We start from the raw sequence: 110813 nt of genomic DNA on the forward strand, positions 1-110813 counted from the left end.
CGTGTTCGCGGAGTACGGCATCCAGAACGGGCGCGTCCGCTGGCCCGGCTGGCGGACGGTCGTGACCGAGAAGACGTGGATTCGGGCCGACGCGGGCGGTATCGTCGACATGCACCACGAGCGCGGGAGCCTCGTCCACGAGGGCGAGCGCATCTGTACCATCACGGACCCGTTCAAGGCAGCCGGGACGCCGGTCGAGGCTCCCTTCACCGGCGTCCTGATCGGGGTGCTCGAGAACCCGGTGGTGTATCCGGGGAATCCGATCTGTCACCTCGCCGAATTGAGTTCGGAGACGGCGCGAATCGTCGACCGCCGACAAGCAGGTCGATGATCGACGGAATCGACGGCTAGCGGCGCCACGAACGCGTTCGCGCGTACGTAACTTCTATACGACACCGGTCCCGACTGCCGGACGAGCATGAGTCAGTCCTATGATCGGGGCCTCATCGAGGACTTCGGCCGGTGGCGGGAGTTCTCGGCTGGAATGTGGGCCTGGATCTTCCACAAGTTCACCGGCTGGGTGCTGATCGGCTATCTGTTCACCCACATCGCCGTCCTGAGTACGGCGCTCACGTCGGCCAGCGCCGACCCCGCGACGGTCGCGGCGAATCAGGACCTCTACACGCAGACGATCCGGTCGCTGGAGAGCCTGCTGGTGGTCCGCATCCTCGAAGTCGGGCTGCTGGCGGTGGCGGTGTTCCACATTCTGAACGGGACGCGGCTGCTGCTGGTCGACCTCGGGATCGGTCTCGACAGTCAGGACAAGAGCTTCTACGCGTCGCTGATCCTGACGGGCGTCATCGTCGTGGCGAGCATTCCCACCTTCCTCGCGGGGGTGTCGCTCTGATGGCCGAGCGCTACTCGTCCTTTACCGCTGGCGGGCGCCTGTGGCTCTGGCAGCGCATCACCGCCGCCTTCCTCATCGTCGTGCTCGCCTTCCACTTCTTCCTCCTCCACTTCGTCCACCACGCCGACGAGGTGACGTTCGCGATGAGTGCCGGCCGGATGGAGACGTGGAGTTACTACTCGCTGATGATCCTCTTTCTCGTGACCGCGACGTTCCACGGCGTCAACGGCGTCTACAACGCCCTGATCAACGCCGGCCTGACGGGCACGAAGCGACAGGTCGTGAAGGTGGTTCTCGGCGCCGCGAGCCTCCTCTTGCTCGTGCAGGGCTTCCGAACCGCGAACGCGTGGGCCGGCATCGACCTCCTCCCAATCCTATGAGTACGCAACGACAGCAACCGGAGACCGAGAGCGAGGCGGACAGCGCGGAAACCGAGACAGCCCAGGAGCGCCGACTCGACGAGAAGCGTCGGCGGGCCGAGGAGCGCGAACGCGAACGCGTCGAGGCCGAGGAACGGATCGCGGCCGACGCGGAGCGCTACCACCTCAAGGTGTTCCGGTACGATCCGGAGGTGGAAGGAAAGCAGGAGCCTCGCTTCGACGACTTCCACGTCCCCTACGAGCCGGGGATGACGGTGTTGGACGCGCTCATCTACGCACGCGACCAGTTCGACGCCAGCCTCACCTTCCGGCACTCCTGCCGGCAGGCGATCTGTGGCTCGGACGCCCTCTTCGTCAACGGCCGACAGCGCCTCGGGTGTCAGACGCAGTTGTCGGACCTCGACCAGCCGGTACGGATCGAACCGCTCCCCCACCAAGAGGTGGTGAAGGATCTGGTCGTCGACATGGAACACTTCTACGACCAGATGGAGGCGGTCGAGCCGTACTTCCAGACGACCGATCGGCCGGACGGGGAGTTAGAAGAACAGCGCCAGAGCCGCGAGAACCGCGAGAAGATCAAGAAGTCGACGCGGTGTATCTGGTGTGGCGCGTGTATGTCCTCCTGCAACATCGCGGCGGGCGACAACCAGTATCTCGGTCCGGCGGCGATCAACAAGGCCTACCGGTTCGCGATGGACGAGCGGGAAGGCGAGGACATGAAACAGCGGCGCCTGGAAATCGTCGAGGAGGAACACGGCGTCTGGCGGTGTCAGACGCAGTTTTCGTGCACGACTGTCTGTCCGAAAGACATCCCCCTGACCGAGCACATCCAGGAGCTGAAACGTGAGGCAGTCAAGAGCAACCTGAAGTTCTGGTAATCATGTACGAATACGACGTTATCGTGGTCGGCGCGGGCGGGGCGGGCCTGCGCGCGGCCATCGCGGCACAGGAAGCGGGGGCGGACGTGGCGATGGTCACGAAACTCCACCCCGTCAGGAGTCACACGGGCGCGGCCGAGGGCGGCATCAACGCCGCCTTGCGCGACGGCGACGACTGGGAACTCCACGCCTACGACACGATGAAGGGCTCGGACTACCTAGCCGACGCCCCGGCGGCGGAGGCGCTGACACAGGAGAGCCCGAAAGAAGCCATCCAACTGGAACACTGGGGCATGGCGTTCTCCCGCGAGGACGACGGCACCGTCTCCCAGCGTCCCTTCGGTGGCCTCTCGTTCCCGCGGACGACGTACGCGGGCGCCGAGACGGGCCATCACCTCCTGCACACGCTGTACGAACAGGTCGTCAAGCGAGGTATCGAGGTGTTCGACGAGTGGTACGTGCTGAACCTCGCCGTCACCGACGAGGACGACCCGGACGAGCGGACCTGTCACGGCGTCGTCGCCTACGAGACGGCGACTGGGAACGTGGAGGCGTTCCGAGCCCGCGACGGCGTCATCCTCGCCACTGGCGGGCTGGGACAGGTGTACGACCACACCACCAACGCGGTGGCGAACACGGGCGACGGCGTGGCGATGGCCTACCGTGCGGGCGTTCCGGCCGAGGACATGGAGATGATCCAGTTCCACCCGACGACGCTCCCCTCGACGGGCGTCCTGATTTCGGAGGGCGTCCGCGGCGAGGGCGGCATCCTCTACAACGACGAGGGTGAGCGGTTCATGTTCGAACACGGCTACGCGAAAAACGACGGCGAACTCGCGTCGCGGGACGTGGTGGCCCGCGCCGAGTTGACGGAGGTCAACGAGGGTCGAGGGATCGAAGACGAGTACGTCCACCTCGACATGCGCCACCTCGGCGAGGAGCGTATCGTCGACCGGTTGGAGAACATCCTCCACCTCGCGGCGGACTTCGAGGGTGTCGACGGACTGGAAGAGCCGATGCCGGTCAAGCCCGGCCAGCACTACGCGATGGGTGGCATCGAGACGAACGAGTACGGCCAGACCTGCGTCGACGGGCTGTACGCCGTGGGCGAGTGCGCCTGCGCGAGCGTCCACGGCGCGAACCGCCTCGGCGGCAACGCGCTCCCCGAACTCACGGTGTTCGGCAAGCGCGCCGGCACCCACGCCGCAGGCGGAGAGACCGAGGACCCGGAGATTCCGGTCGGCAAGACCGACGACGCCGAACCCGGCGACGTGGAGACGCCGGTCGAACTCGGCGAACCGTGGACGAGCGAGGCCGTCGCGGACGGCGGCGCGACCGCCGAGACGGGCGAAGCCGTCGTCGAGCGTGCGCTCGAACGCGAGCGCGAACGCGTGAACCGCCTGCTCGAACGCGACGAAGGCACTCAGCACGCGGAGATTCGGGCGGCGGTCCAGCACACGATGACGGAAAACGTCAACGTGTTCCGCGAGGAGGAGGCGTTGAAGGAGGCGCTGGTCGACATCCACGCCGCGCGCCAGCGTTACCGCGACGTGTACGTCGCCGACCCGTCGAGCACGTACAACACGGACCTGATCCAGACCATCGAGACACGGAACCTGCTGGACATCGCGGAGATGATCACCGTGGGCGCGCTCGCACGCGAGGAGTTCCGGGGCGCTCACTGGCGCAAGCAGTACCAGGAACGCCGCGACGACGAGTGGCTCAAGCACACGATGGTGTCGTGGAACGACGGGCGCCCGGAACTCTGGTACAAACCGGTCGTCCTCGACGGAGAGAACCAGACGTACGAGCCGAAAGAGCGGAGTTACTGAGACGGAACGGAACCGGCCATCGCCGACGGCGGCCGAGAACGATAACCCGTACGAGGATCGGTGGCCGCGCGACGCGGCTGCCGGTTGTTTCCACTAATCGCCAGACTGCGGCGGGTCGATGGGCGAGCTTTCTGCCGTGAAGACCGTATTCAACGACACCCTGAGCCCCAAATGTTGCTCTAATTATCACTAACGATATTCAAACGCCCGGATTTATCACTCATCGCCACATCTGTCGGGTCAACACGCCGACGCGTGCCCGTGCGGGAGCAGCGAAACCGATCCCCCCGGCTCCGGCCCGGCGTGTCGACAAACCATGCAACTGAAAGAACTACTGACAGAGGACCGCGCAGTCAGCCCGGTCATCGGCGTGATTCTGATGGTGGCCATCACCGTCATTCTCGCCGCCGTGATCGGCACGTTCGTCCTCGGACTGGGCGACCAGGTGAGCGAGAGTGCACCGCAAGCTAGCTTCAGCTTCGACTTCGACGTTGCGGACAACAGCAGCGTGACACTCACGCACGAAGGCGGCGAAACGCTGGAGAACAGTAACATCGGTGTGAGCGGTGACAATGGCGCTCCCAACGACGCCAACAATTTCACCGGAGATACGATCACCGCCGGTGACTCCTCCGTCTATGGGAGCATCGACTCCGGCGAAACGATCCGTGTGATCTGGACGAATCCCGCTGGGGGAGAAACGAACACCATCGCCCGCGCGACTGCACCGCAGTAATCCGACTGCGGTATCGCCATACCATTTTTCGCGAGCTAACACACGTCAGGAGCGACTGTACTGGGAGATGGGTGGCCCTTAGATATCGCTGGTGATAATTTGCTACGCAAATTTATCACGTGCGGGCGCATTTTCCGCACTAACACGTCGACGCGTGCCCGTGCGGGAGCAGCGAAACCGATCCCCCCGGCTCCGGCCCGGCGTGTCCACGCAATCATGCAACTGAAAACCCTACTGACGGAAGACCGCGCAGTCAGCCCGGTCATCGGCGTGATTCTGATGGTGGCCATTACCGTCATTCTCGCCGCCGTGATCGGCACCTTCGTCCTCGGCCTGGGCGACCAAGTGAGCGACAACGCACCGCAAGCCAGCTTCAGCTTCGAATTTACCGATAACGGCGGATTCGACGGCGGGTCCGGTGACTACGTGAATATCACGCACGACGGTGGCGAGACGCTCGACAACTCGACACTCGAAGTGCAGGGCGACGGAGCGAACGACCTCGCATACGTCAGCGACTCGACCTGGGACGACGCCATCTCTTCGGGAGACCAGATCAGCTACGAGAACGTCAACAGCGGCGAGACGGTCCGTGTCGTCTGGACCAACCCCAACGGCGGCAGCACGAGCACTATCGCTCGCGCGACTGCACCGCAGTAAGCGCGTCGCGACCCCTCGATTCTTTCACCGCCAATCGTCAGCCTCAGTAGCGGCGGGTTCGTATCGGCACGTATGGACCTCGACGGGTATCTGAATCGGGACACGGCGCTGATCATCCTCCTCCTCGTTCTCGGCATCGGAGGCTCGGGACTCGCCCGTGGCCTCCTCGCCGAACAGGGGTACGACGCGCTGGGGTCGGCCGTGTTCGTGCTGGGCTACGGGACGATGGTGTTTCTGCTGTGGTACGGCTGGATTCGACCGCTCGACATCACCGGCCCGAGCGGTCGATAGACTACTGTCGGCTGGCAGTCAATCGAAACAGTTACGCCCGGCAGTAGAGCGCCGTCGGTAAACGGAACTTTAATGGCCGATTCCGGGCGAGTTGTGGGTACGAATGCTCCCGCTACAGATCATCGACAGTTTCCTGCTCAACTACAACGTCGGGCAGGCCCTGTTGCTGGTTTTCATCCTCGCGACGGTCGGGACGCTCCCACTGAAATCCCGGCGGATCATCGCCGCCAACGTGACGATCTTCGGCCTCGTGTTCATCATGACGCCGCAGGCGCTCGCCCCGATGCATTACCTGTTCCTCGGCATCGTCCTACTGGTGGTCGGGCCGGTGCTGTGGGTGACGGCCGAACGATAGAGCGCGACGTTTAACCGGACGAGGATGCAAGCGAAGCTATGACGAAACCGGGCATCCCCGGCGACGACGCGAGAACGGTCGATCTCCCGTGCGGCGAGACCGTCCGCGCCACCGACCTCGATCTGGGGATGCGGGAGTTCGAGTGTGCCTGTGGCGACGTCCACGCCGTCGTGATGGACGTCCACCCGCCGGAGCGATTTCTCCCCGAGTTCCTGGTCGATCTCCTTCGGGAGACGGTCGAGACGAGCAGCGAGGAGATGCCGGAGTTCGACACCCCCCACCTGCTCGGCGTCGTGCTGGAGGAGTTCCCCGAGCAAGTGGCCGTCGCGGATCTGAGCGACGAGGGCGATGTGGGGTACGCTCTGCTCTGGGTGGCGGGCTTCGACTCCCGACGCCTCCACGAAGTCGTCGTCGAACTCGTGATCGAACTGATGGAACACGCCGTCAGCCACGCCGACGACGACGCGGCGATCCAGGAGTTCGAGCAGCAGATGCTCGAATTCGACGTGTCGGCGTTCGTCGATCAGTACCGGGCAGAGCGGGATCTGGACGCTGACGACGTGTACAGCAGCGTCTGACGGCCGACGACGCCCCCGTCTGACAGTCGTCGGACGGTCGTCTCACTGAACACTAAGGCGTTCCCGGCCGTTGTCAGACGTATGCACCCCCGATCACGGCAGTACGAGCAACTCCGGGGCGTGCTCTCCGAAGCCGACGAGCCACTCACGGCACGTGAGATCCTGACGCTCCTGGAGGAACAGGAGGAGTTCGAGAGCGCCCACCGCGTCGCGACGATTCTCGGTCGCTGGGCCGAGGAGGGTGACGTAGAAGTCCTCCACGGCAGCCCCTACCGCTACCGGCTGAACAACTGAGCCCCGGAGACGCCGTCGAGCGCGACACCCCTTGTTACCGGCTCTCGTTTCGAAATCCGTAATTTCGTTTCGTATCTCGTACTGTTTCGTGGGGCTTATTACGATGTGCGGACTCCGATTCGACGATGACCGACGAGGCCACCGTGGCGGACACTACCGCCACCGACTCCGAGGATCGGACGATACTGTTGATCGGGAGCGGCCCGATTCAGATCGGACAGGCCGCCGAGTTCGACTACTCCGGCGCGCAGGCCTGCCGAGCCCTGCAGGAGGAAGGGGCCCGAGTCGTCCTCGTCAACTCGAACCCCGCGACCATCATGACCGACCCCGACATGGCCGATCGGGTGTACATCGAACCCATCACGACCGAGGCCATCTCGGAGATCATCCGGCAGGAACAGCCGGACGGCGTGATCGCGGGGCTCGGCGGCCAGACGGGACTGAACGTCACCGCCGAACTCGCCGAGGAAGGTGTGCTGGAAGAACACGACGTGAAGATCATGGGGACGCCCCTCGACACCATCTACGCGACGGAGGACCGCGACCTCTTCCGCCAGCGGATGGAGAAGATCGGGCAACCGGTCCCCGGGTCGACCACCATCTCGCTCGACGAGGGCGAGGAAGTGAGCGGTCTCGACGAGTCGGCGCTCCGCGAACGCGTCGAGGCGGCGGTCGACGAGGTCGGTGGCCTCCCCGTGATCGCCCGGACGACCTACACGCTCGGCGGATCGGGGTCCGGCGTCGTCGCCGAGATGGACGAACTCATCGAGCGCGTCCGCAAGGGGCTCCGCCTCTCGCGGAACAACGAGGTGCTGATCACCGAGTCCATCGCGGGCTGGGTCGAACTGGAGTACGAGGTGATGCGCGACGCCGACGACTCGACCATCATCATCTGTAACATGGAGAACCTCGACCCGATGGGCATCCACACGGGCGAGTCGATGGTCGTCACGCCGTCGCAGGTGATCCCCGACGACGGGCACCAGGAGATGCGCGACGCCGCACTCGAAGTCATCCGCGAACTCGGCATTCAGGGTGGCTGTAACATCCAGTTCGCGTGGCACGACGACGGCACCCCCGGCGGCGAGTACCGGGTCGTCGAGGTGAACCCGCGCGTCTCGCGTTCCTCCGCACTGGCGTCGAAGGCGACGGGGTACCCCATCGCCCGCGTCACCGCGAAGGTCGCCCTCGGCAAGCGCCTCCACCAGATCGAAAACGAGATCACCGGCGAGACGACGGCCGCCTTCGAACCCGCCATCGACTACGTGGTGACGAAGATTCCCCGGTGGCCGAAGGACAAGTTCAGCGACGTGGACTTCACGCTCGGCACGGCGATGAAGTCGACGGGCGAGGCGATGTCCATCGGCCGGACCTTCGAGGAGTCGCTCCTGAAGGCGCTCCGGTCGACGGAGTACGACCCGGCCGTGGATTGGGTCGACGTGGACGACGAGACGCTGGAGACGGAGTATCTGGCGACGCCGACGCCCGACCGCCCCTACGCCATGTTCGAGGCGTTCGACCGCGGCTACACCGTCGACGACGTGGTCGACCTGACCGGCATCAAGGAGTGGTACGTCGAGCGGTTCAAACGCGTCTCCACCGCGGTGGCGAACGCCGCCGAGGGCGGCTTCACGGAGGCGGCCGTCAAGGGCGTCACCAACGCCGAAATCGCGTCGACCGCCGGCGCCGACGTAGGCACCGTCGAGACGGCCGTCCCCGGACGCACGTACAAGCAGGTCGACACCTGCGCCGGCGAGTTCGCCGCGCAGACGCCGTACTACTACTCCTCGCGCAAGCCCGAGTTCGTCACCGGCCCGTTCGAGGGCGACGCGGCGGCGGGCGAGTTGCGGGTGGACCGCGACGTGGAGAGCGTCGTCGTCGTGGGCGGCGGCCCCATCCGCATCGGGCAGGGCGTCGAGTTCGACTACTGTTCGGTCCACGCCATCCAGGCGCTCCGCGACGAGGGCATCGATGCCCACGTGGTCAACAACAACCCCGAGACGGTGTCGACGGACTACGACACCTCCGACGGCCTGTTCTTCGAACCCATCACCGCCGAGGAGGTGGCGGACGTGATCGAAGCCGCCGACGCCGACGGCGTGATGGTCCAGTTCGGCGGGCAGACCTCCGTCAACATCGGCCACCCGCTCGAAGCCGAACTACAGCGTCGCGACCTCGACTGTGAGATCCTCGGCACGAGCGTCGACGCCATGGACCTCGCGGAGGACCGCGACCGGTTCAACCGCCTGATGGACGAGCGCGGCATCGCCCAGCCGGAAGGCGGGTCCGCGACCAGCGAGGCCGAAGCGCTCGAACTCGCGAACGACATCGGCTATCCCGTCCTCGTCCGCCCCTCCTACGTCCTCGGCGGGCGCGCGATGGACGTGGTGTACAACGACGAGGATCTGAAGGAGTACATCGAGGAAGCGGTTCGCGTCTCGCCGGACAAGCCGATCCTCATCGACGACTTCCTCGAGGACGCGGTCGAACTGGACGTGGACGCCGTCGCCGACGGCGAGGACGTGCTGATCGGCGGCGTGATGGAACACGTCGAGAGCGCCGGCGTCCACTCGGGCGACTCGGCGTGTATGATCCCGCCGCAGGCCGACGAGGTGACCGAGGTGATGGACCGCGTGCGCGAGGTGACGGTCGAAATCGCGCGCGAACTCGACACCGTCGGCCTCCTGAACGTCCAACTCGCCGTCAAGGACGGCACGGTGTACGTCCTCGAAGCCAACCCGCGCTCGTCGCGGACGGTGCCCTTCGTCTCGAAGGCGACGGGCGTCCCCATCGCCAAACTCGCGGCGAAGGTGATGGCGGGCTACTCGCTGGACGAACTCGACGCCCGGGAGCAGATCCCGGAAAAAGTGAGTGTCAAGGAGGTTGTCCTGCCGTTCGACCGCCTGCCCGGCAGCGACCCGCGCCTCGGCCCGGAGATGAAGTCTACTGGCGAGGTGATGGGCACGGCCGAACACTTCGGCAAGGCCTACGAGAAGGCGCAGTCGGCGACGGGCAAGGCCATCCCGAGCGAGGGAACGGCGGTCGTCGATCTCTCGGCCGCGGAGTTCCCCGACCCCGACAGCGAGGCGGGGCAGGCGCTGATCGACGCGTTCGCCGAGTTCTACGACGTACAGGAGTTCGACGACCTGCCCGAGGCGATCCGCCGCGGTGAAGTGGACGTGATCGTCTCGCGGAACCGCGAAGCGCTCGAAGTCGCCGTCGAGGAGGACATCACGTACTTCTCGACGCACGCGTCCGCGGAGGCGGTCCTGACTGGCCTGCACCACCAGGACGACCCCATCGACGTGCAGGCCACCTCGGACCGGCCGAAGGTGCAGAAGCAGTGGGGCGGCGAGTAAGGTAGCGTCCCGTCCCGACCGCTAATCCAGTTTTCCGAGCGCTTCGAAGAAATCCGACGTCGGCCCGGCGACGCGCATCGGCGAGTCGGCGCGCCCGACCCGCACGTCCGTCGGCGGGTCGAGTTCGCGGAGGACGCGTCCGTCGCCGACGACGACCGCCTCGTCGGAGCCCGAGACGTGAACCGTGATCTCGCTATCCAACCCGACCACGAGCGGCGGCATTCCCTCGCGCGCACACATCTCGTTGACGACGAGGCCGTCGACGCCGGGATGGACGAGCGGTCCCGACTCGCTGAGGTTGTAGGCCGTACTCCCGGTGGGCGTGGCGACGAGGACGCCGTCGGCACGGCTCGAAGAGTAGCGCGAGCCATCGACACGAACGTCGAGGTCGACGCCGCCACTTGGACCACGGATCGGCCCCTGCACGACCACCTCGTTGGTTGTCGGCGGGGCGGTCCATCCGTCGCCGTGGGCGGCCAGTCGCGGCGTCTCGCGCACGGTCATTTCGCCGGCGCGGAAGGCGGCGACCTGATCCAGAACGACGTCGACGGCCTCGTCCGGACCGACGGCGTTGAGAAAGCCCACTTCGCCGAGGTTGACGCCGAGGATGGGCGTGCCGTCGGACCCGCGGGCGGCGTAGAGGAAGGTGCCGTCGCCACCGATGCTGACCACGAGATCGCAGTCGTCGAAGTCGTCGATGGGCGTGCCGTCGACGTCGAGCGTGTCGGCCGTGGTGGTGTCGACGGCGACCGAAGCACCCTCCGCCCGGAGTTGCTGGCGGAGCTCCGCCGCGAGAAACGCCGCCCGGCTGTTGTTCTTCTGTGCGACGAGACCGACGTACATACCCCGCCCTTGCCCCGTGAGAAAAAAAGCCCACCGGACGGACAACATTCATGATACCAGCGCGCGGAGAGCAACCAATGGAACATCCCGCGAGCGTGACCGTCGACGACGGCCGTCGCGGGCGACGAGGTGGAGGCACACGACGATGACCGAAGACGAAGAGGAGGACGACTGGTTCGAACGGGCGCTCCGAGAGGAGGAGGAATCGGAGACCGACACCGCCGCCGAGACGACACCCGACACCGGTACCCAGGGATTCGAGGACCTCGGGAGCGACACGGGAGAGACCGATACCGAGCCCGATTCGACCGGCTCGCCGTTCGACGAGGATTTTGCCAGTGCGTTCGAGAACGCGCCCGACATCGGCGAGAGCGGCCTCGGCGGAAGCGAGAGCGGCGGGGGGAGCGGCGAGATGGTCGGCGGCAGTGACGGTGCCGGCACCGGCGCCGACGCGGGACCGGGCGGAGGGACGCCCCCGGGCGGCGAGCCGACGACGGCCGACCCGTTCGCTGGGGAAGAGGCGGATTTCGACACCTCGATCGCCCGGATCGACCTCGGCATCGAGGGCCTCGACAACATGATCCTCGGCGGCGTGCCGGAGCGCTCGCTCATCTCGGTCATCGGATCGGCGGGGACCGGGAAGACCACGTTCGGCCTCCAGTTCCTCCAGAAGGCGCTGGCGGACGGCGACCGAGGCATCTATCTGACACTCGAGGAGAGCTCGGATCGCATCTACGACACCGCGGAGGAGAAAGGCTGGTCGTTCGAGGCGTACGCCGACGAGGGGCGACTCGCCGTCGTCCACCTTGACCCCGTCGAGATGGCGAACAGTCTGGGAAGCATCCGCAACGAGCTTCCGGAACTCATCAAGGACTTCGACGCCGATCGGGTCGTCCTCGACTCGGTGTCGCTACTGGAGATGATGTACGACCGGCCCGCCGAACGCCGGAGCGAGGTGTACCAGTTCTCGAAGTCGCTCAAGGAGGCGGGCGTAACGACGCTCGTGACGAGCGAAGCCAGCAGCGACACGGCCTACGGCTCACGCTACGGGATCATCGAGTATCTCGCGGACGCAGTGTTCATCCTGCAGTACGTCCGCGCCTCCGACTTTCAGGAGACGCGACTGGCCGTCGAGATTCAGAAGATTCGCGACGCGAACCACTCCCGGGAGACCAAACCCTACGAGATCACCAACGAAGGGCTGAGCGTCTACCGGCAGGCGAACATCTTCTAGTCGTCCGCCGTCGCCGGCGACTCGCGCGCCACCGGATCGAACTCGTCGAGGTGGAGGAACTCCTCGGTCGGGCGGCGGAACTTCCGGGGGCGTTCGAGGTCGGCGGCCTCGTCTTCGGGGTAGCCGAGCGTGACGACCATGACCGCCTCGTAGTCGTCGGGGACGTCGAACTCCTCGCGGAGGGCGTCGGCGTCGAACCCGCCCATGGGGCAGGAGGCGATGCCTCGCCCCCACGCGGCGTGCATGAGCGTCATCGCGGCGAGGGTGCTGCTCTGAGTCGTCCAGACGCGTCGCGTCTCGCTGTCGGCATTCGAGAGCCCCTCGACGGTGTCGAGACGCGCCTCCGCGGCCTCCTCGTTGGGCAGGTACCCCTTCTCCAGCAGGTCGCTCGTAACGCGCTCGGCGTGGTCGCTCGGGTCGAGCGTCCCGAGGACGACCACCGCGGCCGCGGCGTCGGTGACGTGTTCCTGCCCGTAGGCGACGGACTGGAGTCGCTCCAGGTCGTCGCCACGGACGACGAGGAACTCCCACGGCTGAAGGTTGAACGACGAGGGGGCGTGGCGAACGTCCTCGAAGAGGTCGTACAGCGTTTCGTCGTCGATGTCGGCGTCCGAATACTGGTGGACGGACCGACGCGTGCGAATGACGTCGTCGAACTCCATCATCGGTTAGAGGCGTCGGAGCAACAAGAACCGGCGGAAGTCGGCCGAACTCGCCGGCTGTGGATAGATAGCGCGACTCGTACGTCGGTGCCGGCTGTCGACGACGATGGTGACAACGATCCGTATCAGCGCACGATGGTCACGGGCACTGACGACCGGCGGACCACCCCCTCAGCGACGCTGCCGAGCAAGATGCGGGAGACGCCGGCGCGGCCGTGACTCCCGAGGACGACGTGGTCGAACGGGTCTTCGTCGACGACGTCGACGATGACGCGGGCGGGACTTCCCACCTCGATCCGGGTGTCGAACGGGTGGTCGGTGAAGTCCCGCGCCGCGTCGAACTGTTCGCGCGCCGTCTCACGGGCGCGTTCGTACCACGCCTCGGAACTGCCGGGGAGGGCGCGCTGGCCGAAGCCGGCCGTGACCGGGTCGATGACGTACAGCAAGGAGAGGTCGGCATCCGGCCACTCTGAGACGGCGAACTCCAAGGCCGCCTCCGACTGTGGCGTGCCGTCGAACGGAACGAGGACGTGGGCTGGCATACCCTATCGTACGCGGAACGGACACAAAAACCGTCCCCACCCGAACAGGATCGGGGTGGGGGTTAGTGGCCGCCGCCGCGTACGCCCGCCGATGCCCGAACGAACCACGCTCGCCGACCTCGACGACCGCCCCCACGCGGAGGTGTTCGACGAGCGCCGCCCACGAACGGTCCGCCTCTCGCTCGACGCCGACGAACGCGTCCCGCGGCACACCCACGAGGGGACGAACGTCGTCCTCCACCTGCTGACGGGCCGGCTCGAACTGACGCTGGACGACGAGACGTACGCCCTCGACGCGGGCGATCTGATCCGGTTCAGCGGCGACCGCGAGGCGTCGCCGTACGCGGTCGAACCGAGCACCGCCGTCGTCGTCTTCGCGCCGGTAGAGGCGTGATACTGCCGGCTGTACGGCGATAGAGAGGGACACCGGCAGTACGAGTCGGGCGCACACGGCACGCGCAGGCCTTTTCAACTACCATCGCTTACCTCACGTCATGGACTCGGCGGTACTACTCGATCTCCTCGGCAACGAGAACCGCCGGCGGATACTGCGTCTTCTGGCTCGAAAGCCCTGCTACGTGACCGAAATCAGCGAATATCTCGGTGTGAGTCCGAAAGCGGTGATCGATCACCTCCGCAAACTGGAGGAAGCGGGGTTAGTCGAGAGCCACACGGACGACCAGCGACGGAAGTACTTCCACATCTCGCGAAATCTCCGACTGGAGGTGAGCGTCTCGCCGTACGGCTTCGGCACCAAGAGCGCCTACCCGGCCAGTCCCAGTCTCGATATGAACGGCCAGTGTCGACACGTCACGCTCGACGCGCCGGGCGAGGCGGACGACGACGTGACGGAACTCGCGGCGGCGTTCGACCAGTTACAGGCGCTCGAAAACGAACTCTCCCTCGCCCAGCGGTGGGTGTACGGCCGAATCACGGAAATTCTGGACCGGCTGAACGACCATCTCGGCGTCGACGCCGACAGCCGCTTCCACGCCGAAGTGCTGGCGGCGGTGGCGACGGGGTCGAAGACGACGGGAGAGATCGTCGAGGCAGTCGACGCCCCGACCGACGCGGTCCGAGGGGCGCTGAACACGCTCGCGGATCGCGGACTCGTCAGTCAGCGGGGCGACGAGTGGCGGATCAGCTAAGCTCCTTCGTCAGCCCGGCCCGCAGGTCGCGCCCGAAGTAGTGGCCGACGAGCGCAGCGAGGAGGCCGGCAGTCGTCCCGACGCCAGCGATCTGAAGCCCGTAGTCCGCGACGACGGGAAAGAGTACGCTGTTGAGCGTCCCGAGCACGAAGCCGAGGCCGGCGGTGAGCGCGCCGGCGAGGCCGACCTCGACGTACCGCCGGCCGGAGACGAGAAACGCGAGGGCGAAGCCGGCGAGGGCGATACCGAGGAAGCGGCCGAGATAGCCGACGACGGGGACGAGACCGCCGGCGACGAGGCCGACGACCGAGAGGACGAGTGCGAGGAGGAAGACGCGGGGAGCGAAGAGGCGACGGAATCGGGCGCCGAGTGAGAATCGGCTGCCTCCGGACTGCTCGTCTCCGTCGTCGCTCGTCAGGCCGGGGCGGCGCATATCACATCTCTGGCGTCGACGGTGAAGTCGCTTGCGACGACCACACGCGACGTTGCCCAACCTTGTAGGAACTGTTCCACACAGTGAGTCCATGGCCGATTCTGACGGCATCGAGTTCACCGTCATCCTGTACGGAATCGTCGCGTCGAACGCCCTGTTTCGCGTGTCCTACAGCCTCGACCTCGGGAACGCCATGCTGGTGTTCGCGTTTCTGATTCTCGCCGCCGACTGGGTCGAGTACCAGCTATCCGTGGCAGCGGTGCCGTCGACCATCGAGTCCACGCTTGCCCAGTTCGGCCTCGACATGCTCATCCTGATCGTGTGGACGTTCCTCCCGGTCGTTCCGTCCGATCAGGTGGCCGTCTACGTCGGCATCGTCGCCGCCTTCGTCGCGCTACAGGGGACGTGGGATCGGCTCCTGACCGAAACCGGCGGTGGAGACGCGACGCGTGCCAACTGGGCGCTCGCGGGGACGTACGGCGTCCTCCTGCTCGCACACTGGTGGCTCGGCCTTCCACGACATCTCCTCTTCGCGACGAGCGTCGGCCTGTTCGTCGGGGTGAAGGGGTTCGGGTGGCGGGCGCTGTACCGCGACGCGAAACGCGCCGACGCGACGGTTTCGATCTGAAACGTGGTCCGAACGAGTGGATTCAAGTCCGCGCAGGCGGTAGCCCGGCGTATGAATCCAGGGGATCGCGTCCGCGTCGAACGTGGGGATGTCGAGAACGAAGGCGTCCTCATGCCGTCGACGACGGCCGACCATCTCGTCGTGAAGTTACCCGGCGGCTACAACGTCGGCATCGACCGCGAGGATGCCGCGGTCGACGTGCTCGAACGCGACGTGTACGACGTGGAGAGCGCGAGTGCGGGCGAGGGCGAGTCGTCGACCATCGAGTTCGACGACGACCTGCCCACCATCTCGCTCATCTCGACCGGCGGCACCATCGCCTCGACCGTGGACTATCGGACCGGCGCCGTGACCGCACAGTTCGACGCCGAGGACGTGCTCCGCGCGGTGCCGGATCTCGCGGGGCGAGCGAACTACCGCGGCCGCGTCGTCGCCAACATTCTCTCCGAGAACATGACGCCCGCGGTGTGGCAGGATCTCGCCGAGGCGGTATCCGAGGAGATCGAAGCCGGCGCCGACGGCGTCGTCGTCATGCACGGCACGGACACGATGCAGTACACGGCGTCGGCGCTCGCGTTCATGCTCGACACGCCGGTGCCGGTCGTCTTCACCGGGAGTCAGCGCTCCGCCGACCGCCCCTCCAGCGACAACGTGATGAACGCCGTCTGTGCCGTCGAGGCGGCGAAGGCCGACCGCGCCGAGGTGTTGCTCTGTATGCACGAGTCGTCGAGCGACGACACCTGCGCGCTCCACCGCGCGACGCGCGTGCGGAAGAATCACACTTCGCGCCGGGACGCCTTCGAGACGGTCGGCGCGAAGCCCATCGGACAGGTCGACTACGCCACCGAGACGGTCACGTTCCGGCGCGATGGCCCCGACCGCGGCGCGACGGAGCGCGACCTCTCGCCCGATCTGGAGACGAGCGTCGAACTCGTGAAGTTCACGCCGGGCATGAACCCGGCTGCGCTCGACCACCTCGACGACGCCGACGGCGTCGTCATCGAGGGGACCGGACTGGGGCACGTGGCGACCGACTGGATCGACCGGATCGAGGAACTGGTCGCGGACGGCACGACGGTCGCCATGACGAGCCAGTGTCTCGAAGGTCGGGTGTGTGACCGGGTGTACGACACCGGCCGCGACCTGCTGGATGCAGGCGTCGTCGAGGCGGGTGACACCCTGCCGGAGACGGCGACGGCGAAGCTGATGTGGGTGCTGGCGAACCGGGAGGATCCGGCGGCCGCGATGGGCGAGTCGCTGGCCGGCGAACTCCAGCCACGGTCGGTGCCCTGGACCTGAATGCAACTCCGCCCCGCTCGGCCGGACGACCACGACGACGTCGTCGCGTTCACGCGCGACACGTGGCCCGAGCAGGAGTTGGAAGACTACCTTCCCCGAACCTTCCGCGAGTGGGCGGCCAACGACGACGACGCCCAGCGGACGCTCGTCGTGGACGACGACGGCGACGCAGTCGGCGTGATTCAGGGCGTCCACCTCACCGGGCGCGAGGCGTGGGTGCAAGGGTTGCGCGTCCACCCCGACTACCGTGATCGGGGGCTGGCCCAGCGCCTGACGAACGCGATTCTCTCGTGGGCGCGGGAGCGCGGTGCGGTCGTCTGCCGCAATCTGGTCTTCTCGTGGAACGTCGCCAGCCTCGGCCTCGCGCGGAGGCTGGGGTTCGAGCCGGCGACCGAGATTCGGTGGGCGCGGATCGAGGCGGACGCCGACGCCGACCCGTCACTCGACGTGACCGCCGATCCCGACGCCGGGTGGACGTTCTGGACCGACTCGGCCGCGCGCGAACGGCTTCGTGGGCTGACGATTCACCCGTCGCGGGCGTGGACGCTGTCGGAACTCCGGCCTGCGGATCTGGAGCGGGCGGCCGAGGCAGAGGGGCTGTTCGTCGTCCGCGGTGGCGGAACGCGGGGGATGGCGCTCCGGAACCGGGTGTTCGAGGCGGGTGACGACGACCCGGAGCGCTGGACGGAGTACGCGGTCGGCGCGTGGGCGGACCTCGACGCGGCCCGGGCGCTGGTCGACGCGGTGGCGCGGGACGCCGCCCGCCTCGACGCCGACCGGGCGCGGATGCTGATCCCGGAGACGCCGCGCTTCGTCACCGACGCCGCGGCGGCGCGGGCGGACGTGAGCGGCGACCCCGATTTCGTCCTCGCGGCGGATCTGACCGATCCCGACGTGGGACGCTGATCCACAACGCACTTACTCGCGGTCGCCGGAGGTGAGGTATGATCCACGTGGTCGGCGGGGGCATCGCTGGACTGGCCGCCGCCTACCGGCTCCAGCAACACGGTCACGAGGCGACGGTGCTGGAGGCGAGCGACGACCTCGGCGGGCTGGCGGCGACGTATCCTACCGCCGGCGACGACATCGAGCAGTTCTACCACCACCTCTCGAAGTCCGAGGAGACCATCGTCGAGTTGGCCGAGGATCTGGGGCTGGGCGACCGCGTCGAGTGGCTGGTGGGCAGGAACGCCTACTACGTCGACGGCGTCGTCCACCCGCTCGACACCCTGCCACAGATCGCCGCCTACCCCCATCTCAGCTTCTACGACACCTTCCGACTGGGGATGCTCACGCTCGAAATCGACGTGCGTGGCGGCCGTCCACGCTTCGACACCTACGACGACCTGAGCGACTTCGAGGACGTGCCGATCAAGGAGTTCCTCCTCGAACACACCACCCGCGGCGTCTACGAAAACTTCTTCGAGCCGCTGCTGGACGCGAAGTTCGGCGACCGCAAGGACGACGTGAGCGCCGCGTGGCTCCTCGGCCGAATCAAGTTCCGGGGCGAACGCGACCTGTTGCGCGGCGAGATTCTGGGCTACTTCGACGGTGGCTTCGCCGTCCTGATCGACGCGCTCGTGGACGCGGTGGGACGGGAGCACGTCGTCACGGGGGCACGAGCGACGGATCTCACGGTCGAGGACGGCGCGGTGGACTCGATCACTGTCGAGACCGAGTCGGGCGTCGAGACCCACCCGACCGACGGCGTCGTCGTGGCGACGATGCCGAACGTCCTCGAATCGCTGACCGGCTACCCCTGCGACATCGACTTTCAGGGCGCGGTCTGTGCCGTCGTGACGATGGACGACCCGCTGACGGAGACCTACTGGCTCAACGTCGCCCACGACGCCCCCTTCGGCGCGCTGATCGAACATACGAACTTCGTGTCGCCGGAGCGCTACGGCGGCGACCACCTGCTCTATATCGCCAGTTACGTGCAGGACCCGTCGGAGGCGGTGTGGCAGATGGACGACGCTGCGTTACGGGAGACGTGGCTCGGCCACGTCGCGGAGATGTTCCCCGAGTTCGATCAGTCCACCGTCAGCGAGTTCCGCGTGGCGCGTAACCCGCGGGCGGCGCCGGTGTACGAGCGAGGGTATCTGGACATGGTGGTGCCGTACGATCTGGGCGACGCGGTGGGAGAGGGAATCTACTACGCGGGGATGGCGAGTCGCGCGCAGTACCCCGAGCGAAGCCTCAACGGCGGTATCGTCGCGGGCTTCGAGTGTGCGGATCGGATCGCGGAGAACTAGGCACGCCCCTCTTCGTCTTCCACACCGGGTGCGACGGACACGTCCACGTCCTCCGGTTCCTCCTGCCCGCCGACGACGAGGTTACCCTCACCGTCCTCGACGTACACGTCGTCTGCGAACCCGCCCTCGGCGTGGGGATGGACGGGGTCGTCGATGCGTTCGGGCGTCGCCGGCGCGTCGGGCAGATCGCCGCCGTACTCGCCCAGCGGGTCGGCGATGGTGATCCCCTTACGCTCGAAGAACTCCTCGTAGCGCTCGTAGTGGGCGTCGAGTTCGTCGGCGGGGAACTCCATCATCTCGGTCCACCCGTGGTTGAAGAACTCGAAGTTCGCCTGAATGTGCGTGATTTCGCGGGCCTTCGCCTCGGAGAAGCCCTCGTCGAGGGCGTCGACGTAGGTGTCGAACGTGTAGTCGAAGAACGCCTCGAGCCGTTCTTCGCGCTCTGCGCGACGGCCCTCGGCGGCCTTCGATCCGAACACGTCGACGTGCAGGTCGACGAGTTTCTCGCGGACCATCTCGCCGACGACGGGCATCGTGAGCGCCTGCTTGGCGGCGAAGTGGCGGACGTTCTGGCGGAGTTTCATCGGCGACCGTTAGGAACGTTCGGCCTTCAGGGTGACGGTCGGTGCGACATCGCGGCATCGACGGCCGACTGCGTCCGGATAACCGACGGTGGTCGAACCCCAGTGTCGACGATTGCGGCGAATTTCGCAGATAACAATCGACATTAACGTGTACCCCTAAAGTTCGGGATATGACTCAGTCGTATGTGATCATCGGTGATGGAATCGCGGGGAGCTCTGCCGCCGAGACGCTGCGTGAAGGGGCGCCGGACGCCGACATCACCGTCATCACCGACGAGGGGGAAGCCCTCTACAACCGCATCCTGATCAAGGAGTTCGCGAAGGGGAAACTCCCGGAGATGCCGATATCCATCCACGAGCCGGAGTGGTACGAGGACCGCGACATCGACCTGCGGCTCAACACGCTGGTGACGAACATCGATCCCGACGGCCACCGTCTCCAGACCCACGAGGACGAAGTCATCGAGTACGACAAACTCCTCGTCGCGACGGGCGGGACGCCGACGCAACTGCCGGTCGAGAACAGCGACGCCGACGGAATCCACCACTTCTGGACGTTCCAGGACGCCCGCTCGATCCGGGAGCACGCCGATGAGGCGGAAACGGGCATCGTCGTCGGCGCGGGCCTGCTGGGCATCGACCTCGCGGCCATCTGCGGCGCACAGGACGTGGAGGCCCACTACCTGATGCGTGGCGACTGCTGGTGGCGCTACGCGCTCTCGACGGAGGGAGCGGAGATCCTCCACGACGCCATGCGGGAACAGGGCGTCGAACCCGTCTTCCAGAGTGGTGTCGATCACTTCGAGACGGACGACGACGGCCACGTCACGGCCGCAATCGACCCCAACGGCGACCGCTACGAGGGTGACTTCGTCGGCATCGCCATCGGCCTCAACTTCAACACCGAGATCCTGCAGGGAACGGGCGTCGAACGCGACGGCGGCATCCTCGTCGACGAGTACATGCAGACGAACGTCGACGACATCTACGCCGCCGGAGACATCACGCGGTATCACGACACGATCCTCGGCGAACGCGCCCAGAACGGCTCGTGGGACAGCGCGAAGGCGCAGGGCACCATCGCCGCGACGAACATGCTCGACCCCGAATCCGAGGCGTTCCGCTTCGTCTCCTCGTACTCCATCACCCACTTCGACTTCCCCTTCCTCTCCTTTGGCCACCCGACTATCGGGGACGACGAGTGCGAGCGCAAGTACTCCGACACCGAGTGGCGGCGGCTGGCGTTCAAAGACGGCAAACTCGTCGGCGGTGTCCTGATCGGCGACCTCTCGCCGCAGAGCGCGTACAAGAAACTGATGCGCGAGGAGCGCGTCGTCGCGGACCAGAAGGACGTGCTGCTGGAGAAATCCGTGGACCTCGACGAGCTGGCGCCGGCCCAGGAGCAGTAAGGCGGCGGGTCCAACCGGAGAAATGATTCTCAGTCGATAGGAGCGAGCGTACGGAGTTACGCCGTCTCGGCGCGTAGTTCCCGGCATGACGGTGGACGAACTCGCCGAGTACGGGATGCAGCGGATGGACGAAGGGGAAATCGAGGCGTTCCTGTCGAGTCACAGCGTGGGGGTACTGGGGTTGCCGACGGAGGGGGCACCGAGTTTGCGCCCGATGTCGTTCGGATACGACGGGGACGAGACGCTCTACTTGCTCTACGTCGTCGGGTCGGAGAGCCGGAAAGCGGCGCTGAGCGACCGCGCGACGGTCGCGCGCTTTCTCGTCTACACCGCGGAGACCGCGTTCAACTGGCGGAGCGTGTTGCTCACCGGCCACATCGACCGCGTGCCCGACGACGAGGTGACGACGGTCACGGCCGACGTGGAGATGCCGTGGCGGCCGGACCTGTTCCGCCGGGCGAGTGACGCGGAGCGGACGGCGGTCTACCGCTTCGAGATCACGGATCGGAGCGGGATCGAGCATCTCGGCCTACCGCCGGCGTTCGAGGAAGCGGGCGACGAGGCGTAGCCGAGGGCGGCCTGAAGGGCGCCGAGAGGGCCGACACAGCGCCCCATCGACGCGAGTCGATTCCGATGATCGCCGTACTGTTAAACCGTCGTTCGTCGATATTCGACCGTCCGAACCGCCCCCGGATTTTATGGGATTACTGAAACATCGGGCGTAGTGTGTGACGGCAGCACATAGCAACCATGGGACGAGATAACATCCTACGAAGATACGTCGACCAGTCGATACGACGGCACGGACGGCCGCGGCTGACGGCGGTGGGCGAGACGGCCCGGAGCGACCGATCATGATCGTCGGCGTCCCGGGCGAGACAGCGAGCGACGAGACGCGGGTCGCGCTCATACCGCCGGTGGCGAAGAAATTGATCGACCGAGACGTGACGGTATGCGTCGCGAGCGGCGCGGGCGAGGGATCGGACTGGAGCGACGAGGCGTACCGGGAGGTCGGCTGTGATGTGGTCGAGGACCGCGCGGACGTGTTCGAGCGGGCGGACGTGATCTGCCAGATCAGCGGACTCGCGGCGAACGCGGACGAGCCGATGGACCCCTACCGCGAGGGACAGACGGTGATCGCCACGCTCGGTCCGTACGACCTCACGGACGAGACGTACGAGGAACTCGAACGGCGGCGCGTGAGCGCGTTCGCACTCGAACTCATGCCGCGGATCAGCCGCGCGCAGAGCATGGACGTGCTGTCCTCGATGGCGAGCATCGGCGGCTACAAGGCGACGCTGGTGACGGCCGAACAGTTGCCCAAACTGTTCCCGCTGGAGATGACCGCGGCCGGCACCGTCCGGCCGGCGGAGGTGTTCGTCATCGGGGCGGGTGTCGCGGGGCTGAAAGCCATCGCGACGGCCGAACGCCTCGGCGCGTCGGTGAAGGGGTACGACATCCGGCTAGAGGTGAAACAGGAGGTCGAAAGTCTCGGCGCCGACTTCGTCGAACTCGATCTGGAGACGGAAGGGTCGGGCGACGACGAGGGCTACGCCGTCGAGATGGGCGAGGAGTTCTACGAACAGCAGCGCAAGGAACTGAGCCGAGTCGTTCCGGAGTCGGACGTGGTGATCACGACGGCGGCCATTCCCGGTGCGCCCGCACCCGAGCTCGTCTCGGCGGAGATGATCGAAGGGATGGACGACGGCTCGGTCATCGTCGACCTCTCGGCGCCGACGGGCGGCAACTGCGAACCCACGGTGGCCGGCGAGACGATCGAACACGAGGGCGTGACCATCTTCGGCCCGACCAACCTCCCGGCGACGGTCCCGCAGACGGCGAGTCAACTGTTCGCCAACAACCTGTACAACTTCCTCGATCACCTGCTCGACGACGACAGCGAACTCGTCCTCGACACGGACGACGAAATCGTCGACTCGACGCTACTTACACACGATGGCACGATACGACGACCCCACGAGGACGGCGGTGAGACGGACGACGAAGACGACGACGCGGCGGCCGACGACGAACCGGTGGAGGACGAGGCCGATGCGTAGGAGGGAACCATGACATTCGTCCAGAACCTGACGTTCTTCGTCCTCGCCGCGTTCGTCGGCTACGAGATCATCACGAAGATTCCGACCAACCTCCACACGCCGTTGATGTCGGGCGCGAACGCCATCTCGGGGATCACGCTCATCGGGTCGGTCGTCGTGGCTGGATCGGGGTCGACGACGCTGGCGACGGGACTCGGCTTCCTGGCCGTCGTCATGGCGACGGTCAACGTCGTCGGCGGCTACCTCGTGACCAACAGCATGTTGGACCAGTTCCGGAGCAGCGACGACCGCAGGAGGGGTGACTGATGGCGGCCATACTCGGTGGCCTGTCGGCCTCAGCGCTCGCGTTCGTCTACCTGATCGCCGGCATCCTGTTCATCCAGGGGCTCCGCGATATGACCCACCCGCGGACGGCGCCACGGGGCAATCTCATCTCCGCCGGTGGGATGGCGCTCGCGGTGGGCATCACGGTCCTCGTGACCGACATCCTCTCGCCGGTCCTGCTGTTCGCGGGCTTGCTCGTCGGCGCGGCAATCGGCGTCTGGCTGGCGGTGACGGTGGAGACGACGGAGATGCCCCAACTCGTCGGCCTGTTCAACGGCTTCGGCGGGGGCGCCTCGGCGCTCGTCGCCGGCGCGGAACTCATCGACATGTTCGGCACCGGCGCGTTCCAAGTGGGGGTAACGTCGACGGCGGCGCTCGCGGGCATCATCGGCTCCGTCACGTTCTGGGGCAGCCTCGTCGCCGCCGGCAAACTCCACGGCGTCGTCGACGACTCGGCGGTGCGGTACAGCGGTGAACAGGCCGTCAAGGCGCTGTTTCTGGTGCTTTCCGTCCTCGCGGGCCTCCACCTGATCGTCCGGCCGAACCTGCTCGGCGCCGTCCCGCTGGCGGGGTGGGTGCCCTCGTACTGGGTGCTGGTCGCCGCCGCATCGATCCTCGGCGTGTTGCTGGTGATCCCCATCGGCGGCGCGGACATGCCGGTCGTCATCGCGCTGCTGAACTCCTACTCCGGACTGGCGGCGGCGACGACGGGCTTCGTCCTCGATAACTCCGTGTTGATCATCGCCGGAACGCTCGTCGGCGCCTCGGGGCTGATCCTCACGGTCATCATGTGCGAGTCGATGAACCGCTCGCTGGCGAACGTCTTCTTCGGCGGTATCGGCGAAGCCAGCGAGAGCGGTGAGGAGATGGAGGACATCTACGAGGGCAACATCACGACCACCTCGCCGGAGGAAGTGGAGATGACTCTCGACGTGGCCGACCGCGTCGTGATCGTCCCCGGCTACGGTATGGCCGTCGCGCAGGCCCAACACGCCGTCGCGGAGCTGGCCGAACTGCTGGAGAAAGAGGGCGTCGACGTCGAGTTCGGCATCCACCCCGTCGCGGGCCGGATGCCCGGGCACATGAACGTCCTCCTCGCGGAGGCGGACGTGCCCTACGAGAAACTGAGGGATCTGGAGGAGATCAACCCGACCTTCTCCCAGACGGACGTGGTGATCGTCATCGGCGCCAACGACGTGGTGAATCCGTCGGCCAACACGGCCGACTCGGGGCCCATCGCGGGCATGCCGGTCCTCAACGTCGGTGAAGCGCGCACGGTCATCGTCAACAAGCGGAGCCTCAGCCCCGGCTTCTCCGGGGTCCCCAACCCGCTGTTCGCACAGGACAACACGAACATGCTCTTCGGCGACGGCAAGGAGACGATGCAGGAACTGGTGAATATCTACAAAGAGAACCACTGACGGCGCACTTCCCGGCGAATGTTGCGAAACCTTTATGATTCTTAATGACAATCGTTGACACATGGCACGCGCCGTCGACTCGGAGTACGACGTGGACAGAACGGATACGGTGCCCGAGACGGCCCGAGTTCGTCACATCGACGAACTCGACGAGTCGGCACAGGAGTATCTGTTCAACGTCGCAGAAGGGGCATCGCCGCGAGACCCGAACAACCTCTCGGAATTGAACGAGGGCGATGTCGTGGTATTCACTGATTACTACCACATCAAGTAACGGACCGAAGCGGTTTTGTTCGGGCCAGCGATAGGGCGGGTATGGACAGTGGCGGCGGCGGGACGATGACGCTGGCGTTCGAGTTCGAAGCGCTGCAGGCGCTCGCCGACCCGAACGCCGTGTTCGACGACGCCCGACAGTGGACCGAGTACGTGGGCGTCCTGAGCGACGAACCGACGTACGTCGTCACCAACTTCACGCGGAAGCGACGCCTCCGACAGGACTTCTTCTCCGGCCCGCGGGGCGTCGACGAGAGCCTCGACAACGTCCGCGACCAGTTCGACACGGATCGACACGTCTTCATCGGCACGACTGAGGAGGACCGGGACACCGCCGAAACCCACGGCTGGGAGTATCTCGACATCGAGGAGGCCGCGGAGTTCGCGGAGTGGGAGCTGGGCGAGGACGTGGAAGACGATCCGTTCGAGGCGGAGACGCGGGACGACTGGCCGTAAAACGACCGGCGAATCCGGGTCGGAGGCGGGCATTCGAACACCAGTGCTAGGTGGACCGAAAGCCATAATCGCGGCCGGTCCTTGCCGATAGTCAATGAGTCACCAGTTGCCTGACGTGCAGGCAAGTCAGCCCGACGTGACCGTCGGGCTCAGTCAGGTCGGGGTGACGGGCGTCGAGAAGCTCGTCAAACTCGACCGGAACGGCAAGCGCCCCATCGTCCTGATGGCAGAGTTCGAGGTGTTCGTCGACCTGCCGAGCGGCCGCAAAGGCATCGACATGAGTCGGAACATGCAGGTGATCGACGAGACGCTGGAGAAGGCCGTCTCGGAGCCGTCCTACCGGGTCGAGGAAGTGTGTGGCGACGTGGCCGAGCGACTGCTCGAAAAACACGACTACACCTCGACCGCCGAGGTGCGGATGGAAGCCGACTACGTCACCCGGGAGAAGACGCCGGCATCGGATCTCGACACGCAGAACACGGCGACGATCATCGCGGGGGCGGTCGCCACGGAGGAGGGCACCCGCGAGGAGATCGGCGCCCGCGTCACGGGCATGACCGTCTGTCCCTGCTCACAGGGCATGTCCGAGTCGCGCGCTCGGGACACGCTCCGGAATCTCGGCGTCGACGAGGAGACGACCGAGGCGTTTCTCGACGAGGTGCCCCAGCCCGGCCACTCCCAGCGCGGCCACGCCACGCTCACCATCACGAGCGAGGGTGCCCCCGACGTGGACCTGCGGGACGTGATCGACGTGGCCCGCGACGCGATGAGCGCGCGGATCTACAACCTCGCCAAGCGACCGGACGAGGATCACATGACCTACCACGCCCACGCGAACGCCAAGTTCGTCGAGGACTGCGTGCGCTCGCTCGCCGAATCCGTCGTCGAGGAGTTCGACCATCTCGACGGCGGGGCGGTGATCCACATGAAGCAGTCGAACGACGAGTCGATCCACCAGCACAACGCCCACGCGGAGCGCGAACTCACGCTCGACGCCCTCCGCGAGGAAGTCGGCAAACAGGCCTGATCGGAAGTAGCATCTCGTCGACCCCAGACGAACGCCGCTCTACGGCGACTGTATCTCTCTGCGGAAGTCCAGCGGCTCCGACTCCATCCACTGTTCCTCGAAGACGGTCCGCACGTCGGCGGCGAAGGCCGCGTCCTTGAAGTCGATCATGGCGAACGCCTCGCTCGAATCGAGCGGGTTGGGAACCTCGATGCACACCTCCTCGTCGTCGACGAGTGTGAACGTGCCGTCGATGGCCGTCGACGCACGGCTCGCGTAGTGGTCGTGGCCGCCGAGACGGCTGGCGTACGCCCGCCGGAGGTCGTCGGGGACGGTCTCGACGAGTTCCGGATCGATCAGCACCGACACCGAGACGCCACGGTCGAGCGCCGCCTTGAACGCGTCGAGGACGCGCTGGCCGACCGCGCCGATGTCGATCTGTGCGGAGGGCATACCGGCGACGTGACGAATCTCCTCGTCGGCCGCCGAGAGCCGTTCGATCAGAAGGTCGACCGTCTCCTCCGGGCCGACGGCGGCCGTCCAGAACTGTCCCTCCACGGGCGTGGCCGCGTCCAGGTCGTCGACCAGATCCGCGGCGACCGACTCGTAACGCTCCGCCTGCTGGTCGAGTTCCCGCTTGCGCGCCTCGACCAACCGGTCGAGCGCCGTGTCGGGTTCGACCGCAACGTACTTCTTCGGCCGACTCGCCGCCTGACTCCGCACCAGCCCGTTGCTCTCTAGCCCGTTGAGTACGTCGTAAATCCGCCCCATCGGGACCTCGCTCGACGACGACAACTCCTTGGCCGTTGCTGGCCCCTGGTCGAGCAGTGCCTGGTAGGTTCGGGATTCGTACTCCGAAAGTCCGAGATCGCGAAGACTCGCCATACGCCGTCATCGAACTGGAGTGATAAAAACAAATCGGACGTTTATTCGGCCAGCGCCGCGACGGCGTCGGCGAGATCGGCTGGGGCCGTCACGACTCGAGAGCGACCACCGACAGTGACGATCCCGGTCCCTGCGTCCGGCCCGGGCGCCCCGGGTCGGACCACTTTTTCGTGGTCCGCGACGCGGAGTGCGGCCCGGTGGAGGTCGCTGCCGGCGTCGGGAGCGACTTCGATCACCAACGGGTCCCGGCGGAGGCGAGCGGCGACGGCGCCGTAGCCCGCGACCTGCACGCCGAAGCGGTCCCACGCGCCCGCGAAGGCGGCGACCGCGTCGTGGGCCACCTCGCGATATCGGGGCTCGCCGGTCAGCACGGTGAGGTCGAGCAACGCGTCGGCCATGGCGACGTTGCTATCGAGCGGACGGAGCGGCCGGTCGAGGAGTCCCGGCCCCGATGACGGTCCGTCGCGGAAGGAGCCATCCTCGCGCAGCGTCTCGATGGTTCGGTCCGCGACGCGCCGAGCCATCGACAGCGCGTCGTCGTCGCCGAGCACCTGCGCGGCGCGCGTCCCGGCCGCGACGACCCGCGCCGCGTCGTCGAGGAGGAGCGAGGGCGCGTCGTCACCGATCCAGTGGCGAACCACCCCGTCGTCGACGAACTCCTCACGGAGCGTCGACAGGGTTCGGCGGGCGTACTCCCGGGGTTGCTCGGCGTCGGTGTAGCCCGCGAGGACGAGGCAGGCGTCGACCGCGAGCGCGTTCGAGTCGGCGTACGCGGTCAGATCGGTCCGCGGGCCGGTGTCCCCGTCGTCGGGGCCCTGACTCCCGCCGAACGCCGACCCGTTCCAGAGCGCGTCGACCAGATACTCGACCGTCCGCTCCGCAGGCCGGCGGTACGCGTCCTCGCCGGTGTAACAGTAGGCGTGGGCGAACGCCCGGACGAGCGCCGCGTTGTCCGCCAGCAGTTTCGCGCGGTCCGGGTCGCGCCAGTCCCGCGTCCGAGCGTAGCGGTAGAAGCCGCCGTCCTCCTCGTCGAACAGACCGCGCGTGACGGCGTCGAGCGTCTGGCGCGCCCGCGCCTGGTCGCGTTTGAGCGCGAACTCGATGGTGCGGGGGAGCGGGAACTTCGGGGCGTCGCCCCACCCGCCGAACTCGTCGTCGAACTGCGCCTCCAGTTGCCCGGCGAGGTGTTCCTCGATGCGGTCGGTCACCTCGCCCGCGGGCGTCGGATCACCGGCGAGGGCACGCGGGATCCGTCCGGCGTCGGCGCCGCTGGCGTCCCAGCGCTCGCGCACGCGGTCGATCACCTGTCGCATCCCGTCGGGGCCGAGAAAGCCCGCACCGGCGATCCGGTCGCCCGACGGCGTGCAGAACACGGTGGAGGGAAAGCCGCCGACGTTGTACCGCTCGCGGACCCGCGGGTGGCGGTCCACGTCGACGCGGACGGGGACGAAGCCGTCGTTCAGGTTGGCCGCGATACGTGGCTCGCCGTACGTCCGGGCGTCCATCTCGTGACAGTCCCCACACCACGTCGCCGTCAGCGCGAGCAACACGGGCGCGCCGCGGCGACGCGCCTCGTCGAAGGCGGCCTCGCCCCAGTCGCGCCACTCGACGCGCGTCCCCTCGGCCTCGGTCATACCGGGTCTCGGTGGCGGGTGGGCCTAAGACCTTCGTCCCGGCCGCACCACGTCAAAAGGGCTATGGGTGGCCACCCGGTAGTGGGCGGTATGCGCCTGCGCTGGGTGATCCTGCTCCTGTTGCTCATCCCTCTCGCCGACGCCCTGTTGCTCGTCGTCGTCGCCGACGCCGTCGGCGCCCCGACGACCGTCGCGCTGGTCGTCCTCACCGGCCTGATCGGCATGTTGCTGGTCCGTGCGGAGGGGCGACACACTGTCCGCCGGTTGCAGGAGAAACTCGCGACGGGCGAGGTGCCGACGAAGGAACTCATGGACGGCGGCCTGCTGATCGCCGCGGGTGCCTTCCTGCTCACGCCGGGCCTCGTCACCGACGCCATCGGCTTCCTCATCGGCGTGCCCCTGACGCGCGCGCCGATCCGAGCCGGCCTCGAACGGTTCGTGGTGCGTCCCTACATGGACCGGAAGAGCGGTGGGTTCGTCACCGGCGGCGTCTACACCGGCGGCTTCCCCAACGAGGGCGACGCCTACGACGACGACGTGTACGACGTGGACGGGAGTTCGTACCGCGTCGACGACGAGTGAGCGTCCACGGGTGACACGCGTCCGAAGGGAACCGAAAAGAAACGCTTAAACAACCGACCGCGCAAGCAATTGATGCGCTCACCTGGGCCAATAGCTCAGTCAGGTTGAGCGCTCGGCTGATAACCGGGAGGTCCGCGGTTCAAATCCGCGTTGGCCCATCCACTGCGCTCACGGTTTCTTGCCGTGGCGCGTTAGGGGCTGATTCCTCCCCAGCCACCTAACTTCGTTCCTACACTCCCCAAAGAGGCGTCTTTCTGTATGGCTCTTCGATCCGCTGATAAACGACCTCAATTGAGTCTCCTCCTCGCTCTAGAAGTGGCTACGCCGTGTATCCGAGGTTATCACACCCCGACGGCACGCGGCGCTCATGCAGGTGTTACAACAGAAGAACCTCAGCGGCGTCGTGACGATTCCGAAGGAACACTTGGAGCGGGACGGTGTCCTGGAGGACGGGGAGTTTCCCGACGAACAGAACCTCGTCGTGGATCGGGTCGGGCGACAGCAGTACCTCGTGCGGATGGTTGAGGGCGGGGACGTGCCGGATTTGGAGGCGGCGGAGGTGGTTCAGCGGGTGGCGGCGAAGATCGCGGTGTCTGAGAGGTTGGAGTAATTTCTACGATCCGTGCGGACAGCTACTCTACGGGAGTGACAGTGTGCGTACAGTTTCCGTAGCCGTGCTGAATACACAGCGCGTATCTCGCATGTTGGACGCGGAAATAACGGACAGGTACAACCTGCGGTCCCGACAACGTTGCCGGCCACCGACGACAGTTCGAAGCCCGAGCGTGACTCGTGCTACGAGATGGAGACCCGAGCGTGCTGTCGACATAACCGATATACACTTGTTGTTCCATGAGCAGTCGAAAGCCATCCCATGAGCCGAATGTCGCTACTTATCCCCGTGTTCTTTCCTCAAGAGGAAGCTCTGACGGACACGAACGTGCAAGGGCTGACTGGATTCGATATCGTGTTGTTCGGCTACTGGAAGACGCCTGAAGGGGAGGATCCAGCGGTTATCCGCGAGGAACACGTGGCCGAAGCCCAAGCCAAACTCTACGAGTTGGCGGCCCAGTTCAGTCGTGCCGACGCGTCGACGGAGGTACAGTTGCACTTCGGGCCGGCGGACGAGCAGATGACCGTACTCCAGACCCGGGTCGCCGAGGAAACCGATGCCGACGCGGTCGTCATTCCGAAGCGAATCACCCTGTGGAACAACATCCTCGTCCCATTGCGTGACGATCAGAACGCTGATCGGATCGTAGAGTTTCTCGATGCGTTCGCTCCGGAGACGACTTTCATGCTGGAGTTGTTCCACGTCGCGACCGACCCGAGTGAGGTTGAGACCGCCCGAGAGATGCTCGGTAGCGTGGAACGAAGGCTACTCGACCACGGGTTCACCGAGAGCGATCTCGAAGTCACCGTGGAAGTCGCTACCGATCCAGAGGCAGCAATCATCGAGCGGGCGAGCGGCCACAACGTCGTCGTGCTCGGGGAGACAGAGGAACTACCGCGCGAGAAGCTGTTCCTCGGACCGACCTATGAACGCATCTCGGAGCGTACTGACATCCCGGTCGTGGTCGTTCGAAACCGACGCTGACGTGGGTTCCGTGGCTCTCATTCGCCGTGATGAAGAGTATGAGTATTGGTCGGTACGGCGGCATCGATAACAGGAGGCGTGCCGAACACCGCTCATCGATGGAGACTGGTGCTTTTGTGTCGGATATCATCCGTACACCTCCGCAATCCCCTAATTTATCGCCCGTACAGCCGTGGACGATACTTTGTGGATTCCAACTGCTGACTACACCCTCTGTATCTCGCACACCGATACCGTCAGAAGATGAGGACTTCAACAAGGCCGCTGAAGCCTAATCACTGATGCATGCCAAATCGTCTCCCCGTGGGTTCACGCGTCGATGTTCACACTCCACCGGGTTTCTCCATTTGTGACCACACCGACCGCCGTCGATGATGGCGAGAAAGGTTGTGCGGATTGAGGACCGGATGGACCGCTGGCGATTCACCTGCCCGAACGGCCATCGGTCGTGGGAGCCGACGAACCAACTTCTGGTGCCAGCAGTGCGCCCGCCTCGACGGCGTCGACGGCGTGTTCCACGAGCTGCGTGACCGGAAGACTGGGGAGTGTGTCGAGCGCGAGCAAGTGCGCTTGCTCGTCGCGCGCGGGCCGTACGACCGCGACCTGGACGGGAGGAGTCAGGCGTGAGCGACGCTACGCGGCCGGTGCGGTCAGCGATGCTCGTCGATCCACTCGCACCACGCGTGGAAGTCGTCGGCCCCACACTGGTCGGCGATACTGCGGAGGGTTCCGATCTTTACCTCGTCGTGCATCGGCACGTCGACGTTCCGAACCTCGCCCGTGTCCTCGTTCTCGTAGCGAAGGCGAACGTGACTCCCGGCACGGGAGACGGGCGTGTAGCCGAAACTTCGGAGTACCGAGATGATCTCGCGTCCCGAAAACGTCGTCCGGACCATCGACTACTTCAGAAAGTCGGGGAGTTCCTTGTCGCCGCCCGCGTCGGGGTCGAGGCCGAGTTCTTCGAGGTCGTCGTCGGTGACGGGGTCGCCGCTGCCCTCGTGGAGGACGAGAACCTCGGCCAGCTGGGAGAGCGCCTCCGCGCGAGTGTCCCCGCCGCGCGCCAGTCCAGTTTCGAGGTCCTTCGCGGTGACGCTCCCGTCGTCCTCTTGGACGAAAACGACTCCTTCCGTCTCCTCGTCACGCGTGGCACTTGCCATCAGCCGAGATGTAGGACTGAAGCGCGGATAAGCATTCGGGGGCGCTCGACCCCGAACGGGGGTGTCGCCGCGTGAGCGACGACCTCGACCCACTCTCCCCGGACACCGCGCTGGAACTCTATCTCAACCACCGTAGCGGGGAGATTTCCGACCAGACCCTCCAGACCCACCGCTACCGGCTGGGGTCGTTCGTCGAGTGGTGCGAGGAGAACGATTTCCACAACCTGAACGACATCACCGGGCGTGACCTCCACGCGTACCGCGTCGAGCGGCGGGAGGAGGGCGACCTGAAGCCCGTGACGCTTCAGGGGCAACTGTCCACGCTTCGGGTGTTCCTGGAGTTCTGCGCGTCTATCGACGCCGTGCCGGACGACCTCCGGTCCAAGATCCTCCTGCCGACGGTCAGCGGAGAGGAACAGGCGAGCGTAACGACGCTCGACCACGAACGCGCGGAGGCGATTCTGGAGTACCTGGAGACGTATCGCTACGCCTCCCGGGAACACGTCGTCTTCGCCCTGCTGTGGACTACAGGGATGCGGATGGGAAGCCTCCGAGCAATCGACCTGGAGGACTTCGACCCCGAGTCACCCCACGTCGAACTCGTCCACCGTCCCGAGACGAGGGCGACGCTGAAGAACAAGAAGCGAGGGGAGCGGTTCGTCGCCCTCTCCTCGGGCATGGCGTCGCTGCTGGAGGACTACGTCGACAACGTCCGCCTCGACGCCGAGGACGAATACGGACGCCGTCCGCTCGTCACTACCAACCGGAGACGCCCAGCGACGGGGACGATTCGACACTGGATCTACGGCGTCACGCGTCCGTGCCTGCACAGCGAGTGCCCGCACGACCGCGACGTAGAGGAGTGCGATGCGACGGAGTACGACCACGCCAGCAAGTGCCCGTCGAGTCGGTCGCCCCACAACCTCCGGTCCGGGGCGATCACCGCGCACCTCCTCGACGACGTGCCGGTGGAGATCGTCAGCGACCGGATGAACGTCAGTCAGGACATTCTGGACCGGCACTACGACCGCCGGTCACCCCGGGAGAAGATGGAACAGCGCCGCGAATACCTGCGGAATATCTGAAAGCCCATGACCCGATTCAATTCCGACACCGAGTGCTGCGTAGAGTTCAAATCGCTATCCCGCGTTGGCCCATCCACTGCGCTCACGGTTTCTTGCCGTGGCGCGTTAGGGGCTGATTCCTCCCCAGCCACCTAACTTCGTTCCTACTCGCTCCGGAGAGAAATATCTCCGGATCGGGGCATCCGACCCAGTCGCTCGTGTCCCCTGAAAAAACGTTCAGTTTCACCCGCACTGTCCCCCGATTTCGCCGCGCTGGGTCGCACTCCCGACCAGTTTCACTTCCACTCCCCGGCTGTGGATTCGCCCTTTTACGATCCAGCCCGTCGGTCCCCGATGATGGCAAGAACGGTCGTGCGGATCGAGAACCAGCTAGACAGGTGGCGGTTCACCTGTCCCCGCGGGCACCGGTCGTGGGAGCCGACGAACCACCACTTCTGGTGCCAGCAGTGCGCCCGCCTCGACGGCGTCGACGGCGTGTTCCACGAGCTGCGTGACCGGAAGACTGGGGAGTGTGTCGAGCGCGAGCAAGTGCGCTTGCTCGTCGCGTGCGGGCCGTACGACCGCGACCTCGACGGAAGGAGTCGGCGTGATTGAGACCGCCGAGCGGAGCGACGAAGAGCACGCGGGAGCGGTTGGTGAGGAACTTCGGTTTTGGGGGTCACAGAGTGAGCTTACTCGTCGTCGGGCGCTCGCTCTTCGAGTTTGACCCGCTCTGCGAGTCCGTCGTATGCTTGGTCGCTGGAGGCGATGGTATCACCGTCAGATTCGACGAGGTGAAGCGCGTCGAAGGGCGTCAGTCCCTCCTGCTCGACGTAACTCGCGGCGGCCAGTACGGTATCGGCGTCCCCGCGAATCTCCAGCAGTTCGGCGGCGTTCGCGACCACGCGTTCGGTGTCGCGGCCCTCGCGGTACGCGACCAACAGCAGTTCGATGAGGGTGAACTGCGATGTCCACAGGTCGTCTCGATGCTCTCGATACACCGCGTCAGCCGACTCGCCGAGCCAATCGTCGGCCTTGACGAGCGCGAGCAGAAAGTCCGTCTCGGCGTACATCTACGGCCCTGCCTCGTCCAGCGCCTCTTCCCGACCGCTCGCGCGAAGTTCTTCGGCGGTTTTGTCCACGTCGTCGAACTCGTCTCGGAGGGCCGCGAGAGGATCCTCAGCGACAGGGACGAGCTTGATTCCGTCGTGGAGTTCGACGACGTGGAAGCGGTCACCGAACCGCTCCCGGAGCTGTTTCGGGAGGGTCAGTCGCCCGCGGTCGTCGAGCGTCACTTCGGTCATGTTCCCGACCACGGTGGGCAGATCAAAAAGTGTTCCCACGATAATCAGTCGTTACCCATATCTCTCAGAACGGCCAGTGAATCGCGTCAGTACCACGGCTACTCCGCAAAATCGAACCACGGCGCGTCCGGTTCCTGCAGTCCGTCGGGAACAGACTCGGGGTCGATCCCGAGATCCCGTAAGTCCTCGTCGGTCACGGGCAGTCCATAGTTGTCACTGGTCGTCCCTCCAACCGTTTAACCCCATATATCGGGAGTCTTGCTCGACAGCCGCAACATCTGGTGGCCACCGCACCCACATATAGCCCGAACCAACCTGATGTAGGACGAATTAACTTGTTTTCGGCCACGAGCAGGGATGTGACCGAGACACGAGGACGGTGGGAGTGAGGGCCGCGGAAGGCGTCAGAAGGGGACCTATCCGACTTCGAGATTCGACCACTCGACGAACCGCCGCAACTGATCGGTCGGAGCGACCGTGCGTTCGTCCGGGTCGTACTCGATCACTCCAACCGACGCGAGCTTCGGGAGGTCGATGTGGTGGAGGGCGATGGCGAGACGCCGGTTGTCGTCGGGCAGTGTCGCACTCGTTTCCCGCACGAGCAGTTCGGTCGCGAGTTCGTCCACAGTGACGGGGGCGGATCGGTCAGCGACGAGCGAGACGAGGTCCTGTCGGTACGGCCGCGCGAGGACCACGCTCACCACGTCCCAGAACGGATGGTCCGGGTTGCGCAGATCGGGGGGCGACAGAACCGCCGTCTCGACGGAGAAGTCGTCAGCGACGATGCCTTCCGGTTGCGAGTCGATCCAGCCGACCGACGCTAACTTCGGGAGACATCGGTGCCGCAGATCCATCCGTACCGACTGGCACTCGGTCTCGGTGACGTCCGACGGAGCGATCCCGTTCGCACGAGCGACGAGGTGGACACCGAGTTCGTGAACGGTCATCGGGTGGGCTCGATCCAGCAACACCGCGAGAATCCGTCGCTGCCGTCGGTCGTCGAGTATCGACGCGCGTACGAGGTCGTCCCCTCCCCCCGGATGGCATTGCGTCTCGATGCCCATGAACGATGCCAGCGTCCGGAAAGATATAGTTTAGCTACCCAAAATTTGTGAGTCGTTCAGAATTCGGCGAAGACGACGTCGAGAAGTTTCCGCTCGGCCTTGCGAACGTGCTGGTGGAACGTCGATGCGCCGACGCCGAGCGATTCGGCGACCTCCTCGCCGGAGCGATGCCGCGGCCACTCGAAGAAGCCGCCGAAGTAGCCCGCTTCGAGCGCCGTCCGCTGGCGCTCGGTCAGATTCTCCGCGAGGGCGTTCAGGATGTGCTGTGACGATGGCTCGTCCCGGGCAACCTGGCGTTGGCTGACGATCTGAACGTCCAGATACGTCTCCTGAATCCGGTCGATGACCCGGCGCACGTTCGTCCCCGGCGGGAACTGGATGGTCGCGCTGTACACGCCATCCTCGATCCGGCCCGTCTTGAAATTCCCCCCGTAGTCCGCGACGATGGAAGTCATCGGCGGGTCCGAGAGTCGCTGTTCGAACCGTACCTCGTCGCCCGTGTCGTCGAACGTGCGCACGTCCTTCCAGTCCGGGCGTTGCTCACCGAGCGTGTGGATCATCGGCATGGCGCCGTCGATTGCGGTCCCGTACAGCAGGTATTCGTCGTCGCCCATCGGCGTCACCCGGTCGATGGTGACGGTCCCGTCCGTCGATTCACGCGACGCCAGCAGGTTCGGGATTCGGATCTCGAGTTCGATCATCTCGTCGCTCATGAGTGCCCGTTTACGGTCGACCGCGGCGATGGCGTGACCGACCACGTCACCCAACTGCCCGACGACTGCCCGCTCTTTTTCGGCGAACGCGTCGGCGCGCTCCGAGCAGACACCGAGGACGCCGTAGAGCATCCCCTGATGAACGATCGGAATCACGGCCGACGACCGGTAGCCGAACGCGCGCGCGTCGTCGCGTAACGACTCGAAGTCCGGGTCCTCGCGTACGTTCTGCGCGATCTGTATCTCCTGGGTGCGGATGGCGTCCGCAGTCGGTCCGTGACTGGTCGGTCCGTCGAGATCGGCCGAGAGCGAGAGTTCGTCGAGGTACCCCTCGACGCCAGCCTCCACTCGCGGCTCTAGCTGGAGTCCCGAGTCGGCCGCGCCCAGCCAGGCGAACCGATATGAGTCGGACACCGCCAACTGGTCACAGACGACCCGTTCGATCTCTTCCCGGGTCGACTGGTCGATGACCGCCTCGGTGATCCCACGAACGACGTCGTTGAGTTCGTCGAGCGCGGCGAGTTGTTCGCGCTGGCGCTCCAGCTCGCGTTCGTACTGCCGGCGCTCCGAGATGTCGGTCGCCATCAGAATCGCGCCGTCGAACTCGTCGTCACGATACAGGGGCACTGCCCGCCCCGTGAAGTACGCCTCCTTGCCGTAGATCGATTTAAACGGGAACTCGAATTCGATGGTCTCCCCGTCCTGCAACCGGTGGAACATCTCCGCTTGCCCCGTCTCCACGATCGGCGGCAGTTTGCTGATGTCCACCCCGATGGCATCCGACGACTCCTGGTCGTCGGGCAGGCCGATGATCTCCTCGGCGCGCGGGTTCTCGTACGTGATCTGCAGATCCTCGTCCAGCCGAAACATCCCGAACGGCGCGTTCTCGACCAGTTCCTCGTTGAATCGGCGGGCGTCGCGAAGTTCGCGTTCCTGTTCCTTGTGCTCGGTGATGTCGCGGACGACACAGATGATCCCGCCGTCGTCGGCGACGGTCAGTGAGAGGTCCTGGGGAAAGGTCGTCCCGTCCTGTCGGCGCCCGAGTGCCTCGCCGCGCCACGCCCCCTCCTCGTAGAGCGTCGGGATGATCTCCTCTTCGAACCGGGCGAGTTCGTCCTCGCCGTAACAGACGTGCCAGTGTTCGCCGAGGAGAGCGTCGGCGTCGTCGTAGCCGTACAGGTCCGCGTGTGTGTCGTTGACGTAGAGATACTCGCCGTCGGCGTCGGTGATCGCGATGCCGTCGATGACCGACTCCATCACCCGTGACCGCTGCTCCAGGTCCCGCCGGCGCTCCGCAGACTCGTCAGTGTCGTGGGACGATGGCAAAGCCGTCCCGGTCGGAGGCCGCCACCAGACCCGTGAGTTCGACCCCGTCTCCTTCGTCTCGATCACACCACGGTCGGCGAGTTTGCGGAGCCGTTTGTACACAGTCCGTCGGTTGGCGTCCAGTGCGTCCGCCACCTCCGGCGTCGTGAGCGGTTCGAACTCCTCGCCCCGGTCGAAGACGGCCAGGGTCTCGGCGTATATATCCCGTGGCTGACGGGAAGTCATATTCGGGCATCCACACCAAAGTATATAGTTCCGTTGACGGAACCGATCGAGGGGCCGTCCGAAAGGTTCCACACTGCCAACCCCGAAAGTCGAATAGTCGTCGACCGCCATAATGGAACGATGACCGACGAACGCACCCGCCGGACGGTCCTGCGCCTCGCCGTCGGGGCCGGACTGGTGGGACTGGCCGGTTGCCTCACTCCTCGCCGGCAACCACGACCCGGTGGCGGCGGAGACGGCGGGTCGGGGGCCCGCGGAACGCCCCACAGCCCCGGGAGTGGGCCCCACGACCAACAGGGGACGGGACGCCACGGCGGCCAACACGGCAGTCCGATGGGGCCACACGGGTCGACGACCCGCCGAGGAACACAGGCGCGGGACGGCGACTCGGCCGATCAGTGGTTAGCCGATGTCGACAACTTCGACGGGGTCGTCGACCGAACCAACCGGTCGACGGTGACGGTGCGAGTCGGCGCGGCGGGCAACGGCGGCTACTACGCCTTCGAACCCCCGGCCGTCCGCGTGTCGCGAGGGACGACCGTCGAGTGGACGTGGACCGGCGAAGGCGGCGCGCACGACGTGGTCGCGCGCGACGGCAGTTTCGAGAGCGACCTCACCGCGAGCGCCGACGCGACGTTTAGCCACACGTTCGCCACGACCGGAACGTATCCGTACTACTGTACGCCACACCGGTCGCTGGGGATGAAAGGCATCGTTGTCGTCGTCTGAGCGCGTATACGCCACGTTCCCGCGGCAACGGAACCGCCCCGCGATTATATGACAATGGAACAATAATTTTCGAGGTGGCATGTACCAGGTACTCGTCCCCGTCGACACGAACACGAACCGCGCGCAGCATCAGGCGCAGTACGTCGCTCGCTTGCCCAACGCCGAGTCGACCGTGGCGGCGACGGTGCTCTACGTCGCGCCGCCGGAGACGTTCGCCTCGGCCGACGAGGTGTCGTTTGCGGAGGTGGACGCCGCCGCCACCGCCGCCGAGATACTCGAACGCACCGGTGTCGAGGTCGACCGCCGCGTCGATGGCGGGAGCGTCTCGCGGGCCATCGTCGACGCCATCGAGGACGTGGATGCCGACGAAGTGGTCATGGGCGGACGGAAACGATCTGGCGTGACCAGCGTGTTGCTCGGAAGTACCGTCCAGGACGTGTTGCTCTCGACGGAGCGGCCGGTCACCGTCACGGGCGAACGGGTGAGTCTCGGTGACGGGGTGCGCCGGGTACTCGTTCCGGTCGACGAGAGCGAGACGCGGGCGCGCCGACAGGCGGCGTACGTCACTGATCTGCCCGGCGATCCGTCGAACGTCGAGGCGACCGTGTTCTACGTCTTCCGCCACCAGGATTACGCGGGCGCTCCACCCCACGAGTTCGCGGAGGTGGATAGTGCCGTCGCCGCCGCCGAGGAACTCGAAGCGGCCGGGGTCGAGGTCGAACGCGTCGCCGAGGGCGGGGAAATCGCCCGGCGCATCCTCCGAGCGGCCGAGGACCGCGCCGTCGACGGCATCGTGATGGGCGGGCGGAAACGCTCCGGCGTCCAGAAGGTGCTGCTCGGAAGCACGATCCAGGACGTCTTGCTCTCCGCCGAGCGACCGGTCACGCTGACGGGGTGAGCCCCAGCTGGTCGGCGTGGCGGTCGAGCACGTCGTCGAGCGTGAAGTTCTTCTCGGCCAGTTCGTACCGGACGCGGACGACGGGCACGTCCACGTCGATCAGGCGGGCGAGATCGTGTGGCGTCCCGGAGACCACCACCTCGGGATCGGCATTCCGGATCGTCGCCTCGAGGTCCCGAATCTGCCGGTCGCTGTACCCCATCGCCGGGAGGACGGTGTCGAGGTGGTCGTAGGCCTCGAACACGCGTTGGAGCGACCCGACGGCCACGGGTTCGGGGTCGACGATATCGGCGGCGCCGTACTTCCGGGCGGCGAGGAGGCCGGCGCCGTGCGGGGCGTTGCCGTGTGTGAGCGTCGGACCGTCCTCGACGACGAGGACGCGCTTGCCGGCGATGGCGGACCCGTCGGCCGTGATCGTCGAGTCCGCGTGGATGATCGTCGCGTCGGGATTCACCGCGCGGGCGTTCTCCTCGACCTCCCGAATCCCGGCCGCATCGGCCGTGTTCTCCTTGTTGATGAGGACGTAATCCGCGATCCGGAGGTTGGTTTCCCCGGGGTGATAGCGGAGTTCGTCGCCAGCGCGGTGCGGATCGGCCACCACGACGTGCACGTCGGGCGTGTAGAACGGGAGTTCGTTGTTGCCGCCGTCCCAGACGATCACGTCGGCCTCGGCTTCGGCGCGGTCGAGGATGGCCGCGTAGTCGACGCCCGCGTAGACGACGTGGCCCCGTTCGATGTGGCCCTCGTACTCCTCGCGTTCCTCGATGGTCACCTGCTGATCGTCCAGATCGTCGAGGCTGGCGAATCGCTGGACCTTCTGGGCGACGAGGTCGCCGTAAGGCATCGGTTCCCGGACGACGACGACGTCGGCACCGCGGTAGGCCAGTAAATCCGCGAACTTCCGGGCCGTCTGTGACTTGCCACAGCCCGTTCGGACGGCGTCGACGGCGACGACCGGCACGTCGGCGTCGAGCATCATCCGGTCCGGACCGACGAGGCGGAAGTCCGCACCCGCAGCGAGCGCGCGCGATGCCTGGTGCATCACGTGTTCGTGCGATACGTCGGAGTACGAGAAGACGACCGTGTCCACGTCCGCCTCGTCGACGATGGTTTCGAGGTCGAATTCGGGCCGGATCGGAATCCCGTCCGGGTAGCCCTCGCCGGCCAGTTCGGCGGGATATCGTCGCTCCGGCGGTTCGTCGAGTTCGCCGAGGTTCTGCGACTCGGTGCGCGTGAACGCGACCACTTCGCAGGAGTCGTCGTCGCGGAAGACGGTGTTGAAGTCGTGGAAGTCACGCCCCGCCGCGCCCATGATGACGACGCGCGTCGTGTTCATATGTCAACAGTACGCGGCAGACGACAAGATAGTTCCCCGGCCCCGTGTATGAGGGACCGCCTCTATAACTGCCCGCGGCGCGTCGATGGAGTATGAACGACACGCGGAGCGACGGGACCGATCCGCTCGTGGTGGCGCTCGGTGGAAACACGCTCCTCGGCCAACACGGCCCGTGGACCGCCGACGAACAGCGCTCGGCGGTCGAGCGCACGGCCCGACACCTCACGGACACCCTCGACCCCGGAACCGACCTCGTCCTCACGCACGGCAACGGCCCGCAGGTCGGCAATCTGCTCGTCCAACAGGAGGCCGCCGCGGAGACGCCACAGTTGCCCCTCGACGTGCTGGTGGCCGAGACGCAGGCACAGATCGGCTACATGCTCCAGCAGGCACTCGACAACGAACGACCGACCGAGACCGAGGTCATGACGCTCGTGACGCAGGTGGTCGTCGACGGCGACGACCCCGCGTTCGCCCGGCCGACGAAACCCGTCGGTCCCTTCTACACGGAGACGGAGGCGGCCGAGAAGCCGTTCGAGACGCGCGCCGTGTCGGACGGCGAGCGCCCCTACCGGCGGGTCGTCCCCTCACCGGATCCCGTCGAGGTGGTCGAGGCCGACGAAATTGCGGAACTCGTCGCCCGCGGGAACACCGTGGTCTGTGCCGGGGGAGGCGGCGTGCCGGTCGTCCGCGATGGGGGCCTCCGCGGCGTCGAAGCGGTCGTGGACAAGGACCGAACCTCGCAGTTGCTCGCGACGGCGCTCGGCGCCGACACATTAGTCCTCCTGACCGACGTGGCGCACGCGTACGTGAACTACGGCGAGGCGGATCAGCGGCCGCTGGGACGGGTCACGGCCGCCGACCTGCGGAAACACCTCGACGCGGAAGAGTTCGGCGAGGGGAGCATGCAGCCGAAAGTCGAGGCCTGCCTCCGGTTCGTGGCGGCAGGCGGCGAACGCGCGATTATCACGACGCCCGACCAACTGGGCGACGCGCTGGCCGGCGAGGCCGGGACGCGGGTGGTGGCGTGAGCCGCGTCGGTGTCAGGCGCGATAGCGCGCCGGGACGTACGCCAGGACTCCCTCGGGGGCGAGCGGCGTGAGCACGCGGTCGACGAGCACGACGGCGAGAGCGGGCAGGACGCGCCGGACGGTGGTATAGACGGCTGCGACGGCCAGCGCACCGACCACGAGCCAGCGGAGGGGGGCGCCGAGCGAGACGAGGAGGGGGACCGCGAGCGCGACGGAGAGGAAGAAATCTCCGGGCGAACCGTCGTAGCGGACCCACCGACGCGGCGCGATCCAGCGGCGGTTGTAGTGGTCGTAGACGGCGCGGTCGGAGGTCGCCTCCCACGGGCGGAGTTCGAGCCCACCCCCGAACGCGTCGGCGACGCTGTGGACGGCCGCCCCGAGGAGGACGAACGCAGTAGCGACCGTCAGGAGGGTGGGGACCGCGACGGCGAGCGCGAGCGCCACCGCCGCCAGCGCGGAGTAGTACACCGGATAGTGGAGCGTCTTCCGGTGCCCGGCATAGAGGTCGAGGTCAGGTAACACGCCGCCGACGAGCCCCGCGACGAGTGCGACGGCGCCGAACTCCGGGCTGACGTACGCCACCGGGAGGGCGAGGACCATCCCCGCGATGGCGTGGGTCGGGAGCATCATCGTGTCGGTTTGTATGGAACAGGATTTGATCAATGTATCGGTGATTCATACGGCGTGACGGAGGCGAACCAATCAGTTGGCCACAACATTCATGTTATGCAATGACATAGCATAGTGTGGAGAGGTGATGAGGTAGTCCATCGAAAGATCCCCCCGACCGCGACATGCCGCGCGGCGAACGCACCGCTTTTCCGCGACCCCGTTTTCCCGTCCGAACTCCGAACCGTTAACACTCCGTCCATCCGAATCGGTGCCCGATGGGTACCGTACTGAGCCTCGTCGCCGACGTGCAGTACGATCTCCAACGACTCCACGGGCTCTGGATGGCGCTGGCGTTCCCCCAGTTGCGCGACTCCCATCCCGTCGTGTCGCGGTGGACGCCGACCACGACGCGGGAGCGCGTGACGTATCGGGTGTGGGCGGTGCTCGGGGCACTGGGACTGTTCGTCGGCTACCCGCTCGCCGTCCTCGGGCTCCTGATCCGGTTTCACGTGCGGCGATTCGACCGCACGGCGACCCGACTCGGTGCCGTCGGGACCGTCCTCCTCGCCGCCCTCGTCTGGGGGGCGCTGACCGCACTCGCTCGACTCCGCTTCTCGACAGAGGGCTTTCTCGCCGTCGCCGCCGCGGGCACCGTCGCCGTCCTCTCGACGATTCTCGCACTCCTCTTCCGGCGAATCGGCGGCCGCGTGACGACCGTCTTCGTCGCCTACCCGTTCGCCGTCGTCGCCGTCTTCCTGCCACCCGTCGTCGCCGCGCTCTACTCGCCGACGCTCGCGAGCGTCGTCTTCCCGCGGAGTGAGACGCTGGCCATCTGGCTCCTCGACAGCGTCCTCACCTACGGGAACCTGAACACCCTCCTCCGCCAGCGGTTCGAACTCGTCGGCTTCGCGTACGTCGCGATGTGGGGCAGTCTCGCCGTCCCGGTGGGGTGGGCGCTCGGCCTGCTGGTGACGCTGGCGAACCTCGTCCGACCGAGTAGCGGGGACGAGGAGGAAGGAGACGGATAGACACCTCCAAGGGGCCGGGGCGACTGCTCCGACTGTGGTCGTCATCGTGACCTGCGAGGAGTGTGGGCGGGGGTACTCTCACACCCGCTTCGTCGGCGAACCCGACCGGCACGGCGCCCGGCCGATCCAGTGTCCGAACTGTTACGCGTATCTGGGGCGGACGGAGCAGGAGTCTGGGTGAGCGGGAGGTAGATTTGAACCACGCCGAGACGTTCCTGCTCGCTTCGCTGCGCGGGCTGCGACTCGCCTGGTTCAAATCTACTGGGCATTTTTCGGCCGACCGGCTCCCTCCTCGCTTCGCTCGTCGGTCGCGGTGTCGGCCGAAAAATAGCGGGAGGTAGATTTGAACTACCGATCTCCGGGTTATGAGCCCGGCGGAATCTCCTGGCTATCCCATCCCGCTACCAGCGTCTATCCGCGAGACGGCGTTAAGGGTTTTGAAATCGGAACTGTCAATCCATTGCCTCCGGCGACGCGAACCGAGCGGGGAGGTCCTCGACCGATCCCACCTGCACCGCCCAGAGGTCGGCGTAGAGGCCGTCCTGCGCGAGTAGCTCCTCGTGCGTCCCGTGCTCGACCAACTGCCCGTCGTCGAACACGAGGATGGTGTCGGCGTCCCGCACCGTCGACAGCCGGTGGGCGATGGCGAAGGTGGTGCGGTCGGCGGTCAGTTCCGCGAGTTGCCGCCGGATCACCGTCTCCGTCTCGTTGTCGACGTGGCTCGTGGCCTCGTCGAGGACGAAGAGTTCGGGGTCGGTCACCAGCGCCCGCGCGATGGCGAGGCGCTGCCGCTGGCCGCCGGAGAGCTTCACGCCGCGCTCCCCGACGACGGTGTCGTAGCCGTCGGGCAGGTCGGTCACGAACTCGTGGGCGCCGGCGCGCTTCGCGGCCTCGACGACCGCCGCTCGGTCCGCGTCCTCGCGGCCGTACCGGATGTTCTCGGCGACGGTGCCGTGGAACAGGTACGGCTCCTGACTCACGTAGCCGATGGCGTCCCGGAGGCTGGTGCGGGTCAGATCACGGACGTCGTGGCCGTCGATACGGACGGCGCCCGCGTCCACCTCGTAGAACCGGAGGAGGAGTTTCAGGAGCGTCGTCTTTCCCGCCCCGGTCGGGCCGACGACGCCGACGAAGTCGCCGGGGGCGACGGCGAAGCTCACGTCTTCGAGGACGCGTCCGTCGCTTCCGGGGTAGGCGAAGGAGACGTGCTCGTAGGTCACGCGCCCCTCGGGGTCGACGAGGTCGACGGCGTCGTCGACTTCGGGGAGTCGTGGCCGGCGCTCCTCCACGTCGACGATGCGAGCGGCGGCGGCGCTGGCGTACTGGTAATCGTCGAGTACTTCCCCGACCCGTCGCATCGGGTAGCGGAACCGACGGCTGTAGAGCAGGAAGGTGACCAGCACGCCCGCCGAGAGGGGTTCGGTGAAGACGAAGGGCGGCCCGAACAGCACCCACCAGCCCCCGAGCAGGAAGGTGACCGTGTAGCCCGTCGCGGTGATGGCCCGCACGACGGGGAAGAAGGCGATACGAACGCGGATGGCGTCCCACTGCCGGTCGAGATACGATCCCGACGCCGAAGCGACGCGGTCGTTCTCGAAGGCCTCGTTCGTGTAGGCTTTCACCGTCTCGATGCCGCCGAGGTTGTTCTCCAGGCGCGCGTTGAGCGAGCCCACCTGCTCGCGCACGGCGCCGTATTTCGGCTGAATACGCCGCACGAACACGACGGACACGGCGACGAGGATTGGGACGACAGCGAGCGACACCAGCGCGAGCTGCCAGTTCAGCCAGAGCATGATGGCGCCGATGACGACGACGCGGGTCACGATGCGCATCGCGTTGTGGAGGCTCGTCGTGAGAAACTCCTCCAGCTGGTTCACGTCGTTGTTGAGGACGCTCATCAGTTCGCCCGTCTGCGTCCCCTCGAAGAAGGCGAGTTCGAGGTCCTGCATCGTCCGATAGGCGGCCGTCCGCACCGCGTGCTGGAGGTGCTGGGCGAAGTGGTTCCACGCCCAACTGTTGATCCACGCGAGGCCCGCAGCGCCGAGATAGCAGGCGAACGCGACACCGACGAGCAGGCCGAACTGCGCGCGGACGGCGGTCGGGAGCCACGCGTCGGGGACTAGCGGGAGCGCGAAGGGCCGGGCGTCCGTGAAGAACACGTCGATAGCCAGTCCGAGGAGGTACGACGGGAGGAGTTCGAGCGCGATGGAGCAGGCGCTGGCGACGCCACCGAGGAGGAACGCGGGGAGGTGCGACCGGCCGTAGGTCAGCAGGACGCGGCGGAGTGGGGCGTCGTAGTCACCCGATTCCGGTGTGTCGTCGCGCACGCCCCCACGAAGGCGACGGCCGACCAAAACGTCTCGGGGCAAGTATCTTCGCCGAACGTTTAATGACACTCGGTGACACATTGCGGGGCATGGTCGAAGCGTTCGTCAGATTGCTGTGCCCCGAGTGTGGGAAAGATTGGGAAGACGCGCCGACGGAGCTTCCTGCCCCGAAAAAGAATTTCAGTTGTCCCACGTGCCACGCGACGCGCCGACTCGCGGAGTTCATGCGGACCGAGCGCGACTTGGAGCTGGTAAAACAGTTCGAGTAGTCAAAGGTCCGGTACGGCCGACAACGCCCCGCAAGCGTCGCATTTCAACACGGTCGCGCTGCGCTCGTCCACCAGCCGTGTGTCCGGCGAGCCACACTCCGAACACGTCACGAAGGACTCGACGTACTCGTCGATGGCGTCGGCCACGCGCGACTGCTTGAAGTCGCCGGTGAACCGGGCCCGCCCCCGGTCGTCGATGCTGGCGCTGGTGCCGAGCTCCGACTGCAGGAACTTGAGCAGGTGGTCCTGCGCCCGGTTCAGGCGGTCGATGGTCGCCTGAAAGTTCTCGTAGATGGTGACGTTGCCCTCGGGACGAACCTCGGGGTCGGGAACTTGAAATCGATCGGCTGCGTCGCCTACCTCCGGCGTCTCGGTCAGTGCCCGGTCGAGACTGTCTTCGTAATCCATGAGTCGATGTGGCACCCCCGGCGACTAAAACGTTTCAGAACGGGGCGAGACGGACGAGACAGTCGCCGTGCGCGACGACGAGTGACGTGCTACCGGTCGTAGACGACGGCGCCAATCCCACCTAGCGACAGAACCAGGGCCAGCCCGAGGGAGAGTCCGTCGGGAAAGACGCCGAGTTCGCCGGCGAAGACGACACCGAGCGCCGAGAGGAGGAGGAGGACGTCGAGCGGTCGCTTCTCACGCGTCGAGTCCGCTCGCCCCTCGAATCGGTCGAGATACGCCAACAACTCGTCGGTTTTCGGCGTTCGCTCGATAGTCCCCCGATCCTGATCGAACGCGATGGCGTCGAACTGATCGAGTTTCGGGAGATGGGCCTGATACAGCGAGACGTACACCCGCTTGCGCTGCGTGGAGGTGACGGTGTCCTCCGGCACGTCGTTTTCCACCGCGGCGACGTGTCTCGCCAGGTCTCCCTGCGTCGTCGAATCGCGGTCCCGAAGGTACTCGAGGACCAGCCGGCGTCGGTGGTTCTGGAGGATGACGAAGATTTGATCCAACTCTTCCGGGGGCGACGCCGCCCCCTCCTCCGTTTCCTCCGTCTCGACAGCCAGCGTCGAACTCATACGAACAGACGTGATCGGTCGAATTCCCGTACGCGCCACTCTCCAAACCCGAGTACGGCTGTCAAAAATGTCAATGTCATATGCAATTTGAATACAATAGCAGAGAACAACAAGATCGGTGATATTCACGCCAGCGGGTGAATCCGAAAGAGGGGCTCGAGCGGTGATCGCTGACAGGCACAGTAGGCTCTGCCTACCGTCGTACTCCGGGGATGCTGGCCGTCTCTCACTGGTTGTGAGAGTGTGAGACAGTGACTATAGCCGCATGTTAACTCCACTCAAGATAGTAATATAACCTTCCACTCGCTATGGAAGGTTGTTATGAAAAAGCAGGAGCTCATTCACCTGCACGGCCTCCTCGCGGAGGTAGAGAAACAGTGTGCAGCATGGCACGACGACGAAATTGACCTTACGGCCTACGAGGAGATGGGGGTACGACCCACATCCATCCACAAATCGAAGACGGACCACAAGGCGGCTGTTTTTAAACTGGCAAACGGAATCACTTCTTCGCTGGAGACGTCCGAGGAGCGCGTCGCTCCTCACGCGGACTGATCCGACGGCGCGGTCTCCTGCCGAACGCCCGACCCAAAGAGCGCCTGCCATTCGTACTGCCGGCTGTACGTCGACAGCGATGTCTATCACCACCCCGGGGTAGCGAATCCCCCGAAACAGGGACAGCCGGCCGTATCACTCGTCGACCAGTTCCTCGAACTCCGGGATGAGATCGTCCTCGTCTTCCTCCTCGTCCTCGTCAGCTGGCTCCGTACTCGTCTCGCTCTCGTCCTCGTCCTCGATCGGATCGACACGCAAGACCGTGAGCGGAACGTTCTCGAGTCGCTGTCCGATCTCCTTGCGCGCGATGCGCGAGGCGTGTTCTTCCTGTTCTACGTTGAACACTTTCATCTCGAGTTCGAGCGCCACGAGAGCCTCGTCGGCGGCGATGAACGCGGGCGGGAGTTCCTCACCCGACGGGGACGTCCGCGACCCCATCTCGATTTCGACGTAGTTGAGGTCCGGATTCAACATCTCGCCGGTCTTGGCGATGGCGATACGGATCGCCTCGTCGGGAGTCTCTACGTCGTACACCGGAACCGCTGCCTCGACGACGACTCGACAGTCCATACCACACAGTAATTGTATTTCCACCGTCATGAACCTTCGCCCCCTCGGGCGACCGAGCGTCCCGACGGCCCCGTCGGCGCGAGTCGCCTGCGAGCCAGTTAGTTGAATAGCCATTCAATCTAAATTCCTCGTCGACAGGAATACAATCGCTCTGTATGCCGATATTGAGCTAATTTCGGCCATTTTCCCGATTTCGAACCGAAACATCTAATTGAGTAAATTCTAAACCAAATGCCGATGGCAAAGGGAACGGAACGACTCCGACGATATCTCGACGACGAACTCGGGGAGTGCCGGAGCGAGGACGTGGAGGAACGGCTCGACGAACTCGGCACGCTCGAAGCGGCGCTCGGCACGGCGCAGGTGCGCGCCGAACTCGACGTACTCTCGGCGCTCGCCAACGAGACGCGGTACACGCTCGCCCGCGTCCTCGTGGCGGCCGGCGAGGAACTCTGTGTCTGTGAACTCAATGCCGTCGTCGACGTGAGCGAGAGCGGTCTCAGCCACGCGCTCTCGAAACTCGTCGACGCCGGCCTCGTCGAGGGGCGGAAAGACGGGCGCTGGAAGAAGTACCGCGCGACCAACCGCGCCGTGACGCTCGTGACCGTGCTGGAGGGCAGTGTCGATGAGTAACGCCCACCAGCACGGCCCCAACTGCGACTGCGAGAGCTGTGGCGACCCGCGGTCGATGGACTTCCTCGATAAGTACCTCACCGTCTGGATCTTCGGCGCGATGGCCGTCGGCGTCGGCCTCGGCTACGTCGCCCCGTCGGTGACCGGCCCGATCCGTGACCTGCATCTCGTCGAAATCGGCCTCGTCGTGATGATGTACCCACCGCTCGCCAAGGCAGACTACTCCCAGCTTCGGGCGGTCTTCAGCAACTGGCGCGTGCTCGGCTTGAGCCTGATCCAGAACTGGCTCATCGGCCCGACGCTCATGTTTGCGCTCGCCGTCGTCTTCTTCAGCGGCCTCGTCCCCGGACTGCCCGCCCGTCCCGAGTACTTTCTCGGTCTCGTGTTCATCGGCATGGCCCGCTGTATCGCCATGGTGCTCGTCTGGAACGAGTTGGCCGAGGGATCGACTGAGTACGTCACCGGCCTCGTCGCGTTCAACAGTCTCTTTCAAATCGTCACCTACGGCGTCTACGTCTGGTTTTTCGGCCTCGTGCTTCCGCCCCTCTTGGGCATGGAGACGCTCGTCGCCGGCATCACGGCCTTCGACGTGACGCCGATGCAGGTGTTCGAAGCCATCGTCGTCTTCCTCGGCATCCCCTTCGCCGGCGGCATCCTCACCCGTTACGTCGGCACGCGAACGAAAGGCGAGGAGTGGTACGACGACGAGTTCGTCCCCCGTATCGATCCGCTCACCCTCGTCGCCCTCCTCTTTACCGTGATCGTGATGTTCGCCACGCAGGGTGGCAACATCGTCGCCGCGCCGGGCGACGTGCTCCTCATCGCCGTGCCCCTCACCATCTACTTCGTCGTGATGTTCTTCGTGAGCTTCGGGATGGGGCGCGGTATTGGCGCCGACTACTCGACCACCACCGCCATCGGCTTCACCGCCGCCTCGAACAACTTCGAACTCGCCATCGCCGTCGCCGTCGCGGTGTTCGGCGTCGGCTCCGGCGTCGCCTTCGCCACCGTCGTCGGCCCGCTCATCGAGGTGCCCGTCCTCCTCGCACTGGTGAACGTCGCGCTCTACTTCCAGCGACGGCTGGACTGGCGCGGCCGCGACACCGAGAGCATCGACGCGACGACCGACCCCACTGACGACTGACCATGACCGACACCACCCACCCGACCCGCATCGCCTTCGTCTGCGTCCAGAACGCCGGCCGTTCCCAGATGTCCGCCGCCTTCGCGGAGCGCGAACGGGAGCGCCGCGGACTGGACGTGGAGATTCTGACCGGCGGCACCCACCCCGCCGAGGCGGTCCACGACGAAGTGATCGAGACGATGGCCGAACGCGACATCGACCTCTCGGATCGGACACCCCGCGAGATCACCACCGAGGAACTCCGCACCTGCGACTACGTCACCACGATGGGCTGTTCGACGCTCGATCTGGGGGACGTGGACGTCGACGTGCGCGACTGGGCGCTCGACGACCCCGATGGACAGGATCCGGAGCGTGTCCGCGAGATTCGCGACGAAATCGAGACGCGAGTGAAGGCGCTGTTCGACGAAATCGAAGGCAAGTAGTCACTCCCCGCCCGCGCGCAGGTAGTAGAACAGATAGGTCTGGGCGTAGCCCGCGTACGTGCCGCCGAGTCGCTCGCGGATCGCTCGCGAGGTGTCGGCGTACGACCCCCGGTCGCAGTCGGGAAAGTGGTCCGCGATGGCGGACCGAATCCACGTATCCAGCGGCACCGCTTCGAGGTAGCCGAGCGAGAACAGCAACACGCAGTCGGCCACCTTGTCACCGACGCCGACGAACTGCGTGAGGTAGTCGCGCGCGCCCTCGTAGTCGTACTCGCGGGCCGCGGCCGGGTCGGCCGCCCCCTCCGCGACCATCTCGGCCGTCCGCGTCACGTACGGCGCCCGATACCCGAGTTTCAGGTCGCGGAGGTCTTCTTCCGTGCGTGCGGCGAGTTGCGCCGGCGTCGGGAAGGCGTGGTAGGTCCGGCCGTCGACGGTCAGGGTGTCGCCGTACTCGCTGGCGAGCGCACGTTGCATCCCGTGGATGCGCGACACCCGCATCTGCGCGGAGCAGATGAAGGAGATCAGACAGGGGAAGGGTGGGTCCCGAACCAGCCGCATCCCCCGATACGTCTCGTACGCGCGTTGCAGGAGCGGGTCGTCCGGCGTCGCCGCGAGGATGGCGTCGAGGTCGTCGTCGAGGCGGAGGAGATGGGTCAGGATGGGGACGGCGTCGGTCGTCGACTCCCACGCCAACCGGCCGTCGGTCTGGCGCACCCGGACGACGGCCCGGTCGTTGCCGACGGCGTCGAGCGGTGGGACGACCGTCTCGTACCACGCGTCGCCGCCGTGGGCGTCCATCCGCTCGTACATCCCACCGTCCGCTCGGTCCCAGAGGTAGCTCTGCCCGCTCTCGACGGTCGCCTGCAGGTCGAAGGCGCCGTCGAGGTCGGCGAGCGGGATGGCGCCGCGTTCCATAGCGGGAGGGAGGACCGCCGGGATTTCCCGGTTTCGCTTTACTCCCTCCCCTCGTACGCCGCGGACAACGGCGGGCGCTCGACCCCCCGATCCGCCCGGTAGTCGGCGGCAACGGCGAGGACGGCGACGCCGACGAGTTCCCACAGGAGGAGCGCGGGCAGGACGGTCGACAGCGGGTCGCGCACGAGGACGGCCTCGTCGACGACGGCGAGGGCGGGGTCCCAGCGCGTGAACCCGAGCGAGGTGGCGGGGTCGAGCGCGAACACCTGCCAGAGGACGACGGCCGCGGTAGCGACGCCGACGAGAGCGACGGTGGCGAGGGCGGGAGCAGGGAGGCGAAGCCGACACCGACGGTAGAGCGTCGGTCGGAGGACGGGGAGGACAGCCACGGACGCCGCGACCGTGCCGTAGCCGACGAAGATACCGGCGAGTGAGAGGTAGAGCGCCTGCCCCACGGCATCGAGAGCGACGACGGCACCCGCGAGCAGGCCGGTCAGCGCCAGCGCGGGGTCCGGGAGACCGGGGCGCGTGTCGCGGTCCGCGCCCGGTATCACCTCCGCGAACCCTCGGATCGCCCGCGTCGGGAGCCACACGGTCGCCAGCGCGGCGCCGAGGGTGGCGAGGAGCATCCCGGGCCCCAGCAACAGCGTCGTCTCGACGCCGAGGCCGCTGGCGGCCGCGTCGGCGAAGGGCGCCGCCGCGAACACCAGTCGTGGCCACGGGATGACGCCGAGCGTGACGAAGGCGGCCGCGACGGCGACGGCGCCGGCGAGCACGACGGCCAGGAGGAGCGCTCGCGGGACCGTCCGCCGGGGGTCGCGGGTGACCGTCGAGACGGCCGCGCCGGCATCGAAGCCGACGAAGCCGAAGAGCGTGGCGGCCGTGGCAGCACCGAGGGCGGCGAGCGGTTGCTCTCGGAGCGTCGGCGTCGGGAACAGCGGTGAGAAATTGTCGGGAGCGACGGCCAGGAGTGCGGCGAGCGCCATCACGACGAGGAGGGCGACGAGGGGACCGACGACGTAGAGTTGGGCCCGCCCGGCCACGTCGGGACCGAGCGCGTGGATGGCGACGAGGACTGCGAGAACGACGAATGTGGACACGGTGGGTGAAAGGGGGACGACACCGGCGAGCGACCGGCCGAGGGCGGCGACGAGCGCGGCGAGGACGGCGACGTACGCGCCGACGGCCGGCCACGCGGCGAGGAAGCCGAGGCGGCGGGAGCCCCACGTCCGGGAGACGGCGGCGTAGACGAGGCCGTCGCACTCGGCGAGCGGGCTAGACAGGTAGACGGCGTAGGCGACCGCAACCGAACAGACGGCAAGCGTTCCCACGACGTACGCGACTGGCGTAGCGGGGCCGCCGAGGTTCTCGACGCCGTGGGGCAAGGCGAACACGCCCGCACCTAGCGGTAAGCCGAGGGCGACGGCGACGACGTGACGGACGCCGAGGGGGCGGTCGAGGGACACGTTCACAGGGAGCGTGGCAGCGAAAAATAACTTGCGCGGCCCGGTGTTCGACAGTATTATTCCGTTCGTCCGACTTCCACCGATATGAGCGAAATCGTAGTGACGCTTCCCGACGGGTCGGAACTCTCCGTCGCGGAGGGGTCGACGGTCGAGGACGTCGCCTTCGAGATCGGACCGGGTCTCGGGCGCGACACGGTCGCGGGGGTCGTCGACGGCGACCTCGTCGACAAGGCCACGCCCCTCCACGACGGCGCCGACCTCGTCATCGTCACGGAGGACAGCGACGAGTATCTGCGTGTGTTGCGCCACTCCGCGGCACACGTCTTCGCCCAGGCGCTCCAGCGCCTGCATCCCGGGGCCAAACTCGCCATCGGTCCGCCGACCGACGACGGCTTCTACTACGACGTGACGAACGTCGACCTCGACAGCGAGGACCTAGAGGAAATCGAAGCGGAGGCCGAGGAGATCATCGCGGACGACCTCGACATCGAACGGGTCGAACGCGCACGCGAGGACGTACTGGACCAGTACGAAGACAACCCGTACAAGCAGGACATTCTGGAGATGGAGGCGGCGGGCGAAGACCCCGTGATCATCTACCAGCAAGGTGAGTTCGAGGACCTCTGTCAGGGCCCCCACGTCGAATCGACGGGCGAGATCGGCGCGTTCAAACTCCTCAACATCTCCTCCGCCTACTGGCGGGGCGACGAGGAGAACGACACGCTCACGCGCGTCTACGGCACGGCCTTCGAGAGCGAGGCGGAGATGGAAGACTACCTCGAACGCCGACGCGAGGCCCAGGAGCGCGACCACCGGAAACTCGGACAAGAACTCGACTTATTCTCCATCGACGAGACGACGGGACCGGGTCTGCCGCTCTACCACCCCAACGGCAAGCGCGTCCTCGACGAACTCTCGGACTTCGCGCGCGATATGAACCTTGACGCCGGCTACGACCCCGTCGAGACACCCCACCTGTTCCGGACGGAACTCTGGAAGAAGTCGGGCCACTACGACAACTACGTCGACGACATGTTCCTCCTCGACGTGAACGACGAGGAGTACGGCCTGAAGCCGATGAACTGCCCGGGCCACGCGACCATCTTCGACCAGAAGTCGTGGTCCTACCGCGACCTCCCCGTCCGCTACTTCGAGGACGGCAAGGTGTACCGGAAGGAACAGCGCGGCGAACTGTCGGGGCTCTCGCGGGTGTGGGCGTTCACCATCGACGACGGCCACGTGTTCGTCCGCCCCGATCAGATCGAAGACGAGGTGAACCTCGTCATGGACAACATCTTCCGGGTGTTCGAGACGTTCGGCCTCGACGCGGAAGTCGCGCTGGCGACCCGCCCGGAGAAGTCGGTCGGGAGCGACGAAATCTGGGAGCGTGCCGAGTCACAGCTTCGGGACGTGCTCGATTCCCAGGACATCGCGTACGAGGTGGAGGAGGGCGACGGCGCCTTCTACGGCCCCAAAATCGACTTCGCGTTCGAGGACGCCCTCGGTCGGAAGTGGGACGGACCGACGGTGCAACTCGACTTCAACATGCCCGAGCGGTTCGACCTCACCTACACCGGCGAAGACAACGAGGACCACCGCCCGGTCATGCTCCACCGCGCGCTCTACGGCAGTTACGAGCGCTTCCTGATGGTGCTCATCGAGCATTTCGACGGGAAGTTCCCGCTCTGGCTGTCGCCCGAACAGGTGCGCATCCTCCCCGTCAGCGACGACAACCTCGGCTACGCCCACCGCCTCGCGAACGAACTCGACGACTTCCGGGTCGAAATCGAGGACCGGTCGTGGACCGTCGGCCGCAAGATTCAGCAGGCCCACAGCGACCGCGTGCCCTACATGCTCATCGTCGGTGACGACGAGGAGGCGAGCGGCACCGTCTCGGTGCGGGATCGGAAAGAGCGAGAACGGAAGGACGTGGAGCGCGAGGCGTTCGCCGATCACCTGCGGGCCGAACGCGACGAGAAGCGGATCGAACCGGACTTCCTCGATTAAAGCATCGCGCGGTTTTCCTCGTCGATCAGGTTGTAGAGCCGCAGGTCACAGTCGGGCAGGAACTGGAACGTCGCGTTCCCGGTGGGATCGGCGGTTGTCGGCTCGGGCGTCGTCTCGGCGCGCCACTTGCCGTCGGTCAGCGTCGGTGTCTGTCGGGCGGTGCGGTCAGTGGTGGGTGTGGATGTGCTCATTCGAAATCTGCGTCGGACGGTCGGTCGAACGTCGATACCTGTCGATGGAGAAGGGTCAGTCGCGTACAGGTACGACGTGCGAATGCATCGATTTCGACGACGGATGTATTCTACATAAAAGTTCCTGTTCTATCGAGCAGGGACGGGGCGGTCGACGCCGGCAAACTCGAAGCGGGCGCCGTCCGGCGTGACGAGACACCCGATGCCGGGCACGGCGTCGAGCAGTGCCGTCGACGTGGGGCGGGGGATCGACGGCGACGACGGCGTCGAACGTCGCGTCCGTGAGCGCGTTCACGGTGTCGGCAGCGGTCGTCACCGTCTCGACTGACACGTCGATATCGGCGTCGGCATCTTCCAGCGCGGCAGCGAGTCGAGCCGCCAGCGTCGACGACGGATGCAGGAGCAGAACGCGAATCACGACAGTCGTCTCCGGGTTCGCGTCGAGTGGTATAAACGTGCGGCGCGGATCGCTACCGTCGGCAGATCGGCTGTAACCGTGTCCCGGTGTGCAACCGGACGGGTGGCGGCACACCGGTGACGACGTACGACGATCCTCTCACTCGTCGGGATCGGCGGTCGACACCTCGGAGACGGAGATGAGGAGGCGGTCGTCGTCGAGCGCCGTGACCATCTTCGACTCGGTGAACGTACTCCCGTCGGCGCGGAGGCCGGTACTCTGTCCCGTCCACTTGCCACCCTGCTGGACGACCGGTAACACGTGGGTCCGAATGTGTTCCACCTCGTCCTCGGGGTGGAGGTCGGTCCAGTGTTTCCCTTCCACTTCGTCGGGATCGTAGTCGTAGAGAGCGGCGTAGCCGGTGTCGACGCGGTCGAATCGCTCGTCCGACCCGACGATACCAATCGCGTCGACTGCCGTCTCCGCGTGCGGATCGAACTGGCCGTCCGCGTCGACGGCGTGTTCGATCCGGCGGACGAGCATGGTGTACTGGTCGGTGCCGTAGCCCTTCCGGAGGTAGTCCGTCACGCCGGCGTGGACGATTTCGGCCGCCACGTCGCCAGTCTCCTCGCCCGAGAAAAGGAGGAAGGGGAGGCTCGGGTGAGTCTCCCGGACGGCGTGCAGAAACGCGATGCCGTCGGTGCCGGGCATCCGGTAATCGCTGACGACGCAGTCGAAGTCGGTCTCGTCAGCCCGGAGGCGAGCGAGCGCGTCGTCAGTCGAGGTGGTCGTCGTCACGGTACAGTCGACGGAGTCGTCGCGTTCGAGATACGTCTTCACGAGGTCACCGAGCGCAGCGTCGTCGTCGACGTGGAGAATCGAGAGAGGTGAAGCTGTCCGCGTCACGCTTGACGTGAGGCGGCGATAAACAAAAGCGGCGCGGCCGTGACTACCCGTGACGGGCTACACGCCACCCAGCATCGCCGCGACCAGAATCCCGGCACCCACGACGCCGGCGACGACGCCGACGCCTCGCGCGAGGCGGTCGCCCCACGCCACCGTCCGCTCGACGGAGAGGACGAGGGTGATGAGGGCCATCCAGACCAGATTCATCGTCCCGACGACCACCATGAAGGCAAAGAGCGCCCAGCAACAGCCGAGACAGAATTTGCCGTGGTCCAGACCCATCCGCGCCGCCCCACGAACCCCGGGGCGGCTGTGAGTCATGAGAAAGCCCAGTGGCGTCCGGCAGTGGTCGAGACAGCGATCCTTGTACGGCGAGAGCTGATAGGCCGCGAGCAGGACGAGCGTCCCCCCGAACAGGGGCGTCGACTCCGCCACCGCCGCGACGGGGACGACGACGTTCACGGTCAGCGGGACGATGCCGACTGCCGTCCAGAGGAGCGTGTAGCCACCGAGGAAGGCGCCGACGCGGAGCAAGCGCTCGCCGCGCGACCGACCGGTCAGCGTCTGGTGGTACATCCGCACCAGCGGGACGGAGGACGGATACATCATCGCGACCATCATCACCCCCCACATCAGGAGGTAGAGCGCCCAGCCGGCGGGGCCGGCGCCGGTCGCCATCGCTTCGGGGACGCCCGGCGCGGTCATGTCCATCGCCATCCCTCCCGAACCTGGCATCGGGAGCCACCGACGGATCATCCAGAGCCACGCGAGCAGGGCGATCAGGTACACCGCGAGGACGACGAGATGCGTCTCCCGGACCCGCCGCCAGCCGCCGATTACGGGCCACGAATGCCCCGTCATCCGTTCAGGCGTTCGTCAGCTCGAAATCACAGACGTAGGCGTTGTTCCCCCCGAGATCCCAGTCGTACCGGTCGTCGTACGCGACGGTCGCGTGCGTCGACTTGGCGGTCTTCATCGTCAGACTCGACGTGAGCGGGTGCGGTGAGATAGTGCCGGTCTCCTCGTTGAAGCCGGCTTTCTCAACGACCTCCATCGACACGTCGTCGCCGACGGTAGCGGTCGTCGTCTTCCCGTTCCGCTCGAACTCGATGGGTGCGGTGACGACCTCGGTCGACCGGAAATGACCGTCCGCCACGGGTGCCCAGATACCACCCGCCCGGCCGAGGTAGATGTCTTCGATGGCGGCTCGTTCCTCGTCGGTCGCCTCCTCGTCGACGACGAGGACCACGTCCCACTGCGTCGACGGGTCGAACATGACTCCCTCGTCCGCGACGATCAGCATCGCCACCTTGCGACCGCCGAGGTCGATATCGCCGTACTGTCCGTCGGTCACGTGCCACGCCAACGCGGCCGTGCAGCCGTCGTCGTCGGCCGGTTCCAGCCAGATACACTGACAGGCCACGTCGCAGTTACACGCCTCCGCGTACTCCCCCGAAAGTTCCCAGTGTGCCGTCATTGTGGTACTCCGTACCATAGACGAACTGTTGGACGATAAACACATATGCTCGATTGCCGACACGCCGCTTTTCTGACAGGATGGCGCGAGCGACGGCCTATTCGTCGTCCGGCAGGTCCAACTCCTCGTACCGGCCGGAGGACCGGTCGTACACCGAGAACAGGTAGGCGCTCGTGAGGCCGACGACGCCGACGCTACTCCAGAACAGCATCGGCGGGCCGCCGTGGTTCGTGGTGGGGACGTACGGCCACTCGAGGCTCCCCTCCTCGACGATGGTGTCCGAGGGAGGCATGACGCCGCGAGGGGTGTCCGACTCGGGGAGCGCGCTCTCCTCGGCGGGGCCGCCGGGCGACCCGCAGACGATGCGCCCGACCATCCCCAGCGTCTTGTGCGGGATGCAGTAGTAGTCGTACGTGCCCGGCTCCTCGAAGGTGTAAGAGAAGGTTGCGCCCTGTTCCTCGAAGACGCCGCTGTCCCAGGACTCGGCGGCTTCCGGAATGCGCCGACTCCCGTCGTATCGGGGGTTGTTCTGCGTGTACGCCGTCGCGGAGTGCTGGCCGCTCTCGTTGACCCACTCGACGGTGTCGCCGGGTTCGACGTGCAGGCCGACGGGGTCGTAGTAGAACGAGCCCCGGTCCGTGGCCATCGTCACCGTGTGCGTCTCCCCACCGCCGCTCTGGGCGGTGACGGGACCGGCGGCGAACAGCCCTGCCGTCGCCCCGCCGACGGTCCGCAGGAACCCACGGCGCGTCGACCGATTCGTAGCGTTCCGAACCATGTGCCCGTACCTGTGTGGAGTACCTTTGAACCCCTTTCGAAACGCGCAACGGCTGTTAGAGTGCCGTTACACCGTCACACACCCGCGAAGGCGATAGCCCGCCTCGGCGACGGCTACGCCGTCAGGGTCGCCCGGAGGTCGTCGGCGTCGACACGATACTTGAACTTCGGGCGGCCGTCGACCGTGACGTAGGGCACGCGCTCGCCGTATCGCTCCCGCAGGTCGGGGTCGGTGTCGACGTCGACCGTCTCTATCTCGACCGATCGGGAAACCGAGTCGGCGACCCGTTCGATGGTCTCGATGGCGTCGTCACAGAGATGACAGCCCTCGCGCGTGTAGACGACGACGTGGGCCGGTTCGGCGTCGGGATCGGATACCGAAGTCACGACCCGCCGTAGCCGCCGCTGGCTCGTAACTCCTTCTACTGTGTCGAACCAGCCGCGGCCGCAAATCGCAACGGTGTTGTCGGCCGCGGCGAGAGGACGGGTATGGCGTCGTTTTTCGACCGCTTCGTCCATCCCCGGATCGCCCGCGTGGCGACGGCCGGCGCCCTGCTGTGGGCCGGGTCCTTCCTCGTCGCCGTCGCCGGCCTCGTGATTCGAGGGGGCCAGCCGAACACCGCCGCGACCCTCTTTTTCCTCTCGGGGGTCGTCGGCCTCGTGGGGATGCTCGTTCTGGCGGGCTGTGGCTGCTACTTGTTCGGAATGCGACTGCGGCAGAAAATCGGGGCCTACTACTCTCAGCTGTAAGTCCGTGGCACGATTCGCCACGTCGGGGTGTCGAATCGTGGCCGAGAGTATAACTACTCCGCGTCGACGAACACCGTGGCGACGCCCACGACGAGGCCGCCGACGATGGCGAGCGGCGAGAGCGCGCCGAACGCCCCCGCGATTCCGCCGGCGATGGCACAGAGGCCAACGACCTTCGTCGTGCGGTCGAGCGCGAAGTAGGCCCGCGGGGACAGGTGCATCTCAGGCCACCTCGCCCTTCCGCGCCAGCCGCCGCTTGAGCGCGTAGTAGACGATCAGTCCTTCCGCCGGCGGGACGAGCAGCGTCATCCCGAGCATGTACGGGAAGATGGCGTCGGCGCTCATCCCGAGCGTCTCCGCGACGAACGTGTCCATCCCCGCGATGGAGAGGACGATGATCGTGGAGATGGCGGCGACGCCGACGGCCGTCGGCATGGGCCGGTCGAGCGGGTTGGCGGTGAAATGGACCGGCTCCTCGTGGCGGTCGATGAACACCCAGAGCGCCATCACGCCGATGACGACGCCGGGGAAGAGCACGCCGCCGATGAACCGCCCGTAGCCGAAGAAGATGTTGGGCGTCATCTTCAGCGCGCCGAACACCCACATGAAGAACCAGTCGGGACGGACGCCCGACGGCTGGGTGAGCGGCGACGCGGGGCCGATGATGGCCACCCGTTGAACCGGGAACAGCGCCGCGAGGAAGGAGATGATCGAGGTGGTAAAGCAGAAGACGATGATCGACATCGCGACCTGGTTGGGCCACATGGGCACGCCGACGACCACGCTCTCGTCGTCGGGGTCGGGCCCGACGGGCGAGCTATCACGCGAACTCTCCGGGTGCTCCGTGTGCTTCTGTCGGAGCAGGAAGAACATGTGCAGGCCGATCAGCCCCATGATGATCGCCGGGAGCAGGAAGACGTGATAGAAGAAGAATCTGGGAAGGATATACGTCGCGTTGGCGGGGAAGTCGCCGCCGAAGATGAGGTTCTTCAGCATCGTACCCACGACCGGGATGGAGGAGGTCATCTGGAACCCGATGGTGGTCGCCGTCTGACTGAAGTCGTCGTACGGGAGCGCGTAGCCGAAGTAGCCCTCGCCGAGCGCGAGCAAGAGCAGTCCGCTGCCGACGAGCCAGTTCGGCTCGCGCGGGTTGCGGTAGGCGCCGGTGAAGAACACGCGGAACATGTGCAGGCCCATGGCGGCGACGAACAGATAGGCCGCCCAGTGGTGGGCCATCCGGACGAACATCCCGAAGCGCACGTCGTAGGAGATGCGCAGGACGCTCGCGAACGCGCCGGGCACCGACTGCCCCGCGTACTTCGCGACCTGTCCCTGATAGACGACTTCGGAGGTGACGGGCGTGTACATCAGCCCGAGGAACGTGCCCGTGGCGGCGAGGATGACGAAGGAGAACAGCGCCACCTCGCCGAGCAGGAACGAGCCGTAGCGGTCGTCGGGGAACGCCTTCCCGAACGCGTCGTCGTCGAGGTCGAGACGGGCGTCGAGCCAGCGGTAGAGTCGGCTGTGTTCGTAGCGCTCGACGCCACCGTCGGTGCGGGCGTCCGTCGATTGGGTGTCGTCAGCCATGGTCAGTGAGAGGCTCCGATGGGTCCTTCGAAGGGGCCGGTTGCGAGCAGAAGTTCGCCCTCGTCGCTGATGCCGATGGGAAGCTGCGGGAGCGCGCTGGGCGCGGGCCCGCCGACGACCTCGGCGCCCCGGAGTGGGTCGTAGGAGGTGCCGTGACAGGGGCAGTAGAGGTTCTCCTCGGCCCGCCCCGACACCAGACACTCCTCGTGGGTACAGACCATCGAGTACGCGACGTAGCCGTTCGCCGTCCAGTCGAGGTGCGTCGGCTCCTCGAAGTCGTCGGGGCCGAAGCGGACGAGCAGGGTCGTCGCCTTCTTCTTTTCGAGGGCACCGCCGCCCTCCTTCTCGGGGAGGACGGTGAGGGTCTCGCCGCTGCCCTGTTCGAGCTGGTCGGCGGCGATGCGGTTCCCCTCCTGATCGACGAGGTGGGTCCCTTCGACGTAGATGTTCTCGTAGGTGAGGTCCTCGCCGCCGGCGAGGCCGGCGTCGGCCAGCCCCGTGATGTAGTTGATGGAGACGGCACCGATGGCGGCCCCGCCACCGATCACGCCGAGAATTTTGGCGACGTTCCGGCGGGTCGTCACCGAGATGTCGTGGTCCGTCTCGTCGAGCGATACAGCGTCGTCGGGGATATCGTCGGTAGTCATTGGTTAGTGCTCCCGTCGTTCTGCGACCGTGATACTCGGCATGAACCAGGTGGTGTAGACGGCGACCCAGACGCCCATGGTGAGCAACATCATACCCATGTAGATGCCGATGAACTGCGTCCGAGCGTAGTTGAGACCCTCCCAGGCGAGGAGGGCGGCGAAGACGACGACGGCCCACGTGAGGAGGCCGAGCGTCGCCAGCCCGACGGAGGGCGTCCGTGCCGGCCAGTACGACAGCACCGACCGATCCTCGGAGGTCAGCCACGACGGCATGACCGCGTCGTCCAGTCTGAGCACGTCCGTCGCGCGCCCGACGCGCTCGGTGAACCGTCTCGTGTAGACGATCATCGCCACGAGGACGAAGAGGGCGAGCCACGTCACGACGCCGGACACGTTGGTGTTGACCTCGTTCGGGGTCGGGAGAAACGTCTCGGAGGGAACGATCTCGTTGTCGTCGTCGCTCTGGAGCTGGACGCCAGCGGTCGGCTCACCGCTCGCCAGCGCGAAATACCACATCGGCGCGAGAACCAGACCGATGAGGACGACGATCAGGATCGTTTCGCGTTCGATTCGCACGTTCTGATCACCTCGAGGGCTGTCGGTCGAGAGGGAGTAGACGGAACATCTTCGTGTGTACTCCGTGGTCGGCAATCCACCCAAAAGCCAGTTTCTATTCACGCAGAAAAACGTCGTTAAATAGTGTCACAGAGGAGTGTTATCGGCTATCATGCAGACGATCGGTCGAATGTAGGTGCATTTACTTGTCATTCTAAAATGTCGAATCCAATCGTTTCGTTCGGTGGTTGGAGAAGGCCGGGAGGGAGTTGAACCACGGTCGGACGTGCTCGCTTCGCTGCGCGCGACCTCCCTAGTTCAACTCCTCCGTAGCCGCTTCGCTCCTCACGTGCGTTCGGAGCAGAAGCGGGCCGGGAGGGAGTTGAACCCCCGACCGACGGATTAAGAGTCCGTCGCTCTACCTGACTGAGCTACCGGCCCTGTACCATCGGTACCGGTGGACCGGTAAAAGGCGTTTCCTTTCCCGTCCGATGGGCCGAAGGGACGGTGTTAAGTGAGATGCCGCGATACGTCGGCGTATATGAGCAACGCGGCTACGGTCTCGACGATGTCGTCGTACGCGATCCTCGGCTGTGGGAGCGTCGGCCACGCCGTCGCCGAGGACCTCGCGGACGAGGGCAAGAGCGTGCTGATCCTCGACCGGGACGAGAGCCGCGTCGAAGCGCTCCGCGATCAGGACCTCGACGCCCGACGCACGGACATCCGAGACGACGAGGTGGCCGACCTCGTGGCCGACCGCGACGTGATCCTCATCCTCGCCTCCGACGTGGAGGCGAACAAGGCGGCCGTCTCCACCATCCGCGAACGCGGCGGCGACCAGTTCATCATCGTCCGGGCCTCCGATCCCGTCTCCGAGGACGAACTCACCGAGGCGGGCGCGGACGTGGTCATCACCCCCTCGCAGGTCATCGCGGAGTCCGCCCTCCGCGCGCTGGAGACGGGCGAACTGGAGTACAAGGCCCAGCAACTGGCCGACCTCCTGCGGTCCGCCGGCGGCCGTCTCGCCATCCTCACCCACGACAACCCCGACCCGGACTCCATCGCCAGTGCGGTGGCGCTGCAGGCCATCGCCGACGCCCACGACGTCGAGGCTGACATCCTCTACCACGGCGACATCGGCCATCAGGAGAACCGGGCGTTCGTCAACCTCCTCGGCATCGAACTCCTGCCGTTGTCGGAGGTGGAGTCACTGGACAACTACGCGCTCGTCGCGCTGGTCGATCACATGAAGTCGGGCGATATCGGCCTCGACACCGGCGTCGACATCTTCATCGACCACTACGAACCCGAATCCGACTACGACGCCGACTTCATGGACGTGCGGCCGAACGTCTCCTCGACCTCGACCATCCTCACGAAGTACATCCAGGAGTTCGACCTCTCGCCGGACGAGGCAGTGGCGACGGCGTTGCTGTACGGCATCCGGGCCGAGACGCTCGATTTCAAGCGCGACACGACGCCCGCGGACCTGACCGCGGCGGCGTATCTCTACCCCTTCGCCAACCACGATACGCTGGAACAGGTGGAGTCGCCGTCGATGTCGCCGGAGACGCTCGACGTCCTCGCCGAGGCGATCCAGAACCGACAGGTACAGGGGAGCCACCTCGTCTCGAACGCGGGCTTCATCCGCGACCGCGACGCGCTGGCACAGGCCGCCCAGCATCTCCTGAATCTGGAGGGTATCACAACCACCGCCGTCTTCGGCATCGCCGACGACACCATCTATCTCGCCGCGCGGTCGAAGGACATCCGCATCAACATCGGCAACGTACTGGAGGACGCCTACGGCGCCATCGGCGAGACGGGAGGTCACTCGACGCAGGGGAGCGTCGAGATTCCGCTCGGCCTCTTTACGGGTATCGAGGCGAGCGAGGACAACCGCGACACCCTCCTGTCGCTGGCCGAGGAGGCCGTCCGCAAGAAACTGTTCGACGCGATGGGCGTCGAGAGTAGCGCGGCAGAAGGAAACGGAAGTTAGGCGACGACTTCTTCGTCCTCGTCCGTATCTTCGAGGCGCTCGACCACGTCGTTGATGAGGATCACGTCACCGACGGCCCGGACCCAGCGGTAGGGAATCATCACACCTTTGCCGGACTCGATGCGCCCGGCGAACAGTTCCTGACTGAGTTCGCCAAGCGCGAGTCCGGTGACTGCCTGCTGGTTCAGATTCAGTCGTACGTCCTCGACTTCTCCGACGAAGACCCCGTTGTTCGAGTACACCTCGCGGCCGACGAGCGTCGTAATCTCCTGTGGCGTGCCGTCCATATGCATTCCCTGTTCGTCGCGGGTCTTAATAGTTCGCGGATAGCTGCGAACGTCCGGTTCTCGGGGCTGGAGCGACGTGGGTCCGGACGCTCTCGATTTTAAGTGATGGTCGGGGAAATGACGGCCACGCGATGGCCGTCGAATCGGACGCGGTCGGGGTCTACGTCCACCCGGACGACCTGCACGCGGTGTTCTGGCGGTACCGCGCCGAGGCGACGCCGAAGACGACCGTCTGAGGCGCCACCGAGTACGACAGAGGGGGTCGTCGCGTCACGGAATGACAATTTGTAGCCGTCGGGCGAACGGGCAGACGCATGTGGACTCATGCTGCTGACGACGCCTTCCGGGCGCTGGCCGACGAAAAGCGGCGGCTAGTCGTTCGATATCTGGTGAACGACGACGAGGGGGTCGCATCCTACGAGGAAGTGATCGACTACGTCGCGTCCCGCTGCTCGGTGGGTTCCGAGCGAGCGAGCATCGCTCTCAGGCACTCGATTTTGCCGACGCTGGCGGAGACGGATCTGCTTCGATACGATCACGACGCCGAGCGAATCCGGTATCGGCCGAACGAACTGGTCGAGGACGCGCTACGCGTCGTCGACGGCGCGTAGTACCCTACGGTGCGATCAGTTCGACCGGGTGCGTCGCGGGGCGGGCGAGCAACGCGTCCAGCTGTTCGAGACAGGAGGTGCCGCTGGCGACGACGGTCCGGTCTCGCGCTTCGGTGGTCGAGAACTGCTCGGCCAGGTCGTCGCCCACGTCCATGCTCAGTTCGTAGTAGGTGTCCTTGTAGCCGAAGGAGCCGGCCATCCCGCAACACTCCACGTCGGAGGTGAGCACGTCGTAGCCCAGATCCTCGAGCACCGCGACGGTGTGGGCTTCGAGGCCGAGCGTCCGCTGCTGGCAGTGGGCGTGATACGCCACGTCGTGCCCGTCGCCGGCGCGGAGCGTGTCGGCGTCCGCACCGTTCTCGAGGAGGCCGTAGACGTACTCCATGATCTCGTAGCTGTTCTCCTGCAGACGCTCGACGGACGCGTCGGGGAGGAACCGCTCGTACTCGCGGTCGAACATGGCGAGGTCGGAGGGTTCGATGACGACCACGTCGCGGCCGGCGTCCAAGTGTTCCGCGAGGCTGCCGTACACGTCGTGAGCGTGCTCCTCGGCGGTGGCGACCATGCCCTGCGAGAGCGGGGCGCGACCGCTCGACCGCATCGGCGGGACGCGGACCGAGACGCCGAGCGCCTCCAGTACCCGCACGGCTGCCTTCCCGCGTTCGACCTGCACGTGGTTGGTGTACACGTCGGGATAGAGGACGACTTCGCGGGTCGGGTCCGATACCGTCGAGACGCGCTTCTCGAACCAGTCGACGAGGGTCTCGCGCTGGAACTCGGGGAGGTCGCGGCGGGCGTCGACGCCGGCGACGCGTTCGAGCGCCCAGCGCGCCGGGCCAGTGTCGGCGATCCAGTTCGAGACGGGCGCGGTCGCGCTGCCCAGTTTCGCCAGCGTCTCGAAGTTGCCGAACAGCCGCTTGTCCAGGTCGAGGCCACCGGGCTCCTCGTCCGGCGTCAGCCCCTCGACGAGGAAGTCGTAGCCCTCGGGCTCTTTCCCGCGGTTGATCCGGTCACGGACGACGGTGTTGATCCACGGGATGTCGATCTTGGTGGGACAGCCGTTGACACACCGGGAACAGCCGGTACAGAAGTCGTTGAACTCGGCGGCGGTGTCGAGCCCCTCTATTCCTGCCTCCCAGCCGGTGCCGATGCCGCCGGAGTAGGTTTCACCGCCGAAGGCGTGGCCGCCGACGTGCTGGAAGTTGGCACAGGAGTTCGCACACTGGCCACACCGGATGCAGTAGAGCGTCTCGCGGAGCTGGTCGTCCTCGCGCATCGCCATCCGGCCGTTGTCGATCAGGACGAGGTGGAACTCGCGGTCCGAATCCCGCTCGGAGAGGGGCGTCTCGTCGTCGTCGAAATCGAGCGTGGGGGAATCGACGGGCGGGGTGAGCATGGAGACGTAGGCGGTGAGGTCCTGTCCCGTGCCCGACCGCGCGAGGAGTTCGAGGAACGGCGAGAGGTCGTCGGTCGAGGGGATTACCTTCTCGACCCCCGAGACGGCGATGTGGGTGTCGGGCGTCACGGCACATTTCCGGGCGTTGCCCTCGCTGGTGACGATGGCCATCGTCCCCGAGTCCGCGGTGATGAAGTTGGCGCCGGTCATCCCGATGTCGGCGTCGCGGATGCGCTCGCCCAGTTTCTCGCGGGCAAAGGTCGTGAGTTCGTCCGCCGTCTCCGGCGGGTCCTCGGGGTCGAAATGTTCCTTGAACAGTTGGGCGATGCTCTCCTGTGAGCGGTGGATGGCCGGCGCGATGAGATGCGACGGCGTCTCGCCCGCGACCTGAACCACCCACTCGCCGAGGTCCGTCTCGACCACGTCGACGCCGTCTTCCGCGAGGGCGTCGTTGACCTCCAACTCCTCCGTAGTCATCGACTTGCTCTTGACGACGCTCTCGGCGTCGTGGTCGGCCGCCACGTCGCGGATGTACCGGTTGGCGTCGTCGGCGTCGTCCGCGATGTACAGGTTGCCGCCGTTTTCTTCCACCGCCGTCCGCAACTGCTCCAGCAACTCGGGTAGGCGGTCGATGGCGTCCTCCTTGATCTCGCGGACGCGCGTGCGAAGTTCCTCGTAGTTCTCCAGATCCGCGACCGCCTCCTGTCGCTTCCGGTTGAAGCCCTTGGTGTTCTTCTCGATGGCGGGGCCTTCGGTCGCCATCAGGCGGCGAATCTCGGCCGCTTTGTCGCCTTTGCCCTTACTCATCGAGCATCACCACGTGGACCGCCTCGGGACCGTGGGCACCGAGGACGAGTTTGCCCATATCCGCAGTGGCGCTGGGACCGGTGGCGACGATGGCGCTCAGATCCTCGTCGCGGGCCGCGTCGCCGAAGCGATCCAGCGCCTCGGGCAGGTCCGGGAGCACGTCGCTCGCGCGGAGTACGGGCACGTGGAGTTTGGGGTAGAGGCTGACGGGTTCGGCGCCGTCGGCAGTGGAGGGGAGGAGGACGCTGCCGTAGTTGGCGACGCCGAAGGAGGCGGGCGTGACACCCGTCTCCGCGCGTTCGAGGGCGGCCGGCGTCGGATCGACCGTCACGCTGTCGGGATACTCCACGTCGAAGGGGAGGGCGACGCCGACGGCAGGGTCGCGGACGATGTCGTCGAGTGTCGCCGCGAAGTCGTCGACCGTCGTCCGGGTGAGTTCGACGCCGAGGTCGGCCAGCGCTTCCTCGAACGTCGAGAGGGTCGGGTTCGTGGTCGTCGTTGCCATGCCGGGTGGATTGGGACGCGGCGGCTTTGTAGCTTCGGTGTCGTCGCGTCAGTGGCCCGACTGATCATCGGCCGTCAGCGCCGCGACGGACCTCCTTGCGGCGCGCTTGGCACGCACGGACCGCACGACTGCGTACGCTTGCACGAGGGCGTAGCCGGCCCAGAGCGCGTAGCCACCGGGCGCACTCCCGACGACGCCGACGGTGGTCGCGAAGGCGTCGACGCCGGCCGCCGTCGCCGTCTGCCCGATCAGGAGGACGCTGAAGTAGCCGTAGAAGCCCGACGCCCACCACATGGCGGCGACGCGGTCCCACCCGGGCTGGAGGTGTTCGGGCAGACGCGCCGTGTTGACCAGCAGGGTGAGGACGGTGTACGGCCACATCATCACGCCGGAGAGGGCGGCGCCGACGACGAGGAGGACGAACGGCCCGCGCGTGCTGAGCGGCGACGAGAAGAGGAGGATGACGGTCACGCCCCAGACGGTGAAGCCGGTGAGCAGCCACCAGAACAGGCGCGAGAGGTCCCAGCCGGCGTCGCGCGCGAACGCCTCGTAGACGGCGTCGGCGGAGTTGCGGACGAACGACTCGACGATGGCGTATTCGGTCGTAAAGAGCGCGACGAAGAGGAGAACGAACACGAGGAGCGCGCCGATACCGCCGAGTGCGGGGGCGATTTCGCCCAGCCACATGTCGAGCGCGTTCGCGTCCGTCCCGGGGGCGTGGCGGTGCGCGACGGCCATCAACACCGTCGCCACGAACAGGAGGCCGGCGACGAAGGTGAGGAGGTGTTCGGCCTGGATGACACGCCACCAGCCACGCCAGCGCTGCAGGTGCAGGCGCGTCGGTCGGAACGTGAAGCCGTCGCGGCGGATCGGTTCGGGGTCGTCGCCGGTGAGCGGGTTGCGCACGCGGCCCTGATAGTTACCCATGGCGTACCCCTTCTCCCGCACCCAGAGGGACTGCGAGAGGTTGAGGTAGCCGCCGGCGCCCGCGAAGGCGAGGCCGCCAAGGAAGACGGCCACGTCCATCTCCGGCGGGAGGGAGCCGACGCCCGTCACCACGGCGGAGACGGAGCCGAGTTCGAAGACGGCGCCGCTCGCGACGGCGAGCGCCAGCGCCGTCCCGATGGCGACGAAGAGCAGGCCGATCTGGAGCGCCTCGACGGCGTTGTACGCGACCGACGAGACCTGATAGGAGAGCCAGACGATCAACAGGAGGCCGACCGCTAGCGGTTTCCACGCGGGGAGGCCGAAAAGCGTCGACCCCGCGAGACCGGTCGCGGTGGCGACGACCTGTGCGGCGCCGGCGGCCCATCCGGGCCACCCGAGGCTGAGGAGGCCGGCGAGAAGGAACGCCCACGGCCACGCGCGGTGGACGCGGAGGTAGGATCGAAAGACGCTCTCGCCGGTGGCGAGCGTCCAGCGCTGGAGTTCGGTGTTGATCACGAACTGTGTGAGAACGCCGACGAGGAAGGCCCAGTAGATGCCCCAGCCGTGCCGGGCGATGAGCCCGGGCCAGAACAGCGTCTCGCCGCTGCCGAGCGACGCGCCGAGCATGATGGCACTCGGGCCGACGACGTGGCGGACGCGGGGGACGCGCGGGAGTTCGGCGAGGCGGAACGCGCCGCCCGTGCCGCGGTCGGGATAGTCGGCCGTCTCCGGGGCGCGGTCGAGGTCGTCGTACGGCAGCGGGCAGTACCACGTGCCGCGGTACTGGCGACCTTCGACCGCGGAGGCGTAGACGGGGGCGTCGGCGTCCGTGTCCGTCTCCGGATCGGGCGTCTCGTCACCCACGGTCGGCGGATCGGCCGCGTGGCGTCCGGCGGTCGCTGGTCGTCTGCCGCGTACGCATAGGACAGTGGAGGTGTGGAGCGCCCGGAGAAAAAGGGACCGATCAGCCGCCGAGGAAGTGCCAGAGGTGGCCGCGCTCGGCCGGGGGATCGACGCCCGGCAGGTCCTTCAGCGCGGGTTGGATGGCGTTCCACCACGCCTCCGCGGACTCGTAGCCCGCGGGGTAGTCGTGGTACACGTCGCGCAGGAAGTCGGCCTTCTTCGCCTCCGGGTTGGCCGCGAGGTAGTCGTAGGCGGCCGACAGCGCCTCACGACGGGCTTCGAGCGTCGGCCCGCTTCCGGGGAGCGTCGCGTCCCGAATGGCGTTGTCGACGGCGAGGGGGCGGTCGGTGTCGGCCTCGGCGGCCGCGCCGGGGGCCGGCCCGCGCTCCATCGGCACCCACCACACCCGACTCCGGGCGCCGACCTTCCGGGTCTTCAGCGTCCCCCGGTCGACCAGCGTCGAGAGTTTGTTGTGCGCGGTCCGCCGTGAGCAGGCCAGTGCGTCCATCACGTCGCTCGCGGTGAGGGGGCGGGCGAGGTCGTCCCGGTCGTCGAACACCTCCAGTACCGCCTCCGGCGGGATACGGTCGGCGTACTGCCCGTCGTCGTTCCGGGGTCGCTCACCCTCCTCGCTCATGCCGAGAACCCACTACACACGAGTACAAAAGCCTTTGCACACGTGAGTATCTTCGTACACACGAGTGTAGCGGCCACTACAGACGTGTGAACTGGATTGGCGGAGTGTAGGACGAAGCGGCGTTTCAACCGGTTCAAACCCGCGAATAACCACTTCACACGACGATACCGGATCGTGTGTCTCGCTACCGAACCGCCGGCAACTATCACGAAAAGCGAGGAACGATGGATATATATCGGGGGAAATGGTGGCACTCGACGATGCCAGAACGATCAGAGAACGACTGTGGAACCGGTAGCGCGGCCGGCACGCCGCGCTGGAGGGTGTGATGGCGGCCATCGACGTCGCCATCGCGGTGTTACCGCTCGCGGCCATCGCCTACCTGATGGTCGGGCGGTTCTGGCCGGCGACGCGGGCGATGCCCGTCGCGTGGATCGTCGCCATCGGCGCCGGCTACTTCGGCTGGAACATGTCGCCGACGTGGATCGGCGCCGCCACCATCAACGGCTTCATCACCGCCGCGAGCATCCTGTGGATCGTCTTCGGGGCGATCCTCCTGCTCTACACGCTCAAACGCACCGGCGCGTTCGACGCCATCAACCAGGGGTTCGCCTCGATCAGCGACGACCGCCGCGTACAGGTGGTCCTGCTCGTCTTCCTGATGGGCTCGTTCATCGAGGGGGCGGCCGGGTTCGGCACGCCCGCGGCCATCGTCGGTCCGCTTCTCGTCGGCCTCGGCTTCCCGCCGCTGGCGGCCGTCGTCGTCGCCCTCACGGGTAACCTGATGGCGATCACCTTCGGCGCCGTCGGGACGCCGCTCATCATCGGGATGATCGACATCTTCGAGGACGTGGACGTCATCTCCTCGGCCGTCGCCGCTCAGGGGATGAACATCGAGGGCTGGGTGGCCGAAATCGCGGTGTGGGCCGCCTCCTTCCACGTCATCGTCGGCGCCGCCCTCCCCTTCATCGGCGTGGCGATGATGACGCGCTTCTTCGGTGAGGAACGCTCTATCAAGCCCGCGCTGGAGGTCCTGCCGCTCACGCTGTTCGCGTGGGCCTCCTTCGCCGTCCCCTACTGGGCGACGGCCTACTTCCTCGGGCCGGAGTTCCCCGGTCTGATCGGGGCGATGGTCGGCCTGTTCGTCACGGTCGGCGCGCTCAAGGCCGGCTTCTTCCACCCCGACGAGGATTGGGACTTCGCCGACCAGTCCGCGTGGCCCGACCACTGGGTCGGTGACATCCAGCCCGGCGAATCCTCGTCCCGTGACACACACGTCGCCGCCGACGGCGGGACGGTCCAGACCATGTCGCTCCCGCGGGCGTGGACGCCCTACGCCCTCGTCGCGGTACTGCTGGTCGTCACCCGCGTCGTCGACCCGGTGACGACGTTCCTGCAGTCGAACCTCGTCCTGCAGTGGCAGTCGATCCTCGGCACGTCGCTGTCGGGGTCGTTCGCCACGCTGTACCTGCCCGGCGCGGTGTTCGTCGCCGTCCACCTGCTGACCATCCCGATCCACGGGATGGACGCGAAAGAGATCAAGGGCGCGTGGGCCGAAACCATCGAGAAGGTGACCCCCGCCGTCATCGCCCTGCTCTTCGCGGTGGCGACAGTGCAGATCATGCTCCAATCGGGAACCGCGACGGGGACGGACGGGATGCTGATCGTCCTCTCCGACACGATGGCCGGGGTCGCCGGCGGCGTGTACCCCTTCTTCGCGTCGCTCGTCGGCGCGCTGGGGGCCTTCCTCGCCGGGTCGAACACCGTCTCCGACATCCTGTTCGGCACGTTCCAGTACGGCGTGGCCGATCAGATCGGCTTCCCGCACACCATCATCCTCGGCGCACAGGCCGTGGGCGGGGCCATCGGCAACCTCATCGCCGTCCACAACGTCGTCGCGGCGCTCGCCGTCGTCGGCCTGGTCGGTCAGGAGGGACGGGTCATCCGCTACGAACTCATCCCGCTCGCGTACTACGCGACGATGACGGGGGCACTGACGCTCCTGTTCGGGTACGTGCTGTTCCCCGGCGTCTTCTGAGGCACGCCACCCGCGCACGCTCTTGGGTGTGCGCACCACGAGTACCTGCATTTTATGCGGTCATACACCAAGTGGCCGCCAATGGCAACGACAGGCGACGCCCCCGACGATCCGTCGTCGGCGGGTGATTACGACTACCAGAGCGACGACGTCGACCGGCCGGGCATGGTCGACGACCTGGACGGGCTGATCGACGGCGACGTCCGCTTCGACGACTACTCCCGACAGCTGTACGCCACCGACGCCAGCGCCTACGAGATGACGCCAGTCGGCGTCGTCGTCCCAACTTCCACTGCCGACGTAGTCGCCGTAGTGGAGTACTGCGCCGAGCGCGAGATTCCCGTCCTCCCCCGCGGCGGCGGCACCAGTCTCGCCGGCCAGACCGTCAACGAGGCGGTCGTCATCGACTTCTCGCGGGAGATGACCGACGTGCTGGAGATGGACCCCGAGGCCCGCCGCGCCCGCGCCCAACCGGGCGTGAAACTCGGCGACCTCAACGCCGAACTCGCCCCTCACGGCCTGAAGTTCGCACCCGACCCCGCGTGGGGCGACAAGAGCGTCCTCGGCGGCGCCATCGGCAACAACTCCACCGGCTCCCACTCCCTGAAGTACGGCAAGACCGACGCCTACGTCGAGGAGGTCGAGGCCGTCCTCGCGGACGGCACGGTGACGACGTTCGGCGAGGTGACCCTCGACGAACTCCGCGAGGGGGCCGACTCCGACGGGAACTTGGCGGAGCGGTTCTACGCCGAAGTGGCTCGCATCGTCGACGAGGAGACTGACGAAGTGCGCGAGAAGTACCCCGACCTGAAGCGCAACGTCTCGGGCTACAACCTCGACCGCCTGATCGACGAGGCGGAGACGGGGTCGGTCAACCTCGCCCGTCTGCTGGCGGGAAGTGAGGGAACGCTCGCGATCATCACCGAGGCGACCGTCTCGCTCGAACCCGTCCCCGGGACGAAGGCCATCGGTCTCCTCACGTACGACGACCTCATCGACGCGATGGAGGACGTGGCGCCCATCCTCGACCACGACCCCGCGGCGGTCGAAGTGCTGGACGACGTGTTGCTCGATCTGGCGCGCGAGACGGCCGAGTTCAGGGACGTGGTGGGGATGCTCCCCGAGGGAACCGACTCGGTCCTCCTCGTCGAGTTCTACGCCGAGAGCGACGAGGAGGGACGCCAGAAAGTGGCGGATCTGATCGCGGATCGGGTACCCGACGGCGACAGCGAGGCCGACCCGTCCGACGGCGCGACCGACCTGACGGCGGCCCCGCGGCGCGCCCGGACGGCGATGGAGGCCCACGACGCCGAAACGCGGGAGAAGTTCTGGAAGATGCGCAAGTCCGGGCTGCCGATCCTGCTGGGGCGGACGACCGACGCCAAACACATCGCGTTCATCGAGGACACAGCCATCCCGGCCGAGAACCTCCCCGCCTACGTCGCGGACTTTCAGGAGATGCTCGACGACCACGATACGTTCGCGAGTTACTACGCCCACGCCGGGCCGGGCGTCCTCCACATCCGCCCGCTGGTCAACACCAAGACGGTCGAGGGCATCGACCAGATGGAATCCATCGCCGACGCCGCGACCGATCTGGTCGTCAAGTACAACGGCTCCGTCTCGGGCGAACACGGCGACGGCCGGGCGCGCACCCAGTGGAACCGGAAACTGTACGGCGAGCGCCTCTGGCAAACCTTCCGCGACCTGAAGACGGCGGTCGACCCGGACTGGCTGCTCAACCCCGGCACCGTCTGTGGCGACGTGGACATGACCGAGAACCTCCGGTTCGACGCCGACTACGAGTTCGACGCCGGCTTCGACCCCGCCCTGAACTGGGACAACGAGAACGGCCTGCAGGGTATGGTCGAACTCTGTCACGGCTGTGGCGGCTGTCGCGGCCCGCAGGAGACGACCGGCGGCGTCATGTGCCCTACCTACCGCGCCAGTCAGGAGGAGATCACCGCCACGCGGGGCCGGGCGAACCTGCTCCGGCAGGCGATGAGCGGCGATCTGGACGACGACGCCGCCGACGTGGAGTTCATGCACGAGGTGCTCGACCTCTGCATCGGCTGCAAGGGCTGTTCGAAGGACTGCCCGAGCGAGGTGGATCTCGCCAAGTTGAAAGCCGAAGTCACCCACGAACACCACCAGCGGCACGGGTCGTCGCTTCGGGACAAACTGTTCGCGAACATCGACGCGCTGAACGCGCTGGGGTCGGCGCTCGCGCCCGTCTCGAACTGGGCGGCGAAGGTGCCCGGCGCTCGAGTGGTCATGGAGAAGACCGTCGGTATCGCGAAAGAGCGCTCGCTCCCCACCTTCCACCGCGAGTCGCTGACCGAGTGGTTCGACGCCCGGGGCGGCGCGCAAGTGCGCGAATCGGAGGCCGCCCACCGCGTCCTCCTCTTTCCCGACGCCTACACCACTTACAACGCGCCGGCGGCGGGCAAAGCCGCAGTCCGCGTGCTGGAGGCCGCGAACGTCCACGTCGCCATACCCGACGACGTGACCGGAAGCGGTCGTCCGCCATTCTCGAAGGGCTTTCTCGACCGGGCCCGCGAACAGGCGCGAACGAACGTCGACGCCCTCGCGCCCCGCATCAGGGACGGCTGGGACGCGGTCGTCGTCGAACCCTCCGACGCCGTGATGTTCCAGTCCGATTACCGCGACTTGCTCACCGGCGACGACGTGGACACGGTGGCCACCAACACCTACGGCGTCATGGAGTATCTCGACGCCTTCCGACTCGACGAGTCGCTCGCCCTCGATGCACCCGCCGAGTCGCTGACCTACCACGGCCACTGCCACCAGAAGGCGACCCAGAAAGACCACCACGCCGTCGGCGTCCTCCGTCGGGCGGGCTACGCGGTCGACCCCCTCGATTCGGGCTGTTGTGGCATGGCCGGCTCCTTCGGCTACGAGGCCGAACACTACTCGATGAGCAAGGCCATCGGAAAGATCCTCTTCGAGCAGGTGGACGACAGCGACGGTGACCGGGTCGTCGCCCCCGGCGCCTCCTGTCGCACCCAACTCGAAGATCACTACGACGAGAAACCCCCCACGCCCGTCGAGATGCTCGACCGGGCGCTCTAGAGCGGCGTCGCCGACTGCCACAGCCGTTCGTGGAGGTCCCGCGCCCACCGCGTCGCCGCCGGATCGTCGGTGCCGACGAACCCGCGAGGTGTGCCGTCGAGATAGAGGACGAGCCCCACTTCGGGCCCGTCCGGCGTCTCCGCGAGGACGAGCGTCACGGGCTCGTCACGGTCGGTGCGTCGGATGTCGATGCGGCCGAGGTCGAGCGCTTCGCGCAAGTCGCCGGGACGGGTCGAGCGCTGTTGGTCGACGACCCGATCCGTGACGACGAACGTCCCGGTCATCCCGTCGAGTACCTGATTGTGGTAGACGCGGGCGTTCCGGGAGAGATGTCTGGCGGAGTAGACGGAGACGTGCGTGGCGTCCGCGACGAGGGCGGCCACGCACTCGACGGGTCGGTGCGGCGCGTGCGGGCGCGGCTCGACGACTCGCGCGTCGTCGAAGAGGGCGGGGTCGACGTCGATCCCGACTTCGATTCCGTCGAAAAGCGACGCGACGTCGGCGAAGCGACCGATCCGCTCGATCCGCCGGTCGTGTTCGTCGAGCGCCAGCCGACCCGGCACCGTCAGCTGGTAGCCGTCCGCCGTCGCGGCGACGAACCCGAGCATGGACAGGTCACGGAGCGACCGCTCGGCCGTCGACCGCGAGACGCCGATCCGTTCCGCCAGTTCCGCCTTCGAGGCCGACGCCACGGCCAGGGCACGAAGAGTCTCGGTGCGACGCTCGACGACCGCCGCGGGTGAATCATCGCCTATCATCTGATAGATCTACAAAACGCTTATATATCATTGGTCACTCGATGCGGTGTTTCGCGAGGGGTAACATGAAGATATCGACGAATGTGTTTAATAATGCCGGGGTGCCTCTGACACACGGGGTCGTGGCGGGTTGCCCGGCCCGCCGTTCGATCCGCTGCTCGACGCCCGGCGGATTCGCCCGGATCCGCCCCGCGTCGAGCGTCCCCGGTCGCCTACGTGCGATCAGTTCTGGTGGACCGACGCGACGGTAGCGCGCAGGGTCTCGATATCCTCACCGACAGCGAGATGCGAGCGGCAGCCACAGTCCGAAGCGCCGAACCCCTCGACCGGACCCCCGGGGAGGCGACGAGCGATGGCGCACTCGGCGTCGACACCGGGGGACGTGACCACGTCGACCAGTTCGGTCGCGGAGTGGCCGGTGAGGTAGTCGACGTGCCAGTGGCGAACGTCGTGGTCGCCGCGTGCGACCCGTCGGTGCCGGTCGACGCGGGCGAATCCGCCGCTCCCGAGGGCACTCCCCGTGTAGGCGTACGCGCCGCCGGGAAAGCGATGGGTTCCGAGTGCACCGACCGCGATGTCGACCGCTTGCGGAAGCGTGAGCAGCAGGGTGTACGTGCCGCCAGTGGTGCCGTCGGCGTCCATAGTCGCGCGTGGCACGAGTGCGTCAAAACGGTGTCGTGACCGGGGCGACCGCAACCGGTATGCCCGCGCCGTCCGGAGCGGGGGTGTGGACGACGCCGTCGACCGACTTCGGGCGCGGGCGGACGAGGGACAACTCGCCGACTACCGTCTCGTCCCCGGCCGCGAGCCGACGTACGCCGACTGCGACCTCGAACCGCGACTGGCGAGTGCGCTGGCGGATCGGGGCATCGACCGCCTCTACCGCCACCAGGTCGACGCCATCGAGGCCGTCCGGAACGGGAAGGACGTGGTACTCGCGACGCCGACGGCGAGCGGCAAGAGTCTCGCGTACACCGTCCCCGCGTTCGAACGGGCGATGGACCACGGCGGGCGAACGCTGTATCTCGGCCCGCAGAACGCCCTCATCGCGGATCAGGCCGAGAGCCTCGACTCCCTCGCCCGCGACCTCGGGTTCGGGAGTCGCGTCTCGGTCGACACCTACACCGGTCGGCTCTCGCAGACCGAGAAACGCGACGTTCGGGACCGCCGGCCGACCGTCCTGCTCTCCAACCCGGACATGCTCCACTACGGCCTCTTGCCCCACGGCCACCGCCTCTGGGAGTGGCTCTTCTCCTCGCTCGACCTCGTCGTCGTCGACGAGGTTCACGACTACCGCGGCGTCTTCGGCAGTCACGTCGCCCTCGTCTTCCGCCGGCTGGCCCGCCTCTGTGAGCGTTTCGGGAGCGACCCGCAGTTTCTCTGCTGTTCGGCCACCATCGGCAACCCGGTCGAACACGCCGCACGCCTGACCGGGCGTCCGGAGTCGGGATTCACGCTCGTCGACGACGATACGAGCGGTCGGGGACCGCGTCACTGGGTGCTGTTGAACCCACCCGAGTACGAGGGCGACGAGGGATCGGGTCGCCGCCGGTCGAGTCACGTCGAGACGAAACGACTGTTCGCGGACCTCGTGAGCGCGGGCCACCAGACGCTCGCGTTCACCCGTGCGCGCCAGACCGCCGAACGCTACGCGACCGAGAGCGCGGACGCGTTGCGCGACCGGGGCGAACGAAGTCTCGCCTCGCGAATCGAGGCGTATCAGGCCTCGCTCCGCGACGACCGCCGGCGCGACATCGAGGACGGCCTTCATAACGGCCGGGTACGGGGCGTCTGGAGTACGAGCGCGCTCGAACTCGGCGTCGACGTGGGAGGACTGGATGCCGTCCTCCTCGACGGCTACCCGGGCACCCGGATGTCGACCTTCCAGCGCGCGGGGCGGGCGGGACGCGGGTCGGACCCGGCGCTCGTCGCCCTCGTCGCCGGCGAGGACCAGTTGGACCAGTACCTGATGGCGAACCCCGACGACCTCTTTGCCGGCGACCCGGAGCAGGCGACCGTCGACCCGGAGAACGACCACCTCCGGCCCGCCCACGTCGCGTCGGCGGCCGTGGAGAACTGGCTGTCGCAGGCGGACGAGAAACACTTCGGCGAGGGCTTTGCCACCATCGTCCGGGAACTGGAGGCCGAGGGGCGACTGGAGCGCCGGGAGACGAGCGAGGGCGTCCGCTGGACCCACGCCGGGGATCGGAGCCCGCAACACGAGACGAGCCTCCGGACCGTCGACGACCGCGAGGTGGATCTACTGGCCGACGGCGACGTGATCGCTACGCTCGGCTTCGGCGACGCCCTGCGGGACGCCCACCCCGGCGCCATCTACCACCATCAGGGGCAGTCCTACGAGGTGACGGATCTGGATCTGGATCGAGACGTGGCTACCCTGCAGTCGACGTGGGCGGATTACTACACGCGCGTCCTGACGGAGAAGTCGATCACGGTGGATCGGGACCGGGAGGCGACCGCCCTGTCGGCCCGCCCCGACACCGAGGTCCGCCTCGCGGACGTGACCGTCACCGAACGGGTGACGGGGTTCGAACGCCGGGACGCGAAACGGGGCGAGACGCTGGGTCGGGAGATGGTGGCGCTGCCGGAGACGACGCTGTCGACGACGGCGCTGTATTTCACCGTCCCCGGCGACGTGGAAACCGAGATGCGCGTCATCGGCGACTTCGACGGGGGCATCCACGCCGCCGAACACGGCCTCATCTCGCTGTTCCCGCTCGAACTCCTCTGTGACCGGGCGGACGTGGGGGGCCTCTCGACGCCGTATCACGCCCACACCGGCGCGAGCACCATCTTCGTCTACGACGGCTACCCCGGCGGCGTCGGCCTCGCCCGTGGCGGCTACGAGCGAATCGAACCGCTCCTCGCCCGCACGGGGCGCATGATCGACGCCTGCGGGTGCGCGGACGGCTGTCCGGCCTGCGTCCAGTCGCCCCACTGTGGGAACGCGAACGACCCGCTGGCGCCGGAGCCGGCGGTCCACCTGCTGGCGTCGCTGACGGGGGACTAGTCCCCGTCGTCGTCGGCCTCGTCGCCCGTCACCAGCAAGTCGCCGGGACTGGCCGGGTGATCGGTGTCGAGGCCGTGGTCGTCGTCGCACTCGTGGGCGGCCCGCGCGGCGTCCATCAGAATCTCCTGCGTGCTCCAGACGGGGTCGTCGCCGGGCGTCCGCTGTTCGTACTCGCCGTCGGCGTCCATCTCCCACCCGGTGCGGTTGTCGTGGAGCATCACCTCCAGCACGAACCGGAGTTGTTCGCGGATGTCGGGGTCGGTGACGGGCGCGACGGCCTCGACGCGGTAATCGAGGTTTCGCGTCATCCAGTCGGCGGAGCCGACGAAATACTGGGGATTCGGCTCGTCGGCGGCCGCCGGATCGTCGGGGCCTGCGCCGTTCTCGAAGTAGTAGATCCGCGAGTGTTCGAGGAAGCGCCCGACGACCGAGCGGACGGAGACGGTGTCGCTGACGCCCTCGATACCGGGACGCAGGCGGCAGATGTCGCGGACGATCAGATCGATGTCGACGCCGGCCATCGACGCCCGGTAGAGTTCTGCCACGATGTCGGGGTCTTCGAGGGCGTTCATCTTGGCGACGACGCGGGCCGGGCGGCCGGCGCGGGCGTACCGGGCCTCCCGGCGGATCAACTCGGTGAAGTGCTCGCGCATCGTGACCGGCGCGACGAGCAGTTTGCGGAACGACTCGTCCAGCGACGGCCCAGTGAAGAAGTTGAACACCGTGGCGAGGTCCTGTCCGATGTCGCGGTCCGCGGTGAGAAGCCCGAGATCGACGTAGCCTTTCGCCGTCTCGGAGTGGTAGTTCCCCGTAGCGACGTGGGAGTAGAGTTTGACGCCGTCCGCCTCCTCGCGGACGACCAGCGCGGTCTTGGTGTGGGTCTTCAATCCCACCGTCCCGTAGGCGACGTGAATGCCGTTCTCCTCCAACTTGCGCACCCACTGGAGGTTGTTCTGCTCGTCGAAGCGCGCCTTGAGTTCGACCATCACCGCCACCTGTTTGCCGTTGTCGGCAGCGTCGATGAGGCGCTGGATCACCTGCGAGTCGCTCGCCGTGCGGTAGATGGCGGCCTTGATCGCTAGCACGTCGGGGTCGTTGGCGGCGGCGTCGAGGAAACGCTGGACGGTCCCGTCGAAGGAGTGATACGGGTGATGGAGGAGCACGTCGTCGCGAGCGATCTCGTCGAAGAGGTCGGCACCGTGCATCGTCGCATCGGCGGTCGGCCCCTCGGAGAACCGGGGGTGCGGGAGCGGCGACCACGGCCGCCGTTTCAGGTCCGGGCGCTCCAGTTCGGTCAGCGTCGTGAAATCGCGGTAGTCGAGCGGGCCGTCGCGGTAGAACACCTCCGCCGGGTCGAGATCGAGTTGCTCCTGCAGGAGGGTGACCATCGCCTCCGGGGCGTCCGCACTGATCTCCAGTCGGACCGCGGTGGCGAAGCGCCGCTGTTCGATCACCTCCTCGATGGCCTCGATGAGATCCTCCGCGACCTCCTGATCGTGACGGACCTCCGCGTTGCGCGTGATGCGGAACAGGGCCGTATCGAGCACCTCGACGTTCGGCATCAGCAGGTCGAGATGCGCCTCGATGAGATTCTCTAGCAAGACGTACCGCGATCCTTCCTCGACGGGGACGAGTCGGGGGCGGTTCTGCGGCACTTTGATCCGGGTGAAGATGGGCCCCTCGTCCTCGTCACCCTCGTGACGGACGAACGCGCCGAGCGAGAGGCTGAGGTTGGAGATGAAGGGGAAGGGGTGAGCGGGATCGAACGCAAGCGGCGTCAGCGTCGGGAGGACCGACTCCTCGAAGTACGCCCGCATCCGGTCGCGCTCGTCGGTGGTCAGATCGTCGTAGTCGAGGATCTCGATCCCCGCCTCGGCGAGCGCCGGGCGGACGACCTCGCGGTAACACTCGGTCTGCCGGTCGAACATCGGGGCGGTCGTCTCCAGAATCTCCGCCCACTGCTCGCGGGGGGTCCGCCCGTCGACGGTGGAGTCGGTGACGCCCGCGTCGATCTGCTGTTTCAGGCCGCCCACCCGCTTCATGAAGAACTCGTCGAGGTTGCGGGTGAAGATGCCGAGAAACCGCACCCGCTCCAGCAGGGGTGTGCGGTCGTCGAGCGCCTCGTGGAGGACGCGTCGCTGGAACGCCAAGTGACTCAACTCCCGGTTCAGGTAGAACTGCGGGTCGTCGAGGTCGGGCGTGGCCGACGCCGACGCTGTCTCGTCATCGGACTCGTCGTGCGTGCCGGCTGGATCGTCTGGATCGGACATGACTGAACGTTGCCGCGGGAGGGACGCCGCAGTCGGTGAATCACCGTACTGGAGGGAGAGCCCACACAAAGCCGTTGGTATGATTCCTACGAACGGCTATCGAGGAATATATATCGCCGTCGCGGAGCGACAGGTATTTTAGGCGGGCCTAAAGAGTGGCGGCCATGAGTGCAGACGTCTGCGTGATCGTGCCGACGATCAGGGAGTACGAGTGCGTGCGGTCGTACGTCGCCAACGCCGAGCGCCACGGCTTCGACACCGACCGACTGGAGTTCGTCCTCGTGACCGAGGATCACTGTCCGACCGAGGAGATGGACGCGATGCTCGACGACTTGGGCGTCGCGGGCGAGGTGTTCGACGGCAGCCGACGCGAAGCGTGGCTGGCCGACCGTGGCGTCGGCGAGTACGACCACCTGATCCCGGCGCGAAGTCACGCGCAGACGAGTTTCGGCCTGCTCTACCTGTGGGCGCACGACCACCCCTACGGCGTGTTTATCGACGACGACACCCGCCCCCACGACGACGTGGATTTCTTCGGCACGCATCTCCGCAACCTGACCGAGACACGGACCGTCGAGTCGGTGCGGTCGGACGAGAACTGGGTGAACGTCCTCTATCACGCCGCCGACGAACACGGCCTCTACCCCCGCGGCTATCCGTACGCGGCGATGAACGAGACGGTCGAAACCGGGGAGCGCGAGGTGTCGGACGTGATCGCCTCGCAGGGCCTCTGGACGAACGTGCCGGACCTCGACGCGGTGCGTATCCTGATGGACGGCGACCTGCAGGGACAGGCCGAGACGCGCCTCACCGCCGACGACTTCGGCCCCGACTTCGTCGTGGAACCCGGCCAGTATCTCACCGTCTGTTCCATGAATCTCGGGTTCCGCCGGGAGGTCGTCCCCGCCTTCTACCAGCTTCCCATGGACGACAACGAGTGGTCGGTCGGCCGGTTCGACGACATCTGGAGCGGCGTCTTCCTCAAGCGCGCAGCGGACGTACTGGGCAAGGACATCGTGACGGGCGACCCACTCTGCCGGCACGACAAGGCCCCACGGTCGACGTTCGACGACCTGCACAACGAAGTGGCAGGGCTGGAACTGAACGAACACCTCTGGAAACTGATCGACGACGCGGGCAGCGACGCCGAGACGTACGCCGGCGTCTTCGCGGCGATGGCCGACGCCCTCGTCGACGCCGAGGCCGACTACCGCAACGGCGACTTCCTCGCCTACGTCGGCGAACACATGCACGACTGGCTGGACTGTCTCGACGAACTCCAGCCGGTCGAGCGCGCGGTTCCGGCCGACGACTGAGACGACCCGTCGAACTGGATTCCAGCTGTCGTGGTGATAGATTTTCGCCGGACGTAACGGCGAACGCCTCCGGCGACTTCCGATACACCCCGTGGGAGCGACTGCCACGCCGAGCCGGGGGAATCGGCAAGTATAAGTGTTTTAGGGCCACCTAAATCAACCATGGACGACGACAGTTCGTCGTATCTTCGGCGGCGACGATTCCTCGCGACCGGCGCGGCCGCGCTGAGTGGCGCGCTCGCGGGGTGTAACGGACTTCCGGGCGGGAGCAGTGGCGGCGGCGGTGGCGACGGGAGCGGGACGATCACCCTGAGTTCGTTCCGTGGCTCCGGGCCGCTCGTCGAGGGCCGGGCGTCGCTGAGCGGGACGCGCATCGCGGACCTCCCCGACCTCTCGGGGGAGTTGACGGTCTATCTCGGCGGCGGCGAGGGCGGCCTGTACCGCGAACTACTCTCCATGTTCTCACAGCTCTACCCCGACTTCACGGTGCGACCGCGTGAGGGCGGGACCGCCCAGCTAGCGAACACCATCATCGAGGAGGGCGAAAACAGCCCGGCCGACGTGTTCTGGGCGGTCGACGCGGGATCGCTCGGCGCCGTCGCGGAGGCCGACATGGCGACGACGCTCTCCTCGGACGTCGTCGAGTCCGTTCCACAGGAGTTCCACCCGACGGACCAGTGGGTCGGAACCGCGGGCCGGGCGCGGAGCGTCCCCTACAACACGAACGAACTCAGCGCCAGCGACATTCCGGACACGGTCATGGACTTCCCCGACACGCCGGCACTCCAGGGTGCGATGGGCTGGGCCCCCACGTACGGCGCGTTCCAGGCGTTCGTCACGGCGATGCGCCTGATCGAAGGCGAGTCCGCGACCCGGCAGTGGCTGCAGTCGATGCTCGATTCCGGCGTCACGGAGTACCCCGACGAGTTCCTCACCTCCAACGCCGTCGCCGACGGGGAGATCAGCGCCGGGTTCGCCAACCACTACTACGCGCTCCGAGTCCGCTCGGCGCGCACCGACGCGCCGCTCGACCTCGCCTTCACCAGCGGCGACGCGGGCGCGCTGATCAACGTCGCCGGCGCCGCGGTGATCCAGGGCACCGACCAGCAGGAACTCGCGGAGAACTTCGTCCGCCACCTCCTGACGGTCGAGGCACAGGAGTTCTTCGCGACCCGGACGTTCGCCTACCCGATGATTCCGGGCGTGCCGCCGGTCGGCGGCCTGCCCAGCATCGACGAACTGAACCCGCCTTCTATCGACCTGCAGGAACTATCGAACGTGGAACCGACGCTCCAACTCATGCGAGACGTGGGCGTGCTCTAGGGGGATGAGCCGCGAGGGATCGGACATCGTGGCGGCGGTCGACGGGCTTCGAGAGCGGATCGGCTGGCCGGGACGGTACGAATCCCACCCCCTCGTCACGGCCGCCGCCATCCTCGTCGCTGTGACGGTCATCTCGCCGCTTCTGTGGCTCGGCCTGCGAGCGGCCGCCGTCGGCCCGAGCGAGGCGCTGTCGATCCTCACTGCGCCCTCGACGGTACAGGTGTTCACCAACAGCCTCGCGCTCGTGGCGTCGGTCACGGCCCTCTCCGTCGCACTCGGCGTCCCGTTAGCAGTGCTGACGGTACTGACCGATCTCCCCTTCCGCCGGTTCTGGACGGTCGTGCTGGCGCTCCCGCTGGTGGTGCCGAGCTATCTCGGCGCGTTCGCGTTCGTCTCGGCGTTCGGCCCACACGGCACGCTGGCGGAACTTCTCAGCCCGCTCGGCGTGACGATTCCGACCATCTACGGCTTTCAGGGGGCGACGCTCGTCCTCGCACTGTTCGTCTATCCGTACGTCTTCCTCACGACGCGAGCGTCGCTCCTGTCGTTCGACTCCAAGCAACTGGAGGCGGCCCAGACGCTCAATCACGACTTCCGCTCGGCGTTCCGTCGGATCGTCCTGCCCCAGATCGCGCCCGGCGTAACTGCGGGAGCGCTCCTCGTCGCCTTCTACGCGCTCTCGGACTTCGGGACGCCAGCGATCATGCATTTCGACACCTTCACTCGGGTCATCTACGTCCAGTACAACAACTTCGGCCGAGGGACGGCGTCGCTGCTCTCGATCCAGTTGCTCGCCGTGACCGCGCTCGTCCTCTTTCTCGAGTCGCGGTTCGGTTCCGGCACCGGTTCGGGGTACGGCGGCGGCGTCACCAAGACGGATTCGACCGTCACGTCGCTCGGCTGGGCCAAGGCACCGGCACTCCTGTTTTGCACCGCAGTCGTCGCGCTGACGCTCGTGGTGCCGGTGGCTATCTTCGGGATGTGGTTGCTGCGGAGCGGCCCCGGCTACGCCGGCGGCGGGTTCGCCTTCGAGTGGTCGTTCGCGATCAACTCCGTCTACGTCGCCGCCATCGCGGCCGCCGCGACGGGACTCGCGGCGCTCCCCATCGCCTACGTGTCGGCGCGCTCTAACTCCCCGCTCGCCCGCCTGCTGGATCGGTCGACGTACGTCGGTTACGCCGTTCCGGGGATCGTTCTCGGCCTCGCGCTCGTCTTCCTCGGCGCGAACTACCTGCCGTGGCTCTACCAGACGCTCCCGCTGCTGGTGTTCGCGTACGTCGTCCGCTTCCTGCCGCAGGCGGTGGGGGCGACTCACTCGTCGGTGTTACAGGTGGACTCGGAACTGCTCGGCGCCGCGCGGACGCTCGGGGAGACGCCCCAGGGGGCGTTCCGGCGCGTGACCCTGCCGCTCATCGCGCCGGGCCTCGTCGCCGGCGCCGCGCTCGTCTTCCTGACGACCATGAAGGAGTTGCCGGCGACCCTCATCCTCCATCCGACGGGCTTTACAACCCTAGTCACCTACATTTGGCGTGTGCAAGAAGCGGGATACTACGGACGGGCCGCGCTGCCGGCACTCGTGCTGGTAGCCGTCTCCGCGCTCTCCATGATCCTACTCTTGCGACAGGAGGGAGACAATGCGTAACGACACACCCGAGATGAGCCGTCGCGTGTCGCGTGCGGAGGACGAAGACGAACCGGACGCGCCCGCGATGCTGACGCTGGACGGCGTGACCAAACGGTACGGCACCGAGACGGCCGTCACCAACGTCGACCTGACGGTGCGTGACGGCGAACTCCTCACGCTCCTCGGGCCGTCCGGCTGTGGGAAGACGACGACGCTCCGCATGATCGCGGGGCTGGAGATGCCGACCAGCGGTCGGGTCGGCGTCGACGGCGAGTGCGTCGCCGCCGACGGCGACGGCGTGCCGCCAGAACAGCGGGACGTGGGCATGGTCTTCCAGGAGTTCGCGCTCTTCCCGCACCTGACGGTGGCCGAGAACGTCGGCTTCGGTCTCGACGACTGGGACGACGACCGGCGCGAACAGCGAGTGGCGGACCTGCTCGACCTCGTGGGGCTCAGCGCCTTCGCGGACCGGTCGCCGGAGAACCTCTCCGGCGGCCAGCGTCAGCGGGTCGCGCTCGCCCGCTCGCTCGCCCCCGAACCCGACGTGTTACTCCTCGACGAACCCTTCGCCAACCTCGACATCCGCCTCCGGGAGCGGATGCGCGAGGAAGTCCGGCGCATCATCAAGGAGACGAACGTCACCGCCGTCTCCGTCACCCACGATCAGGAGGAAGCCCTCTCTATCTCCGACCGCGTAGCGGTCATGAACGAGGGACAGGTCGAACAGGTCGGCCGCCCGGAGACGGTGTTCGAACACCCGAAATCGCGGTTCGTGGCCGACTTCCTCGGCCAGGCGAGCTTCCTCACCGGCCAGTTCGGCGGGGACCACATCAACACCGGCCTCGGCACGCTCCCGGCCGAACTGCTTCAGGGGCTGACGACGGATTACGACGGCGCTCGCCTCGACGTGCTCGTCCGCCCGGACGACCTGCGCGCGACGCCGTGTGACGACGAGAGCCGAACCGGCAACGGGACGCTCGTCGGCCGGCAGTACACCGGCCCCTCCTTCGTCTACGCCGTCGAACTCGACACCGGCGACGTCGTCCACGCCGAACACAACCACGCCAGTGACCTCGAACTCGGCGAGCGCGTGACGGTCGACCTCGTGGCCGACCACACGCTCGCGTGGTATCCGGCGGAATGAGCGACGGCGCGGGGCGTCACGTTCTGCGTACGCACCGCCACCGCCTCACTGCCGCCGCCCTCGCCATCGCTGGCGGCCTCCTCGTCTTCCTCGTCGCGACCCGTCTGTTCCCCTTCCACAGCCTCAACCACGACGAGGGGGTGTACCTCCAGCAGGCGGCGATGCTCCTCGACGGCCAACTGTTCCTCTACCCGCCAGTCGAGGACGCGTACCGCCCGTGGTTTTTCGTCCGTGCGCCCGACGGGGGCCTGTATCCGAAGTACGCGCCCGTCCCCGCGGCGATGTTCGCCGTCGGGAACCTGCTCGGCGGCTACCGTCTCGCGCTCGCGGGTATCGCCGCCGGCAACGTCGCGCTCACCTACGCGCTCACTGCCGCGGCGTTCGACCGGACACGGGGACTGCTCGCGGCAGGATTCCTGCTCGCCTCGCCGCTCTTTCTCGTCGACTCCGCCGTGTTTCTCCCCTACGCCCCGACGACGCTGTTGAATCTCGCGTTCGCGGCGGCGTATTTCCACAGCCGACGAACCGGCAGTCGGCGCGCCGCGGCCGTCGCCGGCCTCGCCGTCGGGCTGGCGTTCTTCTCCCGCCCGTACACCGCGGTCCTCTTCGCCACACCCCTCATCGCCCACGCACTGTGGACGCTCCGGGGACTGGACCGCGATCCGGTGCTCGCGCAGGCGGCGACGGCAGTGCTGGGACTCTGTGGCGTGGCCGCCGCGCTCGGGTACAACGCCGTCACGACCGGATCGGCGTTCGTCTTCCCCTATCAGGCGTTCGCGCCGCTCGACGGTCTCGGCTTCGGCCACCGGGAGATTCTCGCGTACTCCCGGCAGTACACGCCCGAACTGGCGCTCCGGGTCAACGCGCGTGTCCTCTCACTCCTGTTCGGCGAGTGGGTCGCCGCCGGCCCCCTCGGGACGGTCCTCGCGGCCGTCGGCGTCGGGGGGCTACTTCGGCACCTGTATCGCCACCGCACCGCCGACTGGCGGCGCCTCGTCCTCGCCGGCCTGTTCGTCTCCATCCCCGTCGGCAACGTCTACTTCTGGGGCAACCTGAACGTCCTCGGTGACCTCGGGCGGGCGAACGACGGACTGGTGGCGTTTCTCGGCCCGTACTACCACTTCGACCTGCTGGTGCCGACGGCGGCGTTCGCGGCGCACGGAATCGTCCTCCTCGCCGGGCGGGGGCGGGCGGCGTTGCAGGCGCGGATTGCCGACCCGGATCGCCGGCGACAGGTCGCCGTCGTCGCCGTCGCCGTCTGTCTCCTCGTGGTCGCGGTCCCGGCGGCGACGGCGCTCGCCGAACCCGTCCAGCGCAACGCCGAAGTGACGGAGACCTACCGACAGGCGTACGCGCCGGTCGACGACGTGCCCGACGGCTCGCTCGTCTTCCTCCCCACGCCGTACGGCGACTGGATGAACCATCCGTTCCAGGCGCTCCGCAACGACCCCGGCTTCGACGGCGACGTGGTGTACGCGCTCCGGGAGCGACAGTTCGCCGTCGTCGACGCCCACCCGCAGCGACAGCTGTACCGGTACACCTACCGCGGGGTGTGGGCACCGACGACGGGTGAGGCGGTGACGCCACGCATCCAGCCCGTCGAGCACGTCGCCGGCGAGCGAGTGCGCCTCGGCCTGCAGCTGGGCATCCCGTCCGGCGTCGAACGCGTCTCGATCCGCCTCGCCTCCGAACACGGGCAGGCCTACTACGTCACCAACGGCACGCAGTCGTCCGTGGAGCGTGACTCTACGCTCACACCGTCACTGGTCGTGAGCGACGGCCGCGCGCGCCTCCGCGGCGTGACGCCGGTGTCGAACACGACGACGATTCCCGTCGACGAGCGCGACGAACTCCAGGTGACGGCCTTCGCCGACTACGGCGTGGGGAACGGCTTCAGCTACCGCGTCGAACTGCCGACGGCCACCGAGGACGGCCGGACGCGAGCCCTGACGCCGTATCTCGAACACTGCGACCGGCCGCTCCGGTGTGGCGACGAGGCAGCCTACGTCCCCGAGTCGGCCGGGCCGGGTGTCTCGATGGACGCCGACCTCTACGTGGCGAACGCGACTGTCGACGCCGAACCGGCGACGAGGCCGGTCGCGTCACAGTAGCGTCAGCCGCGTCGTGAAGAAGGAGCGGGCGGCGTCGTCGAGGGCGTCCTCGGGGTCGCCGCTCGCGTCCACGGTTTCGACGGCGACGGGGTCGTAGTCCAAGTCGTCGAGGACGGTCCGCTCGCCGAGGAGGACGAGGCGGTCGGGGTCGCGCCGGTCCAGTACCGCCCGCACGTCGTCGAGGTGGGTGGCGATCTGTTCGTCGCGACGGCGTTCGAACCGCGCCTGCGAGAACCCACCCTTCGAGTGGGTCGCCTGCACGTCCGTCTCGACCGTCTCCACGTCGGTCAGGTCGCCACCGTCGTAGGCGCCGACGGCGAACAGGTTCGAGCGCACCAGCGCGACGGTGAGGCCGTCCGGCGGGCGAAACCAATCGTCGTCGAGGCGGAACCCCTCGCCCCACTCGACGAAGGGGTCGGGGGCGAGCGGGGGAGCGAGCGCGACGCTCACGAGACGCGCGTCGTCGACACAGACCACGCAGGGCGCGGCGCGGTCGACGAGGGGGGCGTGGTCGTCGAGGATATCCGCGACGGCGTCGGGGACCTCTTCGTCCACCATCGCGGTCAGCGCCCCCTCCGCCCCGGCGTCGACGCTCCGGAGACGAGCGAGGACGGCGTCGAGGCGGTCACCGCGGAGCGACTCGGTGCCGCGGGGGTCGAGGGCGGCTACCTCGCTCTCGTCGTCGAGACGCCCCTCCAGATCGGCGATCCGGTCTTCGAGGCGGTTGACACGCTCCTCCGCCTCCTGCCGGGCAGTAGCGGCGTCGGCGCGGCGGTCGCTCTCGGCGTCGAGGCGACGCTCCAGGTGGCGCTTCTCCTCTTCGAGTTCCTCGATACGCGCCTTGAGTTCGGCCCGTCCGAGCAACCTGTCGAGCATGGGCGTACGAGTGAGCGCAGGTGCCTTCTAGTCTGTGGCTGGCGAGGGCGCAGGGAGCGAAGCGACCGAGCCCTCGGTGGAGCGGCGACCGAAGGGAGCCGCGGAGCGACCGAGCCCTCGTTAAACCGCCTCCTCCACGTACCCCTGCTCGTAGCCCGCGTACCGGAGGAGTTCGGCGGCACGACCGGGTTTGGCGAGGAACACCTCGCGCCGGTCGGGGAGGTCGGATTCGGTGACGCCCGGGGGGAGCCCCAACGTTCCGGAGGGAACGCCCTCGCGCCCGAGGACCGGGAAGTGACGCCCGTCGAGTTTCATCACGAGCGGCGCGTCGAGGCGTTCGACGCCCTCGCCGGAGGCGTAGAGCCGGCGGTTCATCCGTTCGTGGTCCGTCCGGTGGATGACGGCGCACTCGCCGTCGTGGGGTTCGACGTACAGTCGCCCGAGGTAGTAGCCCGCGGAGAACTCTTCGAACATACGATTCGGTACACGTTACCACACTGCACAGTATAAGTCTTGTCGGCAGGATTTATATCGAACCGCTGGGCCAGCGCCGTCAGTCGCCGCGACGGTCCCGCATCGACCAGACGGCGATCAGGCCGAGGATGACGGCCGGAATCATCGGGAGGACGAGCATGGCCGTCCGGTAGGTGGCGCCGAGGACCTGTCCGCCGGCGGGCCAGAGATAGATGACGCCGGGGATGACGAGGACGGCGACGACGACGGCAGCGACGAGGATCCAGCCCGCCCAGTCGAGGCCGTCGTCAGTGTCGGCCCGGTCGTCGACGGCCTCGTCGTCGCCCCCGCTCTCGACGGTCGTCGTCCCGTCAGAGGTGACCGTCACCGTGGGGCGGGCCCCGTCGCCATCGCCGCCCGCCCCCTCACTGCTCACTGTCGGGGACGACGACGACTTTGCCGAACCCCTCGCGGTTCTCGAGGAGTTCGTGTGCGCGTGCCGTCTCGCTCATCGGCAGGGTCTCGCGGATGCGGGGTTCGAACGTGCCGTCCCAGACGAGTTCGAGGACGTCGTCGAACTGGCCGGGCGTCGCCATCGTCGACCCGATCACCTCCAGTTGGTTCCAGAAGATGCGGTTGATGTCCGTCTCCGGGTTCGGCCCGGTCGTCGCGCCGCAGGTGACGAGGCGACCGCCCTTCGCGAGGCTCTTCAGGGAGTCACGCCACGTCTCGGCGCCGACGTGGTCGACCACCACGTCGACACCGCGGCCGTCGGTCAGGGAACGAATCTCGCCTGCGAAGTCGGTCGCTGTATAGTCGACGGCGTGGTCGGCGCCGCAATCGAGGGCGTAGTCGAGTTTCTCGTCCGTACTGGCGGTGGCGAACACCTCGGCGCCGAGGTAGTCGGCAATCTGGACGGCGGCGTGGCCGACGCCGCCGGAGGCGCCGAGGACGAGGACGGACTCGCTCGGCCCGAGGTCGGCGCGGTCGACGAGCATCCGCCACGCAGTCCCGAAGACGAGCGATGCCGACCCCGCAACCGGCCAGTCCACGTGGTCGGGCACCGCGACGAGGTTGTCCTCGGGAATCGCGAACTCCTCGGCGTGGACGCCGGGAACGTGTTCGCCGAGGATGTGGTAGGAGACACACATCGAGGGTTCGCCGTGTCGGCAGAACTCGCAGTCGCCGCAGGCGACGCCCGCGGTGACGGCCACGTGATCGCCGGGGTCGAATCGACTCACGTCGGCTCCCACTTCGCGGACGACGCCTGCGGCGTCGCTGCCGGGGATGTGCGGCATGTCGAGGTCGATGCCAGGTAACCCGCGACGCGTCCAGACGTCGAGGTGGTTGAGCGCCGCAGCCTTCACGTCGACGCGCACCTCGTCGCGCCCCACCTCGGGGTCGGCCACGTCGCCGTACTCGATCACGTCGGGCCCGCCGTGTTCCGCGATTTGAACCGCTTGCATATCCGCGTTAACCCTCGCGACGGACAAAACGCTGCGGGTCGACTATCGGCTCGTCGTGTTCGTACTCCCACACTCCGGACACTGAGTGAGCGACCCCAGCGACGGATGGTCGGCCGTCTCCCACGCGTCGCTCCCGGCCGGTGTCTCGAATCCACAGTTCAGACAGCGAGTCGTGGTGACTTCTGCGACCATACCCGCGAGTACGGATCGAAATGTCATAGAATTTTCTCGTGGGACGGTGATCGTGGGACGTGCGGACAGGGATTGCCGGCAGTATTAGTGGGCGGGCGTCGAACCCGCAGGCATGAGCGATCACGGCGACGGACACGACCACGATCACGGCGACGGACACGACCACCACCACCACGACGTCGAGACCCTCGGCGCCGGCATCGTCACCGTCACGTCCTCGCGGACGCTCGACGACGACCCTGCGGGCGACGCCATCGCCGCGGCGTTCGAGGCCGAGGGGCACGAGGTAGTGACGCGGGAACTCGTGCCGGACGACCACGACCGGGTGCAGGCGACGCTCCAGAACCTCGCCCGCCGTGGGGACGTGGACGCCGTCGTGAGCACCGGCGGGACGGGCGTGACGCCGGACGATCAGACCGTCGAGGCCGCGGAACCGCTGTTCGAGAAGACGCTTCCCGGCTTCGGCGAACTCTTCCGCCGGCTCTCGTACGACGAAATCGGGACGCGCGTGGTCGGCACGCGGGCGGTCGCGGGCACCGTCGAGGAGACACCCGTGTTCTGTCTGCCGGGGAGCGAGAACGCGGCACGGCTGGGCGCCGAGGAGATCATCGTCCCCGAGGCGGGTCACCTGTCGGGACTGGCGACGCGTGACGAGGACGGGGACGAAGAGTGAACTCCCACGAGCGGCGAGTCGCCGGCAGGGTTTTAACACCCGGGGCGAGTAGGGTCGGAACATGAGTCAGCAGGAACCAGAGCGACCCGACGAGGAACCCTACGCGGGGAGCAAGGACGAGAACCTTCGGAGCCGCGAGGTGACGGAGGGCCGCGACCGCGCGCCCCACCGATCCATGTTCCGCGCGATGGGCTTCGACGACGAGGACCTCGAATCGCCGATGGTCGGCGTTCCCAACCCCGCCGCGGACATCACACCGTGTAACGTCCACCTCGACGAGGTGGCGGAGTCGACCATCGAGGGTATCGACGAAGCCGGCGGTATGCCCATCGAATTCGGCACCATCACCATCTCCGACGCCATCTCGATGGGGACGGAGGGGATGAAGTCCTCGCTCATCTCCCGCGAGGTCATCGCGGACTCCGTGGAACTCGTCGCCTTCGGCGAACGGATGGACGCTCTCGTCACCATCGGCGGCTGTGACAAGAACATGCCCGGGATGATGATGGCCGCCATCCGGACGGATCTGCCCTCCGTGTTCCTCTACGGTGGGTCGATCATGCCCGGCGAACACGACGGCCGCGAGGTCACCATCCAGAACGTCTTCGAGGGCGTCGGCGCCGTCGCCAGCGGCGACATGACCGACGACGAACTCGACACGCTCGAACGGAACGCGTGTCCCGGTGCCGGATCGTGTGGCGGGATGTTCACCGCCAACACGATGGCGTCGATCAGCGAGGCTATCGGCTTCGCGCCGCTCGGCTCCGCGTCCCCGCCCGCCGAGGACGAGGCGCGCTACGACGTGGCCCGCGAGACCGGCGAACTCGTCGTCGACGTGATCGAAGAGGGGCGCAAACCCTCCGACTTCCTCTCACGGAAGTCCTTCGAGAACGCCATCGCGCTCCAGGTCGCAATCGGCGGCTCGACCAACGCCGTCCTCCACCTGCTCGCGATGGCGGCCGAGGCCGGCGTCGACCTCGACATCGAGGACTTCAACCGCATCAGCGAGCGGACACCCAAGATCGCCAACCTCCAGCCCGGCGGCGAGCGGGTGATGAACGACCTCCACGAGGTCGGCGGCGTGCCGGTCGTCCTGCGCGAACTGCTGGAGGCCGACCTGCTCCACGGCGACGCGCTCACGGTGACGGGCGAGACGATGGCCGAGGCCATCGAGCGCTACGATCCGCCCGCCATCTCCGCTCTGGACGCCGACTTCCTCCACACGGTCGACGAGCCGATCCACGAACGCGGTGCCATCCGCATCCTCACCGGCAACCTCGCCCCCGAAGGCGCGGTCATCAAGATCACCGGCGAGGATCACCTCCACCACGAGGGGCCGGTCCGGATCTTCGACGACGAGGAAAACGCCATGGAGTACGTGCAGGAGGGGCACGTCGACTCCGGCGACGTGATCGGTATCCGCAACGAGGGGCCGCGCGGCGGCCCCGGCATGCGCGAGATGCTCGGCGTCACCTCCGCCGTCGCCGGGCAGGGCCACGCCGAGGACGTGGCGCTCTTCACCGACGGTCGGTTCTCGGGCGCGACCCGTGGCTTCTCCATCGGCCACGTCGCCCCCGAGGCGTTCGTCGGCGGGCCCATCGCCGCGCTCGAAGACGGTGACCAGATCACCATCGACATCGACAACCTCGAACTCTCCGTCGACCTCAGCGACGAGGAAATCGAGGAGCGTCTGGAGGGGTACGAACCCGAACCGAACTACACGAACGGCGTGCTGGCGAAGTACGGCCAGACGTTCGACTCGGCGTCGAACGGCGCGGTGACGAATCCCGGCGTGAAGAAGGACTAATCGTCCAAGTCGCGTAACGTCTCGTGGACGCCGACGACCATCGTCGGCACCACGAGCATGAACAGGTGTTCTTCGATGGGGATGCCCAGCAGGTCGATTCCCGTCCGCATCGGAATCGAGAAGACGCCGACCGAGAGCGTGTACCAGTCCCAGACGTAGGCGAAGGGGTAGAGGACGGCCGTCGTCCGGGCGGCGGCGCGAACGGCGTCGGCGCGGACCACGAGCGTGATAGCGACTGCCCCCCACAGCACCTCGGTCGCGAGGTAGGTGTACGGCCCGAGCGCCGTGATGTCAGGGAGGGTGACTCCGGCGAGCGGGCGGAGCCACACGGCGACGACGAGCAGGGCGAAAAAGAGGTAGGACGCCCGCACGAGGAGCATCGTCGCCAGTTCGGCGTCCGCCCGACGGGCGACGACCGCGACGGCGAGGAAGGGGACGACGGCGAGTGCCGACCCTCGCGGGACGACGGCGGTAACGGCGAGGGCGACCACCGCGACCATGCCCGCACCCATTAGCCCGGCGGCGAGACGGCGCGCTGCCGGGCGCCCGAGGACGACGGCGACGGTCCGCTTGTCCACCGAGCGGTCGTAGTCGTAGTCGGTGGCGTCGTCGACCACCTTGATCCCCGCGAGGACGACGACGAAGACGACGGCGAAGGCGAGGACGGTCGTCGAGAGCGTCCGGGTCTGGACGTAGTAGCCGCCGAGGAGAGCGAAGCCGATGCCGGTCGGGTAGCCGAGCGTCGCGCCGAACGGGTTCGTGTCCAACTGCGGCGCGTGGAGGACGGCCACGAGCCACCCCGGGAGTGCGAGGAGGGCGGCGACCGGGTCGACGAGGAGGGAGAGGGCGACACAGCCGGCGAAAAACAGCGTCGTCGACCCCGCGAGCGCGAGGTGACAGCCCCGGCGTGTGAGGGGGTGGTCGTCGTCTTCGCCGCGGTGGTGGAAGTCCACGAGGCCGTCCTTGACGTGGGCGGTGTAGAGCGCGCAGAACGCGACGGCGAGGTGAAGCAGTGCCAGTCGCGGATGGGGAAACCCACCGAGGACGGCGCCGAATCCCGACGCGGCGAGCGGCGGCGCCATGAACACCGGGTGGACCTGCGAGGCGACGGCGCCGACGGCCGCACGCGGGCCGGTTCCGTGTCTGGCGATGGCCATAGCACCGTGGGTATGTGTTACAGTGACATATACTGTCGGCCGTCGTGGATCGAATGGTATCCGCGACCGGCCGACCGACACCTTATCGGACCCCCCGCCGTAGCCGTCGAGCATGACCGCACGCGAACGGCAGGGCCCGCTCGACGGCCTGCGTGTCGTCGACTGTTCGGGCATGATCGCTGGCGGCTTCGCCACGACGCAGTTGGGCGATTTCGGCGCCGACGTGATCAAGGTCGAACACCCCGACGGTACCGATCCGCTCCGCGAGTGGCCGCCCTACGACGAGGGCGTCTCGCTCTGGTGGAAGTCCATCGGCCGGAACAAGCGGTGTGTGACGCTGGATTTGAGCACCGCGGAAGGGAGCGCGCTCCTCCTCGACCTGATCGCGGACGCTGACGTACTCTTCGAGAACTTCCGGCCGGGGACGATGGAGAAGTGGGGACTGGGCCCCGACCGACTCCACGAGGAGAACCCCGGGTTGATCGTCGTCCGGCAGTCGGGTTACGGCCAGACGGGGCCGCGCGCGCAGAAACCCGGCTTCGGCACCGTCGCGGAGGGAATCACCAACTGGGCGCACGTCAACGGCTTCCCGGACAGCAAGCCCCTCCTCCCGCCGATCAGCCTCGCGGATCTCACCGCCGCCAACTTCGCCGTGCAGGGCGTCATGTTCGCCATCTTCGAGCGCGACGTGGGGCGTGCCGGCGGGAGCGGCGAGGGGCAGGTGATCGACATGAGCCTCTACGAACCGCTCTTCCGGCTCTTCCTCTCGGAAGTCGAGGCGTACGACCGCCTCGGCGAAGTGCGGGAGCGGATCGGCAACCACCACGAGAACGCGGCGCCGCGAAACGTCTACGAAACCGAAGACGGCTACCTGACGCTCTCGGCGTCCGCCCAGTCCATCTTCGAGAACGTGGCCGACGCCATCGACCGTCCGGATCTGATCGAGGACCCTCGATTCGCGGACAACGAGAGCCGCGTCGAACACGCCGACGAACTCGACGAGGTCATCGAGGCGTGGACGCGCGAGCGGACGACCGAGGAAGCCATCGCGGAGATGGAGGCCGCAGACGCCATCGTCGGTCCCGTCTACGACATGGCCGACATCTTCGAGGACGAGCAGTACGCGGCCCGAAACGACATCGTGGAGGTCGACGACGAGGATCTGGGATCGCTGAAGACGGCGGCGCCGGTGCCGCGGTTCACCCGCACGCCGGGCGCCGTCGAACACGCCGGACCGGGCCACGGCCAGCACAACGACGAGGTGTATCTCTCGGAACTCGGCCTCGACGAGGCGGAGTACGAGCGCCTCCGTTCGGAGGGCGTGATCTGATGCCGGTCGCGCTCCGCGACGTGACGATCCGCGAGGGCGCGCAGATGCCCGGACGGGAGTACGACGTGGAGAAGCGCGTGACGGCCGGACGGGCGCTCGACCGCCTCGGTCTCGACGCCGTGCAGGCTGGCTTCCCGGTCGTCGGCGAGACGGACCGGGAAGCGATCCGACAACTGGCGGGCGACGACGACGTATCGGCCGATATCGTTGCCCTCGCCCGCGCCATCGCCGGCGACGTGGACGCCGCCCTCGACGCCGAGGCGGACGTGATCGAGGTGATCGTCCCGACCTCCGATCAGCAACTCGAACACGTCCTCGGAAAGTCCGGCGACGAGGCGCTGGCGATGGCCGGCGAGGCGCTGGATCGGGCGCGCGAGGGCGGCACGGAGGTGCATCTCACGCTCGTCGACGGCTTCCGAACCGATACGGCCGACCTCGTCGATACGTTCGCCGCCTTCCCCTCGGTGCCGACGATCACCGTCGCGGACACGGTGGGAGCGCGGACACCGGACCGCGTCCGTGACATCGTGACCGACCTGTGCGACCGTGGCGTCGACGGCGACCGACTCGGCGTCCACTTCCACGACGACCTCGGCGTCGCGGTGGCGAACACGCTCGCCGCCGTCGACGCCGGGGCGACGGCCGCCGACGTGAGCGTCGCGTCGCTCGGCGAACGCGCGGGCAACGCGGCGCTGGAGCGGGTCGTCGTTTCGGATGCAGTGGACGGGAGCGGCGACTGCGCCGCCGCCGTCGACCGGAGCGAACTCGTCCCCGCCTGTGAGGCGGTCCTCGACGCGCTCGACGAGTCGGTCGATCCGCGGACACCGGTGTTGGGTGCGGACGTGACGACCCACGAGTCGGGAATCCACACCGCGGCGATGCTCCGCGATCCGGGCACGTTCGAACCGTTCGATCCGGCGACGTTCGGCGGGGAGCGACGCCTCGTCTTCGGTCCGGGGAGTGGTCGGGGGAGCGCCCGTGCGCTGCTAGAGCAGGCAGGGGTCGATCCGACCGACGAGCGCGTGGCGACCCTGCTCGATCTGCTGGCCGAGCGCGGGCCGATGGACGCCGACGCGGCGACGGCGCTGGTCGTGGAGCGATTCTGAGCGCGACCGACACACACGACAGCGTTTTGTCATCTCGGTGCGTCGGTCGAGGTAGATGCTCACCGAGCGACCGCGACGGCGAGGGGGGCTGTGAGCGACGGTCCCGACGGCGTGGCCATCGACCGCCGCTACCTCCTCGCGTCGGCGTTGCTCTGTCTCGTCGCGACGCGGCCGCCCGCGATCTGACCTACCCCGAGAACTACGTGCTGAGCGAGGAGGGCCGCAACCGGATGTTCAACTACTTCGTCAACGGCCAGTCGCTGTCGGCAGGGTTCGCGGCCGACACCTACCTCTCCTTCCTGACAGCAGGTGACCTGACGGAGTGGTACCGACGGCTGGCCGACCGAGTCGGGTTCGTCGTCGTGCGGACGGTGGCGGCGTACGAGTCGGACGGCGGCATCGTGTCGGGGGTACCGCGCAACTACCGACTGCTCCACCACGCCCTCGGGAGCGCGACCGGCGGCTTCGACGGCACGGCCCACTTCCGAGTGGTGTACGCGAGTCCGGACCGCTACGTCACGGTGTTCGAACTCGTAGCCGGGGCGACCATCGTGGGACGAGGGGCGCCGCGCGAACGCGTCGCCGTCGAAACGACGGTGCCGGTGGCGAACGTGCCGGAGCGCATCGAATTCCGGCGGGTCGTCGAGACGGGAGCAAACGGGAGATTCGACGTGACCGTCCCGCACCCGGGGCGCTACCGGATCGGGGACCGGACCGTTCGTGTAACCGAGACGGACGTTCGAGCGGGGGCGACGGTTCGGATCGACGGGTCGTGACGTGCCAGCGAGACTCACGGAATCGATTTAGGTCACAGACCCGTCCCTGACGTATGAACTACGATTCTGCGCTCGACCGCGCCTACGACACGCTTCCGGAGCGAACGCGGGAGGCAGGTGACCGCCTGCAGGTCCCCGACCCGGTCGGCGAGACGGACGGCGCGTTCACCCGCCTGACGAACCTCGGCGACATCGCGGACGCGCTCGGCCGCGAGCCCGAACACCTTCACCGCTCGATCCAGCGCGAACTCGGGACGAACGGCCAGTTCGATGGCGACCGCGCCCGCTACAACGGTTCCTTCACCGTCAGCGAGTTCGACGCCGCCATCGACGCCTACGTCACCGAGTACGTCACGTGTTCGGAGTGTGGCCTGCCGGACACCAACCTCGTCCGCGAGGACGGCGTCGACATGCTCCGCTGTACGGCGTGTGGGGCGTTCCGTCCGGTCGCCAAGCGCCCGCAGCAGAGTTCGTCGTCGAGCACCCCGACGCTGGAGGAGGGCAAGACCTACCAGCTCCAGATCACGGGCACCGGCCGCAAGGGCGACGGCGTCGCCGAGCGCGGCAAGTACACTATCTTCGTCCCCGGCGCGCAGGAGGGGCAGGTCGTCGAGGCGTACATCGAGAACATCAGCGGGACGCTCGCGTTCGCGCAGTTGGCGTAGGCGGAAACCGAAACCGATAGTCGGCCGGCTACCGTCGTCGGTGCCATGCGACTGGCACGCATCTCCACGGCCAAGGGCATCTTCACCGGCGAGTACGACGACGGCGTCGTCTACACCGAGGGCGACGGCGAGGCGTACACGATCGGTGAGGACGCCGAACTGATGGCGCCCTGCGATCCCGACGCCATCTTCTGTACGGGTCGCAACTTCGGCGCGAAGATCGAACAGATGGGCGAGGGTGACCTCCCGGACCGCCCGGACTGGTTCATCAAGCCGCCACACGCGCTCCACCCGCCGAATCAGCCCATCGAATACCCCGAGTGGATGAGTTCGTTCACCTACGCGGGCGAACTCGCCGCGGTCATCGGCGAACGGTGTCACGACCTCACCGTCGACGAGGTGGACGACGCCCTCCTCGGCTACACCATCCTGAACGACCTCGACGCCTACGATCAGGACCGCCGCACGGCCCGGAAGACGTTCGACGGGTCGGCACCGCTGGGACCGTGGATCGAGACCGACGTGGACCTCGACGGGATGGCGATGGAGACGGTCATCTCGGGCGAACAGCGCCAGTCTGCGGCGACCGACGAGATGATCTTCCATCCCGAGGAAATCGTCGCCTTCCTCTCGGAACGATACACCTTCCGCCCGGGCGACGTCATCTCGTTCGGCAGTCCGGCGAACCCCGGCCTCCTCGAACCCGGCGACACCGTCGAGATCACCTACGAGGGCGTCGGGACGCTGCGAAACGAGATCGTAGAGCCGTAACGCCTAACGCGCTCGCGTGCGGCTCCCTCCCATGGCCGAACGCCTCGACCTCTCGGACGGGTTCGACGTCCACGACTACCGCGCGGGGCTGAAACTCCACACGCAGGACGGCACGTCGATGTATCTGGAGAATCGGAAGGGGTACGAGTGTCCGGCCTGCGGACGGCAGTTCGAGCGCCTGTTCGTCTCGGAGGACGACCGGGTCACGTTCGGCAACCCCCCGGACGCGCCGTTCTGTCTCGCGCGGACGCCCGAACGGATGCTTCTGTTGACACACTGACCGTTTCCGCAACGCCGAACCGAAAAGCGTGAGAGTCCGCGCGTCGAACCGACGACTCACACGATGTACGAGGACATCCTGCTCCCGACGGACGGGAGCGAGTCGATGGACGCGGTGATCGATCACGCGGCCGACATCGCCGCGCGCCGCGACGCCACGGTACACGCCCTGTACGTTATCGACGACCGCTCGTTTCTGACGCTGCAGGAGGAGATGAAAGGGGACGTGGTCGACGGCCTCCGGGCCGAAGGCGAGACGGCGACCACGGCGGTCGCGAGTCGCCTCGAAGCCGACGGCGTCACCGTCCGAACGGCGATCCGCAAGGGCAACCCCGCCGACGAAGTGCTCGACTACGTCGAGGAGGTGGGGATCGATCTCGTCGTCATGGGCACCCACGGCGCCGACTACGAGCGCAACATGCTCGGCAGCGTCTCGCAGAAGGTCGTGACGATGTCGGACGTGCCGGTGCTGACCGTCAACATCGGCGAGCGGTAGCTAACCGTCGGCAGTCCTACTCGGACTCGAAATCGAGCGCGACGGAGTTGATACAGTAGCGCTCGCCCGTCGGATCGGGACCGTCCTCGAAGACGTGGCCGAGGTGGCCGCCACACCGGGCACACAGGACTTCCGTCCGCGACATCCCGTGTCGGGTGTCCGTCTCCAACTCCACGGAGCCGTCGAGGGCGTCGTAGAAACTCGGCCACCCGGTCCCGGAGCCGAACTTGGTCTCGGAATCGAACAGTTCGGCACCACAGCCGGCGCAGGTGTACGTGCCGTCCGCCTTCTGGTCGAGGTAGTCGCCGCTGAACTTGGGTTCCGTGCCGCGTTCGCGCAGGATGTGGTACTCGTCGTCGGAGAGTCGTTCGCGCCACTCCTCGTCGGACAGGTCAGCTAGGGATCGCTCCTCGTTGCTCATAGCAGGGATTGGGGCTGGAGCGGCATAGCCTCGGCGCCTACCGGACCGGCACGCCGTCGATATCGAGCAGATCGGTCAGCCCGTCGAGTTCGTAGGTGGGCTCGACCGAGAGATCGTAGGACTCGCGGTGGGGACGGCGGACGAAGGCGGCGTCGAGGCCGGCGTTGCGCGCCGCCAGCACGTCGGACTCGCTATCGCCGACGAAGAGCGCGGAGTCGGCGTCCAGATCGGCGAGCGCGCGGTGGAGGTAGTAGGGCTCGGGTTTCTTTCGCCCCAGACTGCGAATCGTGGGGTCGCGGCCGTACGCGGTGGCGAAGAGGTCACGGGTGGCGAAGAAGTCGTGCATGAAGTCGACGGTGTCCTGCTGGTTGGAACTGACGATGCCGCGGGGGGCGTCGATGTCGCGGACGGCGTCGAAATCGTCGTAGAGGGCGGCCCGCCCGGCGCGGAGTTCGACCCGCTGGGCGTGCGAGGAGTGGTAGTCGCGGGCGCGCCAGAAGCGCTCCGGGTCGATATCGTAGGTCGCACAGACCGACGAGAGGAGGTCGGGCGTGACGCCGATAGCAACCCGGTCAACGTCGTCGGGGTCGGGGTCGGAGACGCCGAGGGCGTCGAACGCCTCCCACGTGGCCCGGCGGAGGACCGCGCGGCCGACCGGTTCGACGAGGACGCCGTCGTTGTCGAACAGGACCGCCTCGTAATTCATGTACGGGAGTAGGGAGCGAAGAGGAAAAGCGTTTCATACGGTTTATTGTAAGTCAGTCCCGGTGGTTCGCCGGACCGTGTCGGCGAACCACTGGGAAACAGTTACAATAATCCGTACCAGTGGACGCGAAGTCGAGGGAGCGCCGCGACCGGTGACTCGTTGCGACCCGCGCGTCCCGGCGTTAAATATCACGAGCGGTAAATCGAGGGCGAGGTTTAATTCGCTCGGCCACGACGTTCGCGTCGATGGGCGATGACCGTGTCGAACGGCGGGCGATTCTCGGCGTCGGTGCTGGCCTGCTCGCGTCGCTGGCGGGGTGTAGCGGGCTGTTCATCGAACCCGAGACGACGAGCACGCCAGTCGGCGGCGAACCGGGAGCGACGCCGACACCGATGGCCACGGCCACGGCGACGCCCACCGAGTCCGCTACCGACACGCCGACGCAACCGACACGGACCGCCACGGCCACGCCGATGCCGAGCGAATCGGTCGAGATTCGGAACCGCCTGCTGGCCGTCGAGCGGAGTCAACTCGAGAAGTTCGCGCACGTCACCTACCGGTTCGACGTCGAGAACGTCGGGAATCGAGCGATCAGGGACATCGAGTTCCGGGTTCGCGTGCGGTACGAACACGAGGAGTACTCGCGGCTCGTCGCCACCGACTACCCGCGCTTCTGGTTCGACGACGGGGACGACGACGACGACGGCCTCGACGCCGACGAGGAAGAGCGCGTGATTGGGCAGGTCCGGTTCGAACGCGACGGCCGGGCCCAGGAATCGACCGCTGTCGACCGATTCTCTCTCGAACTCGCGATCCGCCGAATACGCTACCTGTGAGCCGTCGAAACCCGGATTCTCCACAAAATACTTAGCCGGGAACAGGGTAGCGTCAGGTAATGGGGAGGCGTCGACGAACGACCCGGGCAGTGGGACTCGTACTCGTCTGTAGCCTCCTGCTCGCGTCGGCGAGCGTCGGTGGTGTCGTCACGGCACAGGAAGCCGACAACCTCCGGTTCGCCGACGCGGTGACGACCGAACAGCGCGGCGACGTGGCGCGAATCCCGATTCGGGTCGGTGACCGCCGATACGTCGCCCTCTCGGTGCGATCACCCACCGGCACGTACGACACGCGGATTCGCGTCGTCGACGCCGACGGCGACGGTCGCGTGGTGGTCACGATCGACACGTTCCGTGCCGGCTGGACTGCCGACGAATCGACGGCGTACGCGGCCGGACCGGGCGACCGGGTCACTGCCGTCGACCGACGGACGCGCCGTCTCGATGGCCCGCTACCCGAACGCCGATACAACCTCGTCGCCGCCTCGGGGAGCGATAGCACGTCGGCGTCGCTGATACTGGACGCCGGTAGCGTCGGTGCGGCGACGGCGGCGACGATTCCCGCGGATCGCCTCGCCGGCGACGCGGCCGCGGTGCCGGCGACACACCGCTTCGAGACGGACCGAATCGCCACCGGCGACCACGCCGTCGTCGCGTTCAACGTCAGCGGGATCGGTGGAGTGCTCGCGTCGACGTCGCCGCCGGGGACGAACCTCGTGTTCCCGACCGACAGTATGCCGGGCGCGACGACGACGCACACCGTCAGCGTCGACACCGACCGGCGAATCACGACCGAGACGATCACCGTTCGGTACGCCGACGGCGGCGCACCACAGCGGTTTGGCCGCTTCGACACCGCCCGGATTCGGGCGCTCGGCGTCGACACCGACGGCGACGGCATCGTCGACACCGACCGTCTGTCGACCGTCGAGAGCGTCGACACCACGCGGTCGGGGACCGCCATCACGATCCACCTCGACACCGCGGTGACGGTCGACGACGACGACACCCTCCTCGTCGACTATCGGGCGACGAACCCCGCCGAGGCGGGAACGTATCCGGTGCAGGCGTCGCTCGGTGACGGCGCCGACGCCGACGGCCACGTCGTCTACGGCGTGGCGGGGCGAGGGACGCTCGGCTACGGTCTGGACCTGCGCTTCGTGGCCGAAGACAACGAGACGGTCGTCGATCCGCTGGCGGCCGTGGACTACCACTACGCCGACGACCGCCTGTACGCCCTCGTGAACACGTCGACGCTCTCGGTCGGCCAGCGATACAGCGTCGGCCTGATCCGGTGGGGTGCGAGCCCGGTGGCCGAGGAGACACGGTCGGCGAGCGCCAGTATGCGGATCACCGAGCGAGGGGCGACACTCGTCGACCCGACCCCCGACGATCCGTTCGTCGTCGGGGGCGGCGAGACGACGATCCGGGCGGAGACGACGGTGGCACCGACGACCGAGGTGGTCGTCGAAGTGATCGGTGACACCCCGAACAGTTTCCTGTTCCGTCAGGCGACACGCGTCGGTGCCGACCGAACGGTCACGGCACGGTTCGACCTGCCGACGGCGGTCGACCGACAGTCCATCACGGTCCGCGTCGTCGACAACGGGACCGTGCTGGAGCAGGAGCGAGGCGTTATCGCGACTGAGAGCGGGGGCGAATAACTAAGTCGGTCCGTGGCGGAGCGTAGGCAACTCCCGCCGCATGCTCTCGCTCGTCTCGCTCGCGCTCGTTCTCGCTCTCGTCCTCGGCGGCGGCGCGTACGCCGTCGCCCGGATCGACGCTCTCGATTACCGTGTCGTCCTCGTCGTTGTGGCGGTCGCACTGGCCGTCGGCGGCGTGGCCGCACAGGTGGCGCCGCTCGCCCCGGCCGAACCGACGACGACGATTGCGAGCGAGCGAGCGCCCGGAGCGGCGGCGACGCCGACAGCGACGGCCAGCGATGGCGACGACGGAACCGCGGACGCGACTGCCGACCGCCGAGCGGCGGCGGACGGCGACGAAGTGGACGGGACGACGGCACAGCTGGAGGCGGCGACGAACGCGACGGTCGTCGGCGTCAGCGATGGCGACTGGATCACCTACCGGACCGCGTCGGGGAGTCGGCAGACGGTTCGTCTCGCAGGCATCGACGCGCCCAGTGCCAGCGGCGCCGACCCCGCCCGGTTCGACGGCGTCCTGACCGGGAGTCGGGGGCGAACCTGTCTGGCCGAACAGGGGCGGCGGGCGTTGCTCGACACGCGGTCGCTCCTCGTCGGCGAGTCGGTGACCGTCCGGTCGGTCGAGCGGCGAGGTAGCGTGACGAGCGCCGTTCTGGCGATGGACGGCCGGTCGATCAACCGTCGGTTGGTGGAGCGAGGCGACGCTCGCGCCACGGACGAACGGTACGCCGACGCGGAGCAGGCCGCCCGGAGCGCCGGGAGCGGCGTCTGGTCGTGTGCGACCGTCGAGCCCGACCGGCCGCTCCGGGAGTCGAACGAGTCGGGCGTCCGCATCGCCGCCGTCCACCCCAATCCGCCGGGTGACGACGGGGCGGCGCTCAACGACGAGTACGTCGTCGTCGAGAACGCCGGCGAAGTGACCGTCGACCTCTCGAACTGGTACCTGATCGACGGCGACGGCAAGATGTACTTCTTCTTCGACGGGCGGACGCTCCGTCCGGGCGAACAACTCGTCGTCCACGTGGGCTCGGGACGGAACACCGACGGCCACGTCTACTGGGGCGCGTCGAGTCCGGTCCTCGACAACGATCACGAGACGTTGAAACTCGTCGACGGTGACACCGAGCGAACGGTCAAACTGTCGTACTGAGTGTGAACGGTCGCTACAAGGACTGCTCTCGACCCGTGGAATAGAAACAACACTTTTTCAGTTCAACGGCGTTGTCGTGTGGTTTCGCTAATCGTCATCGTTATGACTGGCCAACCGCAGGTGCGACCATGAGGCGGATTACGATTCTAGCGGTCGTCGGTTTGCTACTCGTTGCGCCGGTCGTTCCCGCGGTGGCGTCGAGCGTCGTCAGCGGGAATCCGGAGCTGAGTTACAGTGTCGCCGACGACACGTTTCAGGCGAACCAGCAAGCGACGTTGACGGTCGTCGCCTCCAACGACGGCAACATCGAGGACGGCGGTGTCGGGCGCTTCGAGGAGCAAGTTCAGACGGCCCGGAGCGTCCAGATGAACGTTCGTGAAGGGCAGATCGAGGCGCCCATCGACGTGAAGTCGGGAACGGTGACCGCCGGGAGTATGGGCCCCGGCGGCACCGCGCAGTTCAGCTTCAATCTCGAAATCGGTGATGCAGAGCCGGGTACCTACACCATCCCGGTGGAGGTCACGTACCGCCACGCGCGAGCAGTGATCTACGACGAGACGGCGTCGGGCCCCGCCGAAATCGAGTACGTCTGGCTCAACGAGGAGCAGACGGTCAATCTGCGGATTCGGATCGAGGAGCGCGCGAAGTTCGACATCGTCTCCGAAGGGACGAACCGGTTGTTCGCGGGTGATACCGGGTCGCTCGCGTTCACGATCAAGAACACCGGGTCGCAGACGGCCGCGAACGCGTCGGTCCAACTGTCCTCGGCGGCGTCGGGCGTCTTCTTCGGGAATCCACAGAATCCCTCGGGAGATACGGGCGTGTTCGTCCGGTCGCTGGAGCCGGGTGAGACACGACGGGTGTCGGTGCAGGTCGGCGCCACCGACGACGTGTCGCCGGGCGAGTATCCCGTCAATACGGTCGTCTCCTACCGTGACGAGAACGACATCGGGCAACGCTCGGGGACGCTGACGACCGGCGTGTCGGTGCGGCCCGAGCGCACGTTCGAGATGGACGGAATCGAAACGTCGAACTTCCGGGTCGACGAGTCCGAGGCGACCATCACGGGGCGGATCACCAACACCGGGCCGGCGCCGGCGCGGAACGTCGTCGTCCGGATGCGCGATCACGGGACGGTGATGCCGACGAACGGCGAGTCGGCAGTCGGGACGCTCGGCCCCGGCGAATCCGCTCGCGTCTCGTTCACCACTGCTATCGCCAGCGACGCCGAACCCGGCTCGAACTCCTTCACCTTCGACGTGGAGTACGAGAACGCCGAGGGCGACGTGTTGACGGCGGCGAACCCGCTGCGGAAGACGGCAGAAATCGAGCCGGAGCGCGACCGGTTCGAGGTGTCGAACGTCTCGACGGCGGTGACGCCGGGTGGGACGGCACAGCTCAGCGCCGAGGTGCGCTACGTCGGTGACGAGCCCATCTCGGCGGTCAACGCTCGCCTGTTCACCAGCGATCCGCTGTCGACCTCCGACGACGGCGCCTTCCTCGGAACGATGGATTCGGGCGAGACGGCGACGGCGACGTTCCGGATCAGCGCGACGAGCGACGCGCTCCCCAAGGAGTACGCGTCCTCCATCGAGGTGCGGTACGACGAGGCCGACGGCGACACGGAGTTCACCGACGGGATGCCCATCGGTGTGCCCGTGAGCGAACCCGAGGGGGGCCCGCCGGTGCCGCCAATCGTCGTCGGTGCCGTGGTCGTGTTGGCTCTGATCGGCGGCGTCCTCTGGTACCGCCGTCGATGAGCGAGCGCGTGAGTGGTAGCGGGCGGCCGAACGCGGAGGCGGACCGGGAGGTGGCCCGCCGTGGGCGCGCTCCGTAACCTGTTCCGGGCGGTCGGCCACGAGATTCAGGCCCACCCCGTCGCCACGCTGACCGTCGCGCTGATACTGCTCTTCGCCGCCTTCGGTGGTGCCGCCCAGATCACGAGCGTCACGGGCGATCAGGCGTTCACCGGCTCCAACCCGACCCTGGAGAAGTTCAACGAGGCGTTCGACCGTGGCTCCATCGCCGTCCTCGTCAGAGGGGAGGTGACCGACCCGGCGACGATCCGGGCCATGGCGCGGTTCGACGACCGGATGTCCGAGGTCGAGAACGTGGCGTACGTCTCCAGCCCCGCCGATCAGGTGCGCGCCGAGTACGGCCGAATCCCCGACTCGGAGGCAAAAATCGAGCGCGTTCTCGGCCAGCCGAACATGGCGTTCGTGAACGTGGTGTTCGAACCCGGGCTCACCCAGCCGGAGGAACGGCCCATCTACACGGAGGCGCTGAAGGCCGAGGAGTGGGCGCGCTTCCCCGCCGGCGTGGGTGTGATCATCACCGGCTCGGCCGCCTTCTCCGCGCAACTGTCGGAACTCATCAGCCAGAGCACCAACCAGTTGCTCGGCCTCGCGGTGGGGCTGATGATCGTCGCGCTCTTCTTCCTCTTCCGGGGCGTGCGACTGCGACTCCTCCCCATCGTCGCGGTGTTCGTGGGCGTCCTCTACACGTTCGGCGCGATCGGCTACGCGGGCATCCCCAACTCCACCCTGACGAGTTCGGTCTTCCCCATCCTGATCGGCCTCGGCATCGACTACTCCGTGCAGTTCCACGAACGGTACGAGGAGGAGTTGGAGTCGGCGCCGCCGCGGCAGGCGCTCCCGCAGGCGCTGGCCGGCATCGGGCCGCCGGTGTTCGTGGCGATGCTCGCCGCCGCGCTGGGCTTCGGCGCGACGTGGATCTCCACCCGCGGGACGCCCGCGTTCGTCTGGTTCGCCCAGACCTCCATCTTCGGCGTCCTGCTGACCTTCCTCGCGGGCCTCATCGTCCTGCTCCCGGTGTTGACGCTGTACGCGCGGATTCGCCGACGCGGGTTCGGTGAAATCGGCCTCCGCGAACTCACGGATGGCGGGCGAGACGAGGGTGCGGTCGACGCCGAGTCAGTCGACGACGGTGCGGCCGACACCGAGGCCGACAATGACGCCACCGCCCCGAGCGAGGTGGCCGCGGCCGAACGGACGGGCGAGACGGACGCGACCGACTCCGACCGGGTCGGCCTGCTCGGACGGACGCTCGGGCGCACCTCGCGGACGCTCGCGGCCAATCCGGGCGTCGTGTTGCTCCTCGCGCTCGTCCTGATGGGCGCGGGCTTCCAGGCGGGACAGCAGTTAGATACGATGGCGGACACCGAGGAGTTCATCCCGCAGGACCTCCCGGCGTACGTCGACCTCCAGCAGTTCCGTTCCGTCACCGGCGGCGGGACCGCCGTCCAGTACGACGTGATCGTCCTCGGGAGCGACCTCAGGCATCCGGCGGTGTTACGCTGGATGGTGGAGTTCGAGCAGGTGGCCGTCGGCATGCCACTCGTGCAGGGTGTCGACTCGCCGGCGACGCTCGTCAAGGCACACAACGGGGGCGAGATTCCACAGACCGAGGCGGGCGTCGAGCGCGTCCTGAACCGGGTGCCCCCCCGGGAACGCGCCCAGTACTACAACGACGGCTACGCCCACATCACGGTCGTCGCGGCCCAGGACATGACGACGGGCGAGACGCTCTCGTTCATCTCGAACGTGCACGAGGCGATCGAGTTCAGCAACCCGCCGCCGGGCGTCCAGCCGGAACTCACGGGGACGGCCGCCATCTCGCCGCCCTCGATCGTCGATCAGATCGAGCGCCGAAACGTGACGACGGGACTCGGCGTGCTGTTCGTCTTCGGCCTCCTGCTGGCCTACTACCGACGGCTGGTGAAAGCCATTGCCCCGCTCGTCCCGATGCTCTTCGTCATCGGGTGGCAGAACCTCTACATGGCGGCGCTCGGCATCTCGGTCTCGCCGCTCGGCGCCTCGCTGGGCGCCATGAGCGTCGGCATCGGCGCCGAGTACACCATCATCGTGATGGAGCGCTACTACGAGGAGAAAAAGCGGGCGGGCGTGGGCAAACTCGACGCTGTGGAGACGGCGGCGACCCGCGTCGGCAAAGCCATCACTGTCTCGGGCATGACCACAGTGTTCGGCTTCTCGGCGCTGACGCTCTCGCCGTTCCCCATCCTCGCGGACTTCGGGTACCTGACCGTCGGCGTCATCTTCCTGACGCTGGTGGCGGCGCTAGCGACGCTCCCGCCGACGCTGATCGTCCTCGACACGGCGGAAGACCGGGTGAACGCTGCGCTCGGGCGGTCGACGGCCGACGCCGAGCCCACGCCCTGAGCACCGAGGGGAACGCATAACTGCCCGCGCGCCGAGTCGGGAACTACTATGCCAACTGCACCCACCGACTCGGAGTACGGGACCACACTGGTACCGACGGTGACGCCCTTCTCGAACGGCTCGGTCGACGCCGAGGCAGTCGCCGACCTCGCTGAGTTCGTCCTCGACGAGGGCGCCGACGGCCTCGTCCCCTGCGGGACGACGGGCGAGTTCGCCAGCCTGACCGACGAGGAGTACGAGACGGTCGTCCAGACGAGCGTCGACGCGGCGGACGGCGCCCCCGTCCTGCCCGGCGCGGCCGACACGAGCGTCGCCGGCACGCTGGATCGCATCGACACCGCGGCTGACTGCGGTGCCGACGCCGTCCTCATCGTCCTGCCGTACTTCCACGGCGCGAACGACCCGTCCGGCA

General features: G+C 67.0%; 118 protein-coding genes and 3 tRNA genes (2 of these 121 cut by a window edge). 72 read left to right on the forward strand and 49 right to left on the reverse strand.

The annotated features are described in order from the left end of the window. The 12 genes from DU502_RS14515 to carB all read left to right on the forward strand — a co-directional run. Positions 1-331, forward strand: the end of a protein-coding gene (locus DU502_RS14515; protein WP_121921470.1) for a succinylglutamate desuccinylase/aspartoacylase family protein. Its footprint begins 668 nt before the window's first position; only the last 331 of its 999 coding nucleotides appear in the window; the start codon falls outside the window, past its left edge; its stop codon occupies positions 329-331. An 87-nt stretch (positions 332-418) separates the two neighbouring features. Continuing rightward, on the forward strand, positions 419-847 hold the full coding sequence (sdhC, locus tag DU502_RS14520) for a succinate dehydrogenase, cytochrome b556 subunit (protein ID WP_121921471.1): 429 nt from the start codon (positions 419-421) through the stop codon (positions 845-847). Continuing rightward, positions 847-1227, forward strand: coding sequence for a succinate dehydrogenase (locus DU502_RS14525; RefSeq protein WP_121921472.1), 381 nt, complete (start codon positions 847-849; stop codon positions 1225-1227). The genes sdhC and DU502_RS14525 overlap by 1 nt, the downstream gene beginning before the upstream one ends. After that, complete coding sequence (locus DU502_RS14530) at positions 1224-2105, forward strand: succinate dehydrogenase/fumarate reductase iron-sulfur subunit (RefSeq protein ID WP_121921473.1); 882 nt, start codon at positions 1224-1226, stop codon at positions 2103-2105. The genes DU502_RS14525 and DU502_RS14530 overlap by 4 nt, the downstream gene beginning before the upstream one ends. 2 nt (positions 2106-2107) lie before the next feature. After that, positions 2108-3937: an FAD-binding protein gene (locus DU502_RS14535; protein ID WP_121921474.1), complete on the forward strand. Its 1830-nt coding sequence runs from the start codon at positions 2108-2110 to the stop codon at positions 3935-3937. A 316-nt stretch (positions 3938-4253) separates the two neighbouring features. Then, on the forward strand, positions 4254-4673 hold the full coding sequence (locus tag DU502_RS14540) for a type IV pilin (RefSeq protein ID WP_121921475.1): 420 nt from the start codon (positions 4254-4256) through the stop codon (positions 4671-4673). A 216-nt stretch (positions 4674-4889) separates the two neighbouring features. Next, complete coding sequence (locus tag DU502_RS14545) at positions 4890-5333, forward strand: type IV pilin (protein ID WP_121921476.1); 444 nt, start codon at positions 4890-4892, stop codon at positions 5331-5333. A gap of 72 nt (positions 5334-5405) precedes the next feature. After that, a complete protein-coding gene (locus DU502_RS14550; RefSeq protein WP_121921477.1) occupies positions 5406-5624 on the forward strand; it encodes a hypothetical protein in 219 nt (72 codons plus the stop codon). A gap of 103 nt (positions 5625-5727) precedes the next feature. Next, positions 5728-5979 (forward strand): hypothetical protein, encoded by a 252-nt coding sequence (locus DU502_RS14555; RefSeq protein ID WP_121921478.1) that lies wholly within the window; start codon positions 5728-5730, stop codon positions 5977-5979. Positions 5980-6017: 38 nt separating this feature from the next. Beyond that, on the forward strand, positions 6018-6557 hold the full coding sequence (locus DU502_RS14560) for a DUF5815 family protein (protein WP_121921479.1): 540 nt from the start codon (positions 6018-6020) through the stop codon (positions 6555-6557). A gap of 81 nt (positions 6558-6638) precedes the next feature. Further along, positions 6639-6851 carry a hypothetical protein gene (locus tag DU502_RS14565; RefSeq protein WP_121921480.1) on the forward strand — a complete coding sequence of 71 codons (213 nt, stop codon included), beginning with the start codon at positions 6639-6641 and terminating at the stop codon, positions 6849-6851. A 125-nt stretch (positions 6852-6976) separates the two neighbouring features. Continuing rightward, positions 6977-10210, forward strand: a complete 3234-nt coding sequence (carB, locus tag DU502_RS14570) for a carbamoyl-phosphate synthase large subunit (RefSeq protein ID WP_121921481.1) — start codon at positions 6977-6979, stop codon at positions 10208-10210. 21 nt (positions 10211-10231) lie between these two features. Here carB and DU502_RS14575 read toward each other — a convergent pair whose 3' ends face one another. Next, positions 10232-11053: an NAD(+)/NADH kinase gene (locus tag DU502_RS14575; protein ID WP_121921482.1), complete on the reverse strand. Its 822-nt coding sequence runs from the start codon at positions 11051-11053 to the stop codon at positions 10232-10234. 145 nt (positions 11054-11198) lie between these two features. Here DU502_RS14575 and DU502_RS14580 point away from each other — a divergent pair, with 145 nt between their 5' ends. Then, positions 11199-12287 (forward strand): KaiC domain-containing protein, encoded by a 1089-nt coding sequence (locus DU502_RS14580; protein WP_121921483.1) that lies wholly within the window; start codon positions 11199-11201, stop codon positions 12285-12287. Here DU502_RS14580 and DU502_RS14585 read toward each other — a convergent pair. Both DU502_RS14585 and DU502_RS14590 read right to left on the reverse strand, forming a co-directional pair. Further along, positions 12284-12949, reverse strand: coding sequence for a nitroreductase family protein (locus DU502_RS14585; RefSeq protein ID WP_121921484.1), 666 nt, complete (start codon positions 12947-12949; stop codon positions 12284-12286). The genes DU502_RS14580 and DU502_RS14585 overlap by 4 nt on opposite strands. A 125-nt stretch (positions 12950-13074) precedes the next feature. Beyond that, the gene (locus DU502_RS14590; protein WP_121921485.1) at positions 13075-13491 is read right to left on the reverse strand and encodes a universal stress protein; all 417 of its coding nucleotides are present in this window, start codon (positions 13489-13491) and stop codon (positions 13075-13077) included. Between the two features lie 91 nt (positions 13492-13582). Between DU502_RS14590 and DU502_RS14595 the strand changes: the two genes are divergently transcribed. Beyond that, a complete protein-coding gene (locus DU502_RS14595) occupies positions 13583-13885 on the forward strand; it encodes a cupin domain-containing protein (RefSeq protein WP_121921486.1) in 303 nt (100 codons plus the stop codon). Between the two features lie 100 nt (positions 13886-13985). After that, a complete protein-coding gene (locus DU502_RS14600; RefSeq protein ID WP_121921487.1) occupies positions 13986-14639 on the forward strand; it encodes an ArsR family transcriptional regulator in 654 nt (217 codons plus the stop codon). Here the strand turns inward: DU502_RS14600 and DU502_RS14605 are convergent. After that, a complete protein-coding gene (locus tag DU502_RS14605) occupies positions 14632-15072 on the reverse strand; it encodes a hypothetical protein (protein ID WP_121921488.1) in 441 nt (146 codons plus the stop codon). The genes DU502_RS14600 and DU502_RS14605 overlap by 8 nt on opposite strands. Before the next feature lie 91 nt (positions 15073-15163). On the opposite strand from DU502_RS14605, the gene DU502_RS14610 reads away from it, so the two are divergent. From DU502_RS14610 to DU502_RS14625, 4 genes are read left to right on the forward strand one after another with little or no spacing between them, the layout of a single operon-like run. Further along, on the forward strand, positions 15164-15700 hold the full coding sequence (locus tag DU502_RS14610; protein ID WP_121921489.1) for a hypothetical protein: 537 nt from the start codon (positions 15164-15166) through the stop codon (positions 15698-15700). 51 nt (positions 15701-15751) lie between these two features. Then, positions 15752-16999: a Glu-tRNA(Gln) amidotransferase subunit GatD gene (gene gatD / locus DU502_RS14615; RefSeq protein ID WP_121921490.1), complete on the forward strand. Its 1248-nt coding sequence runs from the start codon at positions 15752-15754 to the stop codon at positions 16997-16999. Continuing rightward, complete coding sequence (locus tag DU502_RS14620; protein ID WP_121921491.1) at positions 17000-17905, forward strand: GNAT family N-acetyltransferase; 906 nt, start codon at positions 17000-17002, stop codon at positions 17903-17905. It begins immediately after the preceding gene. Between the two features lie 38 nt (positions 17906-17943). Next, complete coding sequence (locus tag DU502_RS14625) at positions 17944-19254, forward strand: NAD(P)/FAD-dependent oxidoreductase (RefSeq protein ID WP_121921492.1); 1311 nt, start codon at positions 17944-17946, stop codon at positions 19252-19254. On the opposite strand, the gene DU502_RS14630 is transcribed toward DU502_RS14625, so the two are convergent. After that, positions 19251-19838 carry a DUF6149 family protein gene (locus tag DU502_RS14630; protein WP_121921493.1) on the reverse strand — a complete coding sequence of 196 codons (588 nt, stop codon included), beginning with the start codon at positions 19836-19838 and terminating at the stop codon, positions 19251-19253. The two genes, DU502_RS14625 and DU502_RS14630, sit on opposite strands and share 4 nt — an antisense overlap. A gap of 170 nt (positions 19839-20008) precedes the next feature. Between DU502_RS14630 and DU502_RS14635 the strand changes: the two genes are divergently transcribed. From DU502_RS14635 to mptA, 8 genes are all read left to right on the forward strand, one after another. Continuing rightward, complete coding sequence (locus DU502_RS14635) at positions 20009-21247, forward strand: NAD(P)/FAD-dependent oxidoreductase (RefSeq protein WP_121921494.1); 1239 nt, start codon at positions 20009-20011, stop codon at positions 21245-21247. A gap of 85 nt (positions 21248-21332) precedes the next feature. Further along, positions 21333-21815: a pyridoxamine 5'-phosphate oxidase family protein gene (locus tag DU502_RS14640; protein WP_121921495.1), complete on the forward strand. Its 483-nt coding sequence runs from the start codon at positions 21333-21335 to the stop codon at positions 21813-21815. 286 nt (positions 21816-22101) lie between these two features. Beyond that, positions 22102-23307, forward strand: a complete 1206-nt coding sequence (locus DU502_RS14645) for an NAD(P) transhydrogenase subunit alpha (RefSeq protein ID WP_121921496.1) — start codon at positions 22102-22104, stop codon at positions 23305-23307. A 9-nt stretch (positions 23308-23316) separates the two neighbouring features. Beyond that, a complete protein-coding gene (locus DU502_RS14650; RefSeq protein ID WP_121921497.1) occupies positions 23317-23613 on the forward strand; it encodes an NAD(P) transhydrogenase subunit alpha in 297 nt (98 codons plus the stop codon). Next, a complete protein-coding gene (locus DU502_RS14655) occupies positions 23613-25052 on the forward strand; it encodes an NAD(P)(+) transhydrogenase (Re/Si-specific) subunit beta (RefSeq protein ID WP_121921498.1) in 1440 nt (479 codons plus the stop codon). The genes DU502_RS14650 and DU502_RS14655 overlap by 1 nt, the downstream gene beginning before the upstream one ends. A gap of 61 nt (positions 25053-25113) precedes the next feature. Then, complete coding sequence (locus tag DU502_RS14660; RefSeq protein ID WP_121921499.1) at positions 25114-25326, forward strand: hypothetical protein; 213 nt, start codon at positions 25114-25116, stop codon at positions 25324-25326. 41 nt (positions 25327-25367) lie between these two features. Then, positions 25368-25781: a DUF7124 domain-containing protein gene (locus DU502_RS14665; protein ID WP_121921500.1), complete on the forward strand. Its 414-nt coding sequence runs from the start codon at positions 25368-25370 to the stop codon at positions 25779-25781. 94 nt (positions 25782-25875) lie between these two features. Continuing rightward, the gene (gene mptA, locus DU502_RS14670) at positions 25876-26808 is read left to right on the forward strand and encodes a GTP cyclohydrolase MptA (RefSeq protein ID WP_121921501.1); all 933 of its coding nucleotides are present in this window, start codon (positions 25876-25878) and stop codon (positions 26806-26808) included. A gap of 39 nt (positions 26809-26847) precedes the next feature. Here mptA and DU502_RS14675 read toward each other — a convergent pair whose 3' ends face one another. Next, entirely contained in the window at positions 26848-27672 is an 825-nt protein-coding gene (locus DU502_RS14675) for a TrmB family transcriptional regulator (RefSeq protein WP_121921502.1), read from the reverse strand. A gap of 41 nt (positions 27673-27713) precedes the next feature. Continuing rightward, a complete protein-coding gene (locus DU502_RS14680) occupies positions 27714-29306 on the reverse strand; it encodes a DUF255 domain-containing protein (protein WP_121921503.1) in 1593 nt (530 codons plus the stop codon). A gap of 90 nt (positions 29307-29396) precedes the next feature. Between DU502_RS14680 and DU502_RS14685 the strand changes: the two genes are divergently transcribed. The 5 genes from DU502_RS14685 to DU502_RS14705 all read left to right on the forward strand — a co-directional run bounded on the left by DU502_RS14685 (position 29397) and on the right by DU502_RS14705 (position 32112). Further along, complete coding sequence (locus DU502_RS14685; RefSeq protein ID WP_199722751.1) at positions 29397-29888, forward strand: FxsA family protein; 492 nt, start codon at positions 29397-29399, stop codon at positions 29886-29888. A gap of 84 nt (positions 29889-29972) precedes the next feature. Next, positions 29973-30046, forward strand: a tRNA-Ile gene (locus DU502_RS14690). 209 nt (positions 30047-30255) lie between these two features. Beyond that, positions 30256-30498, forward strand: a complete 243-nt coding sequence (locus tag DU502_RS14695) for a hypothetical protein (protein WP_121921505.1) — start codon at positions 30256-30258, stop codon at positions 30496-30498. A gap of 360 nt (positions 30499-30858) precedes the next feature. Further along, positions 30859-31485 carry a universal stress protein gene (locus DU502_RS14700; RefSeq protein ID WP_158601189.1) on the forward strand — a complete coding sequence of 209 codons (627 nt, stop codon included), beginning with the start codon at positions 30859-30861 and terminating at the stop codon, positions 31483-31485. Positions 31486-31881: 396 nt separating this feature from the next. Beyond that, on the forward strand, positions 31882-32112 hold the full coding sequence (locus DU502_RS14705) for a hypothetical protein (RefSeq protein WP_241966837.1): 231 nt from the start codon (positions 31882-31884) through the stop codon (positions 32110-32112). Between the two features lie 23 nt (positions 32113-32135). Here DU502_RS14705 and DU502_RS14710 read toward each other — a convergent pair whose 3' ends face one another. Both DU502_RS14710 and DU502_RS14715 read right to left on the reverse strand, forming a co-directional pair. Beyond that, positions 32136-32381 carry a type II toxin-antitoxin system HicA family toxin gene (locus DU502_RS14710; RefSeq protein ID WP_121921507.1) on the reverse strand — a complete coding sequence of 82 codons (246 nt, stop codon included), beginning with the start codon at positions 32379-32381 and terminating at the stop codon, positions 32136-32138. A 3-nt stretch (positions 32382-32384) separates the two neighbouring features. After that, a complete protein-coding gene (locus DU502_RS14715) occupies positions 32385-32642 on the reverse strand; it encodes a type II toxin-antitoxin system HicB family antitoxin (RefSeq protein WP_121921508.1) in 258 nt (85 codons plus the stop codon). A gap of 71 nt (positions 32643-32713) precedes the next feature. Here DU502_RS14715 and DU502_RS14720 point away from each other — a divergent pair, with 71 nt between their 5' ends. Next, positions 32714-33727 (forward strand): tyrosine-type recombinase/integrase, encoded by a 1014-nt coding sequence (locus DU502_RS14720; protein WP_121921509.1) that lies wholly within the window; start codon positions 32714-32716, stop codon positions 33725-33727. Positions 33728-34060: 333 nt separating this feature from the next. Then, a complete protein-coding gene (locus tag DU502_RS14725) occupies positions 34061-34321 on the forward strand; it encodes a hypothetical protein (protein WP_394338934.1) in 261 nt (86 codons plus the stop codon). 77 nt (positions 34322-34398) lie between these two features. Here the strand turns inward: DU502_RS14725 and DU502_RS14730 are convergent, their stop codons facing one another. From DU502_RS14730 to DU502_RS14745, 4 genes are all read right to left on the reverse strand, one after another. Then, complete coding sequence (locus DU502_RS14730) at positions 34399-34779, reverse strand: PIN domain-containing protein (RefSeq protein WP_121921510.1); 381 nt, start codon at positions 34777-34779, stop codon at positions 34399-34401. Beyond that, positions 34780-35010, reverse strand: a complete 231-nt coding sequence (locus DU502_RS14735; protein ID WP_121921511.1) for an AbrB/MazE/SpoVT family DNA-binding domain-containing protein — start codon at positions 35008-35010, stop codon at positions 34780-34782. Between the two features lie 416 nt (positions 35011-35426). After that, a complete protein-coding gene (locus DU502_RS14740) occupies positions 35427-36074 on the reverse strand; it encodes a DUF7344 domain-containing protein (RefSeq protein ID WP_121921512.1) in 648 nt (215 codons plus the stop codon). A gap of 56 nt (positions 36075-36130) precedes the next feature. Further along, positions 36131-38338, reverse strand: a complete 2208-nt coding sequence (locus DU502_RS14745; RefSeq protein WP_121921513.1) for a bacterio-opsin activator domain-containing protein — start codon at positions 38336-38338, stop codon at positions 36131-36133. A 120-nt stretch (positions 38339-38458) separates the two neighbouring features. Between DU502_RS14745 and DU502_RS14750 the strand changes: the two genes are divergently transcribed. Together DU502_RS14750 and DU502_RS14755 are read left to right on the forward strand one after the other, a co-directional pair. Then, complete coding sequence (locus DU502_RS14750) at positions 38459-39067, forward strand: halocyanin domain-containing protein (protein ID WP_121921514.1); 609 nt, start codon at positions 38459-38461, stop codon at positions 39065-39067. Between the two features lie 79 nt (positions 39068-39146). Further along, positions 39147-39965, forward strand: coding sequence for a universal stress protein (locus DU502_RS14755; RefSeq protein WP_121921515.1), 819 nt, complete (start codon positions 39147-39149; stop codon positions 39963-39965). Here the strand turns inward: DU502_RS14755 and DU502_RS14760 are convergent. Next, positions 39949-41301, reverse strand: a complete 1353-nt coding sequence (locus DU502_RS14760; protein ID WP_121921516.1) for a cyclic 2,3-diphosphoglycerate synthase — start codon at positions 41299-41301, stop codon at positions 39949-39951. The two genes, DU502_RS14755 and DU502_RS14760, sit on opposite strands and share 17 nt — an antisense overlap. 92 nt (positions 41302-41393) lie before the next feature. Here DU502_RS14760 and arcC point away from each other — a divergent pair, with 92 nt between their 5' ends. Next, positions 41394-42332 (forward strand): carbamate kinase, encoded by a 939-nt coding sequence (gene arcC / locus DU502_RS14765; RefSeq protein WP_121921517.1) that lies wholly within the window; start codon positions 41394-41396, stop codon positions 42330-42332. A gap of 12 nt (positions 42333-42344) precedes the next feature. Here arcC and DU502_RS14770 read toward each other — a convergent pair whose 3' ends face one another. Beyond that, a complete protein-coding gene (locus DU502_RS14770) occupies positions 42345-42962 on the reverse strand; it encodes a metal-dependent hydrolase (RefSeq protein ID WP_166033690.1) in 618 nt (205 codons plus the stop codon). A gap of 257 nt (positions 42963-43219) precedes the next feature. Here DU502_RS14770 and DU502_RS14775 point away from each other — a divergent pair, with 257 nt between their 5' ends. Both DU502_RS14775 and DU502_RS18400 read left to right on the forward strand, forming a co-directional pair. Then, the gene (locus DU502_RS14775; RefSeq protein ID WP_121921518.1) at positions 43220-43972 is read left to right on the forward strand and encodes a hypothetical protein; all 753 of its coding nucleotides are present in this window, start codon (positions 43220-43222) and stop codon (positions 43970-43972) included. Positions 43973-44006: 34 nt separating this feature from the next. Next, on the forward strand, positions 44007-44153 hold the full coding sequence (locus DU502_RS18400; RefSeq protein WP_158601190.1) for a hypothetical protein: 147 nt from the start codon (positions 44007-44009) through the stop codon (positions 44151-44153). Between the two features lie 147 nt (positions 44154-44300). Here the strand turns inward: DU502_RS18400 and DU502_RS14780 are convergent. After that, positions 44301-44375 (reverse strand) — tRNA-Met (locus DU502_RS14780). Between the two features lie 49 nt (positions 44376-44424). Continuing rightward, a complete protein-coding gene (locus DU502_RS14785) occupies positions 44425-46299 on the reverse strand; it encodes an ABC transporter ATP-binding protein (RefSeq protein WP_241966838.1) in 1875 nt (624 codons plus the stop codon). Positions 46300-46388: 89 nt separating this feature from the next. Here DU502_RS14785 and DU502_RS14790 point away from each other — a divergent pair, with 89 nt between their 5' ends. Beyond that, positions 46389-46568 (forward strand): DUF7836 family putative zinc-binding protein, encoded by a 180-nt coding sequence (locus DU502_RS14790; protein WP_121921520.1) that lies wholly within the window; start codon positions 46389-46391, stop codon positions 46566-46568. Here DU502_RS14790 and DU502_RS14795 read toward each other — a convergent pair whose 3' ends face one another. Continuing rightward, positions 46569-46976, reverse strand: coding sequence for a translation initiation factor IF-2 subunit beta (locus tag DU502_RS14795; protein ID WP_121921521.1), 408 nt, complete (start codon positions 46974-46976; stop codon positions 46569-46571). It lies immediately after the preceding gene. Positions 46977-47065: 89 nt separating this feature from the next. Beyond that, positions 47066-47599 (reverse strand): DUF7344 domain-containing protein, encoded by a 534-nt coding sequence (locus tag DU502_RS14800; protein WP_121921522.1) that lies wholly within the window; start codon positions 47597-47599, stop codon positions 47066-47068. A 321-nt stretch (positions 47600-47920) separates the two neighbouring features. Here DU502_RS14800 and DU502_RS14805 point away from each other — a divergent pair, with 321 nt between their 5' ends. Further along, complete coding sequence (locus DU502_RS14805; RefSeq protein ID WP_121921523.1) at positions 47921-48154, forward strand: UPF0058 family protein; 234 nt, start codon at positions 47921-47923, stop codon at positions 48152-48154. Positions 48155-48289: 135 nt separating this feature from the next. On the opposite strand, the gene DU502_RS14810 is transcribed toward DU502_RS14805, so the two are convergent. Further along, the gene (locus tag DU502_RS14810; RefSeq protein WP_121921524.1) at positions 48290-48724 is read right to left on the reverse strand and encodes a DUF555 domain-containing protein; all 435 of its coding nucleotides are present in this window, start codon (positions 48722-48724) and stop codon (positions 48290-48292) included. A gap of 237 nt (positions 48725-48961) precedes the next feature. Between DU502_RS14810 and DU502_RS14815 the strand changes: the two genes are divergently transcribed. The 3 genes from DU502_RS14815 to DU502_RS14825 are packed head-to-tail and all read left to right on the forward strand — an operon-like array spanning position 48962 to position 50926. Beyond that, a complete protein-coding gene (locus tag DU502_RS14815; RefSeq protein ID WP_121921525.1) occupies positions 48962-49357 on the forward strand; it encodes an ArsR/SmtB family transcription factor in 396 nt (131 codons plus the stop codon). Beyond that, a complete protein-coding gene (arsB, locus tag DU502_RS14820; protein WP_121921526.1) occupies positions 49350-50501 on the forward strand; it encodes an ACR3 family arsenite efflux transporter in 1152 nt (383 codons plus the stop codon). The genes DU502_RS14815 and arsB overlap by 8 nt, the downstream gene beginning before the upstream one ends. A 2-nt stretch (positions 50502-50503) precedes the next feature. Continuing rightward, the gene (locus DU502_RS14825; protein ID WP_121921527.1) at positions 50504-50926 is read left to right on the forward strand and encodes an arsenate-mycothiol transferase ArsC; all 423 of its coding nucleotides are present in this window, start codon (positions 50504-50506) and stop codon (positions 50924-50926) included. Here the strand turns inward: DU502_RS14825 and DU502_RS14830 are convergent, their stop codons facing one another. Beyond that, the gene (locus DU502_RS14830) at positions 50927-51841 is read right to left on the reverse strand and encodes a DNA-3-methyladenine glycosylase family protein (protein ID WP_121921528.1); all 915 of its coding nucleotides are present in this window, start codon (positions 51839-51841) and stop codon (positions 50927-50929) included. Between the two features lie 38 nt (positions 51842-51879). Continuing rightward, positions 51880-53307 (reverse strand): APC family permease, encoded by a 1428-nt coding sequence (locus tag DU502_RS14835; RefSeq protein WP_158601191.1) that lies wholly within the window; start codon positions 53305-53307, stop codon positions 51880-51882. 84 nt (positions 53308-53391) lie between these two features. On the opposite strand from DU502_RS14835, the gene thrS reads away from it, so the two are divergent. After that, positions 53392-55314, forward strand: a complete 1923-nt coding sequence (gene thrS, locus DU502_RS14840) for a threonine--tRNA ligase (RefSeq protein ID WP_121921529.1) — start codon at positions 53392-53394, stop codon at positions 55312-55314. Here the strand turns inward: thrS and DU502_RS14845 are convergent. Next, positions 55311-55505, reverse strand: coding sequence for a hypothetical protein (locus tag DU502_RS14845; RefSeq protein WP_121921530.1), 195 nt, complete (start codon positions 55503-55505; stop codon positions 55311-55313). The two genes, thrS and DU502_RS14845, sit on opposite strands and share 4 nt — an antisense overlap. A 202-nt stretch (positions 55506-55707) precedes the next feature. On the opposite strand from DU502_RS14845, the gene DU502_RS18925 reads away from it, so the two are divergent. Beyond that, positions 55708-55833 (forward strand): hypothetical protein, encoded by a 126-nt coding sequence (locus tag DU502_RS18925; RefSeq protein ID WP_277872150.1) that lies wholly within the window; start codon positions 55708-55710, stop codon positions 55831-55833. A 228-nt stretch (positions 55834-56061) separates the two neighbouring features. Here DU502_RS18925 and DU502_RS14850 read toward each other — a convergent pair whose 3' ends face one another. The 5 genes from DU502_RS14850 to DU502_RS14870 form a co-directional block, all read right to left on the reverse strand. Further along, positions 56062-56808: a response regulator gene (locus tag DU502_RS14850; protein ID WP_121921531.1), complete on the reverse strand. Its 747-nt coding sequence runs from the start codon at positions 56806-56808 to the stop codon at positions 56062-56064. Between the two features lie 57 nt (positions 56809-56865). Further along, the gene (locus DU502_RS14855; protein WP_121921532.1) at positions 56866-57669 is read right to left on the reverse strand and encodes a DUF2182 domain-containing protein; all 804 of its coding nucleotides are present in this window, start codon (positions 57667-57669) and stop codon (positions 56866-56868) included. A 4-nt stretch (positions 57670-57673) separates the two neighbouring features. Further along, positions 57674-58285, reverse strand: a complete 612-nt coding sequence (locus DU502_RS14860; protein ID WP_121921533.1) for a DUF1326 domain-containing protein — start codon at positions 58283-58285, stop codon at positions 57674-57676. Positions 58286-58382: 97 nt separating this feature from the next. Beyond that, positions 58383-59063 carry a plastocyanin/azurin family copper-binding protein gene (locus tag DU502_RS14865; protein ID WP_121921534.1) on the reverse strand — a complete coding sequence of 227 codons (681 nt, stop codon included), beginning with the start codon at positions 59061-59063 and terminating at the stop codon, positions 58383-58385. A 113-nt stretch (positions 59064-59176) separates the two neighbouring features. After that, the gene (locus tag DU502_RS14870) at positions 59177-59449 is read right to left on the reverse strand and encodes a glutaredoxin family protein (RefSeq protein ID WP_241966839.1); all 273 of its coding nucleotides are present in this window, start codon (positions 59447-59449) and stop codon (positions 59177-59179) included. Positions 59450-59551: 102 nt separating this feature from the next. On the opposite strand from DU502_RS14870, the gene DU502_RS14875 reads away from it, so the two are divergent. Further along, a complete protein-coding gene (locus tag DU502_RS14875) occupies positions 59552-59812 on the forward strand; it encodes a hypothetical protein (protein WP_121921536.1) in 261 nt (86 codons plus the stop codon). A 53-nt stretch (positions 59813-59865) separates the two neighbouring features. On the opposite strand, the gene DU502_RS18405 is transcribed toward DU502_RS14875, so the two are convergent. The 5 genes from DU502_RS18405 to DU502_RS14895 all read right to left on the reverse strand — a co-directional run bounded on the left by DU502_RS18405 (position 59866) and on the right by DU502_RS14895 (position 63042). Continuing rightward, positions 59866-60033 carry a hypothetical protein gene (locus tag DU502_RS18405; protein ID WP_158601192.1) on the reverse strand — a complete coding sequence of 56 codons (168 nt, stop codon included), beginning with the start codon at positions 60031-60033 and terminating at the stop codon, positions 59866-59868. Between the two features lies 1 nt (position 60034). Next, positions 60035-61399 carry a cytochrome b gene (locus tag DU502_RS14880; protein ID WP_121921537.1) on the reverse strand — a complete coding sequence of 455 codons (1365 nt, stop codon included), beginning with the start codon at positions 61397-61399 and terminating at the stop codon, positions 60035-60037. A 2-nt stretch (positions 61400-61401) separates the two neighbouring features. After that, a complete protein-coding gene (locus DU502_RS14885) occupies positions 61402-62046 on the reverse strand; it encodes a QcrA and Rieske domain-containing protein (protein ID WP_121921538.1) in 645 nt (214 codons plus the stop codon). 3 nt (positions 62047-62049) lie between these two features. Then, positions 62050-62622, reverse strand: a complete 573-nt coding sequence (locus DU502_RS14890; protein WP_121921539.1) for a hypothetical protein — start codon at positions 62620-62622, stop codon at positions 62050-62052. Positions 62623-62968: 346 nt separating this feature from the next. Further along, positions 62969-63042, reverse strand: a tRNA-Lys gene (locus DU502_RS14895). Positions 63043-63142: 100 nt separating this feature from the next. Between DU502_RS14895 and DU502_RS14900 the strand changes: the two genes are divergently transcribed. Continuing rightward, entirely contained in the window at positions 63143-64600 is a 1458-nt protein-coding gene (locus DU502_RS14900; RefSeq protein ID WP_121921540.1) for a DHH family phosphoesterase, read from the forward strand. Here the strand turns inward: DU502_RS14900 and DU502_RS14905 are convergent. Beyond that, the gene (locus tag DU502_RS14905; protein WP_121921541.1) at positions 64597-64887 is read right to left on the reverse strand and encodes a PRC-barrel domain-containing protein; all 291 of its coding nucleotides are present in this window, start codon (positions 64885-64887) and stop codon (positions 64597-64599) included. The genes DU502_RS14900 and DU502_RS14905 overlap by 4 nt on opposite strands. A 314-nt stretch (positions 64888-65201) precedes the next feature. On the opposite strand from DU502_RS14905, the gene DU502_RS14910 reads away from it, so the two are divergent. Further along, positions 65202-65498, forward strand: a complete 297-nt coding sequence (locus DU502_RS14910) for a DUF7344 domain-containing protein (RefSeq protein WP_121921542.1) — start codon at positions 65202-65204, stop codon at positions 65496-65498. 4 nt (positions 65499-65502) lie between these two features. Here DU502_RS14910 and DU502_RS14915 read toward each other — a convergent pair whose 3' ends face one another. From DU502_RS14915 to DU502_RS14930, 4 genes are all read right to left on the reverse strand, one after another. Further along, positions 65503-67701 (reverse strand): LUD domain-containing protein, encoded by a 2199-nt coding sequence (locus tag DU502_RS14915; RefSeq protein ID WP_121921543.1) that lies wholly within the window; start codon positions 67699-67701, stop codon positions 65503-65505. Beyond that, entirely contained in the window at positions 67694-68206 is a 513-nt protein-coding gene (locus DU502_RS14920; RefSeq protein ID WP_121921544.1) for an LUD domain-containing protein, read from the reverse strand. The genes DU502_RS14915 and DU502_RS14920 overlap by 8 nt, the downstream gene beginning before the upstream one ends. Positions 68207-68254: 48 nt before the next feature. After that, positions 68255-69997: an Nramp family divalent metal transporter gene (locus DU502_RS14925; RefSeq protein WP_121921545.1), complete on the reverse strand. Its 1743-nt coding sequence runs from the start codon at positions 69995-69997 to the stop codon at positions 68255-68257. 100 nt (positions 69998-70097) lie between these two features. Then, entirely contained in the window at positions 70098-70673 is a 576-nt protein-coding gene (locus tag DU502_RS14930; RefSeq protein ID WP_121921546.1) for an ArsR family transcriptional regulator, read from the reverse strand. 328 nt (positions 70674-71001) lie between these two features. Here DU502_RS14930 and DU502_RS14935 point away from each other — a divergent pair, with 328 nt between their 5' ends. Together DU502_RS14935 and DU502_RS14940 are read left to right on the forward strand one after the other, a co-directional pair. Next, positions 71002-72711, forward strand: a complete 1710-nt coding sequence (locus tag DU502_RS14935; RefSeq protein ID WP_394338935.1) for an L-lactate permease — start codon at positions 71002-71004, stop codon at positions 72709-72711. Positions 72712-72792: 81 nt separating this feature from the next. Further along, a complete protein-coding gene (locus tag DU502_RS14940; RefSeq protein ID WP_121921548.1) occupies positions 72793-75804 on the forward strand; it encodes an FAD-binding and (Fe-S)-binding domain-containing protein in 3012 nt (1003 codons plus the stop codon). On the opposite strand, the gene DU502_RS14945 is transcribed toward DU502_RS14940, so the two are convergent. Next, complete coding sequence (locus tag DU502_RS14945) at positions 75801-76562, reverse strand: helix-turn-helix transcriptional regulator (RefSeq protein ID WP_121921549.1); 762 nt, start codon at positions 76560-76562, stop codon at positions 75801-75803. The two genes, DU502_RS14940 and DU502_RS14945, sit on opposite strands and share 4 nt — an antisense overlap. Positions 76563-76784: 222 nt before the next feature. Further along, complete coding sequence (locus DU502_RS14950; RefSeq protein WP_121921550.1) at positions 76785-77204, reverse strand: GIY-YIG nuclease family protein; 420 nt, start codon at positions 77202-77204, stop codon at positions 76785-76787. An 85-nt stretch (positions 77205-77289) separates the two neighbouring features. Between DU502_RS14950 and DU502_RS14955 the strand changes: the two genes are divergently transcribed. Beyond that, entirely contained in the window at positions 77290-79593 is a 2304-nt protein-coding gene (locus DU502_RS14955; RefSeq protein ID WP_121921551.1) for a DEAD/DEAH box helicase, read from the forward strand. On the opposite strand, the gene ppk1 is transcribed toward DU502_RS14955, so the two are convergent. Then, positions 79590-81863 carry a polyphosphate kinase 1 gene (ppk1, locus tag DU502_RS14960; RefSeq protein WP_121921552.1) on the reverse strand — a complete coding sequence of 758 codons (2274 nt, stop codon included), beginning with the start codon at positions 81861-81863 and terminating at the stop codon, positions 79590-79592. The two genes, DU502_RS14955 and ppk1, sit on opposite strands and share 4 nt — an antisense overlap. 164 nt (positions 81864-82027) lie before the next feature. Here ppk1 and DU502_RS14965 point away from each other — a divergent pair, with 164 nt between their 5' ends. From DU502_RS14965 to DU502_RS14985, 5 genes are all read left to right on the forward strand, one after another. Then, positions 82028-83179: an alpha-1 4-glucan-protein synthase gene (locus DU502_RS14965; RefSeq protein WP_121921553.1), complete on the forward strand. Its 1152-nt coding sequence runs from the start codon at positions 82028-82030 to the stop codon at positions 83177-83179. Between the two features lie 162 nt (positions 83180-83341). Next, positions 83342-84502, forward strand: a complete 1161-nt coding sequence (locus tag DU502_RS14970) for an iron ABC transporter substrate-binding protein (protein WP_121921554.1) — start codon at positions 83342-83344, stop codon at positions 84500-84502. Positions 84503-84506: 4 nt separating this feature from the next. Further along, complete coding sequence (locus tag DU502_RS14975; protein ID WP_121921555.1) at positions 84507-86144, forward strand: ABC transporter permease; 1638 nt, start codon at positions 84507-84509, stop codon at positions 86142-86144. Then, positions 86137-87270, forward strand: coding sequence for an ABC transporter ATP-binding protein (locus DU502_RS14980; protein ID WP_121921556.1), 1134 nt, complete (start codon positions 86137-86139; stop codon positions 87268-87270). The genes DU502_RS14975 and DU502_RS14980 overlap by 8 nt, the downstream gene beginning before the upstream one ends. Continuing rightward, complete coding sequence (locus DU502_RS14985) at positions 87267-89381, forward strand: DUF7846 domain-containing protein (protein ID WP_121921557.1); 2115 nt, start codon at positions 87267-87269, stop codon at positions 89379-89381. The genes DU502_RS14980 and DU502_RS14985 overlap by 4 nt, the downstream gene beginning before the upstream one ends. Here DU502_RS14985 and DU502_RS14990 read toward each other — a convergent pair. The 5 genes from DU502_RS14990 to DU502_RS18410 all read right to left on the reverse strand — a co-directional run bounded on the left by DU502_RS14990 (position 89373) and on the right by DU502_RS18410 (position 92368). Beyond that, positions 89373-90257, reverse strand: a complete 885-nt coding sequence (locus DU502_RS14990; protein ID WP_121921558.1) for a Vms1/Ankzf1 family peptidyl-tRNA hydrolase — start codon at positions 90255-90257, stop codon at positions 89373-89375. The genes DU502_RS14985 and DU502_RS14990 overlap by 9 nt on opposite strands. A 120-nt stretch (positions 90258-90377) precedes the next feature. Next, a complete protein-coding gene (locus DU502_RS14995; protein WP_121921559.1) occupies positions 90378-90731 on the reverse strand; it encodes a DUF5802 family protein in 354 nt (117 codons plus the stop codon). A 79-nt stretch (positions 90732-90810) separates the two neighbouring features. Beyond that, positions 90811-91146: a hypothetical protein gene (locus DU502_RS15000; RefSeq protein WP_121921560.1), complete on the reverse strand. Its 336-nt coding sequence runs from the start codon at positions 91144-91146 to the stop codon at positions 90811-90813. After that, positions 91136-92176, reverse strand: a complete 1041-nt coding sequence (locus tag DU502_RS15005; protein WP_121921561.1) for a zinc-binding dehydrogenase — start codon at positions 92174-92176, stop codon at positions 91136-91138. Before DU502_RS15005 ends, DU502_RS15000 begins: the two co-directional genes overlap by 11 nt. A gap of 42 nt (positions 92177-92218) precedes the next feature. Continuing rightward, entirely contained in the window at positions 92219-92368 is a 150-nt protein-coding gene (locus tag DU502_RS18410; protein WP_166033692.1) for a hypothetical protein, read from the reverse strand. A gap of 112 nt (positions 92369-92480) precedes the next feature. Between DU502_RS18410 and DU502_RS15010 the strand changes: the two genes are divergently transcribed. Both DU502_RS15010 and ilvD read left to right on the forward strand, forming a co-directional pair. After that, on the forward strand, positions 92481-93041 hold the full coding sequence (locus DU502_RS15010) for a MogA/MoaB family molybdenum cofactor biosynthesis protein (protein ID WP_121921562.1): 561 nt from the start codon (positions 92481-92483) through the stop codon (positions 93039-93041). A gap of 61 nt (positions 93042-93102) precedes the next feature. After that, a complete protein-coding gene (ilvD, locus tag DU502_RS15015) occupies positions 93103-94848 on the forward strand; it encodes a dihydroxy-acid dehydratase (protein ID WP_121921563.1) in 1746 nt (581 codons plus the stop codon). Here ilvD and DU502_RS15020 read toward each other — a convergent pair. Next, positions 94845-96005, reverse strand: a complete 1161-nt coding sequence (locus DU502_RS15020) for a lycopene cyclase domain-containing protein (protein ID WP_121921564.1) — start codon at positions 96003-96005, stop codon at positions 94845-94847. The genes ilvD and DU502_RS15020 overlap by 4 nt on opposite strands. A gap of 112 nt (positions 96006-96117) precedes the next feature. Between DU502_RS15020 and DU502_RS15025 the strand changes: the two genes are divergently transcribed. The 7 genes from DU502_RS15025 to DU502_RS15055 all read left to right on the forward strand — a co-directional run bounded on the left by DU502_RS15025 (position 96118) and on the right by DU502_RS15055 (position 101428). Then, on the forward strand, positions 96118-97335 hold the full coding sequence (locus tag DU502_RS15025) for a CaiB/BaiF CoA transferase family protein (protein ID WP_121921565.1): 1218 nt from the start codon (positions 96118-96120) through the stop codon (positions 97333-97335). After that, positions 97335-98441: a LeuA family protein gene (locus tag DU502_RS15030; protein WP_121921566.1), complete on the forward strand. Its 1107-nt coding sequence runs from the start codon at positions 97335-97337 to the stop codon at positions 98439-98441. Before DU502_RS15025 ends, DU502_RS15030 begins: the two co-directional genes overlap by 1 nt. A gap of 203 nt (positions 98442-98644) precedes the next feature. After that, positions 98645-99217: a hypothetical protein gene (locus DU502_RS15035; RefSeq protein WP_124897092.1), complete on the forward strand. Its 573-nt coding sequence runs from the start codon at positions 98645-98647 to the stop codon at positions 99215-99217. Between the two features lie 53 nt (positions 99218-99270). Next, a complete protein-coding gene (locus tag DU502_RS15040; protein ID WP_121921568.1) occupies positions 99271-99882 on the forward strand; it encodes a translation initiation factor IF-2 subunit beta in 612 nt (203 codons plus the stop codon). Positions 99883-99927: 45 nt separating this feature from the next. Next, the gene (locus DU502_RS15045; RefSeq protein ID WP_121921569.1) at positions 99928-100653 is read left to right on the forward strand and encodes a fumarylacetoacetate hydrolase family protein; all 726 of its coding nucleotides are present in this window, start codon (positions 99928-99930) and stop codon (positions 100651-100653) included. Positions 100654-100684: 31 nt separating this feature from the next. Further along, positions 100685-100933, forward strand: a complete 249-nt coding sequence (locus DU502_RS15050; RefSeq protein WP_121921570.1) for a DUF7385 family protein — start codon at positions 100685-100687, stop codon at positions 100931-100933. Positions 100934-100996: 63 nt separating this feature from the next. Continuing rightward, positions 100997-101428, forward strand: coding sequence for a universal stress protein (locus tag DU502_RS15055; RefSeq protein WP_121921571.1), 432 nt, complete (start codon positions 100997-100999; stop codon positions 101426-101428). A 16-nt stretch (positions 101429-101444) separates the two neighbouring features. Here the strand turns inward: DU502_RS15055 and msrB are convergent, their stop codons facing one another. After that, entirely contained in the window at positions 101445-101849 is a 405-nt protein-coding gene (gene msrB / locus DU502_RS15060; RefSeq protein ID WP_121921572.1) for a peptide-methionine (R)-S-oxide reductase MsrB, read from the reverse strand. Between the two features lie 37 nt (positions 101850-101886). Then, positions 101887-102555, reverse strand: a complete 669-nt coding sequence (locus DU502_RS15065; protein ID WP_121921573.1) for an HAD family hydrolase — start codon at positions 102553-102555, stop codon at positions 101887-101889. Between the two features lie 245 nt (positions 102556-102800). Between DU502_RS15065 and DU502_RS18575 the strand changes: the two genes are divergently transcribed. From DU502_RS18575 to DU502_RS15095, 6 genes are all read left to right on the forward strand, one after another. After that, complete coding sequence (locus DU502_RS18575; RefSeq protein ID WP_199722752.1) at positions 102801-103391, forward strand: hypothetical protein; 591 nt, start codon at positions 102801-102803, stop codon at positions 103389-103391. 89 nt (positions 103392-103480) lie between these two features. Continuing rightward, positions 103481-105055 carry a DUF7827 domain-containing protein gene (locus DU502_RS15075; protein WP_121921574.1) on the forward strand — a complete coding sequence of 525 codons (1575 nt, stop codon included), beginning with the start codon at positions 103481-103483 and terminating at the stop codon, positions 105053-105055. Between the two features lie 40 nt (positions 105056-105095). Next, complete coding sequence (locus DU502_RS15080; RefSeq protein ID WP_121921575.1) at positions 105096-106202, forward strand: lamin tail domain-containing protein; 1107 nt, start codon at positions 105096-105098, stop codon at positions 106200-106202. A 128-nt stretch (positions 106203-106330) separates the two neighbouring features. Next, positions 106331-107962, forward strand: coding sequence for a COG1361 S-layer family protein (locus DU502_RS15085; protein WP_121921576.1), 1632 nt, complete (start codon positions 106331-106333; stop codon positions 107960-107962). Positions 107963-108022: 60 nt separating this feature from the next. Continuing rightward, the gene (locus DU502_RS15090) at positions 108023-110401 is read left to right on the forward strand and encodes an efflux RND transporter permease subunit (RefSeq protein WP_121921577.1); all 2379 of its coding nucleotides are present in this window, start codon (positions 108023-108025) and stop codon (positions 110399-110401) included. Positions 110402-110449: 48 nt separating this feature from the next. Beyond that, positions 110450-110813, forward strand: the 5' portion of a protein-coding gene (locus tag DU502_RS15095; protein WP_121921578.1) for a dihydrodipicolinate synthase family protein. It continues 545 nt past the right edge of the window; the window shows 364 of its 909 coding nt (coding positions 1-364); the start codon lies at positions 110450-110452; the stop codon falls past the right edge of the window.

The organism is Haloplanus aerogenes (assembly GCF_003856835.1).
In the GTDB taxonomy this organism is placed as follows: Archaea; Halobacteriota; Halobacteria; order Halobacteriales; family Haloferacaceae; genus Haloplanus; species Haloplanus aerogenes.

Excerpts from the sequence above, each read along its gene's own strand:
- DU502_RS14550 (WP_121921477.1), top strand. The coding sequence starts at position 5,406 with ATGGACCTCGACGGGTATCTGAATCGGGACACGGCGCTGATCATCCTC.
- DU502_RS14795 (WP_121921521.1), bottom strand. The coding sequence starts at position 46,976 with ATGGATTACGAAGACAGTCTCGACCGGGCACTGACCGAGACGCCGGAG.
- DU502_RS14725 (WP_394338934.1), top strand. The coding sequence starts at position 34,061 with ATGATGGCAAGAACGGTCGTGCGGATCGAGAACCAGCTAGACAGGTGG.
- DU502_RS14905 (WP_121921541.1), bottom strand. The coding sequence starts at position 64,887 with ATGGACGGCACGCCACAGGAGATTACGACGCTCGTCGGCCGCGAGGTG.
- DU502_RS14885 (WP_121921538.1), bottom strand. The coding sequence starts at position 62,046 with ATGACTACCGACGATATCCCCGACGACGCTGTATCGCTCGACGAGACG.
- DU502_RS15020 (WP_121921564.1), bottom strand. The coding sequence starts at position 96,005 with ATGGCCATCGCCAGACACGGAACCGGCCCGCGTGCGGCCGTCGGCGCC.
- DU502_RS14535 (WP_121921474.1), top strand. The coding sequence starts at position 2,108 with ATGTACGAATACGACGTTATCGTGGTCGGCGCGGGCGGGGCGGGCCTG.
- DU502_RS15030 (WP_121921566.1), top strand. The coding sequence starts at position 97,335 with ATGCCGGTCGCGCTCCGCGACGTGACGATCCGCGAGGGCGCGCAGATG.
- DU502_RS14990 (WP_121921558.1), bottom strand. The coding sequence starts at position 90,257 with ATGCTCGACAGGTTGCTCGGACGGGCCGAACTCAAGGCGCGTATCGAG.
- DU502_RS14940 (WP_121921548.1), top strand. The coding sequence starts at position 72,793 with ATGGCAACGACAGGCGACGCCCCCGACGATCCGTCGTCGGCGGGTGAT.
- DU502_RS14605 (WP_121921488.1), bottom strand. The coding sequence starts at position 15,072 with ATGCGCCGCCCCGGCCTGACGAGCGACGACGGAGACGAGCAGTCCGGA.
- DU502_RS14775 (WP_121921518.1), top strand. The coding sequence starts at position 43,220 with ATGGGTACCGTACTGAGCCTCGTCGCCGACGTGCAGTACGATCTCCAA.
- DU502_RS14845 (WP_121921530.1), bottom strand. The coding sequence starts at position 55,505 with ATGAGCACATCCACACCCACCACTGACCGCACCGCCCGACAGACACCG.
- DU502_RS14540 (WP_121921475.1), top strand. The coding sequence starts at position 4,254 with ATGCAACTGAAAGAACTACTGACAGAGGACCGCGCAGTCAGCCCGGTC.
- DU502_RS14995 (WP_121921559.1), bottom strand. The coding sequence starts at position 90,731 with ATGTTCGAAGAGTTCTCCGCGGGCTACTACCTCGGGCGACTGTACGTC.
- DU502_RS14525 (WP_121921472.1), top strand. The coding sequence starts at position 847 with ATGGCCGAGCGCTACTCGTCCTTTACCGCTGGCGGGCGCCTGTGGCTC.
- DU502_RS15010 (WP_121921562.1), top strand. The coding sequence starts at position 92,481 with ATGAGCGATCACGGCGACGGACACGACCACGATCACGGCGACGGACAC.
- DU502_RS14970 (WP_121921554.1), top strand. The coding sequence starts at position 83,342 with ATGGACGACGACAGTTCGTCGTATCTTCGGCGGCGACGATTCCTCGCG.
- DU502_RS14865 (WP_121921534.1), bottom strand. The coding sequence starts at position 59,063 with ATGGTTCGGAACGCTACGAATCGGTCGACGCGCCGTGGGTTCCTGCGG.
- DU502_RS14830 (WP_121921528.1), bottom strand. The coding sequence starts at position 51,841 with ATGGAACGCGGCGCCATCCCGCTCGCCGACCTCGACGGCGCCTTCGAC.
- DU502_RS18925 (WP_277872150.1), top strand. The coding sequence starts at position 55,708 with ATGCCGGGCACGGCGTCGAGCAGTGCCGTCGACGTGGGGCGGGGGATC.
- DU502_RS15025 (WP_121921565.1), top strand. The coding sequence starts at position 96,118 with ATGACCGCACGCGAACGGCAGGGCCCGCTCGACGGCCTGCGTGTCGTC.
- DU502_RS14800 (WP_121921522.1), bottom strand. The coding sequence starts at position 47,599 with ATGAGTTCGACGCTGGCTGTCGAGACGGAGGAAACGGAGGAGGGGGCG.
- DU502_RS14745 (WP_121921513.1), bottom strand. The coding sequence starts at position 38,338 with ATGACTTCCCGTCAGCCACGGGATATATACGCCGAGACCCTGGCCGTC.
- DU502_RS14810 (WP_121921524.1), bottom strand. The coding sequence starts at position 48,724 with ATGGACTGTCGAGTCGTCGTCGAGGCAGCGGTTCCGGTGTACGACGTA.
- DU502_RS14755 (WP_121921515.1), top strand. The coding sequence starts at position 39,147 with ATGTACCAGGTACTCGTCCCCGTCGACACGAACACGAACCGCGCGCAG.
- DU502_RS14530 (WP_121921473.1), top strand. The coding sequence starts at position 1,224 with ATGAGTACGCAACGACAGCAACCGGAGACCGAGAGCGAGGCGGACAGC.
- DU502_RS14650 (WP_121921497.1), top strand. The coding sequence starts at position 23,317 with ATGACATTCGTCCAGAACCTGACGTTCTTCGTCCTCGCCGCGTTCGTC.
- sdhC (WP_121921471.1), top strand. The coding sequence starts at position 419 with ATGAGTCAGTCCTATGATCGGGGCCTCATCGAGGACTTCGGCCGGTGG.
- DU502_RS14855 (WP_121921532.1), bottom strand. The coding sequence starts at position 57,669 with ATGACGGGGCATTCGTGGCCCGTAATCGGCGGCTGGCGGCGGGTCCGG.
- DU502_RS14580 (WP_121921483.1), top strand. The coding sequence starts at position 11,199 with ATGACCGAAGACGAAGAGGAGGACGACTGGTTCGAACGGGCGCTCCGA.
- DU502_RS15040 (WP_121921568.1), top strand. The coding sequence starts at position 99,271 with ATGAACTACGATTCTGCGCTCGACCGCGCCTACGACACGCTTCCGGAG.
- carB (WP_121921481.1), top strand. The coding sequence starts at position 6,977 with ATGACCGACGAGGCCACCGTGGCGGACACTACCGCCACCGACTCCGAG.
- mptA (WP_121921501.1), top strand. The coding sequence starts at position 25,876 with ATGAGTCACCAGTTGCCTGACGTGCAGGCAAGTCAGCCCGACGTGACC.
- DU502_RS14910 (WP_121921542.1), top strand. The coding sequence starts at position 65,202 with ATGTGGACTCATGCTGCTGACGACGCCTTCCGGGCGCTGGCCGACGAA.
- DU502_RS18410 (WP_166033692.1), bottom strand. The coding sequence starts at position 92,368 with ATGGTCGCAGAAGTCACCACGACTCGCTGTCTGAACTGTGGATTCGAG.
- DU502_RS15080 (WP_121921575.1), top strand. The coding sequence starts at position 105,096 with ATGCTCTCGCTCGTCTCGCTCGCGCTCGTTCTCGCTCTCGTCCTCGGC.
- DU502_RS14945 (WP_121921549.1), bottom strand. The coding sequence starts at position 76,562 with ATGATAGGCGATGATTCACCCGCGGCGGTCGTCGAGCGTCGCACCGAG.
- DU502_RS14805 (WP_121921523.1), top strand. The coding sequence starts at position 47,921 with ATGAAAAAGCAGGAGCTCATTCACCTGCACGGCCTCCTCGCGGAGGTA.
- DU502_RS14665 (WP_121921500.1), top strand. The coding sequence starts at position 25,368 with ATGGACAGTGGCGGCGGCGGGACGATGACGCTGGCGTTCGAGTTCGAA.
- DU502_RS14680 (WP_121921503.1), bottom strand. The coding sequence starts at position 29,306 with ATGACCGAGGCCGAGGGGACGCGCGTCGAGTGGCGCGACTGGGGCGAG.
- DU502_RS18575 (WP_199722752.1), top strand. The coding sequence starts at position 102,801 with ATGGGCGATGACCGTGTCGAACGGCGGGCGATTCTCGGCGTCGGTGCT.
- DU502_RS15065 (WP_121921573.1), bottom strand. The coding sequence starts at position 102,555 with ATGAATTACGAGGCGGTCCTGTTCGACAACGACGGCGTCCTCGTCGAA.
- DU502_RS14980 (WP_121921556.1), top strand. The coding sequence starts at position 86,137 with ATGCGTAACGACACACCCGAGATGAGCCGTCGCGTGTCGCGTGCGGAG.
- DU502_RS14575 (WP_121921482.1), bottom strand. The coding sequence starts at position 11,053 with ATGTACGTCGGTCTCGTCGCACAGAAGAACAACAGCCGGGCGGCGTTT.
- DU502_RS14610 (WP_121921489.1), top strand. The coding sequence starts at position 15,164 with ATGGCCGATTCTGACGGCATCGAGTTCACCGTCATCCTGTACGGAATC.
- DU502_RS14900 (WP_121921540.1), top strand. The coding sequence starts at position 63,143 with ATGAGCAACGCGGCTACGGTCTCGACGATGTCGTCGTACGCGATCCTC.
- arcC (WP_121921517.1), top strand. The coding sequence starts at position 41,394 with ATGAACGACACGCGGAGCGACGGGACCGATCCGCTCGTGGTGGCGCTC.
- DU502_RS14920 (WP_121921544.1), bottom strand. The coding sequence starts at position 68,206 with ATGGCAACGACGACCACGAACCCGACCCTCTCGACGTTCGAGGAAGCG.
- gatD (WP_121921490.1), top strand. The coding sequence starts at position 15,752 with ATGAATCCAGGGGATCGCGTCCGCGTCGAACGTGGGGATGTCGAGAAC.
- DU502_RS15055 (WP_121921571.1), top strand. The coding sequence starts at position 100,997 with ATGTACGAGGACATCCTGCTCCCGACGGACGGGAGCGAGTCGATGGAC.
- ilvD (WP_121921563.1), top strand. The coding sequence starts at position 93,103 with ATGAGTCAGCAGGAACCAGAGCGACCCGACGAGGAACCCTACGCGGGG.
- ppk1 (WP_121921552.1), bottom strand. The coding sequence starts at position 81,863 with ATGTCCGATCCAGACGATCCAGCCGGCACGCACGACGAGTCCGATGAC.
- DU502_RS14560 (WP_121921479.1), top strand. The coding sequence starts at position 6,018 with ATGACGAAACCGGGCATCCCCGGCGACGACGCGAGAACGGTCGATCTC.
- DU502_RS18405 (WP_158601192.1), bottom strand. The coding sequence starts at position 60,033 with ATGCACCTGTCCCCGCGGGCCTACTTCGCGCTCGACCGCACGACGAAG.
- DU502_RS14675 (WP_121921502.1), bottom strand. The coding sequence starts at position 27,672 with ATGGCGAGTCTTCGCGATCTCGGACTTTCGGAGTACGAATCCCGAACC.
- DU502_RS14640 (WP_121921495.1), top strand. The coding sequence starts at position 21,333 with ATGACGGTGGACGAACTCGCCGAGTACGGGATGCAGCGGATGGACGAA.
- DU502_RS14710 (WP_121921507.1), bottom strand. The coding sequence starts at position 32,381 with ATGGTCCGGACGACGTTTTCGGGACGCGAGATCATCTCGGTACTCCGA.
- DU502_RS14975 (WP_121921555.1), top strand. The coding sequence starts at position 84,507 with ATGAGCCGCGAGGGATCGGACATCGTGGCGGCGGTCGACGGGCTTCGA.
- DU502_RS14595 (WP_121921486.1), top strand. The coding sequence starts at position 13,583 with ATGCCCGAACGAACCACGCTCGCCGACCTCGACGACCGCCCCCACGCG.
- DU502_RS14730 (WP_121921510.1), bottom strand. The coding sequence starts at position 34,779 with ATGTACGCCGAGACGGACTTTCTGCTCGCGCTCGTCAAGGCCGACGAT.
- DU502_RS14985 (WP_121921557.1), top strand. The coding sequence starts at position 87,267 with ATGAGCGACGGCGCGGGGCGTCACGTTCTGCGTACGCACCGCCACCGC.
- DU502_RS14750 (WP_121921514.1), top strand. The coding sequence starts at position 38,459 with ATGACCGACGAACGCACCCGCCGGACGGTCCTGCGCCTCGCCGTCGGG.
- DU502_RS14950 (WP_121921550.1), bottom strand. The coding sequence starts at position 77,204 with ATGGACGCCGACGGCACCACTGGCGGCACGTACACCCTGCTGCTCACG.
- DU502_RS14715 (WP_121921508.1), bottom strand. The coding sequence starts at position 32,642 with ATGGCAAGTGCCACGCGTGACGAGGAGACGGAAGGAGTCGTTTTCGTC.
- DU502_RS14935 (WP_394338935.1), top strand. The coding sequence starts at position 71,002 with ATGGCGGCCATCGACGTCGCCATCGCGGTGTTACCGCTCGCGGCCATC.
- DU502_RS14735 (WP_121921511.1), bottom strand. The coding sequence starts at position 35,010 with ATGACCGAAGTGACGCTCGACGACCGCGGGCGACTGACCCTCCCGAAA.
- DU502_RS14585 (WP_121921484.1), bottom strand. The coding sequence starts at position 12,949 with ATGGAGTTCGACGACGTCATTCGCACGCGTCGGTCCGTCCACCAGTAT.
- arsB (WP_121921526.1), top strand. The coding sequence starts at position 49,350 with ATGAGTAACGCCCACCAGCACGGCCCCAACTGCGACTGCGAGAGCTGT.
- DU502_RS14600 (WP_121921487.1), top strand. The coding sequence starts at position 13,986 with ATGGACTCGGCGGTACTACTCGATCTCCTCGGCAACGAGAACCGCCGG.
- DU502_RS14545 (WP_121921476.1), top strand. The coding sequence starts at position 4,890 with ATGCAACTGAAAACCCTACTGACGGAAGACCGCGCAGTCAGCCCGGTC.
- DU502_RS14695 (WP_121921505.1), top strand. The coding sequence starts at position 30,256 with ATGCAGGTGTTACAACAGAAGAACCTCAGCGGCGTCGTGACGATTCCG.
- DU502_RS14815 (WP_121921525.1), top strand. The coding sequence starts at position 48,962 with ATGGCAAAGGGAACGGAACGACTCCGACGATATCTCGACGACGAACTC.
- thrS (WP_121921529.1), top strand. The coding sequence starts at position 53,392 with ATGAGCGAAATCGTAGTGACGCTTCCCGACGGGTCGGAACTCTCCGTC.
- msrB (WP_121921572.1), bottom strand. The coding sequence starts at position 101,849 with ATGAGCAACGAGGAGCGATCCCTAGCTGACCTGTCCGACGAGGAGTGG.
- DU502_RS14860 (WP_121921533.1), bottom strand. The coding sequence starts at position 58,285 with ATGACGGCACACTGGGAACTTTCGGGGGAGTACGCGGAGGCGTGTAAC.
- DU502_RS15085 (WP_121921576.1), top strand. The coding sequence starts at position 106,331 with ATGAGGCGGATTACGATTCTAGCGGTCGTCGGTTTGCTACTCGTTGCG.
- DU502_RS14590 (WP_121921485.1), bottom strand. The coding sequence starts at position 13,491 with ATGCCAGCCCACGTCCTCGTTCCGTTCGACGGCACGCCACAGTCGGAG.
- DU502_RS14930 (WP_121921546.1), bottom strand. The coding sequence starts at position 70,673 with ATGAGCGAGGAGGGTGAGCGACCCCGGAACGACGACGGGCAGTACGCC.
- DU502_RS14635 (WP_121921494.1), top strand. The coding sequence starts at position 20,009 with ATGACTCAGTCGTATGTGATCATCGGTGATGGAATCGCGGGGAGCTCT.
- DU502_RS14880 (WP_121921537.1), bottom strand. The coding sequence starts at position 61,399 with ATGGCTGACGACACCCAATCGACGGACGCCCGCACCGACGGTGGCGTC.
- DU502_RS14790 (WP_121921520.1), top strand. The coding sequence starts at position 46,389 with ATGGTCGAAGCGTTCGTCAGATTGCTGTGCCCCGAGTGTGGGAAAGAT.
- DU502_RS14685 (WP_199722751.1), top strand. The coding sequence starts at position 29,397 with ATGCGCCTGCGCTGGGTGATCCTGCTCCTGTTGCTCATCCCTCTCGCC.
- DU502_RS14565 (WP_121921480.1), top strand. The coding sequence starts at position 6,639 with ATGCACCCCCGATCACGGCAGTACGAGCAACTCCGGGGCGTGCTCTCC.
- DU502_RS14625 (WP_121921492.1), top strand. The coding sequence starts at position 17,944 with ATGATCCACGTGGTCGGCGGGGGCATCGCTGGACTGGCCGCCGCCTAC.
- DU502_RS14760 (WP_121921516.1), bottom strand. The coding sequence starts at position 41,301 with ATGAACACGACGCGCGTCGTCATCATGGGCGCGGCGGGGCGTGACTTC.
- DU502_RS14770 (WP_166033690.1), bottom strand. The coding sequence starts at position 42,962 with ATGATGCTCCCGACCCACGCCATCGCGGGGATGGTCCTCGCCCTCCCG.
- DU502_RS15050 (WP_121921570.1), top strand. The coding sequence starts at position 100,685 with ATGGCCGAACGCCTCGACCTCTCGGACGGGTTCGACGTCCACGACTAC.
- DU502_RS14875 (WP_121921536.1), top strand. The coding sequence starts at position 59,552 with ATGGCGTCGTTTTTCGACCGCTTCGTCCATCCCCGGATCGCCCGCGTG.
- DU502_RS14915 (WP_121921543.1), bottom strand. The coding sequence starts at position 67,701 with ATGAGTAAGGGCAAAGGCGACAAAGCGGCCGAGATTCGCCGCCTGATG.
- DU502_RS14555 (WP_121921478.1), top strand. The coding sequence starts at position 5,728 with ATGCTCCCGCTACAGATCATCGACAGTTTCCTGCTCAACTACAACGTC.
- DU502_RS14660 (WP_121921499.1), top strand. The coding sequence starts at position 25,114 with ATGGCACGCGCCGTCGACTCGGAGTACGACGTGGACAGAACGGATACG.
- DU502_RS15005 (WP_121921561.1), bottom strand. The coding sequence starts at position 92,176 with ATGCAAGCGGTTCAAATCGCGGAACACGGCGGGCCCGACGTGATCGAG.
- DU502_RS14965 (WP_121921553.1), top strand. The coding sequence starts at position 82,028 with ATGAGTGCAGACGTCTGCGTGATCGTGCCGACGATCAGGGAGTACGAG.
- DU502_RS15045 (WP_121921569.1), top strand. The coding sequence starts at position 99,928 with ATGCGACTGGCACGCATCTCCACGGCCAAGGGCATCTTCACCGGCGAG.
- DU502_RS14655 (WP_121921498.1), top strand. The coding sequence starts at position 23,613 with ATGGCGGCCATACTCGGTGGCCTGTCGGCCTCAGCGCTCGCGTTCGTC.
- DU502_RS14630 (WP_121921493.1), bottom strand. The coding sequence starts at position 19,838 with ATGAAACTCCGCCAGAACGTCCGCCACTTCGCCGCCAAGCAGGCGCTC.
- DU502_RS14645 (WP_121921496.1), top strand. The coding sequence starts at position 22,102 with ATGATCGTCGGCGTCCCGGGCGAGACAGCGAGCGACGAGACGCGGGTC.
- DU502_RS14825 (WP_121921527.1), top strand. The coding sequence starts at position 50,504 with ATGACCGACACCACCCACCCGACCCGCATCGCCTTCGTCTGCGTCCAG.
- DU502_RS14620 (WP_121921491.1), top strand. The coding sequence starts at position 17,000 with ATGCAACTCCGCCCCGCTCGGCCGGACGACCACGACGACGTCGTCGCG.
- DU502_RS14740 (WP_121921512.1), bottom strand. The coding sequence starts at position 36,074 with ATGGGCATCGAGACGCAATGCCATCCGGGGGGAGGGGACGACCTCGTA.